Source organism: Arthrobacter sp. ES3-54, from assembly GCF_029504395.1.
Taxonomy (GTDB): Bacteria; Actinomycetota; Actinomycetes; order Actinomycetales; family Micrococcaceae; genus Arthrobacter.
The window spans coordinates 1-113,127 of sequence record NZ_JAQFIF010000006.1; the positions used below are offsets into that span (position 1 = coordinate 1).

General features: G+C 65.5%; 117 protein-coding genes and 1 tRNA gene (1 of these 118 only partly in view). 43 read left to right on the forward strand and 75 right to left on the reverse strand.

All coding sequences use genetic code 11. From position 1 onward, the window contains the following. Positions 1-146: 146 nt before the first annotated feature. The 8 genes from M2428_RS12205 to glmS all read right to left on the reverse strand — a co-directional run bounded on the left by M2428_RS12205 (position 147) and on the right by glmS (position 13,004). Positions 147-1,232 carry an inositol-3-phosphate synthase gene (locus M2428_RS12205; RefSeq protein WP_090575433.1) on the reverse strand — a complete coding sequence of 362 codons (1,086 nt, stop codon included), beginning with the start codon at positions 1,230-1,232 and terminating at the stop codon, positions 147-149. A gap of 176 nt (positions 1,233-1,408) precedes the next feature. Next, a complete protein-coding gene (gene mgrA / locus M2428_RS12210) occupies positions 1,409-2,446 on the reverse strand; it encodes an L-glyceraldehyde 3-phosphate reductase (RefSeq protein WP_277526240.1) in 1,038 nt (345 codons plus the stop codon). A 15-nt stretch (positions 2,447-2,461) separates the two neighbouring features. Beyond that, a complete protein-coding gene (treZ, locus tag M2428_RS12215; RefSeq protein WP_277526241.1) occupies positions 2,462-4,279 on the reverse strand; it encodes a malto-oligosyltrehalose trehalohydrolase in 1,818 nt (605 codons plus the stop codon). A gap of 42 nt (positions 4,280-4,321) precedes the next feature. Next, positions 4,322-6,646 carry a malto-oligosyltrehalose synthase gene (treY, locus tag M2428_RS12220; RefSeq protein WP_277526242.1) on the reverse strand — a complete coding sequence of 775 codons (2,325 nt, stop codon included), beginning with the start codon at positions 6,644-6,646 and terminating at the stop codon, positions 4,322-4,324. After that, on the reverse strand, positions 6,643-9,072 hold the full coding sequence (glgX, locus tag M2428_RS12225) for a glycogen debranching protein GlgX (RefSeq protein ID WP_277526243.1): 2,430 nt from the start codon (positions 9,070-9,072) through the stop codon (positions 6,643-6,645). Before glgX ends, treY begins: the two co-directional genes overlap by 4 nt. A 92-nt stretch (positions 9,073-9,164) precedes the next feature. Then, positions 9,165-10,691 carry an NAD(P)H-hydrate epimerase gene (locus M2428_RS12230; RefSeq protein WP_277526244.1) on the reverse strand — a complete coding sequence of 509 codons (1,527 nt, stop codon included), beginning with the start codon at positions 10,689-10,691 and terminating at the stop codon, positions 9,165-9,167. A gap of 68 nt (positions 10,692-10,759) precedes the next feature. After that, positions 10,760-11,107 carry a holo-ACP synthase gene (locus tag M2428_RS12235; RefSeq protein WP_277526245.1) on the reverse strand — a complete coding sequence of 116 codons (348 nt, stop codon included), beginning with the start codon at positions 11,105-11,107 and terminating at the stop codon, positions 10,760-10,762. A 4-nt stretch (positions 11,108-11,111) separates the two neighbouring features. Beyond that, positions 11,112-13,004 (reverse strand): glutamine--fructose-6-phosphate transaminase (isomerizing), encoded by a 1,893-nt coding sequence (gene glmS, locus M2428_RS12240; RefSeq protein ID WP_277526246.1) that lies wholly within the window; start codon positions 13,002-13,004, stop codon positions 11,112-11,114. A 145-nt stretch (positions 13,005-13,149) separates the two neighbouring features. Between glmS and coaA the strand changes: the two genes are divergently transcribed. Then, positions 13,150-14,115 (forward strand): type I pantothenate kinase, encoded by a 966-nt coding sequence (gene coaA, locus M2428_RS12245; protein ID WP_277526247.1) that lies wholly within the window; start codon positions 13,150-13,152, stop codon positions 14,113-14,115. 10 nt (positions 14,116-14,125) lie between these two features. Here coaA and M2428_RS22255 read toward each other — a convergent pair whose 3' ends face one another. Next, a complete protein-coding gene (locus tag M2428_RS22255; protein WP_346780747.1) occupies positions 14,126-14,485 on the reverse strand; it encodes a hypothetical protein in 360 nt (119 codons plus the stop codon). A gap of 19 nt (positions 14,486-14,504) precedes the next feature. On the opposite strand from M2428_RS22255, the gene M2428_RS22260 reads away from it, so the two are divergent. Next, positions 14,505-15,074, forward strand: a complete 570-nt coding sequence (locus tag M2428_RS22260) for a M15 family metallopeptidase (protein ID WP_346780748.1) — start codon at positions 14,505-14,507, stop codon at positions 15,072-15,074. A 39-nt stretch (positions 15,075-15,113) separates the two neighbouring features. On the opposite strand, the gene glmM is transcribed toward M2428_RS22260, so the two are convergent. The 3 genes from glmM to rplM all read right to left on the reverse strand — a co-directional run bounded on the left by glmM (position 15,114) and on the right by rplM (position 17,577). Further along, positions 15,114-16,475, reverse strand: a complete 1,362-nt coding sequence (gene glmM, locus M2428_RS12255) for a phosphoglucosamine mutase (protein ID WP_277526249.1) — start codon at positions 16,473-16,475, stop codon at positions 15,114-15,116. Between the two features lie 113 nt (positions 16,476-16,588). Then, entirely contained in the window at positions 16,589-17,095 is a 507-nt protein-coding gene (rpsI, locus tag M2428_RS12260; protein WP_226760362.1) for a 30S ribosomal protein S9, read from the reverse strand. A 38-nt stretch (positions 17,096-17,133) separates the two neighbouring features. Further along, positions 17,134-17,577, reverse strand: coding sequence for a 50S ribosomal protein L13 (gene rplM / locus M2428_RS12265; protein WP_015937805.1), 444 nt, complete (start codon positions 17,575-17,577; stop codon positions 17,134-17,136). A 317-nt stretch (positions 17,578-17,894) separates the two neighbouring features. Between rplM and M2428_RS12270 the strand changes: the two genes are divergently transcribed. The 18 genes from M2428_RS12270 (at position 17,895) to M2428_RS12355 (ending at position 33,885) form a co-directional block, all read left to right on the forward strand. Then, positions 17,895-18,596, forward strand: coding sequence for an A24 family peptidase (locus M2428_RS12270; protein ID WP_277526251.1), 702 nt, complete (start codon positions 17,895-17,897; stop codon positions 18,594-18,596). A gap of 269 nt (positions 18,597-18,865) precedes the next feature. Continuing rightward, complete coding sequence (locus tag M2428_RS12275; protein WP_277526252.1) at positions 18,866-19,081, forward strand: Flp family type IVb pilin; 216 nt, start codon at positions 18,866-18,868, stop codon at positions 19,079-19,081. 102 nt (positions 19,082-19,183) lie between these two features. Further along, a complete protein-coding gene (locus M2428_RS12280; RefSeq protein WP_277526253.1) occupies positions 19,184-19,594 on the forward strand; it encodes a TadE/TadG family type IV pilus assembly protein in 411 nt (136 codons plus the stop codon). Beyond that, on the forward strand, positions 19,582-20,616 hold the full coding sequence (locus M2428_RS12285) for a pilus assembly protein TadG-related protein (protein ID WP_277526254.1): 1,035 nt from the start codon (positions 19,582-19,584) through the stop codon (positions 20,614-20,616). The genes M2428_RS12280 and M2428_RS12285 overlap by 13 nt, the downstream gene beginning before the upstream one ends. Before the next feature lie 20 nt (positions 20,617-20,636). After that, the gene (locus M2428_RS12290; protein WP_277526255.1) at positions 20,637-21,428 is read left to right on the forward strand and encodes an RcpC/CpaB family pilus assembly protein; all 792 of its coding nucleotides are present in this window, start codon (positions 20,637-20,639) and stop codon (positions 21,426-21,428) included. Further along, positions 21,425-22,630: an AAA family ATPase gene (locus M2428_RS12295; protein ID WP_277526256.1), complete on the forward strand. Its 1,206-nt coding sequence runs from the start codon at positions 21,425-21,427 to the stop codon at positions 22,628-22,630. Before M2428_RS12290 ends, M2428_RS12295 begins: the two co-directional genes overlap by 4 nt. Positions 22,631-22,689: 59 nt before the next feature. Next, positions 22,690-24,105, forward strand: a complete 1,416-nt coding sequence (locus M2428_RS12300) for a CpaF family protein (protein WP_277526467.1) — start codon at positions 22,690-22,692, stop codon at positions 24,103-24,105. A 173-nt stretch (positions 24,106-24,278) separates the two neighbouring features. Beyond that, a complete protein-coding gene (locus M2428_RS12305) occupies positions 24,279-25,055 on the forward strand; it encodes a type II secretion system F family protein (RefSeq protein WP_277526257.1) in 777 nt (258 codons plus the stop codon). Between the two features lie 17 nt (positions 25,056-25,072). After that, complete coding sequence (locus M2428_RS12310; protein WP_277526258.1) at positions 25,073-25,954, forward strand: type II secretion system F family protein; 882 nt, start codon at positions 25,073-25,075, stop codon at positions 25,952-25,954. Between the two features lie 245 nt (positions 25,955-26,199). After that, complete coding sequence (locus tag M2428_RS12315) at positions 26,200-26,427, forward strand: Flp family type IVb pilin (protein ID WP_277526259.1); 228 nt, start codon at positions 26,200-26,202, stop codon at positions 26,425-26,427. 106 nt (positions 26,428-26,533) lie between these two features. Next, a complete protein-coding gene (locus M2428_RS12320) occupies positions 26,534-26,908 on the forward strand; it encodes a TadE family protein (RefSeq protein ID WP_277526468.1) in 375 nt (124 codons plus the stop codon). A 2-nt stretch (positions 26,909-26,910) separates the two neighbouring features. Then, complete coding sequence (locus M2428_RS12325) at positions 26,911-27,921, forward strand: pilus assembly protein TadG-related protein (protein ID WP_277526260.1); 1,011 nt, start codon at positions 26,911-26,913, stop codon at positions 27,919-27,921. A gap of 45 nt (positions 27,922-27,966) precedes the next feature. After that, the gene (locus M2428_RS12330) at positions 27,967-28,731 is read left to right on the forward strand and encodes an RcpC/CpaB family pilus assembly protein (protein ID WP_277526261.1); all 765 of its coding nucleotides are present in this window, start codon (positions 27,967-27,969) and stop codon (positions 28,729-28,731) included. Then, the gene (locus tag M2428_RS12335; RefSeq protein ID WP_277526262.1) at positions 28,728-29,918 is read left to right on the forward strand and encodes an AAA family ATPase; all 1,191 of its coding nucleotides are present in this window, start codon (positions 28,728-28,730) and stop codon (positions 29,916-29,918) included. Before M2428_RS12330 ends, M2428_RS12335 begins: the two co-directional genes overlap by 4 nt. Before the next feature lie 180 nt (positions 29,919-30,098). Then, positions 30,099-31,439: a CpaF family protein gene (locus M2428_RS12340; RefSeq protein ID WP_277526469.1), complete on the forward strand. Its 1,341-nt coding sequence runs from the start codon at positions 30,099-30,101 to the stop codon at positions 31,437-31,439. 7 nt (positions 31,440-31,446) lie between these two features. Further along, positions 31,447-32,382, forward strand: coding sequence for a type II secretion system F family protein (locus tag M2428_RS12345; RefSeq protein ID WP_277526263.1), 936 nt, complete (start codon positions 31,447-31,449; stop codon positions 32,380-32,382). Positions 32,383-32,388: 6 nt separating this feature from the next. Then, a complete protein-coding gene (locus M2428_RS12350) occupies positions 32,389-33,273 on the forward strand; it encodes a type II secretion system F family protein (protein WP_277526264.1) in 885 nt (294 codons plus the stop codon). Between the two features lie 132 nt (positions 33,274-33,405). Continuing rightward, positions 33,406-33,885 carry an Hpt domain-containing protein gene (locus tag M2428_RS12355; protein ID WP_277526265.1) on the forward strand — a complete coding sequence of 160 codons (480 nt, stop codon included), beginning with the start codon at positions 33,406-33,408 and terminating at the stop codon, positions 33,883-33,885. Positions 33,886-33,962: 77 nt separating this feature from the next. Here M2428_RS12355 and M2428_RS12360 read toward each other — a convergent pair whose 3' ends face one another. Then, a complete protein-coding gene (locus tag M2428_RS12360; RefSeq protein WP_277526266.1) occupies positions 33,963-34,724 on the reverse strand; it encodes a response regulator transcription factor in 762 nt (253 codons plus the stop codon). A gap of 208 nt (positions 34,725-34,932) precedes the next feature. Here M2428_RS12360 and M2428_RS12365 point away from each other — a divergent pair, with 208 nt between their 5' ends. After that, positions 34,933-36,639, forward strand: a complete 1,707-nt coding sequence (locus M2428_RS12365; RefSeq protein ID WP_346780749.1) for an ATP-binding protein — start codon at positions 34,933-34,935, stop codon at positions 36,637-36,639. Between the two features lie 86 nt (positions 36,640-36,725). Here M2428_RS12365 and M2428_RS12370 read toward each other — a convergent pair whose 3' ends face one another. The 31 genes from M2428_RS12370 to rpsJ all read right to left on the reverse strand — a co-directional run bounded on the left by M2428_RS12370 (position 36,726) and on the right by rpsJ (position 55,444). Next, positions 36,726-37,616, reverse strand: coding sequence for a tRNA pseudouridine synthase A (locus tag M2428_RS12370; RefSeq protein ID WP_277526267.1), 891 nt, complete (start codon positions 37,614-37,616; stop codon positions 36,726-36,728). A gap of 31 nt (positions 37,617-37,647) precedes the next feature. After that, positions 37,648-38,214: a 50S ribosomal protein L17 gene (gene rplQ, locus M2428_RS12375; protein ID WP_277526268.1), complete on the reverse strand. Its 567-nt coding sequence runs from the start codon at positions 38,212-38,214 to the stop codon at positions 37,648-37,650. Between the two features lie 76 nt (positions 38,215-38,290). Continuing rightward, complete coding sequence (locus M2428_RS12380) at positions 38,291-39,301, reverse strand: DNA-directed RNA polymerase subunit alpha (RefSeq protein WP_277526269.1); 1,011 nt, start codon at positions 39,299-39,301, stop codon at positions 38,291-38,293. Between the two features lie 132 nt (positions 39,302-39,433). After that, complete coding sequence (gene rpsK, locus M2428_RS12385; RefSeq protein ID WP_018773682.1) at positions 39,434-39,835, reverse strand: 30S ribosomal protein S11; 402 nt, start codon at positions 39,833-39,835, stop codon at positions 39,434-39,436. A gap of 99 nt (positions 39,836-39,934) precedes the next feature. Next, complete coding sequence (rpsM, locus tag M2428_RS12390) at positions 39,935-40,309, reverse strand: 30S ribosomal protein S13 (RefSeq protein ID WP_028275004.1); 375 nt, start codon at positions 40,307-40,309, stop codon at positions 39,935-39,937. A gap of 175 nt (positions 40,310-40,484) precedes the next feature. Then, complete coding sequence (gene rpmJ, locus M2428_RS12395; RefSeq protein ID WP_009358722.1) at positions 40,485-40,598, reverse strand: 50S ribosomal protein L36; 114 nt, start codon at positions 40,596-40,598, stop codon at positions 40,485-40,487. Positions 40,599-40,659: 61 nt separating this feature from the next. Beyond that, a complete protein-coding gene (gene infA, locus M2428_RS12400; protein WP_009358723.1) occupies positions 40,660-40,881 on the reverse strand; it encodes a translation initiation factor IF-1 in 222 nt (73 codons plus the stop codon). A 188-nt stretch (positions 40,882-41,069) separates the two neighbouring features. Then, positions 41,070-42,044 (reverse strand): P1 family peptidase, encoded by a 975-nt coding sequence (locus tag M2428_RS12405; protein ID WP_277526270.1) that lies wholly within the window; start codon positions 42,042-42,044, stop codon positions 41,070-41,072. A 133-nt stretch (positions 42,045-42,177) separates the two neighbouring features. Beyond that, positions 42,178-43,005: a type I methionyl aminopeptidase gene (gene map, locus M2428_RS12410; RefSeq protein WP_277526271.1), complete on the reverse strand. Its 828-nt coding sequence runs from the start codon at positions 43,003-43,005 to the stop codon at positions 42,178-42,180. Positions 43,006-43,249: 244 nt separating this feature from the next. Continuing rightward, positions 43,250-43,819 carry an adenylate kinase gene (locus M2428_RS12415; protein ID WP_277526471.1) on the reverse strand — a complete coding sequence of 190 codons (570 nt, stop codon included), beginning with the start codon at positions 43,817-43,819 and terminating at the stop codon, positions 43,250-43,252. Positions 43,820-43,824: 5 nt separating this feature from the next. Further along, positions 43,825-45,135, reverse strand: a complete 1,311-nt coding sequence (gene secY, locus M2428_RS12420; protein ID WP_277526272.1) for a preprotein translocase subunit SecY — start codon at positions 45,133-45,135, stop codon at positions 43,825-43,827. Between the two features lie 188 nt (positions 45,136-45,323). After that, positions 45,324-45,815 (reverse strand): 50S ribosomal protein L15, encoded by a 492-nt coding sequence (gene rplO, locus M2428_RS12425; RefSeq protein WP_018773677.1) that lies wholly within the window; start codon positions 45,813-45,815, stop codon positions 45,324-45,326. Next, a complete protein-coding gene (gene rpmD, locus M2428_RS12430) occupies positions 45,816-46,022 on the reverse strand; it encodes a 50S ribosomal protein L30 (RefSeq protein WP_018773676.1) in 207 nt (68 codons plus the stop codon). Positions 46,023-46,025: 3 nt separating this feature from the next. Then, positions 46,026-46,706 (reverse strand): 30S ribosomal protein S5, encoded by a 681-nt coding sequence (gene rpsE, locus M2428_RS12435; protein ID WP_173403037.1) that lies wholly within the window; start codon positions 46,704-46,706, stop codon positions 46,026-46,028. Between the two features lie 26 nt (positions 46,707-46,732). Next, positions 46,733-47,116, reverse strand: coding sequence for a 50S ribosomal protein L18 (gene rplR / locus M2428_RS12440; RefSeq protein WP_018773674.1), 384 nt, complete (start codon positions 47,114-47,116; stop codon positions 46,733-46,735). Between the two features lie 2 nt (positions 47,117-47,118). Next, the gene (gene rplF / locus M2428_RS12445) at positions 47,119-47,655 is read right to left on the reverse strand and encodes a 50S ribosomal protein L6 (RefSeq protein WP_011692797.1); all 537 of its coding nucleotides are present in this window, start codon (positions 47,653-47,655) and stop codon (positions 47,119-47,121) included. 18 nt (positions 47,656-47,673) lie between these two features. Continuing rightward, positions 47,674-48,072: a 30S ribosomal protein S8 gene (gene rpsH, locus M2428_RS12450; protein WP_056425243.1), complete on the reverse strand. Its 399-nt coding sequence runs from the start codon at positions 48,070-48,072 to the stop codon at positions 47,674-47,676. Between the two features lie 95 nt (positions 48,073-48,167). Next, positions 48,168-48,749, reverse strand: coding sequence for a 50S ribosomal protein L5 (gene rplE, locus M2428_RS12455; protein ID WP_091563108.1), 582 nt, complete (start codon positions 48,747-48,749; stop codon positions 48,168-48,170). Further along, positions 48,749-49,108 (reverse strand): 50S ribosomal protein L24, encoded by a 360-nt coding sequence (gene rplX, locus M2428_RS12460; RefSeq protein ID WP_024366125.1) that lies wholly within the window; start codon positions 49,106-49,108, stop codon positions 48,749-48,751. The genes rplE and rplX overlap by 1 nt, the downstream gene beginning before the upstream one ends. A 3-nt stretch (positions 49,109-49,111) precedes the next feature. Continuing rightward, complete coding sequence (rplN, locus tag M2428_RS12465; RefSeq protein WP_003803789.1) at positions 49,112-49,480, reverse strand: 50S ribosomal protein L14; 369 nt, start codon at positions 49,478-49,480, stop codon at positions 49,112-49,114. Positions 49,481-50,085: 605 nt separating this feature from the next. Then, a complete protein-coding gene (gene rpsQ / locus M2428_RS12470; RefSeq protein WP_277526273.1) occupies positions 50,086-50,394 on the reverse strand; it encodes a 30S ribosomal protein S17 in 309 nt (102 codons plus the stop codon). Next, on the reverse strand, positions 50,391-50,720 hold the full coding sequence (rpmC, locus tag M2428_RS12475) for a 50S ribosomal protein L29 (RefSeq protein WP_091563107.1): 330 nt from the start codon (positions 50,718-50,720) through the stop codon (positions 50,391-50,393). The genes rpsQ and rpmC overlap by 4 nt, the downstream gene beginning before the upstream one ends. A gap of 2 nt (positions 50,721-50,722) precedes the next feature. After that, on the reverse strand, positions 50,723-51,139 hold the full coding sequence (rplP, locus tag M2428_RS12480) for a 50S ribosomal protein L16 (RefSeq protein WP_018773668.1): 417 nt from the start codon (positions 51,137-51,139) through the stop codon (positions 50,723-50,725). Then, on the reverse strand, positions 51,140-51,973 hold the full coding sequence (rpsC, locus tag M2428_RS12485; RefSeq protein ID WP_277526274.1) for a 30S ribosomal protein S3: 834 nt from the start codon (positions 51,971-51,973) through the stop codon (positions 51,140-51,142). Then, on the reverse strand, positions 51,974-52,339 hold the full coding sequence (gene rplV / locus M2428_RS12490; protein ID WP_003803798.1) for a 50S ribosomal protein L22: 366 nt from the start codon (positions 52,337-52,339) through the stop codon (positions 51,974-51,976). Positions 52,340-52,377: 38 nt separating this feature from the next. After that, positions 52,378-52,659, reverse strand: coding sequence for a 30S ribosomal protein S19 (gene rpsS / locus M2428_RS12495; protein WP_018773666.1), 282 nt, complete (start codon positions 52,657-52,659; stop codon positions 52,378-52,380). Positions 52,660-52,671: 12 nt separating this feature from the next. Then, on the reverse strand, positions 52,672-53,511 hold the full coding sequence (gene rplB, locus M2428_RS12500; RefSeq protein WP_026266473.1) for a 50S ribosomal protein L2: 840 nt from the start codon (positions 53,509-53,511) through the stop codon (positions 52,672-52,674). A gap of 29 nt (positions 53,512-53,540) precedes the next feature. After that, a complete protein-coding gene (rplW, locus tag M2428_RS12505) occupies positions 53,541-53,846 on the reverse strand; it encodes a 50S ribosomal protein L23 (protein ID WP_018773664.1) in 306 nt (101 codons plus the stop codon). After that, on the reverse strand, positions 53,843-54,463 hold the full coding sequence (gene rplD / locus M2428_RS12510; protein ID WP_277526275.1) for a 50S ribosomal protein L4: 621 nt from the start codon (positions 54,461-54,463) through the stop codon (positions 53,843-53,845). The genes rplW and rplD overlap by 4 nt, the downstream gene beginning before the upstream one ends. Before the next feature lie 4 nt (positions 54,464-54,467). Then, positions 54,468-55,118 (reverse strand): 50S ribosomal protein L3, encoded by a 651-nt coding sequence (gene rplC, locus M2428_RS12515; protein WP_091563100.1) that lies wholly within the window; start codon positions 55,116-55,118, stop codon positions 54,468-54,470. A gap of 17 nt (positions 55,119-55,135) precedes the next feature. Beyond that, entirely contained in the window at positions 55,136-55,444 is a 309-nt protein-coding gene (gene rpsJ / locus M2428_RS12520; RefSeq protein WP_003803825.1) for a 30S ribosomal protein S10, read from the reverse strand. A gap of 450 nt (positions 55,445-55,894) precedes the next feature. Here rpsJ and M2428_RS12525 point away from each other — a divergent pair, with 450 nt between their 5' ends. Next, positions 55,895-57,319 (forward strand): GH1 family beta-glucosidase, encoded by a 1,425-nt coding sequence (locus M2428_RS12525; protein WP_277526276.1) that lies wholly within the window; start codon positions 55,895-55,897, stop codon positions 57,317-57,319. A 13-nt stretch (positions 57,320-57,332) separates the two neighbouring features. Here M2428_RS12525 and M2428_RS12530 read toward each other — a convergent pair whose 3' ends face one another. The 7 genes from M2428_RS12530 to rpoB form a co-directional block, all read right to left on the reverse strand. Next, complete coding sequence (locus M2428_RS12530) at positions 57,333-57,458, reverse strand: hypothetical protein (RefSeq protein WP_277526277.1); 126 nt, start codon at positions 57,456-57,458, stop codon at positions 57,333-57,335. A 144-nt stretch (positions 57,459-57,602) separates the two neighbouring features. Then, a complete protein-coding gene (gene tuf / locus M2428_RS12535) occupies positions 57,603-58,793 on the reverse strand; it encodes an elongation factor Tu (protein ID WP_090575294.1) in 1,191 nt (396 codons plus the stop codon). 265 nt (positions 58,794-59,058) lie between these two features. Further along, positions 59,059-61,173, reverse strand: a complete 2,115-nt coding sequence (gene fusA, locus M2428_RS12540; RefSeq protein ID WP_277526278.1) for an elongation factor G — start codon at positions 61,171-61,173, stop codon at positions 59,059-59,061. Positions 61,174-61,242: 69 nt separating this feature from the next. Next, a complete protein-coding gene (gene rpsG, locus M2428_RS12545) occupies positions 61,243-61,713 on the reverse strand; it encodes a 30S ribosomal protein S7 (RefSeq protein WP_011692813.1) in 471 nt (156 codons plus the stop codon). A 1-nt stretch (position 61,714) separates the two neighbouring features. Beyond that, positions 61,715-62,089 (reverse strand): 30S ribosomal protein S12, encoded by a 375-nt coding sequence (gene rpsL, locus M2428_RS12550; RefSeq protein WP_018773658.1) that lies wholly within the window; start codon positions 62,087-62,089, stop codon positions 61,715-61,717. A 558-nt stretch (positions 62,090-62,647) separates the two neighbouring features. Then, positions 62,648-66,547, reverse strand: coding sequence for a DNA-directed RNA polymerase subunit beta' (locus M2428_RS12555; RefSeq protein WP_277526279.1), 3,900 nt, complete (start codon positions 66,545-66,547; stop codon positions 62,648-62,650). Positions 66,548-66,666: 119 nt separating this feature from the next. Next, positions 66,667-70,182, reverse strand: a complete 3,516-nt coding sequence (rpoB, locus tag M2428_RS12560; RefSeq protein WP_277526280.1) for a DNA-directed RNA polymerase subunit beta — start codon at positions 70,180-70,182, stop codon at positions 66,667-66,669. 419 nt (positions 70,183-70,601) lie between these two features. Between rpoB and M2428_RS12565 the strand changes: the two genes are divergently transcribed. Together M2428_RS12565 and M2428_RS12570 are read left to right on the forward strand one after the other, a co-directional pair. Next, positions 70,602-71,801 (forward strand): acetyl-CoA C-acetyltransferase, encoded by a 1,200-nt coding sequence (locus tag M2428_RS12565; RefSeq protein ID WP_277526281.1) that lies wholly within the window; start codon positions 70,602-70,604, stop codon positions 71,799-71,801. Between the two features lie 117 nt (positions 71,802-71,918). After that, positions 71,919-72,407, forward strand: coding sequence for a YbaK/EbsC family protein (locus M2428_RS12570; RefSeq protein WP_277526283.1), 489 nt, complete (start codon positions 71,919-71,921; stop codon positions 72,405-72,407). A 138-nt stretch (positions 72,408-72,545) separates the two neighbouring features. On the opposite strand, the gene M2428_RS12575 is transcribed toward M2428_RS12570, so the two are convergent. The 10 genes from M2428_RS12575 to M2428_RS12620 form a co-directional block, all read right to left on the reverse strand. Then, positions 72,546-74,384, reverse strand: a complete 1,839-nt coding sequence (locus M2428_RS12575) for a 5'-nucleotidase C-terminal domain-containing protein (protein ID WP_277526284.1) — start codon at positions 74,382-74,384, stop codon at positions 72,546-72,548. Positions 74,385-74,627: 243 nt separating this feature from the next. Then, positions 74,628-74,999 carry a 50S ribosomal protein L7/L12 gene (rplL, locus tag M2428_RS12580; protein WP_028276543.1) on the reverse strand — a complete coding sequence of 124 codons (372 nt, stop codon included), beginning with the start codon at positions 74,997-74,999 and terminating at the stop codon, positions 74,628-74,630. 77 nt (positions 75,000-75,076) lie between these two features. Further along, on the reverse strand, positions 75,077-75,670 hold the full coding sequence (gene rplJ, locus M2428_RS12585) for a 50S ribosomal protein L10 (protein ID WP_277526285.1): 594 nt from the start codon (positions 75,668-75,670) through the stop codon (positions 75,077-75,079). A gap of 335 nt (positions 75,671-76,005) precedes the next feature. Next, positions 76,006-77,115 (reverse strand): GNAT family N-acetyltransferase, encoded by a 1,110-nt coding sequence (locus M2428_RS12590; protein WP_277526286.1) that lies wholly within the window; start codon positions 77,113-77,115, stop codon positions 76,006-76,008. 202 nt (positions 77,116-77,317) lie between these two features. Then, positions 77,318-78,430, reverse strand: a complete 1,113-nt coding sequence (locus tag M2428_RS12595; protein WP_277526287.1) for a GNAT family N-acetyltransferase — start codon at positions 78,428-78,430, stop codon at positions 77,318-77,320. Positions 78,431-78,586: 156 nt separating this feature from the next. Beyond that, positions 78,587-79,294 carry a 50S ribosomal protein L1 gene (gene rplA, locus M2428_RS12600; RefSeq protein WP_277526288.1) on the reverse strand — a complete coding sequence of 236 codons (708 nt, stop codon included), beginning with the start codon at positions 79,292-79,294 and terminating at the stop codon, positions 78,587-78,589. 183 nt (positions 79,295-79,477) lie between these two features. After that, on the reverse strand, positions 79,478-79,909 hold the full coding sequence (gene rplK / locus M2428_RS12605) for a 50S ribosomal protein L11 (protein ID WP_018773647.1): 432 nt from the start codon (positions 79,907-79,909) through the stop codon (positions 79,478-79,480). A gap of 129 nt (positions 79,910-80,038) precedes the next feature. Next, entirely contained in the window at positions 80,039-80,899 is an 861-nt protein-coding gene (nusG, locus tag M2428_RS12610; RefSeq protein ID WP_277526289.1) for a transcription termination/antitermination protein NusG, read from the reverse strand. 113 nt (positions 80,900-81,012) lie between these two features. Continuing rightward, positions 81,013-81,297 carry a preprotein translocase subunit SecE gene (secE, locus tag M2428_RS12615; protein ID WP_028276538.1) on the reverse strand — a complete coding sequence of 95 codons (285 nt, stop codon included), beginning with the start codon at positions 81,295-81,297 and terminating at the stop codon, positions 81,013-81,015. Between the two features lie 79 nt (positions 81,298-81,376). Further along, positions 81,377-81,449 (reverse strand) — tRNA-Trp (locus M2428_RS12620). A 277-nt stretch (positions 81,450-81,726) separates the two neighbouring features. Between M2428_RS12620 and M2428_RS12625 the strand changes: the two genes are divergently transcribed. Beyond that, positions 81,727-82,944: a pyridoxal phosphate-dependent aminotransferase gene (locus M2428_RS12625; RefSeq protein WP_277526290.1), complete on the forward strand. Its 1,218-nt coding sequence runs from the start codon at positions 81,727-81,729 to the stop codon at positions 82,942-82,944. Between the two features lie 82 nt (positions 82,945-83,026). On the opposite strand, the gene M2428_RS12630 is transcribed toward M2428_RS12625, so the two are convergent. Beyond that, positions 83,027-83,659 carry a response regulator transcription factor gene (locus tag M2428_RS12630; RefSeq protein ID WP_277526472.1) on the reverse strand — a complete coding sequence of 211 codons (633 nt, stop codon included), beginning with the start codon at positions 83,657-83,659 and terminating at the stop codon, positions 83,027-83,029. 65 nt (positions 83,660-83,724) lie between these two features. After that, positions 83,725-85,098: a PspC domain-containing protein gene (locus tag M2428_RS12635; RefSeq protein ID WP_277526291.1), complete on the reverse strand. Its 1,374-nt coding sequence runs from the start codon at positions 85,096-85,098 to the stop codon at positions 83,725-83,727. A 124-nt stretch (positions 85,099-85,222) separates the two neighbouring features. Between M2428_RS12635 and M2428_RS12640 the strand changes: the two genes are divergently transcribed. The 5 genes from M2428_RS12640 to M2428_RS12660 all read left to right on the forward strand — a co-directional run bounded on the left by M2428_RS12640 (position 85,223) and on the right by M2428_RS12660 (position 89,438). Continuing rightward, positions 85,223-86,854 carry a PspC domain-containing protein gene (locus M2428_RS12640; protein WP_277526292.1) on the forward strand — a complete coding sequence of 544 codons (1,632 nt, stop codon included), beginning with the start codon at positions 85,223-85,225 and terminating at the stop codon, positions 86,852-86,854. Between the two features lies 1 nt (position 86,855). After that, positions 86,856-87,119: a hypothetical protein gene (locus M2428_RS12645; RefSeq protein ID WP_277526293.1), complete on the forward strand. Its 264-nt coding sequence runs from the start codon at positions 86,856-86,858 to the stop codon at positions 87,117-87,119. A 3-nt stretch (positions 87,120-87,122) separates the two neighbouring features. Continuing rightward, positions 87,123-87,377, forward strand: a complete 255-nt coding sequence (locus M2428_RS12650; protein ID WP_277526294.1) for a PspC domain-containing protein — start codon at positions 87,123-87,125, stop codon at positions 87,375-87,377. 213 nt (positions 87,378-87,590) lie between these two features. Continuing rightward, on the forward strand, positions 87,591-88,616 hold the full coding sequence (locus M2428_RS12655) for a 6-phosphofructokinase (RefSeq protein WP_277526295.1): 1,026 nt from the start codon (positions 87,591-87,593) through the stop codon (positions 88,614-88,616). Between the two features lie 111 nt (positions 88,617-88,727). Further along, complete coding sequence (locus M2428_RS12660; protein ID WP_277526296.1) at positions 88,728-89,438, forward strand: GNAT family N-acetyltransferase; 711 nt, start codon at positions 88,728-88,730, stop codon at positions 89,436-89,438. A 17-nt stretch (positions 89,439-89,455) separates the two neighbouring features. Here M2428_RS12660 and M2428_RS12665 read toward each other — a convergent pair whose 3' ends face one another. From M2428_RS12665 to M2428_RS12695, 7 genes are all read right to left on the reverse strand, one after another. Beyond that, positions 89,456-91,030 (reverse strand): MFS transporter, encoded by a 1,575-nt coding sequence (locus tag M2428_RS12665; protein ID WP_277526297.1) that lies wholly within the window; start codon positions 91,028-91,030, stop codon positions 89,456-89,458. A gap of 80 nt (positions 91,031-91,110) precedes the next feature. Beyond that, positions 91,111-91,674, reverse strand: coding sequence for a PadR family transcriptional regulator (locus M2428_RS12670; RefSeq protein WP_277526298.1), 564 nt, complete (start codon positions 91,672-91,674; stop codon positions 91,111-91,113). Between the two features lie 145 nt (positions 91,675-91,819). After that, on the reverse strand, positions 91,820-92,248 hold the full coding sequence (locus M2428_RS12675) for an ankyrin repeat domain-containing protein (RefSeq protein ID WP_277526299.1): 429 nt from the start codon (positions 92,246-92,248) through the stop codon (positions 91,820-91,822). Beyond that, a complete protein-coding gene (locus tag M2428_RS12680; protein WP_277526300.1) occupies positions 92,245-93,327 on the reverse strand; it encodes a glycine cleavage T C-terminal barrel domain-containing protein in 1,083 nt (360 codons plus the stop codon). Before M2428_RS12680 ends, M2428_RS12675 begins: the two co-directional genes overlap by 4 nt. 96 nt (positions 93,328-93,423) lie before the next feature. Continuing rightward, on the reverse strand, positions 93,424-94,101 hold the full coding sequence (locus M2428_RS12685) for a flavodoxin family protein (protein ID WP_277526473.1): 678 nt from the start codon (positions 94,099-94,101) through the stop codon (positions 93,424-93,426). A gap of 137 nt (positions 94,102-94,238) precedes the next feature. After that, positions 94,239-94,853 carry an FABP family protein gene (locus M2428_RS12690; RefSeq protein ID WP_277526301.1) on the reverse strand — a complete coding sequence of 205 codons (615 nt, stop codon included), beginning with the start codon at positions 94,851-94,853 and terminating at the stop codon, positions 94,239-94,241. Positions 94,854-95,020: 167 nt separating this feature from the next. Beyond that, positions 95,021-95,755, reverse strand: coding sequence for a permease (locus M2428_RS12695; protein WP_277526302.1), 735 nt, complete (start codon positions 95,753-95,755; stop codon positions 95,021-95,023). Positions 95,756-95,999: 244 nt separating this feature from the next. Here M2428_RS12695 and M2428_RS12700 point away from each other — a divergent pair, with 244 nt between their 5' ends. From M2428_RS12700 to asd, 10 genes are all read left to right on the forward strand, one after another. Next, complete coding sequence (locus M2428_RS12700) at positions 96,000-96,698, forward strand: response regulator transcription factor (RefSeq protein ID WP_277526303.1); 699 nt, start codon at positions 96,000-96,002, stop codon at positions 96,696-96,698. 314 nt (positions 96,699-97,012) lie between these two features. After that, on the forward strand, positions 97,013-98,035 hold the full coding sequence (gene mshD, locus M2428_RS12705) for a mycothiol synthase (protein ID WP_277526304.1): 1,023 nt from the start codon (positions 97,013-97,015) through the stop codon (positions 98,033-98,035). An 88-nt stretch (positions 98,036-98,123) separates the two neighbouring features. Further along, positions 98,124-100,388, forward strand: coding sequence for an RNA degradosome polyphosphate kinase (locus M2428_RS12710; RefSeq protein ID WP_277526305.1), 2,265 nt, complete (start codon positions 98,124-98,126; stop codon positions 100,386-100,388). A gap of 11 nt (positions 100,389-100,399) precedes the next feature. Beyond that, positions 100,400-101,377, forward strand: a complete 978-nt coding sequence (locus tag M2428_RS12715) for an NUDIX hydrolase (RefSeq protein ID WP_277526306.1) — start codon at positions 100,400-100,402, stop codon at positions 101,375-101,377. A 78-nt stretch (positions 101,378-101,455) separates the two neighbouring features. Then, entirely contained in the window at positions 101,456-103,126 is a 1,671-nt protein-coding gene (locus tag M2428_RS12720; RefSeq protein WP_277526307.1) for a hypothetical protein, read from the forward strand. Then, positions 103,123-103,527, forward strand: a complete 405-nt coding sequence (locus tag M2428_RS12725) for a GntR family transcriptional regulator (protein WP_277526308.1) — start codon at positions 103,123-103,125, stop codon at positions 103,525-103,527. Before M2428_RS12720 ends, M2428_RS12725 begins: the two co-directional genes overlap by 4 nt. A gap of 32 nt (positions 103,528-103,559) precedes the next feature. After that, complete coding sequence (locus M2428_RS12730; protein WP_079550143.1) at positions 103,560-104,363, forward strand: thymidylate synthase; 804 nt, start codon at positions 103,560-103,562, stop codon at positions 104,361-104,363. Further along, positions 104,360-104,953 carry a dihydrofolate reductase gene (locus M2428_RS12735; protein ID WP_277526309.1) on the forward strand — a complete coding sequence of 198 codons (594 nt, stop codon included), beginning with the start codon at positions 104,360-104,362 and terminating at the stop codon, positions 104,951-104,953. Before M2428_RS12730 ends, M2428_RS12735 begins: the two co-directional genes overlap by 4 nt. Then, positions 104,953-105,171: an NF038396 family protein gene (locus M2428_RS12740; RefSeq protein ID WP_090575192.1), complete on the forward strand. Its 219-nt coding sequence runs from the start codon at positions 104,953-104,955 to the stop codon at positions 105,169-105,171. The genes M2428_RS12735 and M2428_RS12740 overlap by 1 nt, the downstream gene beginning before the upstream one ends. Positions 105,172-105,225: 54 nt before the next feature. Then, on the forward strand, positions 105,226-106,368 hold the full coding sequence (gene asd / locus M2428_RS12745) for an aspartate-semialdehyde dehydrogenase (RefSeq protein WP_277526310.1): 1,143 nt from the start codon (positions 105,226-105,228) through the stop codon (positions 106,366-106,368). Positions 106,369-106,373: 5 nt separating this feature from the next. Here asd and M2428_RS12750 read toward each other — a convergent pair whose 3' ends face one another. Further along, positions 106,374-107,528 carry a winged helix DNA-binding domain-containing protein gene (locus tag M2428_RS12750; protein ID WP_277526311.1) on the reverse strand — a complete coding sequence of 385 codons (1,155 nt, stop codon included), beginning with the start codon at positions 107,526-107,528 and terminating at the stop codon, positions 106,374-106,376. Positions 107,529-107,617: 89 nt separating this feature from the next. Here M2428_RS12750 and M2428_RS12755 point away from each other — a divergent pair, with 89 nt between their 5' ends. Continuing rightward, positions 107,618-108,160, forward strand: a complete 543-nt coding sequence (locus M2428_RS12755) for a hypothetical protein (protein ID WP_277526312.1) — start codon at positions 107,618-107,620, stop codon at positions 108,158-108,160. Between the two features lie 49 nt (positions 108,161-108,209). Here M2428_RS12755 and M2428_RS12760 read toward each other — a convergent pair whose 3' ends face one another. The 4 genes from M2428_RS12760 to M2428_RS12775 are packed head-to-tail and all read right to left on the reverse strand — an operon-like array spanning position 108,210 to position 111,572. Continuing rightward, positions 108,210-109,277, reverse strand: a complete 1,068-nt coding sequence (locus M2428_RS12760) for a UDP-N-acetylmuramate dehydrogenase (RefSeq protein ID WP_277526313.1) — start codon at positions 109,275-109,277, stop codon at positions 108,210-108,212. Between the two features lie 56 nt (positions 109,278-109,333). Then, entirely contained in the window at positions 109,334-110,638 is a 1,305-nt protein-coding gene (locus tag M2428_RS12765; protein WP_277526314.1) for an MFS transporter, read from the reverse strand. A gap of 14 nt (positions 110,639-110,652) precedes the next feature. Continuing rightward, a complete protein-coding gene (locus M2428_RS12770) occupies positions 110,653-111,090 on the reverse strand; it encodes a MaoC family dehydratase (protein ID WP_277526315.1) in 438 nt (145 codons plus the stop codon). A 2-nt stretch (positions 111,091-111,092) separates the two neighbouring features. Further along, a complete protein-coding gene (locus M2428_RS12775) occupies positions 111,093-111,572 on the reverse strand; it encodes a MaoC family dehydratase N-terminal domain-containing protein (protein WP_277526316.1) in 480 nt (159 codons plus the stop codon). A gap of 189 nt (positions 111,573-111,761) precedes the next feature. On the opposite strand from M2428_RS12775, the gene M2428_RS12780 reads away from it, so the two are divergent. After that, positions 111,762-112,193: a metalloregulator ArsR/SmtB family transcription factor gene (locus M2428_RS12780; protein WP_277526317.1), complete on the forward strand. Its 432-nt coding sequence runs from the start codon at positions 111,762-111,764 to the stop codon at positions 112,191-112,193. Continuing rightward, a protein-coding gene (locus M2428_RS12785) for a SulP family inorganic anion transporter (RefSeq protein WP_277526318.1) crosses the window boundary here: on the forward strand, positions 112,190-113,127 show its 5' portion. 760 nt of this gene lie beyond the right edge of the window; the window shows 938 of its 1,698 coding nt (coding positions 1-938); it begins with the start codon at positions 112,190-112,192; its stop codon lies beyond the right edge, outside the window. The genes M2428_RS12780 and M2428_RS12785 overlap by 4 nt, the downstream gene beginning before the upstream one ends.

A 113,127-nucleotide genomic window follows, 5' to 3' on the forward strand; every position in this document is an offset into this window, starting at 1 on the left:
GGCCCACCCTCAACCTCGAAACCCCAGCCAGCCGGCTGAACCAGCTGCTGCACGCAGCCTAATCCCCGGCGTTGCTCCCACCAGTTGACTTTGGGAGAGGTTTAGGAGCCGCAAGTGATAGGGCAACCGGGGGAAGGAGAAGGCGTTTAGCGCTCCAGGTCGCCGCGGATGAAGGCCTCGACCTTTTCACGGGCGAGGTCGTCGTTGAACTGCTCCGGCGGGGACTTCATGAAGTAGCTCGACGCCGAGACCAGCGGTCCGCCGATGCCGCGGTCCAGGCCGATCTTGGCGGCGCGGATGGCGTCGATGATCACTCCGGCGGAGTTGGGCGAGTCCCAGACTTCGAGCTTGTATTCCAGGGACACCGGGGCGTCGCCGAAGTTGCGGCCTTCGAGGCGGACGAAGGCCCACTTGCGGTCATCGAGCCACTGGACGTAGTCGGACGGGCCGATGTGGACGTCCTTGGCCGCGAGCTCGGCCTCGACGTTGGAGGTGACGGCCTGGGTCTTGGAGATCTTCTTGGACTCCAGGCGGTCGCGCTCAAGCATGTTCTTGAAGTCCATGTTGCCGCCGACGTTCAGCTGGTACGTGCGGTCCAGGGTGACGCCGCGGTCCTCGAACAGCTTGGCCATGACGCGGTGCGTGATGGTGGCACCAATCTGGCTCTTGATGTCATCGCCCACGATCGGCACGCCCGCGGCGGTGAACTTGTCCGCCCACTCCTTGGTGCCGGCCAGGAACACCGGCAGGGCGTTGACGAACGCCACGCCGGCATCGATCGCGCACTGCGCGTAGAACTCGGCGGCCTGCTGGGAGCCGACCGGCAGGTAGCAGACCATGACGTCAACCTTGGCGTCCTTCAGGGCCTGGACGACGTCGACCGGCTCCTCCGGGGACTGCTCGATGGTCTCGAGGTAGTACTTGCCGAGGCCGTCCAGGGTGTGGCCGCGCTGGACGGTGACGCCGGTCGGCGGGACGTCGGCGATCTTGATGGTGTTGTTTTCGCTGGCCAGGATGGCCGCGGACAGGTCCTGACCCACCTTCTTGCCGTCGACGTCGAACGCGGCAACGAACTCGACGTCGCCGACGTGGTACTGGCCGAACTCAACGTGCATGAGGCCCGGAATCGTGGCCTTGGGGTCGGCGTCCTTGTAGTACTGGACGCCCTGGACCAGCGAAGTGGCGCAGTTACCTACGCCGACGATTGCAACACGGATCGGATGTGAAGACACGGAACTCCTTTTGAGAACAAGGGTGACCGGCGCGGCCGCACTCTGTTGTGCGGCGGCGGCAGGCGGACACGGCGCCGTTAGGCGCCCTTAGTAGTCTAGTCAACACTGCCGGGGCCGCGGTTGTTCCCGGCGGCCCCCGGCGCGTGTGTTAAGCGCGGGCTAAGTGCGCGTACCGGTTACTTCTGGGCCCACAGGTTGATGTCGGACTCGACGGCGAACTCATCGATCGCGTCGACCTCATCGGCGGTGAAACCCAGGTTGTTGATCGCAGACAGGGTGTCCTCGAGCTGCCGGACGCTGGAGGCACCGACCAGTGCGGATGTGACTGACGAGCCCTTGCCCTGCTCGCGCAGGATCCAGGCGATGGCCATCTGCGCGAGGGACTGCCCGCGGCTTTCGGCGATCCGGTGCAGCCCGCGTACGCGGTCCAGATTGTCCTCGGTGATCATGCCTTGGTCCAGGGACTTGTCCTGGGCGGCGCGGGAGTCGGCCGGAATGCCGTTGAGATAGCGGTCGGTGAGCATGCCTTGCGCCAGCGGCGAGAACGCGATCGACCCGGCGCCCACCTGTTCGAGCGCTTCGAAGAGATTGGGACTGCCGTTTTCGGTCCAGCGGTTGAGCATGGAGTAGCTGGGCTGGTGGATCAGCAGCGGCGTGCCGAGTTCCTTCAGGATCCGGGCCGCCTCGAGGGTCTGTTCCGGGGTGTAGGAGGAGATGCCGGCGTAAAGCGCCTTGCCGGAGCGCACGGCCTGGTCCAGGGCGCCCATGGTCTCTTCCATCGGCGTCTCGGGGTCCGGGCGGTGGCTGTAGAAGATGTCCACATAGTCCAGGCCCATCCGGCCCAGCGACTGGTCCAGGCTGGCCAGCAGGTACTTGCGCGATCCAAAGTTGCCGTAGGGGCCCGGCCACATGTCGTAGCCGGCCTTGGTGGAGATGATCAGTTCGTCGCGGTACGGCCGGAAGTCGTCCTTGAAGTGACGGCCAAAGTTAGTCTCGGCGCTGCCATAGGGCGGGCCGTAGTTGTTGGCGAGGTCGAAGTGGGTGACGCCCAGGTCGAAGGCGCGGCGCAGGATGGCGCGCTGGATCTCGAACGGCTTGTCGTCGCCGAAGTTATGCCACAGGCCCAGCGAGATGGCCGGGAGTTTCAGGCCGCTGCGCCCCACGCGGCGGTAGGGCATGGAGTCGTAGCGGGTATCAGTTGCCAAATATGTCATACGTCATATCCTGCCTTAGTTGGTGAGAATGGCGGCGCTGTGACCGGGGAGCTCGAGCCAGCCGGCCGGCTCACCGGTGGACGGGTCCGCGCCGGGAGCCCGGTCGACGCCGGAAGCCGGATCCAGCCGGACGGCGTCGTCCGTGACCAGCGCGAGCGTGGCCCCGCGGACCGGGAGCCGCCGCGCCCCCGCGGAAAAGTTCATCGCCACCTCGGTGCGGCCGCGGCGCAGCAGCAGCCAGCCCTCGTCCTCGCTGACGTCGACGACGGTGTCCTCGAAGCCGGGGTCCGTCAGGTCCGGCGTGGCGCGGCGCAGCGCGATCAGCGCCCGGTACAGCTCCAGGAGGCGGGCGTGGTCCCCTCCGGAGGCCTCGGCCCAGTCGAGCTTGGACCGGGTGAAGGTCTCCGGATCCTGCGGATCTGGCACGACGGCGGGGTCCCAGCCCATGCGCTCGAACTCCCTGATCCGGCCCTCGGCCGTCGCCCTGCCCAGCTCGGGCTCGGGGTGGGAGGTGAAGAACTGCCACGGGGTGGTGGCCCCGTATTCCTCGCCCATGAACAGCATGGGCGTGAACGGCGAGGTCAGGGTGGCGACGGCGGCAAGCGCGAGCTGCCCGTAGCCCAGGGTCTGGGACAGCCTGTCCCCGGTGGCCCGGTTGCCGATCTGGTCGTGGTTCTGGCTGCACACCACCAGCGCGGCCGGGTGGACCCGGGCCGGGTTGATGGGCCGGCCGTGGTGGCGGGCGCGGAAGCTGGAGTAGCTTCCGTCGTGGAAGAACCCGCGCTCTAGGACCTTGGCCAGCGCCCCCAGCGAGTCGAAGTCGGCGTAGTAGCCGGTGGTCTCGCCGCTGACGTTGACGTGGACGGCGTGGTGGAAGTCATCGCTCCACTGCCCGGCCAGCCCGTAGCCGTTTGTGTCCCGCGGGTAGAGCAGGCGCGGGTTGTTCAGGTCCGATTCCGCGATCATCGTAGCCGGGCGTCCGGTCTCGGCGGAGATTTCATCCGCCAGGGCGCCGAAGTCTTCCAGCAGGTGCACGGCGCGCTCGTCCTTGAAGGCGTGCACGGCGTCCAGCCGCAGGCCGTCCACGTGGTAGTCCCGCAGCCACATGGCTGCGTTGTCCAGAATGTAGCGGCGCACCTCGTCCGACTCCGGGCCGTCCAGGTTGACGGAGTCACCCCAGGTGTTGCCCTCTCCCGACTTCAGATAGGGCCCGAACCGTGGAAGGTAGTTGCCGCTGGGGCCGAGGTGGTTGTAGACCACGTCCTGGATGACCCCAAGGCCGGCGGCATGGGCTGCGTCGACGAAGCGCTGGTACGCGGCGGGTCCGCCGTAGCCCTCGTGCACGGCGTACCAGAGGACGCCGTCGTAGCCCCAGTTGTGCGTGCCGTTGAACCCGTTGACCGGCAACAGCTCCACGAAGTCGATGCCCAGCTCCACCAGGTACTGCAGCTTCCCCGCCGCGGCGTCCAGTGTTCCCTCCGGTGTGAAGGTGCCCACGTGGAGTTCGTAGATGACGGCGCCCTTGAGCTCCCGTCCCGTCCACTGGCCGTCGCCCCACTGGTGGCTTCCGACGTCGAACGTGCGGGAGAGCGCGTGGACGCCGGCGGGCTGGCGGCGGGACCGCGGGTCCGGCAGCGGGGTCTCGTCCCCGTCCACCAGGTAGCCGTAGTCCACTTCCCCGGCGGCGGGCGCCCCGGATGCGGTCCACCAGCCGCGCGCCTCCCCGCCGCGGCGGGTCATGTCATACTTCCGGCCGTCAGCGAGGAGCGTGACCGCCTGCGCTTCGGGTGCCCAGAGATCGAATCGTTCGCTTCCGTGTGCAGGCAAAGTCATGGCATTCTTCCGTTCCCCAAATGTCGGTGCTTAAAGGACTGCTTAGGCGGTGGGCACCAGGAGGGCCACCGGGTAGTCCCGCAGGATCTCCCGCACGGCTACGGTGCCCGGACCGTGCGTGGAACCGGTCAGTTCATCGGCCATGGCCGCGGCGAGCTCGATGGTCGTGTCCTGCCATCCGCCGCGCTGCTCGAGGCCGCGGGGCAGCCGGGTGGCGAGCGTCAGCGCGCCCGGGGCTGAGGGTGTTCCGCGGTCAAAGGCGAGCAGGTGTGCGGCGGCGGTGCCCGCGGCGGTGACCGGGGTGTATCCGGTGAACAGCTCCGGCCGGTCCCGCCGCAGGCGCAGGGCCCGCGAGGTGACGAGGAGTTTCGCCGCCTCGTCCAGGAACGACGCCGGACGCTCACCGGCGTCGAGCGCGGCGAGGGCACGCCGGCGGGCGCCGAAGTCGAACGGCCGCCGGTTGTCCGGATCGGTCAGCGAGCGGTCCCAGAACTCGGTGCCCTGGTACACATCCGGCACCCCGGGCATGGTCAGCTGCACGAGCTTGGCGCCAAGTGAGTTAACGGCCCCGTACGGCTCGAGCAGGGCCACGAGGGACTCCAGTTCCGCCGTCACCTCCGGGGTGTCGAAGGCGGCGTCGACGGCGGCTGACAGTTTCGCCTCGAAAGCCTCGTCCGGATCGATCCAGTTGGTCGAGTTCCCGGCTTCCCGGGCGGCTTTTTGGGCGTAGGACTGCAGCCGGTCGCGGTCCGCGGGCCAGGCGCCGGCGATGGCCTGCCACAGCAGGTTGGCCAGCGGCCCGTCCGGCAGGGGCGCCAGCGTCTGCAGCCGCTGCAGGGAGGCGTGCCATTCCGGCGCGAGCTCCGCAAGGACCGAGATCCGGGCGCGGGTGTCCTCGCTGCGTTTGGTGTCGTGGGTGCTGAGGGTCGTCATGGACAACGGCTGCCCGGCCTGGCGGCGGGCCATCCGGGTGTGGAACTCCTCCGGTGCCACCGCAAACTCGGTGGGGTCGGCGCCGACTTCCGTCAGGGTGCCCAACCGGGTGTAACGGAAGAACGCGGTGTCTTCCACGCCCTTGGCCATGACCATCCCGGAGGTCTGCTGGAAGCGGATGCCCAGTTCGGCGTCCGCGTCGAGCAGGAGCGGCAGGAGCACGCCGACGGCGCCTTCCAGTTCGGGGCGGCGGCGGAGCGCGAGTTCGCAGGCTTCCTTGAGGACGTCTGCACCCTCCGGAAGGTAGCTGCGGTAGACCGGGAACGCGGCAATGATCTCGGACAGCGCGTCCGCCGCGGCCTCCTGGGCCAGCCCTGCCGCAGCCGGGACCAGCCGCGCCAGCCGGAGCATTTCCGAGTGCAGGATTCCGTCAGTGATCCGTCGTTTGGTGCCGCGGATCATGTCGTCGTAGTCGGCAGTGCCGCCGCGCAGTTCGGCGTCGAGCGCGTCAAGCGGGCCCTGGCCGGCGGCGTCGACGAATACCCGGTCCACGTCCGCGAGGGCGTCGTAGCCGGTGGTGCCCTCGCACTCGAAGCCGGCCGGCAGGCTCTCTCCCGGTTCCAGGATCTTCTCGATCAGCAGGTAACTGCCGCCCGTGACTTCGCGCAGCCGGTGCAGGTATCCCTCCGGGTCGGCGAGGCCGTCCGGGTGGTCGATACGCAGCCCGTCGACGAGCCCATCCCGGAACCACCGCACAACCTCCGCGTGGGCTTCATCGAAGACCTCGGGAAGCTCCACCCGGATCCCGGCCAGGCTGTTGACGGCAAAGAACCGGCGGTAGTTCAGGTCCGTGTCCGCCCGGCGCCAGCCGATCAGCTCGTAGTGCTGTCGATCGTGGACCGCGCGGGGGTCATCGGCAGTGGGGTCACCTGCGGTATAGGTGCCCTCGGCGAGCGGAAAGCGGTGGTCGTAGTAGTGCAGTTCCCCGTCACGAATCTCAAGCGCGTCAACGTCCGAGTCCGCGCCGAGCACGGGGATCCGCACCCGGCCGCCGCCAAAGTCCCAGTCGACGTCGAACGCCTGCGCGTAGCGGGACTGCTGCCCCTCCTTCAGGAGGGACCACCACCACGGGTTCTGGGCCGGCGTCGCGACGCCGACATGGTTGGGCACGATATCGACCAGCACGCCCATGCCGGCTTCCCGCGCGGCCGTCGACGCCGCCAGCAGGCCTTCCGCACCGCCCCGGTCCGGATCAATGGCAGAGGGATCGGTGACGTCGTATCCGTGGTCCGAACCCCGCTCCGCCGTGAGGATCGGCGAAAGATAGATCCAGTCCACGCCCAGCGATTTCAGGTAGGGAACAGTCTGCGCGGCGTCCTGCAGCGTAAATCCGGGACGGATCTGCAGCCGGTATGTCGAGATCGGCGTCCTCATGAGGCCGGACCCTTCTTGGGCCGCGGCTTCTTGCCGGCCTTGGTGGAGGCGCGTTTGCCCGGGGCGCGCTTCGCGGGAGCAGGCTCAGCGGGCTCGGCAGGCGCTTCCTCGGCGGGAACCTCCTCAGCGGGAGCCGCGGGAGCCTCCTCTGCGGGAGCGGCAGCAGCCTCCGGTGCTGCCTTCGCAGGTGCCTCCACGGCGGGAGCGGCAGGAACCTCGGTGACCTCGGCAAATTGCTCAGCCGGCGCAGCGGGAGCCTCGGGAGCCTCGGACCGGGCGGCCAGGGATGCAGCGGCAGAGTAGTCCACCTCCACCTCCGGGCCCGAGTAGGCACGCAGCACCACGAGAGACTTCGCCGCCAGCTTCAGCACACTCCCGGCCTTGAGCGGCTCGCCGGTGTCCGCCGTATCGGCGGTGTCCACGAGGAGGTCCCAGAACGGTGAGTACTCCTCGGCCGGGAGCAGGAACTCGACGCTGTCATCGTGGGCGTTGAACGCCAGCAGGAAACTGTCGTCAGTGATACGGCGTCCGCGCGAATCCTGTTCCTGGATGCCGTGGCCGTTGTAGAACACCCCGATGGTCCGGCCGAAACCGCTGCCCCAGTCCTCCGGCAGCATTTCCTTGCCGTCGGTATTGAGCCAGACGATATCCGGCAGCTTCTCGCCCTCGCCGCGGCGGACCGGACGGCCGTCGAAGAAGCGGCTGCGCCGGAAGATGGGGTGGTCGCGGCGGATCTTGTTGACCACGGCCGTGAACTCCACGAGCGGCTGGTCCATGGCGTCCCAGTGCACCCAGCTGAGTTCGGAGTCCTGGCAGTAGGTGTTGTTGTTGCCCTGCTGGGTGCGGCCCAGCTCGTCGCCGTGCAGAAGCATCGGAACGCCCTGCGAGAGCAGCAGGGTCGCAATGAAGTTCCGCTGCTGGCGAGCGCGCAGCGTCAGCACGGTGTCGTCCTCGGTATCGCCTTCCGCGCCACAGTTCCAGGAGCGGTTGTGCGATTCGCCGTCGTTGTTGCCTTCACCGTTGGCGTCGTTGTGCTTCTCGTTGTAGGACACGAGGTCGCGCATCGTGAAGCCGTCGTGGGCGGTGACGAAGTTGATGGACGCCACCGGACGCCGGGCAGAGCTCTCGTAGAGGTCGGCCGAACCGGTCAGGCGCGAGGCGAATTCGCCGAGCGTTGACGGTTCGCCGCGCCAGAAATCACGGACGGTATCGCGGTACTTGCCGTTCCACTCGGTCCACTGCGGCGGGAAGTTGCCCACCTGGTAGCCGCCGGGGCCCACATCCCACGGCTCGGCAATCAGCTTGACCTGGGAGACGATCGGATCCTGCTGGATCAGTTCGAAGAAGGTGGAGAGCTTGTCGACGTCGTAAAACTCCCGGGCCAGGGTGGAGGCGAGGTCGAAGCGGAACCCGTCCACGTGCATTTCCGTGACCCAGTAGCGCAGGGAATCCATCAGCAGCTGGAGCGAGTGCGGGTGCCGGACGTTCAGCGAGTTGCCCGTGCCGGTGTAGTCCATGTAGTGCTTCTGGTCATCGTCCACCAGCCGGTAGTAGGCGGCGTTGTCGATGCCTTTGAAGGACAGGGTGGGGCCCAGGTGGTTGCCCTCGGCCGTGTGGTTGTAGACCACGTCCAGGATCACTTCCATGCCGGCCTTGTGCAGGTCGCGGACCATGGCCTTGAATTCCTGGACCTGGTGTCCCACATCGCCGGAGGAGCTGTAGGTGTTCTGCGGGGCGAAGAAGCCGATGGTGTTGTAGCCCCAATAATTGTTGAGGCCCTTCTCCACGAGGGTGCCGTCGTTCACGAACTGGTGCACGGGCATCAGTTCCACCGCGGTAACGCCGAGTTTCTTGAGGTGCTCCACGACGGCGGGATGCGCCACGCCCGCGTAGGTGCCGCGCTGCTCTTCCGGGACCTCCGGGTGCAGCTCGGTCAGGCCCTTGACGTGGGCTTCGTAGATGACGGACTCGTGGTACGGGATGCGCAGCTGGCGGTCGCCGTCCCAGTCAAAGAACGGGTTGATGACGACGCCGTGCATGGTGTGCGCGGCCGAGTCCGTGTCGTTGCGGGACGTGGGATCCCCGAAGTTATAGGAAAAGAGCGCCGGGTCCCAGTCGATCTGGCCCTGGATGGCCTTGGCATACGGGTCCATCAGCAACTTGTTGGCGTTGAACCGGTTGCCGTTGTCCGGCTCGTACTCTCCGTGGACGCGGTAGCCGTACTTCTGTCCGGGCTGGACCTGCGGCAGGTAGCAGTGCCAGACGTAGCCGTCCACCTCGGTCAGTTCGATCCGGGTTTCGGTCAAGTCGTCAGCCAGGAGGCACAGTTCCACCCGCTCGGCGCGCTCGCTGAACAGGGCAAAGTTGGTTCCAGTGCCGTCAAAAGTGGCTCCCAGTGGGTAAGCCGTTCCGGGCCAGACTTCCATGTGTACTCCTCGTGCGTGACGAATTATTCTCTAGATAGACTACTGGTAAGTAGGGTTAGCATTTGTTCGGGCGCACTGAGCGCGTCCGTTTATTACAGTTCGCGCATCACCTCCGGAACGGCGTGGGCGATGGCCGTCGCTGTCACCGGCCCCCCGAGGGAAGCCCGGACTCCGGCGAGGCCGTGGACGCTGGCCGCCATCGCCGCGATCGCCGCCCATCTGGCGTCGGGATCGATGCCGTGTCCACCGAAGCGCCCGACGTCGGCACCCAACTGGGCCAGCAATGCACCGATCACCCCCGCCAGGACGTCACCGCTGCCTGCCGTGGCGATCCAGGGCGTGCCCTCGGCCTGGCTGAAGAAGTCCTGGAAGGGGGAGGCCACAAGCGTCGTGGCGCCCTTGAGCAGCACGGTGGCTTCGGTCAGACCCGCAGCCCGCCGCACGGCGCTGAGCGTGGATGCCTCTACTTCGGAGCGGTCCAATCCAGCCCCGAGGCGCTGAAGCAATGCTGACAGTTCGCCGGCGTGGGGTGTCAGGATCACTTGCGGGGCCAGCACATCAGGCAGGGCGGGCAGTGCGCCGGCGTCGGCGATCGTCGGCAGGCCCGAGTCTGCGGCGTCGCGGGCGCGCTGCAACTGCTGCTCATCGGAGTCATCGAGTCCTGAGCCAACGAGCCAGGCCTGAACGTGCGTATCGGCCACGGCGCCGTCGCCGCACACCACCTCGGGACAGGACCGGCGGACCAGGTCGGCAACCTCCGGCGGCCCCAGGTAACGCACCATGCCGACGCCGGCGGCCAGGGCGCCCTTGCAAGCCAGCACCGCGGCGCCGGGATAGGCGCCGGAGCCTGCGACCACCCCAAGCACTCCCCTGGAGTATTTGTGCGCCCGCCGCTCCGGGCGTGGCAGGAGGGCGGAAAGGTCTCCGGCCTCAAGCCGTCGCAGGGCCGGCCATGGCAGCGCTCCTTCGATTCCGATCGGAATGACCTGCACGCGGCCCGTAAAGTCGGCGCCGGGGTCCGCCAGCAGGCCTGCCTTGGCGGCGCCAAATGTCACCGTGAGGTCTGCGGCCAGCACCGGCGCGTGCGCCTCCCCCGTGTCCGCGTCGACGCCGCTGGGGATGTCGCAGGCCACCACGAGGGCCGGCCGGGTCTTCCCCAGGGCCGCGACCAGCTCCGCGGCCGGTCCCCGCAGCCCGCCCTGGGCTCCGGTCCCGAGGACCGCGTCGATCACGACGTCGGCGCCGCGGGAGATCGCGGCGAGTTCGGCCACGTTGTCCCCGGTGAGGGCCACGGCATGCCCGCCCGCTTTCCGGAAGGCCGCCAGCCCGGCGTCGTGGGCCGCGCCGGCGGTGAGCACCGCCGTCGTGCGCATGCCGCGGCGGGCCAGCAGCGCGGCGGCGAATAGCCCGTCTCCGCCGTTGTTGCCCTTGCCCGCCAGCACGGCCACGCTGGAGCCGTACAGCCGTTGCCCGCGCCCGCGCAGGGCTCCGATGATGGCGTTGGCGAGGCCGTAGGCGGCCCGCTGCATGAGAACAGCGCCCGCACCGGAGCCCAAGGTGTCGTCGAGAAATGGCTTCTCGGCTTCTCGTACCTGGGTTCCGGTGTAGGCGCTGATCATGGTTGCAGTCCATTCGCGGTCGCTGGGGAATGCCTGGCGCTCAGGCCGGTTCGGCCTGGACGGCTCTCTCAGCCTTCGGCGACAACTGTCGCGGTGGCGATCCCGCCGTCGTGGCTCATGGACAAGTGCCAGCGCTTGACGCCCTTCGACTCCGCCACAGCCAGCACGGTGCCTTTGACCTGGATCGTGGGGCCGTTCTGGTCCAGCCCGATCCAGCAGTCCTGCCAGTTCATGCCGGCCGGCGCCCCCAGCACCTTGGCCACGGCCTCTTTGGCCGCAAACCGCGCGGCGAGGGAGCGTGTGTTCAGTTCCCGCTCGGCGGGGACGAACAGCCTGTCGCGCAGGCCGGGGGTGCGCTCGAGCTGGCGCCCGAACCGCTCAATGTCTACGACGTCTACGCCTATGCCAACAATCATGGCGTTATTCTACGGTCACGCTCTTGGCCAGGTTGCGCGGCTGATCCACGTCATACCCCTTGGCCGAGGCGAGTGCGAGGGCGAAGATCTGCAGCGGAACCGTTGCGAGCAGCGGCGCCAGGAGCGTGGGGGTTTCCGGGATGTAGAAGACGTGCTCGGCGTAGGCCTTGACGGCCTCGTCTCCTTCCTCCGCGATCACGATCGTCCGGGCGCCGCGGGCCCGGACTTCCTGGATGTTGGAGACCACCTTGGCGTGCAGCGAGTCCCGGCCGCGCGGGGAAGGGACCACGACGAAGACGGGCTGGCCTTCCTCGATCAGGGCGATCGGGCCGTGCTTGAGCTCGCCGGCGGCGAAGCCCTCGGCGTGGATGTACGCCAGCTCCTTGAGCTTCAGCGCACCTTCCATGGCCACCGGGAAACCGACGTGGCGGCCCAGGAACAGCACGGACTTGGCGTCGGCCATGGACCGGCCGAGTTCCTTGATCTGGGCCTCGTTGTCGAGGATGTGCTGAACCTTGGCCGGAATCTTGCCCAGGTCAGCCAGGATGTCCTTGATCTCGCCCTGGAACTTGTTGCCGCGCAGCTGTGCCAAATAAAGGCCCAGCAGGTAAGCGGCCGTGATCTGGGCCAGGAACGCCTTGGTCGAGGCCACTGCAATCTCGGGTCCGGCGTGCGTGTAGAGCACGGCGTCCGATTCCCGCGGGATGGTGGATCCGTTGGTGTTGCAGATGGAGACCGTTTTGGCGCCCTGCTCCTTGGCGTAGCGGACCGCCATGAGGGTGTCCATGGTCTCGCCGGACTGGGAGATGGAGACAATCAGCGTGTTCTCGTCCACGATCGGATCCCGGTAGCGGAATTCGTGCGAGAGTTCGACCTCGGTGGGGATCCGGCACCAGTGCTCAATGGCGTACTTCGCCACCTGGCCGGCGTATGCGGAAGTGCCACAGGCCAGGACGATGATCTTGTTGACGTGCTTGAGCAGCTCCGGATCAACACGGAGTTCATCAAGCGTCAGCTTGCCGTGGATGTCGGAGCGGCCCAGCAGGGTCTGCCGCACGGCGTCCGGCTGGTCGTGGATTTCCTTTTCCATAAAGGACGGGAAGCCGCCCTTTTCGGCAGAGGCAGGGTCCCAGTCGACTTTGTATTCTTTGCCCTCGGCGGGGGCGCCGTAGAAGTCCGTGATTTCCACGGAGTCGGCGGTGATCGTGACGATCTGGTCCTGGCCGAGTTCCACAGCGCGCCGGGTGTAGTCGATAAAGCCGGAGACGTCGGAGCCGAGGAAGTTCTCGCCGTCGCCGAGGCCGACGACGAGCGGGGAGTTCCGGCGGGCCGCGACCACCACGTCAGGCTGGTCGGCATGAACGGCGAGGAGGGTGAAAGCTCCTTCGAGCCGCTGGCAGGCAAGCTGCATGGCCCGGGTGAGGCCGCCATTGGTGACGTCACCGCCCAGCTGGTTCCGGTAGATGTCCCCGAGCAGGGCAGCCGCTACTTCCGTGTCGGTCTCGGACTCGAAGGTGACGCCCTTGCCCTGGAGTTCCAGCTTGAGCTCGGCGAAGTTCTCGATGATGCCGTTGTGGATCAGGGCCAGCTTGCCGCCGTCGGACAGGTGCGGGTGCGCGTTCTGGTCCGTCGGGCCGCCGTGCGTGGCCCAGCGCGTGTGGCCGATTCCCGTGAGGGATTCCGGCAGCGGGCGGGTGTCCAGCTCCGTAATGAGGTTGCTCAGTTTGCCCGACTTCTTCCGGGAAGAAATGGTGCCGTCGGCAACCACCGCAATACCCGCGGAGTCGTAGCCTCGGTACTCCAAGCGCCGCAATCCTTCAAGGACAACGTCCAAGGCATTGTGTCCAGCATTTACCCGGCCATCTGAGTGGCCCACATATCCAACGATTCCACACATGGTCATAAGCCTAGCGGGTTTCCGGGAGGGAGGACGTGGGACAGCGGCGCGCGAACGCCCCGGCGCGGGGCTGCGGAGGGCCTGCCCCGGCTCCCACCGGCCAGTCCATTTCGCTCTCGGCGTTGTGGAGGGCAGAATCTCTAGGGTGACTTTGCAACGCAATGAAGCGAACGGGGAAGGTGTCTCGCCGTTCGTGGAGCTGGACCGGCAGACCTGGTCCCGGCTCGCTGCCCAGATGGAGCAGCCCCTCAATGAAGAGGACGTGTTCCGCCTTCGCGGCCTCGGGGACCCCCTCGACATCAAGGAAGTGCGCGAGGTCTATCTGCCGCTGTCCCGGCTCCTGCACCTTTACGTGGAAGCCGCGGGCCAACTCCACGCAGCCACCACCACCTTCCTGGGCGAAACCACGCAGCGCACGCCGTTCGTGATCGGCGTGGCCGGTTCGGTGGCCGTGGGCAAGTCCACCATCGCCCGCGTCCTGCGGGAAATGCTCCGCCGCTGGCCGGGCACCCCTAACGTGGAGCTCATCACCACGGATGGATTCCTCTACCCGCTCGCCGAGCTCAAGCGCCGGCAACTGCTGGAACGCAAGGGGTTTCCGGAGTCGTACGACCGCCGCGCCCTGCTGCGTTTCGTGAGCGAGATCAAAGGCGGCGCCGAGGAAGTCCGTGCCCCCTGGTATTCCCACGTCACCTACGACATCGTCCCCGGCAAGGAAGTGGTGGTCCGGCGGCCGGACGTGCTGATTGTCGAGGGACTGAACGTCCTGGCGCCCGCCAGGCCGCGGCAGGACGGCCGGCAGGGCCTGGCCCTGAGTGACTTCTTCGACTTCTCCATCTACGTCGACGCGAAAACCTCGTATATCGAGGAGTGGTACGTGGACCGGTTCCGCAAACTGCGGACCACGGCCTTTGCCCAGCCGGAATCGTACTTCCACCGCTACGCAACCCTCTCCGATGCCGAGGCCGAACAGACCGCGCGCGAGATCTGGAAGCGCATCAACGAGCCCAACCTCGAGGAAAACGTCCTCCCGACCCGGGGCCGCGCGCAACTGGTCCTGACCAAGGACGCCGACCACTCCATCCGCCGGATGCTGCTGAGGAAGGTCTAGCACAGATGTGCTACGACGACGCGGACCGAGCGGTGGGGCGGCAGTCGGCCGGCCCGGATTCGCCGAGCCGCCGGGCCTTCAGCCGCCTCCTGCTGGCGGGGACCGGCCTCGCGGCGCTGTCCGCCTGCGCCCCGGACCAGTCCCCCACGCCGTCAGGCACGCCGGGGTCGTCTCCCGGCCCGGTTCCAGGCACGGGGGGCGCGACGCCGACCGCCGTTGCCGCGCCGTCGGGCTCGCCGGCAAGCAACGCGTCGGCGACTCCGACGCCCGCGACGTCGTCGGCTGTCCCGCCGTCGGCCGCGGCACACCCCCCGTCGGCCGCGGCACACCCTCCTTCTGCCGCGGCGCCGGGGCCGCAGCATTCACTCACGGACCCCACCAGTCCGTGGGTGATCGTCAACAAGCACCGGCCGCTCTCCCCCGCCAACTTTGTGCCGCCGGATCTGGTCCGGCCGGCCGTGCGGCTGGCTACCTCGGGCGAGGCGGGACTGCTGAACAGTACGACGGCGGCCGCGGCGGAGAAGATGTTCGCGGCGGCGGCAGCGGAGGGCGTCATCATGACGCTGGCCAGTGGCTACCGTTCGTTCGCCACACAGACAGCCACCTACGGCAGTTACGTCAGTTCCCGGGGACGGGCCGAGGCCGACACCGCTTCCGCCCGGCCCGGATACTCCGAACACCAGACGGGCTGGGCGTTCGACATTGGCGATGGCAGCGGCGCAGACGCCTTTACCCCACAGTTCAAGGACCGGCCGGCGGCGATCTGGGCCAAGGCGAACGCCCACCGCTTCGGCTTCGTGGTTCGCTACCCGTGGATGCTGCACCCAATCACCGGCTACTACTACGAGCCATGGCATCTGCGCTTCATCGGCACCCAGGCGGCCGCGGACATGTCCGCCCGCGGGATCGGCACTCTGGAGGAGTACTTCGGTCTGGAGCCCGCCCCGGCCTACCGGTAAGGGCCGCAGCGACGGTCCGACGGAACTGTTTGAGTCTGGCTATTCGGGGACGAGCTCCAGGGCGAGTTCGGTCCGGACCACTTGGGCCAGCCGCTCGGCGACGCCCTGGGCGGTTTCGTGGTCCGCAGCCTCCACCATGACGCGCACCACTGGTTCGGTGCCGGAGGGACGCAACAGGACACGTCCCGTGTCGCCGAGTTCGGATTCGGCGATCGACACGGCCGCAGCCACGGCTTTATCGCCCTTCACCCGGCTACGGTCCACGCCCTTGACGTTGATGAGGACCTGGGGCAGCTTGGTCATCACCGTGGACAGTTCCTTGAGCGGGCGCCCGGTGAGGGCCACTTGGGCGGCAATCTGCAGACCGGTCAGCACGCCGTCGCCGGTGGTGGCGTGGTCGGCAAAAATCACGTGCCCGGACTGCTCGCCGCCAAGGTTGAAGCCGCCGTTGCGCATTTCTTCGAGGACGTAACGGTCCCCCACGCCGGTTTCCCGCAGGCTGATCCCGGCGTCGCGCAGGGCGAGCTTCAGGCCGAGGTTGCTCATGACGGTGGCTACTAGGACATCGTCCTTGAGCTTTCCGGAGGCCTTGAGGGCGACGGCCAGGATGGCCATGATCTGGTCGCCATCGACCTCGTTGCCTTCGTGGTCCACGGCAAGGCAACGGTCGGCGTCGCCGTCGTGGGCGATGCCGAGGTCGGCCCCGTGGTCCAGGACGGCGCGCTTGAGCGGGCCAAGGTGGGTGGACCCGACCCCTTCGTTGATGTTGAGTCCGTCCGGCTCGGCGCCAATGACGATCACGTTGGCGCCGGCGTCCTTGAACACCTGCGGGGAACAGCCGCTGGCTGCGCCGTGGGCGCAGTCGAGCACCACTTTCAGCCCGTCGAGTCGGTGCGGAAGCGTGCCGAGCAGGTGCACGATATAGCGGTCCTCGGCGTCGGAGAAGCGCTGGATCCGGCCCACCTCAGCACCGGTAGGCCGGAAGGGCTCCTTGCCGAGCTGCACTTCGATGGCGTCCTCGACGTCGTCGGGCAGCTTCTGCCCGCCACGGGCGAAGAATTTGATGCCGTTGTCCGGCGCGGGGTTGTGGGAGGCGGAGATCATGACGCCGAAGTCGGCATCGAGGTCCGCCACGAGGTAGGCGGCAGCCGGGGTGGGGAGCACGCCGGCGTCGTAGACGTCGATTCCCGAGCTTGAGAGGCCGGCCTCCACGGCGGCCGCGATGAACTCGCCACTGGCCCGGGGGTCGCGTGCAACCACGGCGATCGGCCGCTTACCGGTCGTGTTGCGGTCATGGCCAAGTACGACGGCGGCGGCCTGGGCCAGCTGCAACGCGAGCTCTGCGGTCAGCAGCCCGTTCGCCAAACCCCGGACTCCATCGGTTCCAAATAATCTAGACATCGACCCAAGCTTAGTCGATGGCCCGGGCAAGTCCTGCTTTAACGGCGAAAGCCCGCCCCGCCGAGTGGCAGAACGGGCTTTCGTGCAAGCACCAGAAGCGCTTGGAAGCGGGATTAGCGCTTCGAGTACTGCTGAGCCTTACGGGCCTTCTTGAGACCGGCCTTCTTACGCTCGATGACGCGGGCGTCACGGCGCAGGTAACCGGCCTTCTTCAGGGTGGCGCGGTTGTTCTCGGTGTCGATCTCGTTCAGTGAACGGGCGATGCCGAGGCGCAGGGCACCGGCCTGGCCGGAGATGCCGCCACCGTGGATGCGGGCGATGACGTCATAGGCACCGTCAAGATCGAGGATCTTGAAGGGCTCGTTGACGTCCTGCTGGTGCAGCTTGTTCGGGAAGTAGTTCGCCAGCTCGCGGCCGTTAATGGTCCACTTGCCGGTGCCGGGCACGATGCGAACGCGTGCAACAGCTTCCTTACGACGGCCAACTGCAGCACCGGCAACGGTCAGTGCCGGGCGTTCCTTCTTGGGCGCTTCTGCTTCTGCAGGACCGCTCTCCGAGGTGTAGCTGGTCAGGTTTTCCTCAGCCACAACGGCCTCGGTGGTCTCTTCGTTCTGAGCCACGATTCTCCTTGTATAGATAAGTTGTTTGGTGGCCAGGACTACTGGGCGACCTGGGTGATTTCGAAAGTCTTGGGCTGCTGGGCGGCGTGGGGGTGCTCTGCACCGCGGTACACCTTCAGCTTGCCCAGCTGCTGTGCAGCGAGGGAGTTCTTCGGGAGCATGCCCTTGATGGCCTTCTCCACGGCGCGAACCGGGTTGGACTCAAGCAGTTCCGCGTAGTTGACGGAGGTCAGGCCGCCCGGGTAGCCGGAGTGGCGGTATGCGCGCTTCTGCTCCAGCTTGGCGCCGGTGAGGGCAACCTTTTCAGCGTTGATGATGATGACGAAGTCGCCCATGTCCATGTGGGACGCAAAGGTGGCCTTGTGCTTGCCGCGCAGCAGGATTGCGGTCTGGCTGGCAAGACGACCAAGGACAACGTCGGTGGCGTCAATGACGTGCCACTGGCGGTTGATATCGCCGGGCTTCGGGGTGTACGTACGCACGGTGTTTGCCTCGTTCTTGTTCTGGCGTTCTTGTTTTAGGCGTCACTCTTACGGTGCACCTACTATCTATGCGCTACCGGAACAGAGGTGAGGGCTCTATGTAACCAGTCATCCTTAGGTCTCGAATGTGCACGTTGAGTAGCTATCCTGCAACCGGATTCTCAAGCGGGCACGCACCATCGAGATAGGACACGCACAACGACTACCAAGAATAGCCTGCCACGGCCTCTTGGGTCAAAATGGGGTGTCCGGATGCATCCTGTCTGCTCTTTTTCGCAGACTGTCCCGTGCCGGCCCGTCGCATCCCTGGAGGAACCGTGTCCGATCCCGCCGCCGCCGGCTCCGTTTCCCTGCTGCTTGCACAGCCGGCCGGATCGTTCACCGGAGTCCTCTTTATAGCCGGCGTCGCTCTCGCGGGCGCTTGCCTATCCTTCTTGGCCGACCTCCTCATCCGCCGCACGCTCCCCCGCCTTGGCGGACCGTTGACAGTACGCACGAGAATTACGACGGCGTTGGCCACCTTCGCGCTGTCCGCCCTGCTGGCCTGGCGCTTCGGGCTCTCCCCCGAGCTCCCCGCGTACATCCTGCTGGCGGTTGCCGGCGTCCAGCTGGCGCGCACCGACGTGCAGCACCACCTTTTGCCCAACCGGATGGTCCTGCCTCTATTGGGGGCCGGAATTGTGCTGCTCGGGGCCGCCGCGGGGGTGTCCGGCGAGGCAGGTAGCCTGCTGCGCGGGGTGGCTGGCGCCTTAATACTGTTCATTTTGTACCTAGTTCTTGCCCTGACCAGCCGAAACGGCCTCGGAATGGGCGATGTGAAGCTCGCAGCACCACTTGGCCTGTACTTGGGCTACCTAGGCTGGACCCACTTGTTCTACGGCGGGGCGCTGGGGTTCGTCGCAGGTGGCGTCGCTTCCGTGCTCCTGGTCCTCAAAAACCGCGGAAGCAAGCCGAATGAAGTGCCCTACGGACCCTCGATGCTGGCGGCCGGCCTGGCAATCATTCTGATGCTCCCCTAGGTGATCTCCGCCTTCACCTGGGCCGCGAATTAAGTAAGACGGCTTATTAAACCAAGTAATTGAACCCCACCCGTACTTGGAAACTGAGTACACCCCCGTTTGAGGGCAGGTGATACCCATTTTTTCCTCCAAAAAGTCGAGTATCGAACTTCATTGCCGTGCCGATTGCGGCCGTGCAAATGTTGTTCCAACGAAGCTCCAGCAAATAAGCAATAGGGGATTTGCTGGAAATTCGTTCATTACTCAAAACTCTGGAAAAGGAAAATAAAATGACTGGTCTCATGGTCTCAATGCTCGCTTTTGTCTCCGGCGTCAAGGAAAAGCTCACCCCTGAAAAGGGAGCCACCGCGACGGAATACTCGCTGCTCATTGCTTTTGTCGCCTTCGCCATTATCGTCGGCGCCGGCATTTTCGGCACGGCACTCAGCGACTGGTTCGAGGATCTCGGCGGCGTGGTCAACGGCTGGACGACCGGCCCGGCCTAATCCACCTCTTGGTCTCAGCTTTACCCAGTGTGCCGCGTCCGTTTCTCGCGGACGCGGCACACTTCTTGATCATTCGGCTGCATCTATCCCGGGGGGGATCCCATGACACGCAGCAGCACTTTACCGCCGCCCAGGTTTCGGGCGGCGCGGGGACGTGAGCGGGGGGCCGCCGCCGTCGAGTTCGCGCTCGTCGCACCCATCCTCCTCGCCCTGGTTGGCGGAATCGTTGAGTTTTCGCACGCCTATAACCTGCAGATTTCCGTCACACAGGCAGCCCGGGAGGCCGCCAGGACCATGGCAATCGAGAACGACCAAGGCTTGGCGCAGGCAGCCGCCGTCGCCGGCGCACCGGGCTTGGCTCCTGCATCCTTCGGCTTCACGTTCAACCCTGGCACCTGCGCTGCAGACGTCATAGCGAACGTGACAGTCACCTACACCGCACCCGCCGTGACTGGGATGTTCGGCACCACCCTCACTGTCACTGGAGTGGGGGCAATGCAATGCGGCGGCTAAAACGCAACCAGGACAGACAACGCGGCGCTGCGGGCGTGATGGTCGCTGTCATGATGCTCGTACTGATTGGCGCCGGCGCTATGGCGGTCGATGTGGGCCAGATTTACGCCGAACGTGCGCAGCTGCAGAACGCAGCCGATGCAGGCGCCATGGCAGTCGCCCAGCAGTGCCACGCAGCGGGCGGTTGTACCGATGCGCAGGCCCTGGCGTGGGCCATGGAACTGAGCGGCCCCAACTCGAACGACGGTGCCACCACCGTTGATTCAGTGGACCTCTCGATGCCGATGGAGGTCACTGTGGTGACCTCCACCCGCAACGGCACGAGTGGCGCAGGTTTTCTCACGAAGATGTTCTCCAGCGTACTCAACGCCCCGGCGGTTACCGTCGGGGCGCACGCAACGGCCGCCATTGAACCCATCGGCGGGGCGGAGGCCTTTCCGCTGGCGATCTCGGACTGCCAGTACGACCTCGCCGAGGGTGACGTGACGGGCGAGGTCCAGCTGATCAAATACAAGCCTGGCAGCGGGACCTGCACATCGACGTCGGGGCACGTCATACCGGGCGGCTTCGGTTGGCTGGACCAGACCGCTCCCTGTCAGGCCAGTACGGACACGGACGACGTCGCGGGCAGCGATACGGGCGCGGATTATCCCAATGCCCCACCCGGTGGAGACGCCTGCGATGCCATCGTGACCGGTTGGAGGAACACGATTCTGGCAGGCGGCACTGTCGAGGGAACGTTCCCGGTCTACGACAACGCCGGCGGCACCGGCGCCAGCGCCTGGCTGCACATCCGGGGTTACGCAACGTTCCAGATGCTCGGCTGGAGGTTCGCCGGAAGCGGCGTGCCCCGGGTCTTCAGATCGGGGACGGCTGATGTGGCCGATCCGGCCGACGCCTGCAACAACCCGTGCCGGGGCATTATCGGGCAATTCGTGAGATTCGTAGACATTGATTCCGCAGGAGAAGTTCCAGGTACCGGCCCGGACCTCGGAACCGTACGTATCCGGTTAATCGATTAGATATTTTCTAAGGGGACATTATGAAAACACGCCTGCTGGGGGGCATCGCCGCATTGCTTGTGGCAATTATCGGAACCGTATTGTTGGTCACTTATGTGCAGAATGCTGATAGACGCGCACTGGCCGGTACGGAAACAGAATCTATTTACATAGTCCAAAAGGCCATTCCTGCCGGGACTGCCGCTGACAAGATCGGGGCCTCGGTGGCTAGGAAGGAAGTGCCGAAGCTGGCGCTGGCTGACAAGAGCGTCACGGATCTTGCCTCGCTGGGGGCGAAGGTTACCTCTGTGACGTTGATGCCGGGCGAACAGTTGCTGTCCAGCCGGATGGTGGAAGAGAACGCGTTCCTTGGCCCGTCACGCGTCCAGGTCCCCGCCGGACTCCAGGAAATCACGCTCAAGCTTCCCATCGAGCGCGTTGCCGGCGGCATCCTGAAGGCCGGGGATACGGTAGGCATTTTCCTTTCCCTGGACATGGCAGCTACCGGCACGGACGGAGCAAGCGGCGGCAAGCTGAGCAAGACGCAGCAAACCTTCCACAAGGTCCTAGTGACTGCGGCGCAGTTTAGCAACGGCGCGGCCACCCAGACCGGAACCTCTGACACCGCAGCCGGTGCCAGCCAGGTATCGTCAACCTCGTCCACCAAGGCTCAGGGCGACGGCAGCTACCTCATAACCTTGGCAAGGAATTCTGCCGACGCGGAGCGGATCGTCTTCGCCGCTGAGTTCGGCAAGATTTACCTTTCCAAGGAGCCGGGCGATACAGTCGATTCCCGCACGGGCGCAGTAGATGCGGCAGGGCTGTTCCGATGAGCCGCTTCGTCTTGATCACGCCAACAGCCGATTTCGAGCGGCTGGTCCGATTGGCCGTCACCGGCCTCCACGGCAGCCTGCATGTCTTCCAGGCCGATTACCTTCCGGACGGGCCGGCAGACATCCTCCGCCAGATGATGGGAGAACCCCCGGAGGTCCTGATTCTGGGACCTGGTCTCCCGGTGGAGGGCTCCCTCAAGCTCGCGTCCGTGATGGACCTCCAGTACCCGGAAATCAGTGTGGTGCTCGCCGCCACGGCCACCCCGGAGACCGTGCTGCAGGCCATGCGGGCGGGCGTCCGGGATTTCCTGGACCCGGCGTCCGATGCTGACACCATCCGGGTCATGCTGGAGCGGGCCAGTCTCGCGGCAGCTGGACGGCGGCGAGGGCTCGCGCCCCAGGCATCCGAGCACGCGGATCATGGCGGCGCTGGCCGGGTCATTGCCGTGATGTCGCCCAAGGGTGGCGTGGGTAAGACCACAGTAGCCACTAATCTCGCGGTGGGGCTGGGCAAAGCGTCGCCCATGAGCGTGGTGATCGTGGATCTTGATCTACAGTTCGGCGACATAGCCAGCGGCCTGCTGCTCGAGCCGGAATTCACCATCACAGACGCCGTGATGGGTGCGGCGAGCCAAGACTCCATGGTCCTCAAAACATACTTGACGGTCCATCCGGCGGGAATCTACGCACTGTGCGCACCGCGAACGCCCATCGAAATGGATCGGATCACCGGAGCCCACGTGTCCCACCTGTTGGAGCAGCTCCGGCAGGAGTTCCGCTACGTCGTGGTGGACACTGCGCCGGGGCTGGGCGAACACGTTTTGGCGACGCTCGAGCAGGCCACGGACGCAGTGTGGATTTGCGGCATGGACGTCCCGAGTATTCGTGGCATGCGGACCGGGTTCCAGATCCTTGATGAGCTGAACCTGGTCCCGCCACACCGTCACATCGTGCTCAATATGGCTGACCGGCGAGCGGGTTTGTCGCTCAAAGACGTTGAAGCCACCATCGGCGCCCCCGTGGATGTGGTGCTTCCGCGCTCCCGGACGCTCCCGTTCTCCACCAACAAGGGCGTTCCTGTCCTTCAGGACGGCAGCCGGGACTCCACCGTGAAGGGACTGCGTCAGTTGGTCGATCGCTTCAAGCCGGATTGGGAAGCCAGACCGCACAAGCAACTCCACAGAAGGGCGGTAGTCCAGTGAGCCTTACGGACCGATTCCAGCAGCTGCGCGGCGGAACACAGCAAGCCGCGCCCGAGAAAATGACTGCCCCCGCCGTAGATGTGTTCGCTCCTCACGCCCAGCCGGCGACACTGGGACGGATCCTCGAGGCCAAGACGGCGGCTGAGTCGCAGCCCGGATTCACGGAGTTCCAGCAGACGGCGTCCGTGGCCAGCGAAGCGCTGAACGCGCTGAAGGAACGCGCCAGCCAGGCGCTGTTCGAAAGGCTCGGTTCCCGCATTACCGATTCCTCGATCGATGAGACGGAACTCCATCAGTCGGTCAAGGACGAGCTGAAGGCCGTCGTGGAGGAGGAGCAGATCCCCCTCACGGCGACCGAACGCCAACGCCTGATCCGGGAGATCATTGACGACGTACTCGGCCATGGTCCGATCCAGAGGTACCTGGACGATCCCGCCGTCACCGAGGTCATGGTCAACCGCTTCGACCAGATCTATGTGGAGCGGCAGGGTCAACTGCACCTGACAGACTCCAAGTTCACCTCTGACGACGCCCTGCGGCGCGTGATCGAAAGAATCGTCTCGAACGTGGGACGCCGGATCGACGAATCATCCCCCCTGGTGGATGCCCGGCTGTCCGACGGATCCCGAGTCAACGCGATTATCCCGCCGCTGGCCGTCAACGGGCCCGCCCTGACCATCCGGAAGTTCGGCCGGGACCCCCTAACTGTCCACGACCTGATCTCTATGGGCAGCCTGTCGCCCGAAATGGCAGAGCTCCTGCAGGCCTGCGTGCTGGCCCGGCTGAACATCATCGTTTCGGGAGGTACTGGCACCGGCAAGACGACCCTGCTGAACGTCCTTTCGTCCTTTATTCCAGTCTCGGACCGGATCGTCACTATCGAGGACGCAGTCGAACTCCAGCTCCAACAGGACCACGTGGTGCGGCTCGAAAGCCGGCCGCAGAACATCGAGGGCAAGGGCGAGGTCTCCATCCGGGACCTGGTGCGGAACTCGCTGCGAATGCGACCGGACAGGATCGTGGTCGGTGAAGTCCGCGGCGGTGAGTGCCTGGACATGCTGCAGGCTATGAATACCGGGCACGATGGCTCCATCTCTACTGTGCACGCCAACTCCCCCAGGGACGCCATCGCCAGACTCGAAACCCTCGTGCTGATGGCCGGCATGGACCTCCCACTGCGGGCCGTCCGTGAGCAGGTGGCATCGGCCGTGAACCTGATTGTGCACATCTCCCGGCTCAGGGACGGCTCCCGCCGAGTCACGCACATCACCGAAGTCCAGGGCATGGAGGGCGATGTCGTCACGCTGCAGGATGCCTTCGTCTTCGACTACGCCGCCGGCGTGGACGCAAACGGCCGCTTCCTCGGGAAACCCATGCCAACCGGCGTCCGTCCCCGGTTCACCGATCGCTTCGCCGAACTCGGGATCCCGATTTCGGCCGCGGTATTCGGCGCCACGCCGGTCAGGGGGCGGTAACCGTGCCGGACCAGTCTCCCCTTGTCTTTGTCGCTGGCCTCGTACTGGCTTACGCGGCCTTGGCCATCTTGGTCGCCGTCGTCTTCAAGTCACGCTCGGTGCCCCTGTCGCGGCGGCGCCCTGACGAGGCGCCGGGCCATTCGTCGAACCTGACAAGGCTCACGGACCAAGCAGTGCACACTCTGAACGCGGGGCTCCGGAGCCGCGGCTCCGGGCTGTTCAGCCGCGAGAAGCTCGACAACGCCGGGCTGAAGAAACAGCCCGGCGACTATCTGTTGATGGCCGGGGCCGTCACGTTCGTAGCGGTGGTGCTCGGATTCCTTTCAGGTGGCCCGGTCCCCGCCGTGCTGATGCTGCTGCTGATGCCCGTGGGCCTCCTACTGTTCCTCACCGTCCTCGTATCGCGTCGACGCAAGAAATTCGACGAGCAAGTGCCCGATTCGCTGCAAATGCTCGCCGGCGGTTTGCGTGCAGGGCACAGCCTGCTCCGCTCCGTGGATGCTGCCGCCGAAGAGAATGAGGCCCCGATGAAGGAGGAACTCAACCGTGTTGTCAACGAGACGAGAATCGGCCGGGATCTCGGCGAATCGCTTGCCGAGGTTGCCCTGCGCACCAAAAATGAAGACTTCGCCTCAATAACCCGGGCCATCGAAATCCACCGGGAAGTCGGCGGCGACCTCGCCCATGTCCTGGACAATGTGGGCGAGACCATCCGGGACCGCAACCAGCTCCGAGGCCAGGTCAAGGCCCTCAGCGCGGAGGGACGGATGTCCGCCCTGGTCCTGATGGCACTCCCGGTCCTGATGTTCACCGGACTGACGCTTTTCAACCAGCAATACTCGAAGGTCTTTCTGACCACCTTTCCGGGTTTCCTGATGATCCTCGCTGCCCTGGTCATGCTGTCCGCAGGCGGCTTCTGGCTCAGCCGACTCGTAAAACCGAAGTTCTGAGACGAAGGGAGAGAATTGTGCAAACAATCGCCTATGCAGCGATCCTGGCGGTCGTCGCCCCGATCTCGATCATGACCTGGCTTGCTTTCACCGGAGACCGTGCGGGCTTCCGCAATGTCCAGACCAATCTTGGGCGGAGTCCGCAGGCAGCCGGATCCGTAGTATCCGCCAACGGCCAACTCGCTGCTATGACACGGAAGATCACCCCGAAGGGCTACACGGCCTGGCTGGACAAGCAACTCGCCGGTGCCGGCAGGCCAAAGGACTGGCCCCTGGGTCGGGTCATCATGGTGAAGCCGCTACTGGCCCTCGCGGGCGCCGTTATGGGAATCTTCCTTCTCGCCGGAAGCCTCACGGTGACAAATGTTCTGCTCACAGTGGGCATTTCAGCGCTGGCCTACTTTGTTCCCGACATCCTGGTCCGAAACCACGCCCAAAAGCGACGCGAAGCAATCAGGCTCGAACTGCCGGACACACTGGACCAGATGCTTATCTCAGTCCAGGCGGGCCTCGGCTTCGAAACAGCTATGGCCCGCGCGGGCCAGAACGGCAAGGGACCGCTCGCCGACGAACTTATCAGGACGTTGCAGGACATCCAGGTGGGACGCTCCCGCAAAGAGGCCTACTTGGCAATGGCGCAACGCGTCGATGTCCCCGATCTCCGGTCGTTCGTCAGGGCTGTCGTGCAGGCCGACACCTACGGCATCGCCATCGCAAACGTCTTGAACTCACAGGCCAAGGACATGCGGGTCAAGAGGCGCCAGCGGGCCGAAGAGCACGCCATGAAAATGCCCGTCAAGATGCTGTTTCCGCTGATCTTCTTCATCCTTCCAACGCTTTTCATCGTGGTGCTGGGACCAACGGTGTTGAACATCATGGAAGTTTTCGCGAACAAGTAGCCTGCCGCCGCCGACGGGCTGCCACATAGACCGGACCCCCTCGGACCCCAGAGCCGAGGGGGTCCTCCTGTGTGTCCGGTAAGTGCCCCAGCGCAGGATGGACGCAGTGAATGTACAGGAAACGTGCAATTTGGGAAGCCTTAGCACAGGATGCGTCAAAGGCGAATCATCGGCGTGTCGGCGGTTGCTAAGTTCCTCTCAGTGCTGGTGCAGGGCCAGCCTCCCAACTCGCTCAGGAGTCACCAATGCGTTCCATCCTCTCCAGCTTCGCAGCCCGTCTTCGCCGCGACCAGCGCGGCGCCACCGCCGTCGAATACGGCATCATGGTTTCCCTCATCGCCGTCGTGATCATCGTCGCGGTCACGATGCTCGGCGGAACCTTGACGGACACGTTCACCCAGGTGCAGTGCTCCGTTAGCGGCGGCAGCTACACCGCCGGTGCTGACGCCGGCGGAGGCACCTGCGGACCGTAGTTACCGCAGCCTCGGCACGGTTCTTCGGCCAATGACAGTGTGGTGGCGGCAGCATGCCGCCACCACAAAGTCGTCTCAGGCATCCATCGAGGGAAAGGCGGTCCCCCTGTCTAAGACATCCGAGCGGGGCGCCGTCGCGGTGGAATTCGCTCTCCTAGCCCCCGTCCTGGTCATGCTGCTGCTCGGCATCACGGAATTCGGCCGCGCTTACAACGCGCAAGTCACCCTCTCCAGCGCCGCCCGCGAAGGCGTCCGGGTCATGGCCATCGGCAACAGCCCAAGCGCCGCGCGAACGGCGACGAGGAACGCGGCCGCCTCGCTGAAACCTGCGCTGGCCGACACCAACATCACCATCAGCCCTGTCACCTGCACCACCGGAACCCAAGTGACGCTCAAGATCACATATTCGCTTTCCACGATGACCGGCATTGCAGGCCCGTTCACCATGGAGGGCAAAGGAGTCATGCTGTGCGGAGGCTAGGAATGACAACCGCCGACGGCGAGCGCGGCGCCATCAGCGTCCTCGTCGCAATCCTCATGGTCACCCTGCTCGGCTTCAGTGCTCTGGCGATCGACGTCGGGATGCTGTACACCGAGCGGACCCAACTGCGTAACGGAGCCGACTCAGCAGCCCTCGCCATTGCGCAGAAGTGCGCCCGGAACATCAACGACGCCGACTGCTCCACTACGTCAGCCCTCGCCCGGAGCCTCGGGAACAGCAACGCCCGCGACGGCGCGAGCAATATTGCGGACCTCGTACTGGACAAAGCGGCCGGCACCGTAAAGGTGACTGCCGGGGCGCAGGAAGCCGGGCAGGCGCCCAACCGCGTCTCCCTATTCTTCGCCAGGGCCTTGGGTTTCAACGACGCCACCGTAACGGCCGGCGCCGCTGTTCAGTGGGGCCGCCCGGTGGCGGGCCCGACGGCGTTCCCCATCGCCTTCTCCGTTTGCCAGGTGAAGTTTCACGTCGACGGCGGCATGCAACTGCTAGTAAGCCACGGCAGCAAGGCCGAGACGACCTGCAATTACGGGTCGTCTGGAGCTGTTGTCCCGGGCGGCTTCGGCTGGCTCAAGCGCAACTCGGGTACCTGTGCAGGAATCGTCAACGCCGCGGATTGGGCCCCCAGCGATCCCGGTAACAGCTATCCCGGCGTCTGCGATGACCAGTTGCGGGCCTGGGCCGCAGACATCACGGCCGGAAAGGAAGTCACTGTCCTGCTCCCGATCTTTGACCAGGTGGCCGGCACCGGCTCCAGCACTACGTACAAACTCATCTCGTTTGCGGCCTTCGTAGTAAAAGGTTGGAGCTTCAACGGCAACAAGTTCCCCATTACATTTCACAACAAGCCGCCCTCCGTCGATGCCGCATTGACTTGCGACGGCAGCTGCACCGGCATCATCGGCAGCTTTGTCCGATATGTGTCCCTGGACAGCGCCTACACCCTCGGGCCAGCCGAGGACTTCGGCGCCGGCGTCGTCCGGCTCACGCAATAGCACCACCGTCGCCGTACAGTCCACTAACCAGTTCAGGAGCAGTTTTTGAAGTCACGCTTATTGGCAGGAATCGCGGCCCTGGTGCTGGCCGTCGTCGGAGCCATCCTGGTAGTCAGCTACGCACAGGGAGCCGACAGCCGGGCTGTTCAGGGCCTGGAGCCCAAGGACGTCCTCGTGGTGTCAAAAGCTGTACCCGCGGGCACCTCGGTAGCGGCTCTGAAGGCTTTCGTTACCAGCCAGGAGCTTCCTGGAAAAGCTGTCTCGAAGTCGGCGCTCCAGAATCTGGACGGGCTTGCAGGCAAGGTCACCGCCGTCGAGCTCCTCCCCGGCGAACAGCTTGTCGCGGAGCGCCTGATCGCACCTGAGGAACTCCAGTCAAGCGGATCCGCGCAGATCCCGGACGGTCTGCAGGAGGTGTCCTTTCAGCTCGAACCGCAGCGCGTGGTCGGCGGCAGGCTGGTACCCGGTGACCACATCGGCATTTTCATCTCCTTCAAAAGCGGTGGCCTCGAAGCCAAACCGGAGAAGGAATCGACCCAGTTGACCATCCACAAGGTCCTGGTGACGGCCGTGCAGCGCGCCCCCGTAGCTACCCCGCCAGCGCAGCCGTCGGCGGACGGCACCACCGCACCGGCTGAAGACACCTCGCTCCCCACCGGTTCGCTGCTGCTGACTGTCGCCGTCAATGACGTCAACGCCTCGAAAATCATTTATGCCTCGGAGTTCGCCAGCCTGTGGCTGAGCAAGGAGCCCCTCAACGCCAAAGAGAGCGGGCCAATCGTGATGGAAGGAAGCAAGGTGTACAAATGAGCCGCTTTGTCCTGATATCCCCGAACACGGACTTTGATGCGCGCGTCCGCCAGGCGCTGGCCGGCGGCCTCCCGGGCAGCCTGCAGACCTTCGCATTCGTCAATCCCGCGAACCCTGCCGAGCTCTTCGCCAGCCTCAACCAGGAACGGCCCGAGGTCCTGATCCTGGGACCGGACGTGCCAGTCGAGGACGCCCTGCGCCTGGCGACAGTGTTCGACGTCCAGCTTCCCGAGCTCAGCGTCATCCTGGTCGGCGAGGCAGATCCGAACTTCATCCTGCTGGCAATGCGTGCCGGCATCCGCGACATCCTCAGCCCGGGAGCGGACCCCGCCCAGATCCGGGTGCTGCTGGAGCGGGCCTGCCAGTCGTTCGCCACCCGCAACCGGACCACGGCGGCCAGTCAGCCGGACAGCGCCAAGGGATTGGTGATCGGAGTCTTCTCCCCCAAGGGCGGGGTCGGCAAAACCACGATTGCCACCAACATCGCGATCGGGCTCGGCAAAGTCGCACCCATGGGCGTGGTGATCGTGGACCTGGACCTGCAGTTCGGGGACGTCGCCTCGGGCCTGTACCTGAACCCGGAGCACACCGTGACCGACGCCGTCTCGTCCGCGGCCAGCCAGGATTCCCTGGTGCTCAAGGCTTTCCTCACGGTCCACCCCGGCAGCATCTACGCCCTCTGCGCCCCCAGGACGCCCGAGGAGGCGGACGACATCACACCGCAGCAGGTCACCCGGCTGCTCGAACAACTGGCCGAACAGTTCCAGTACGTCGTCGTCGACACAGCACCCGGCCTCCCGGAGGTCGGGCTCGCCGCGCTCGAACAATGCACCGATGCCGTCTGGGTGACTGCCATGGACGTACCTAGCATCCGCGGGCTGCGCTCCGGCCTCGAAATCCTCCGGCGGCTCGATCTGCTGCCCGAGACCCGGCATGTGGTCCTGAACATGGCCGATTCCAAGTCCGGGCTCAGCGTCCAGGACGTCGAAGCGACCATCGGAGCGCCCGTGGACGTCAGCATCCCCCGGTCCAAGGCAGTCGCGTTCTCCACCAACCGCGGCATCCCGGTGCTTCAGGACGGGCGCAAGGATCCGGCCATCAAGGGACTGCGCCAGCTCGTCAACCGGTTCGACCCCGCCTGGCGCGCCACCGCCCAGAAGAAACTCCACCGTCGGGTGGTGGTCTAAGTGAAGCTTTCCGAGCGGCTCCGCTCCGCCGAGGGAACGGCCGCTGCCCCGCCGGCCGCGTCCCCGCTGTCAGTATCCCCGCTGACCGCGTCCCCGCCAACCGCGTCCCCGCTGAGCGGAAGCGAGGCGACGGCGGCACCTGCGTCCGCCGTCGTGCTCCAGAAAAGCAGCCACCCACCCTTGCCGGGTTTCCCTGAGCACCAGGAATCCCGCGCCCGGGGCCAGCAGCCCGTGGACGCTTTCGCGGCCCTCAAGCAGCGGGCCGCCACAGCCTTGTTCGAACGGATGGGAACCCGCTTCAATGATTCGGGGACCAAGGAAGAGGACCTCCGCACGTCGGCGCGGGAAGAGCTGACGCGCATCATCGATGCCGAACAGGTCCCCTTGTCCGCCGAAGAACGCTCGCGGCTGGTCCGCGACGTGGCCGACGACGTCCTGGGCTACGGCCCGCTGCAGCGCCTCCTCGATGATCCCGCCGTCACGGAAATCATGGTCAACCGGATGGACCAGATCTATGTGGAACGGAACGGCAAACTGACACTGACGGAGTCGCGCTTCAGTTCCGAGGACCACCTCCGCAAAGTGATCGAGCGCATCGTTTCCAAGGTGGGCCGGCGCATCGACGAGTCCTCGCCCCTCGTGGATGCAAGGCTCGAGGACGGGTCCCGCGTCAACGCCGTCATCCCGCCGCTCGCCGTCGGCGGTTCTTCGCTGACCATCCGGAAATTCAGCAAGGTGCCGCTGACCGTCCGGAACCTCATCGAGTTCGGCACGCTGACGCCGGAAATGGCGGAACTGCTGAACGCCTGCGTGAAGGCCAAGCTCAACATCATCGTCTCCGGCGGCACCGGCACGGGCAAAACGACACTGCTCAACGTCCTTTCCTCCTTCCTACCCCACGACGAGCGGATCGTGACGATCGAGGACGCCGTCGAACTCCAGATCCAGCAGGAACACGTGGTGCGGCTGGAAAGCCGGCCGTCCAACACCGAGGGCAAGGGCGAGGTCACCATCCGCGAACTGCTACGGAACTCCCTGCGCATGCGGCCGGACCGGATCGTGGTGGGCGAGGTCCGCGGCGGCGAATCATTGGACATGCTCCAGGCCATGAACACCGGCCACGACGGTTCGCTCTCCACCGTCCACTCCAACTCGCCCCGGGATGCCGTGGCCCGCCTGGAGACTCTGGTGCTCATGGCCGGCATGGACCTGCCGCTGCGCGCCATCCGGGAACAGATCGCCTCGGCCGTCAACCTGATCATCCAGATCTCCCGCCTGCGGGACGGCACCCGGCGGATCACCCACGTGACCGAAGTCCAGGGCATGGAGGGAGACATCGTCACGCTCCAGGACGCATTCGTGTTCGACTACGCCGCCGGCGTCGACGCCCATGGCCGGTTTCTCGGCAGGCCGGTCCCCACCGGCATCCGACCGCACTTTATCGACCGTTTCGAGGACCTGGGCATCTATGTCTCCCCCGGTGTGTTTGCCGCGCCGCTGACGCCGGCCGGAAGGGCGTGATCTGCCGATGACTCTGCTGCCCATCGGCGTCGGCCTGCTCTTCAGCGCCGTGGTGGTCCTGGGGTTCGTGCTGCTCGCCCCGGGCGGGGCGAGTGTCCCGCTGGACCGGCGCAGGCCCGTCCAGGGCCAGCCAGATTCGCAGCTGACGCGGTTCGCCGGCTCGGCCGTCCACTTGGTGGACGGATTCTTCACAGACCGCAAAGTCCGGCTATTCAACCGGGAATCGCTGGAACAGGCCGGCCTGCGCCTGGGCCAGGCCGACTTCTACGTCCTGCTGTTGGCCGGCTCAGTTGCGGGGGGCCTGGCTGGGTTCGTTGTCGGGGGGCCGTTGCTGGCGGTCCTGCTGGTGCTCCTGGCACCCGTCGTGGGACATCTGGTCATCGGCTTCCTGACCGGCAAGCGCCGCAACAAGTTCGATCAGCAGCTAGGTGACACTCTTCAGTTGCTCTCCGGCGGCCTCCGGGCCGGGCACAGCGTCCTGCGCGCCATTGACGCCGCGGCATCCGAATCGCAAAGCCCGACGTCAGAGGAGATGCGCCGCGTGGTCACCGAGACCAGCCTGGGCCGGGACCTCCTGGCCTCCCTCACTGACACCGCGGACCGGATGCGGAACGAGGACTTCATCTGGGTCGCCCAGGCCATCCAGATCAACCGCGAGGTAGGCGGGAACCTGGCCGAAGTCCTGGACCAGGTTAACGAGACCATCCGCGAGCGCAGCGAGATCAAGGGGCACATCAAATCCCTCGCAGCCGAGGGCAAGTTCTCCGCCTACATCCTCATGGCGATGCCGATCGGGATCGTGGTGATGCTGATGCTGGTCAATCCCGGCTACATGAACGCCATGTTCACGCACCCGCTGGGCTGGGGCATGATCGCCGCTTCCGTCATCCTCATGACCATTGGTGGTCTGTGGATGCGCAAGATCATCGATCTGAAGTTCTGAAGCGCCATGGCACCCGCCGTACTTCTTGCCATGCTGCTAGTGGCGTTGCCGCTCGGCTATCTCGCGTGGTCGCTGCTCTCCGTCGACCGCAGGTCGCAGCGCGCCGTCCAGGAGATCCTCGCCCTGGGCGCGGACCCTGCCGAACTCACGCAGCGCGAGCGCAGCAGCCTGCTGGAACGGTTCGGCTACCGGCTGACCCCCGCGGCCTACGTCCGCAAACTGGACAGGCTGCTGTCCCTCGCCGGGCGCCCCGCCTCGCTACCGCTGGGTCGCGTGCTCGCGGCCAAGCCGCTGCTTGGCCTGCCCAGTGCCTTGCTGGGTTTCTGGATCAGCTCCAACAGCCCGACACCGATCCTCAAGCTGGTGGGACTCTTTGTGCTCCTGCTGGGCTACTTCATCCCCGACCTCCTGCTCTACAGCAAAGGACAGGAGCGGCAGAAGACCATGCAGCTGGAACTGGCCAACACGCTGGACCAGATGCTCATCTCCGTGGAAGCGGGCTTGGGTTTTGAAGGCGCCATGGCCCGGGCGGGCGAGAACGGCAAGGGCCCGCTGGCGGAGGAACTGATCCGGACCCTGCAGGACATGCAGGTCGGGCGCAGCCGGCGGGAGTCCTACGTGGCACTGGCGGAACGGACCAACGTGCCCGAGCTGCGCAGCTTCGTCCAGGCGGTGGTCCAGGCCGACGCCTACGGCATTGCCATCAGCCGGGTGTTGCGGGTGCAGGCGAAGGTCATGCGGGTCAAGCGTCGGCAACGGGCCGAGGAGAAGGCCATGAAGTTGCCCGTCACGATCTTGTTCCCCTTGCTGTTCTTCATCTTCCCTGTGCTGTTCATTGCCATCCTGGGCCCGGCTGTCATCAACGCCATTGACACGTTTAGCGGCCAGTAGCAGCCGCTGTCACAGTCGAGTCCATAGCCCGCAATAGCGCCCGTGCTTGGTTCCCCCTCGGAAAGCCTCAGGGTTTCCGCAGGATAGACCGGGCTGTAAGGCATCGCCCCTATCAGCAAGTAGCGTGTTCACATGTCCCTTCCAAGCGCTTGCCCCGACGACGGAGACGCGAGCATTGCCCTCGCTCCCACAAACTCTCCCGGACAGCCGGTGCCTGCCTTCACGGCGTCCAGTGCGCCGGCGGCCCTCCCGGCGGCGCCCCCGCTTGTGGATCCGGCCGCGCTTCAGGATCTTGGTGCCCAGCTGGACAGCCCGGCCGTGGCGAAGGGTTTTGCGAGGGATTACACCCGGATGTGGGACCAGCGCTACCGCTCGCTGGCGTCGGCACTCGAGCGCGGGGATCTCGCTGGTTCGATGGACGCGGTGCTAAGCCTGAAGACGTCCTCGGCCATGGTCGGCGGCCTGCGCTTGGCCCAGCTCGCCGGCGAGCTGGAGAGCGCCCTCAGGGCCGGCGACATGGGCCATGCCTTGGCGCTCCTGCGTGTCGTTGCCGAGCGCGGCGGGGAAACTGTTGATGAGCTCCAGTTCAGCTACGTGCTGTGGGACAGCTAGGGCCGCCGGTACTGCTGCCCCCAACAGACGATCCGGGCGCCGGATACCGGACGCCGGACGCCGACCCGCCAAGCAGGCTACCGCGCCGGCGAAAGCCGGTAGCCCACGCCGCGGACGGTCTGCAGCCAGCGCGGTTGCACCGGGTCCTCGCCGAGTTTCCTTCGCAGGTTGCCGATATGGACCTCGACGGCGCGTTCGTCGGATTCGCTGATGTAGGCGTCGGCCCGGTAATAATCGCCCCGGACCACCCGCACCAGTTCGGTCTTGGACCGCACGGCGCCGGCGCCTTTGAGGAGGGCCTGCAGCAGGTCGAACTCGCTGCGGGTCAGGCTGATCGCCACCCCGTCGACGCTCACGGACCGGGTCTCGGGGTTCAGGTCCAGGCCGTTGTGGTGCAACACCGGGCTTTGCGACGGTGCCGGCGCGGCGACGGCCTCAGGACCGGATACCTGTGCGGTCCCGATGTCCTGCCGGGGCCGGCGCATCATGGCACCGACGCGGGCGCGCAACTCGCGGGGCCGGAAAGGCTTAGCCAGGAAGTCATCAGCTCCGGTATGAAACGCCGTCAGCGTGTCAAGTTCGTCGGTACGCGCCGTCAGCATGACCACGTAGGCGTCGCTGAACTGCCGGATACGGCGCAGCACTTCGAAACCGTCGATATCGGGAAGTCCGACATCCAGGGTGACCACGCTCGCCTCCCGCGCCCTGACGACGTCGACCCCTTCACGCCCACCGGCCGCCGAATGAACTTCGAAGCCTGCCTGGCTCAATACGGCTTCGACAAGGTTCCGGACATCTTCGTCGTCTTCTACTACGACGGCGACTCCCAAGTCGGTCATGGCCCCCCTCATGTGTCACGCTGCGCCGCCGTTCGCGAATGCGGCGGCAGCAATCTTTTCACCGGCCCCCACCGGCATTGCCAGAATACCCACCCTACGCGGCAAATTCCCGGCTGCTCGGTAATACAAATAGCAAAACTTCGTTTTGTGTCAAATTTACGTGACACAAGGTGTAAAACTGGAGCAACGGGAAGGGAGCGGGGCGTCTTTGCTTAGACAGCGGCTGATCCGCGGCGCGGATCGACACGGCAAGGCTCTGGGGCCGCGCGCGCGGGTCCTCGTGTGCCAGTTGCCGCTGGCCGTGATGATGGCTGGAGTCGTACTCGCTGCCCCGGCCGCGTGGCCCGGCCTTCCGGACAGCACCTTGTGCCGGTTCGCATTGGCGCTGCAGGCCGCGCTCCTTGCGGCCTGCGTCTTGGTCCCCTGGCACCGCTTTGGTCCTTTGGCGCCGCTCGTCGTCCCCGCCCTGGACCTGGTCGCGATCGGCCTGCTCCGGGACGGCACCTCTGCCGGTCTGCCGGATCCCGGTGTGCTTTCGGTCCTGCCGGTGGTGTGGATTTCGGCATCCCGCCTGTCCGCCGCCGGGAGCCTTTCACTGAGCTTCTCGGTGCCACTGCTGGCCGCCCTGCCCTGGCTATTTGCGGACGGCGCGGCGCCGCTGGCAGCCCGAACGGCCGAAGCCGTGCTGGTGCCGCTGATGATGCTTGCGGTCTCTCTGGCCATGCGTTTTGCGCGGGCGCGCCTGCGGCACGAGCGGTGGCGCACCGAGTCCAAGGAAGCCGAGCTGGAGGTTCTGCTCGCCGACAGCAGGGAACGCGAACAGCTCCTGAACACCATTCTTGACACGGTCGACGTCGGGATCGTGGCAGTCGACGCCGCTGGCCGGCGGCTCCTGACCAACAGCTGGCAGACCCAACTGGAGGCATCTGCGGCCACTGCCCACCGCTCTGCGGAGTCGGCGGCGGAGTCGCCAGAGTCTGCGGAGCTGCCGGCGGAAGACCAGCTGCTGCTGACCGGGCAGGACAGAAACACCCGGCTGCCCCTGGAGCGCCGCCCCATCCGCCGCGCGCTGGCCGGCGAGTCCTTTGCCGACTACCTTGTCTGCTTCGGCGAGGGGTCCGCCAGCCGTGTCCTCTCGACGGGAGCCCGGCCCCTCAAGGACGACGCCGGTGACTTCCACGGGGCGGTGGTGGTCTTCAACGAGGTCACCGGCCTAGTGGACGCCCTCGCGGCAAAGGACGAGGTGGTCTCCACCGTCTCCCACGAATTCCGCACACCGCTGACATCCATCATCGGCAACCTGGACTTGGTGCTCGCGGACACGGAGGGCCTGGACAGTCCGGTGACACGCCGTGTCGAAGTGGCGCAGCGCAACGCGGAGCGGCTCCTGGCCTTGGTGTCGGACCTTCTCATGTCCGCCAGCGCCGCAGTCCACGTCCATCCCCGCCGCACCGACCTCGCCGGGCTCGTGGAGGCCAGCCTTGGCTCGGCCCAGGCACAGGCACAGGCGTCCCGCGTCTGCCTCGCAATGGACGTCCCGGCCCCGCTCTGGGCCAACGTGGATCCGCTCCGGATCAGCCAGGCCCTGGACAACCTCGTTTCAAACGCGATCAAGTACTCACCCGACGGCGGGTCGGTGCGGATCTCCGCCAGCACTGCCGACGGCCTGGTGCGTCTCCACGTCGCAGACACCGGCATGGGCATGACCGCTGCCGACGCCGGGCGGGTCTTCACCCGCTTCTTCCGCAGCCCGGCCGTCCGCGACGGCTCCATTCCGGGCGCCGGCCTGGGGCTGTCCATCACCAAAGCCATCGTGGAGCGGCACGGCGGATCCATCTCCTGTCGCACCCGTCCGGGTCACGGAAGCACTTTTACTCTCGAGCTTCCCGCCGACGGTCCCCCGGCCGCCTTCTAGGCGACGGTCCGAGGTCGCCGGAAAGCTGCCAGATCGCCGGGAACTTCCGGCGATCTGGCAGCTGTTCGGCGATTTCGCCGAACATTCTAGGCGCGCAGGGCCCGGGTCAGTTCGGCGCGGGCCAGCATGCCGCTGGCCGTCGGGTAGGCCACTTCCTCGAGCACCAGCGGATGCGGGGCGGCCAGCACGGACTTGGCGTCCCGCTGCCGGGCGAGGAGCCGCTCGTAGAGCCAGCCCGGGGTCTCTATGCCCTCGCCCACGTAGAGCGCCGAGCCCACCAGGGAGCGGACCATGTTGTGGCAGAACGCGTCGGCCTGCACCGTGGCGACAATGACGCCGTCGGTGCCGCGGGCGAATTCGAAGCGCTGCAGTTCACGGATGGTCGTGGCGCCCTCGCGGGGCTTGCAGTACGAGCGGAAATCCTGCAGCCCGAGCAACGCTGCGGCGCCCTCGTTGAGGAGCCCGACATCAAGCGGTTCCCTGTGCCACAGGGTGGAGGCGCGTCCCAGCGGGTCCCACAGCGCGGGGCCGTCGGCGATCCTGTAGGAATACCGGCGCCAGAGGGCGGAGAACCGGGCATCGAAGCCTTTGGGCGCAATGCTGACCCTGTGCACCTCGATCGCCCCGCTGAGCTCGCCCAGGCCCCGGCTCAAGGCGCCTCGTATGCGGCGGAGCAGGGCAACGGCGGGATCAAGTTCAGCGCCCCGGTTCAGGCCCAGCCACTCCGCCTCGCTGAGGTCCAGGTGGACCACCTGCCCGCGGGCGTGGACGCCGGCGTCTGTGCGGCCGGCGACCGTGACGCGGATGGGGCGGCGGATCAGCAGCGCGAGCGCCTCCTCCATGACGCCCTGCACAGTGCGTAGGCCCGGTTGCACAGCCCACCCGCTGAACGGGCCGCCGTCGTACGCCACATCCATCCGGATACGCAAAAACCCGCCGCCCCCTAAGACGGGGGCAGCGGGTTTGAGCTCGTTCATAGACTTAAGTCTATAAGAAAGATTTAGCGAATTACTTCGCGTCCTTCTCGGACTCAACGGCTGCTTCCTCAGCGGCCGGAGCCTCTTCGGTCGCTGCGGCTTCAGTCTCAGCGACCTCAGCCTCGGGAGCCTCTTCGGTCTCGGCAACCGGAGCTGCCTCGGCCTTCTCTGCGTCCTTCTTGTCAGCGTCCCGCTGGGCAGCAGAGGTAGCCTCGGCTACAACGGCCTGCTTCGCGGAAACCGGCTCGAGAACCAGTTCGATGACAGCCATGGGAGCGTTGTCGCCCTTGCGGTTGCCGATCTTGGTGATGCGGGTGTAGCCGCCATCGCGGTTCTCCACTGCCTGTGCAATGTCGGTGAACAGCTCGTGGACGATGCCCTTGTTGCTGATCAGGCCGAGTACACGACGGCGGGAAGAAAGGTCGCCACGCTTGGCGAAAGTCACCAGGCGCTCGGCGTACGGCTTCAGGCGCTTGGCCTTGGTCACCGTGGTGGTGATCCGCTTGTGCTCGAAAAGTGCGGCGGACAGGTTCGCGAGCATAAGACGCTCGTGAGCCGCTCCGCCTCCGAGGCGCGGACCCTTAGCGGGGGTAGGCATAATAGTTTCTCCTCATTGGAAGCCGTTAGACTGCGCACACCAAGGTGCATCCAGCCAGCCGGCCAAGATCTGTTGGTTAGAGCTCGTCGTCGCTGAACGCGGCGTCGTCCTCTTCGATGGCTGCGGCACGTGCTGCGAGATCGAAACCGGGAGGGGAGTCCTTGAGGGACAGGCCCAGTTCGACCAGCTTGGCCTTGACCTCATCGATGGACTTCGCGCCGAAGTTGCGGATGTCCATGAGGTCAGCCTCGGAGCGGGCAACGAGTTCACCCACGGTGTGGATGCCCTCACGCTTGAGGCAGTTGTAGGAACGGACCGTCAGGTCCAGATCCTCGATCGGCAGAGCCATGTCGGCTGCCAGGGCAGCGTCCGTCGGCGACGGGCCGATCTCGATACCTTCAGCTGCGGTGTTCAGCTCGCGGGCCAGACCGAACAGTTCCACCAGGGTGGTACCTGCCGAAGCAACGGCGTCGCGCGGGGCGATTGCCTGCTTGGTCTCGACGTCGACAATGAGCTTGTCGAAGTCAGTGCGCTGCTCAACACGGGTAGCTTCCACGCGGAAAGTAACCTTCAGGACCGGCGAGTAGATCGAGTCGACCGGGATGCGGCCGATCTCGGAGTCGCCGGACTTGTTCTGAGCTGCCGAAACGTAGCCGCGACCGCGCTCGATGGTCAGTTCGAGTTCGAACTTGCCCTTCGAGTTCAGCGTGGCAATGTGCAGATCCGGGTTGTGGAATTCGACGCCGGCCGGCGGAGCGATGTCCGCGGCCGTGACGACTCCCGGGCCCTGCTTGCGCAGGTAAGCAACAACCGGCTCGTCGTGCTCGGAGGAAACCGACAGGCTCTTGATGTTCAGGATGATCTCGGTGACATCTTCCTTGACACCCGGAACCGTGGTGAACTCGTGCAGCACGCCATCGATCCGGATGCTCGTTACAGAGGCACCGGGGATGGAGGAGAGCAGGGTACGGCGGAGGGAGTTTCCGAGAGTGTAACCGAAGCCCGGCTCCAGCGGTTCGATGATGAACCGTGAGCGGTTTTCGGAGACGACCTCTTCGGAGAGGGTGGGGCGCTGTGCAATGAGCACTTAGGTTTCCTTTCGGCGAGCATCCGCTATATGACGCAACACAGGTGGTGGAAAGATCGGTCTGGAGACTTAACGCGGCCGGGCCTGCCCGGACCGGTGAGGGTCCAAGCAAGCTCCTGGCGCTGGAAAGCCTTAGACGCGGCGGCGCTTCGGCGGACGGCAGCCGTTGTGGGCGCTGGGGGTGACGTCCTGGATGGAGCCAACCTCGAGGCCAGCGGCCTGCAGCGAGCGGATGGCGGTTTCGCGTCCGGAACCCGGTCCCTTGACGAACACGTCAACCTTGCGCATGCCGTGCTCCTGTGCACGCTTTGCGGCGGCTTCGGCGGCCATCTGGGCAGCGAACGGGGTGGACTTACGCGAGCCCTTGAAGCCAACCTCACCGGACGAAGCCCAGGAGATGACAGCACCGTTCGGGTCCGTGATGGACACGATGGTGTTGTTAAAAGTGCTCTTGATGTGCGCCTGGCCCAGCGCGATATTCTTCTTGTCCTTCTTACGCGGCTTGCGAACCGCGCCACGAGTCTTCGGGGGCATTTTTTCTCCTACAGAAAGTTATTGGGGGAAAGCCTACGCTTGGGCCCACACTTACCGGGTCCCTGAAATCGCGCCAGCGATTTAGGGGGCAAATGGGGTTTAGCGCGCCTTCTTCTTGCCTGCGACGGTGCGCTTCGGACCCTTGCGGGTACGTGCGTTCGTCTTCGTACGCTGACCGCGCACTGGCAGGCCCTTGCGGTGGCGAATACCTTCGTAGCTGCCGATTTCAACCTTGCGGCGGATATCAGCGGCCACTTCGCGGCGAAGGTCACCCTCAACCTTGTAGTTGCCTTCGATGTAGTCACGCAGCTCAACCAGCTGTGCGTCGGTCAGGTCCTTGACCCGAACGTCAGCGCTGATGCCGGTAGCAGCCAGGGTTTCGTGTGCACGGGTCTTGCCCACGCCGTAGATGTAAGTAAGCGCAATTTCCAACCGCTTTTCGCGGGGAATGTCTACGCCAGCGAGACGAGCCATATTGGCAGTACTCCTTGTATAAACCGGAGGTCGTAGGCAGTACACCCGCATTTTCAGTGCGGCCCCAGCCTCCGACCGGGGGTTAGCTGTCCGGGCCCAATACGTCCCAGTTCAGCTTGTGCTGCCTTTATTTACTTGCGTGGGTTAGCAACCCAGGATTTCCCGTGGAGGGAAATTAGCCCTGGCGCTGCTTGTGGCGCGGGTTCTCGCAGATCACCATGACCCGGCCATTACGGCGGATCACTTTGCACTTTTCGCAGATCTGCTTGACGCTCGGCTTGACCTTCATGGCGTTCCTTTGCGTGTGTCAGCTGGACCGGCCCTCGGCTGTTGCTCTGGCCGCCCAGTGTTTACTTGTAGCGGTAGACGATACGACCACGTGTCAGGTCGTAAGGGCTCAGCTCCACCACTACGCGGTCCTCGGGGAGGATCCTGATGTAGTGCTGGCGCATCTTTCCAGAGATGTGTGCCAGAACGATGTGCTTGTTGGTGAGCTCAACGCGAAACATCGCGTTGGGCAGCGCCTCGGTCACAACGCCCTCGATCTCAATGACCCCGTCCTTCTTGGCCATACCCTCCGCTAACTGTTGTTGCCGCAGCCTCCCGGTTTGCACCGGTCATGACCGCGGACGTTTTTGATTGGTTGGTTGATGCCACCCGACCACAAAAGGGCACAACGGGGCAGACAACCAACAGACAACACTACGCCATCGCGGTCCGATTGTTAAATCCGGAGTTAAATCCAGCCATCGTAGCGCACTCAGCGTCCGTACGCACCTAACGTCCCGGCTGCCGTCGTCACTGCCTCCGCCCGCGAGATCCCGTCAAGGATGGCAAGCCGGACGACGTCGGCGGCCGCGCTCTGCAATGTAATGAGGCTTACCTGCCGGGCCGTCGGGGTGCTGCGGTCAAGTGCGACGGCGCCCGTCGCCAGGGCGAACACGGTATCGCCGTCAGCGAGGGTGTGGCTGGGCGCCAGTGCCCGGGCCAGTCCGGCGTGGGCCGCCGAGGCGGTCCGCTTGCAGTCTGCCTTGTCCAGGACGGCATCGGTGGCGACGACGACGAGGGTGGTGTTGAGCGGCGGCGGCTCCTTCGGCGCGGTGACCGGCACGTTTGGGCCGTCCGCCGCGGGTTCCACCCGTAGCGGCGATGTGTCAAAAGGTAACCCCAGGGCATTGACTACCGCTAGGGCCGCTACAACGACCCCATTGTCTAAAGTGATGGAGGCGGTGCCCACTCCCCCTTTGTACGCGCCCCGGCCGATTGCCGCTCCCGTGCCGGCGCCTACGTTGCCGCGTTCGACGTCGTGCCCTTCCGGCTGCGCTGCCGCGGCTGCGGTAGCCGCGTAGCCCATCGCCTCGCCCGGGCGGGCGGAGAAATCGCCGCCGCGGCCCAGGTCGAAGATCGCGGCCGCCGGCACGATCGGAACGAGCCCGCCGGGGACGGGGAAGCCGCGGCCGTTCTCCTCGCACCAGCGCATGGCGCCGCCCGCGGCTGCGAGGCCAAAGGCACTGCCCCCGGTGAGGACCACGGCGTCCACGGTCTGGGACAACGTGGTGGGATCCAGCGAGTCCGTCTCATGCGTCGCGGGACCGCCGCCACGGACGTCCACCGAACCCACCGTTCCCGGCGGCGGCAGAATCACCGTTACCCCGCTCAGCCAGCCGCCGTCGGACTTCTGGACATGGCCTATCCGGATCCCGGCGACGTCGGTGATCGCTCCCGTTGCTCCCATGGCTCTATTGTGCGCCACGGCGCAAACCCCCGGCCTTCAGCGGCGCCAATTGCCCTGCGACGCGCAAAATCCCTGGCGCTACCCGTATTCGGGTGTCGCCAGGGATTTTGCGTGTCGCCAGAAAACTTGCGTGTCAGGGGATCGGGACGGGCACGACGCCGAGCGGCGCCAGTTTCGCCGCTCCCCCGTCCGGTGCCGAGAGGACCCAGATCCCCGTCTCGTGCACGGCGACAGAGTGCTCCCACTGGCAGGAGCGCTTGCCGTCCGTGGTGACAACCGTCCAGTCGTCGTCGAGGACGGCCGTGTCGATGCTGCCGCGGACCAGCATGGGCTCGATGGCAAGGCACAGCCCCGGGCGGATCTTCGGCCCGCGGTGGCCGGTGCGGTAGTTCAGCACGTCCGGCGCCATGTGCATCTCGGAGCCGATGCCGTGGCCCACATAGTCCTCCAGGATGCCCAGCGGCTTGCCGGGCACGGAGGAGACGTAGTCGTCCACCGCGTTGCCGATATCGCCGACGAATTTTCCGGTGGCCAGCGCTGCGATGCCCCGCCACATGGCTCCCTCGGTGACCTCGGACAGGCGCACGTCCTCGGGATCGGCGGTGCCGACAATCACGGTACGCGCCGAATCGGAGTGCCAGCCGTCCACGATCGCGCCGCCGTCGATCGAGATGATGTCGCCGTCCTGGAGCACCCGGCTGCCGGGGATGCCGTGGACCACTTCTTCATTCACCGAGGTGCAGATCGTGGCCGGGAACCCGTGGTAGCCGAGGAAGTTGGATTTGGCGCCGGCGTCCTGGAGCACGGCGGCGAAGACCTCGTCCAGCCGGGCCGTGGTGACACCCGGGGCCGCAGCGGCCACGGCTGCATCCAGGGCCCGGCTCAGGACAAGCCCGGCCTCATGCATCGTGCGCATCTGGGCGTTGGTCTTGTATTCAATGCGTGCCTGGCCGAATGCCATCTGTACCTCAGTGTTTTCTCTCGCGGTCCGGTGGCGCTTCACCCGGGCCTCCACCATGGGTCATCAACCCAAGTCTTCAAGCTCTATTCTCCCGCACCGGCGCAGCGGCCCGGAACGGACTGCCTGCGGCCCGTCCAACAGCGAAGGACGCGTCCCGTACACGATGGTACGGAACGCGCCCTTCTATGCTGCGGCTGTGTGCTGCGTTAGCCGCACTGCGCAAGCGTGGATCAGCGGATGCGGATCAGGCGGCCTGGGCCGACTTGATCGCTTCCATGACGCGCTCGGTGACTTCGTCGATGCGGCCGATGCCGTCCACCTGGGTCAGGATGCCGCGCTCGGCATACTTGGCCACGACGGGTTCGGTCTGCTCGTGGTAGAGGTCCAGCCGGTGACGGATAACGCCTTCGTTGTCGTCGCTGCGGCCAGTTTCCTTGGCACGGCCCAGGAGGCGGGTGACCAGTTCCTCGTCGTCCGCGGTGAGCTGGAGGACGACGTCAAGCTTCTGGTCGGCGCCGGCCAGGATCTCATCGAGGTAGTCCACCTGTGCGGTGGTGCGGGGGTAGCCGTCCAGCAGGAAGCCTGCCTCGACGTCGTCGTCGCTGAGACGGTCGCGCACCATCTTGTTGGTGACGCTGTCCGGGACGAAGTCGCCGGCGTCCATGTACTTCTTGGCTTCGACGCCGAGGGGAGTCTCACCCTTGACGTTGGCGCGGAAGATGTCTCCGGTGGAGATCGCAACGACGCCGAGGCGTTCCGAAATGCGTTCCGCCTGCGTTCCTTTGCCGGAGCCGGGAGGTCCGATAATCAACATTCTCGTCATCGCAAAAGCCCTTCGTAGTGACGTTGCTGTAGCTGCGCATCAATCTGCTTCACGGTCTCCAGACCGACGCCCACCATGATCAGGATCGAGGTGCCGCCGAACGGGAAGTTCTGGTTCGCGTTGATCAGGACAAGTGCAACCAGCGGGATCAGTGCCACGAAGCCGAGGTAGATGGCTCCGGCCAGGGTGATCCGGGATAGGACGTACTGAAGATAGTCCGCGGTCGGCTTGCCGGCGCGGATGCCCGGAATGAAGCCGCCGTACTTCTTCATGTTGTCCGAGACCTCTTCGGGGTTGAAAGTAATCGCAACATAGAAGTAGGTGAAAAACACAATCATGGCGAAATACAGTGCCATATAGATCGGGTGATCGCCCTTGGTGAGGTTGTTGTTGATCCACTCAACCCAGGGCTGCATCGGCTCGCCGGCCTTGGGCTGGTTGAACTGCGAGATCAGCCCCGGCAGGTACAGCATGGATGAGGCAAAGATGACGGGCACGACGCCGGCCATGTTCACCTTGATGGGGATGTACGTGCTGGTTCCGCCGACGGTGCGGCGGCCGATCATGCGCTTGGCGTACTGCACCGGGATCCGGCGCTGGGACTGCTCCACGAAGACCACGAGGGCCACGGTGAGCAGGCCGATAACCAAGACCAGGAAGAAGGTGCCGGGGCCCTGTGCCTTCCAGATCGCACCAAGCGAGCCCGGGAAGCCTGCCGCGATGGACGTGAAGATGAGCAGGGACATGCCGTTGCCGACGCCCTTCTCCGTCACGAGCTCGCCCATCCACATGATCAGGCCGGTGCCGGCCGTGAGCGTGATGATGATCAGGACCGTGGTGACGATGGAGCTGTCCGGGATGATGGGCAGCTGGCAGTTAGGCAGCAGCTGGCCGGACCGCGCCAGCGACACCAGCGTCGTGGCGTTGAGCAGGCCGAGCGCGATCGTGAGGTACCGGGTGTACTGGGTCAGCTTTGACTGCCCCGATGCGCCCTCCTCATACAGCTGCTGGAAACGGGGAATGACCACCCGGAGCAGCTGGACGATGATGCTGGCGGTGATGTAGGGCATGATGCCCAGGGCAAAAATGGACACCTGCAGCAATGCACCGCCGCTGAACAGGTTGACGAGCTGGTAGATCCCGCCCGTGGTCTGACCGTTCTGCAAGCATTGCTGGACATTCTGGTAGCTCACACCAGGCGAGGGGATGAAGGCACCCAAGCGGAAGATTGTGATGATTCCCAGCGTGAACAACAACTTGCGTCGCAGATCAGGCGTGCGAAAGGCCCGGCCGAATGCGCTAAGCAAGCGTCCTCCTGAGTAATAAGTAAAGTCGTGTGAGACAGGTCAAATAAACCCAACAACCGAGTCTAACGGGTGGAGGCGTCCGGCGAACAATCGGCGGGGCCCGGAAATTGAAAAAAACTCCCGGCACCGGGGGCCTGAGCCCCTGGTACCGGGAGTTTTCAACAACGGGCAACTGCCCCGCCGCCTCGTTAGAGGGCGGTGGTGCTTCCGCCTGCTGCGGCAATCTTGTCAGCGGCGCTGGCCGAGAATGCGTGGACGGTGACGTCAACCTTGACGGTGATGTCGCCGGTGCCCAGCACCTTGACGGGCTGGTTCTTGCGAACGGCACCCTTTTCGACCAGGTTCTCCACGGTGACTGCGCCACCTTCCGGGAACAGCTCGTTGAGCTTGTCCAGGTTTACAACCTGGTACTCAACCCGGAACGGGTTCTTGAAGCCGCGCAGCTTCGGCAGGCGCATGTGCAGCGGCAGCTGGCCGCCGGCAAAGCCAGCCTTGATCTGGTAGCGGGCCTTCGTACCCTTGGTACCGCGACCGGCGGTCTTACCCTTGGAACCTTCACCACGACCAACACGGGTCTTGGCGGTCTTGGCACCCGGGGCGGGACGCAGGTGGTGAACCTTCAGTGCGTTCTGCTTCTCAGCGGCGCCCTGTGCCTTTTCGGCGGTGTTCTTCTCTGCCATTTACTTCGCCTCCTCTACCTTTACCAGGTGCGGAACCGTGTTGAGCATCCCGACGGTCACGGCGTCGGCGGTGCGGACAACGGTGTGTCCGATCCGCTTCAGGCCGAGGGACCGCAGGGTGTCGCGCTGGTTCTGCTTGCCGCCAATGGCGGACTTGATCTGAGTGATCTCCAACTTTGCATCGGAGACAAGCACGTTCTTAGCCATGACTCAGACACCTGCCTTCTGGTTCAGGAGAGCCTTCACCATTGCCGGCGGAGCGATCTCATCGAGCGGGAGGCCGCGGCGTGCTGCCACTGCTGCCGGCTCTTCGAGGCGCTTCAGGGCATCAACGGTCGCGTGAACGATGTTGATGGCGTTGGAGGAACCGAGCGACTTGGAGAGGATGTCGTGGATGCCCACGCACTCCAGTACTGCACGGACCGGGCCACCGGCGATAACACCGGTACCGGCGGAAGCCGGTCGCAGCATGACGACGCCTGCGGCGGCCTCACCCTGAACGCGGTGCGGGATGGTGCTGCCGATGCGGGGAACGCGGAAGAAGGACTTCTTGGCCTCTTCAACGCCCTTCGCGATGGCGGCGGGAACTTCCTTGGCCTTGCCGTAGCCGACGCCGACCATGCCGTTGCCGTCACCGACGACGACGAGGGCGGTGAAGCTGAAGCGACGACCACCCTTGACGACCTTGGAAACACGGTTGATGGTTACGACGCGCTCTACGAACTGGCTCTTCTCGGCCTCGCGGCCGCCGTCACGGCCACCACGGCCGCCACGGTCGCCACGGCCCTGGCCGCGGTCGCCACGCTCGCCACGACGGGCGCCACCACGGCGGTCGTCAGTGGTAGCAGGCGCAGCGGTCTCAGTTGCCGGAGCAGCTACAGCTTCAGTCACCTGAATGTCCTTTTCGTTATTTTCGGTCACAGTGCCAGCCCACCTTCACGTGCGCCGTCAGCGACGGCGGCGATCCGGCCGTGGTACTTGTTACCACCGCGGTCGAAGACAACTGCTTCGATACCGGCAGCCTTGGCACGCTCGGCGACCAGTTCGCCAACGCGCTTGGCCTTGGCGGTCTTGTCACCGTCGAATGCACGAAGGTCGGCTTCCAGTGTGGAGGCGCTTGCCACGGTCAGGCCCTTGGTGTCATCGACAACCTGGACGAATACGTGACGTGCGGAGCGGTTGACGACCAGACGCGGGCGTACAGCCGTACCGGAGATGCGCTTGCGGATACGAAGCTGGCGGCGGCTGCGCTGGGCAGACTTGCTCTTGTTCGTACGCTTCTTGTTAATTGCGATCGCCATGGTTACTTACCAGCCTTTCCGACCTTGCGGCGGATGACTTCGCCTGCGTAACGGATGCCCTTGCCCTTGTAGGGGTCCGGCTTCCGCAGCTTGCGAATGTTGGCAGCAACCTCGCCGACCTGCTGCTTGGAGATACCTGAAACAGAGAGCTTGGTCGGGGTCTCAACTGCAAAGGTGATGCCGTTCGGTGCCGAGACGTTAACCGGGTGGCTGTAGCCCAGAGCGAACTCCAGGTCAGATCCCTTGGCCTGGACGCGGTAACCAGTACCGACAATCTCAAGCTTCTTCTCGTAGCCTGCGGTGACACCCTGGATCATGTTGGCGATCAGGGTGCGGGTCAGGCCGTGCAGCGAACGTGAGGCGCGCTCGTCGTTCGGGCGGGCGACAGTCAGGGTGCCATCTTCCAGGGAAACCTCGATCGGGCTGGCCACAGTGTGGCTCAGCTCGCCTTTGGAACCCTTGACGCTGACGACAGAGCCGTCAACCTTGACCTCAACGCCGGCAGGAACGGTGATGGGGAGACGTCCAATACGTGACATTATTCTCTTCCTTTCCCGTTACCAGACGTAAGCGAGGACTTCGCCGCCCACGCCCTTCTTGCCGGCCTGCTTGTCAGTCAAGAGGCCGGAAGAGGTGGACAGGATTGCGACACCCAGGCCACCGAGCACGTGCGGCAGGTTGGTGGACTTTGCGTAAACGCGCAGTCCCGGCTTGGAAATACGACGAACGCCAGCGATTGAACGCTCGCGGTTCGGACCGAACTTGAGCTCGAGGGTCAGCTTCTTGCCAACCTCAGCGTCTTCTTCTTTCCAGGAGGCGATGTAACCTTCAGCCTTCAGGATGTCGGCAACGCGTGCCTTGAGCTTGCTGTACGGCATGGACACGGAATCGTGGTATGCCGAGTTAGCGTTGCGCAGACGCGTAAGCATATCTGCGACGGGATCTGTCATTGTCATGTGGGCTCTTGCCCTTCCTCATAACGGTTTCCGCCGTGCCGGTTGTCCTGAACAGAATTCGGAACCAGCGCGGTCGGACCTTTTACGTAGCTAGATTAGTCTTCGGTCTTGAACGGGAAGCCAAGCGCCTTAAGCAGCGCGCGGCCTTCGTCGTCGGTCTTGGCAGTGGTCACGACGGTGATGTCCATGCCGCGAACGCGGTCGATGGAATCCTGGTCGATCTCGTGGAACATAACCTGCTCGGTCAGACCGAAGGTGTAGTTGCCGTTGCCATCGAACTGCTTGCCGCTGAGGCCACGGAAGTCACGGATACGCGGCAGAGCCAGCGTGACCAGACGGTCCAGGAATTCCCACATGCGGTCCCCACGCAGAGTTGCGTGTGCACCGATCGGCATGCCTTCGCGCAGCTTGAACTGTGCGATCGACTTGCGGGCCTTGGTTACCTGCGGCTTCTGGCCGGTGATCAGGGTCAGATCGCGGACAGCGCCGTCGATCAGCTTGGAGTCCTTGGCGGCATCTCCAACACCCATGTTCACAACGACCTTGACCAGGCGGGGAACCTGGTTGACGTTCTGGTACTTAAATTCCTCAGTCAGCGAGTTCTTGATGGAATCGGCGTACTTGGTCTTCAGACGAGGAACGATCTTGCTTGCCGGAGTCTCGAGAGTCTCAGTCATTAGATGTCCTTCCCTGAGCTCTTGGCCACGCGGACGCGCACTTCACGCTTCACGCCATCGCGCTCAACGGTCTCGGTGCGGAAACCGACGCGGGTGGGCTTCTTGGTGGACGGGTCAACCAGAGCCACGTTGGAGATGTGGATCGAAGCCTCGACGACCTCAATGCCACCGGTCTTGGTGCCGCGCTGCGACTGACCGACCTTGGTGTGCTTGGTTACGCGGTTAATGCCTTCAACCAACACGCGGTTGGTCTCCGGGAATACGCGCAGAACCTTGCCCTGCTTGCCTTTGTCGCCGCCGCGCTCAGCCTTGGCGCCAGTGATGACCTGAACGAGGTCACCCTTTTTGATCTTAGCCATGGACTAGAGCACCTCCGGAGCCAGAGAAACGATCTTCATGAACTTCTTGTCACGAAGTTCACGACCAACCGGTCCGAAGATACGGGTACCGCGGGGGTCACCGTCGTTCTTCAGGATGACGGCTGCGTTCTCGTCAAACTTGATGTAGGAACCATCCGCACGGCGGCGTTCCTTCTTGGTACGGACGATGACAGCCTTGACGACGTCGCCCTTCTTTACGTTGCCGCCCGGAATTGCGTCCTTGACGGTAGCGACGATTACGTCGCCAATGCCTGCGTAGCGACGGCCAGATCCACCGAGAACGCGAATGGTAAGGATTTCCTTAGCACCCGTGTTGTCGGCGACCTTGAGTCGCGACTCCTGCTGAATCACTATTTACTCCTTGCGTCGCGCTGGTTCTCAGACCGAAAATCTTCCTACGGAATGAGCCTTGCGGAACGGTTGATCGGGGTGTCTCTTGACCTGCCTGGATTTTGCCAGACCAGGCCTAAACGCCCGTGCCAAAAACATTTGCTTCCCAGACGGTTCCCGACGAGTCGGGGCGCGAGGGGGCACTATGCCGTGGCACGATTGTTTACGAGGTTGATGACGGCGCGCTAAAGGCGCCATACAAACTCAAAATCTTAGCACGTTTCGGGCGTATCCCCATATCACAGCCTTGGCGCGAGCACACGCCGGCCCACGCTCCCGACGGCGCGACACAGCAGCACAGCAGCACCGCACCGCAACTATCGACGACGGCGTCACGCAGGACAGGCTTTGGGCCCGCCTGCCGCAGCGCACCCCCCGGAAACCCGGCCTGCCGGCGTCGTGAGCCTCCCCAAAGCCTGTCTGGCGTGCCAGGACGCAGAACGGCGGCCGGCCATGGCAGCCCCGGCAACGGCTCCTACAACGACCGCCGGCAACGCAGAAGCCCCCGCTCCCCCAAAGGGGGAACGAGGGCTTCTGCTGTATCACCAGGCAGCAAAGTGCAGGTGTTACTTGGCCTTCTCGAGGATCTCGACCAGACGCCACCGCTTGGTAGCGGAGAGCGGGCGGGTCTCGGCGAGGAGCACGAGGTCGCCGATGCCGGCGCTGTTCTCTTCGTCGTGTGCCTTGATCTTGGCGTTGCGGCGGATGACCTTGCCGTAGAGGGCGTGCTTCACGCGGTCTTCGACCTGGACGGTGATGGTCTTTTCCATCTTGTCCGAGACGACGTAGCCGCGCTTCGTCTTACGGTAACCGCGCTCGTCAGCCTTGGCTGCGTCGGAAACAGTTTCCGTCACGTTCTCTTCCTTTTCACTCACTTGGCATCCTCCTCGGATTCAACCGTTTCAGCCTTGTCGGCCTTCTTGGTTGCAGCCTTCTTGGACTTCTTCTCTTCCTTGGCTTCCACAACCGGGGCGGCAACCTCGGCACGAATGCCCAGCTCGCGCTCACGGAGAACGGTGTAGATGCGGGCGATGTCCTTCTTTACCGCGCGCAGACGACCGTGGTTCTCCAGCTGACCGGTGGCGGACTGGAAACGCAGGTTGAACAGCTCTTCCTTGGCCTTGCGGAGTTCTTCAACGAGACGCTCGTTGTCGAAACCGTCCAGCTGTGCGGATGCAAGTTCCTTGGATCCTACTGCCATTTCTACTCACCACCTTCGCGACGCACAATGCGTGCCTTCAACGGCAGCTTGTGGATTGCCAGGCGCAGGGCCTCGCGAGCTACCTCTTCACTGACACCGGAGAGTTCGAAGAGAACCCGGCCCGGCTTGACGTTTGAGACCCACCATTCCGGAGAACCCTTACCGGAACCCATGCGGGTTTCGGCCGGCTTCTTCGTCAGCGGACGGTCCGGGTAAATGTTGATCCAGACCTTTCCGCCACGCTTGATGTGGCGAGTCATCGCGATACGGGCAGATTCGATCTGACGGTTCGTGACGTAGGCCGGGCTCAGAGCCTGGATGCCCCACTCACCGAAGGAGACCTGGGTACCGCCCGTAGCAGCGCCGGAACGACCCGGGTGGTGCTGCTTACGGTGCTTTACTCGACGTGGGATAAGCATTTAAGCCTGTCCTCCTTCTACTGCCGGTGCAGCTGCTTCGACAGCCGGAGCTTCGGCGGCAGCCGGAGCTGCCTCAGCTGCGGGGCGGTCGGGACGACGGCGGCGGTCACCACGGTCGGCGCCACCCGGGCGGCCCGGGCGGTCGCCGGCACGGCCACGGGACGGAGCAGCAGCTGCCTGCTGAGCCAGTTCCTTGGCAGTGACGTCGCCCTTGTAGATCCAGACCTTCACGCCGATGCGGCCGAAGGTGGTCTTGGCCTCGTAGAAGCCGTAGTCGATGTTCGCACGCAGGGTGTGCAGGGGCACACGGCCTTCGCGGTAGAACTCCGAGCGGGACATTTCTGCGCCGCCCAGTCGACCCGAGCAAGCGATCCGGATGCCCTTGGCACCGGCACGCTGTGCGGACTGCATGGCCTTCTTCATCGCACGGCGGAAAGCCACGCGGGAAGTCAGCTGCTCTGCAACGCCCTGGGCAACAAGCTGGGCTTCCATCTCGGGGTTCTTGACCTCGAGGATGTTCAGCTGTACCTGCTTGCCCGTGAGCTTCTCAAGCTCGCCGCGGATGCGGTCTGCTTCAGCGCCGCGGCGGCCGATGACGATGCCCGGACGTGCCGTGTGGATATCCACACGGACACGGTCGCGGGTGCGCTCGATTTCGACCTTGGCGATACCGGCGCGCTCCATGCCCGTGGACATGAGCTGGCGGATACGGATGTCTTCGCGAACGAAGTCCTTGTACCGCTGGCCGGCCTTGGTGCTGTCAGCAAACCAGTGCGATACGTGATCGGTGGTGATGCCGAGTCGGAACCCGTGCGGGTTAACTTTCTGTCCCACTTAGCGAGCCTCCTCTTTCTCCGGGGTAGCGACTACCACGGTGATGTGGCTCGTGCGCTTCTTGATCTGAAATGCACGACCCTGGGCTCGCGGCTGGAACCGCTTCATGGTCGGGCCTTCATCAACAAACGCTTCGCTGATGATGAGGTCACCTTCGTCAAACGCCACGCCGTCGCGGTCCGCGAGGACCCGGGCGTTGGAGATTGCCGACTGAACTACCTTGAATACCGGCTCCGAAGCTGCCTGGGGGGCAAACTTCAGAATTGCCAGAGCCTCATTCGCTTGCTTACCACGAACAAGGTTGACGACGCGCCGGGCCTTCATAGGCGTTACGCGGATGTGACGCGCAATTGCCTTGGCTTCCATTGCTTTCCTTCTCTCGTCTTTGACGTAAGTGCAGGCGCCTAGCGGCGCTTGCCCTTACGGTCGTCCTTGACATGGCCGCGGAATGTCCGCGTGGGAGCGAATTCGCCGAGCTTGTGCCCGACCATCGACTCAGTGACAAACACGGGGATGTGCTTGCGTCCGTCGTGTACGGCGATCGTGTGGCCGAGCATGTCGGGGACGATCATCGAACGGCGGGACCAGGTCTTGATGACGTTCTTGGTGCCCTTTTCGTTTTCCCTGGCTACCTTTACAAAGAGGTGCTGGTCAACGAAAGGACCTTTTTTCAGGCTGCGTGGCATGTGTCCAGGCTCCTATCGCTTGTTCTTGCCAGTACGACGGCGACGAACAATAAGCTTGTCGCTCTCTTTGTTGGGACGGCGGGTGCGGCCTTCGCGCTTACCGTTCGGGTTGACGGGGTGACGTCCACCGGACGTCTTACCCTCGCCACCACCGTGGGGGTGGTCAACCGGGTTCATGGCGACACCACGGACGGTCGGGCGAACGCCCTTCCACCGCATACGGCCAGCCTTGCCCCAGTTGATGTTCGACTGCTCGGCGTTGCCGACCTCGCCGACGGTTGCGCGGCAGCGCACGTCAACGTTGCGGATTTCGCCGGAAGGCAGACGCAGCTGGGCGAAACGGCCTTCCTTTGCAACGAGCTGGATCGATGCGCCGGCGGAGCGGCCCATCTTGGCGCCGCCACCCGGACGCAGTTCGACTGCGTGGATTACGGTACCGACCGGGATGTTGCGCAGCGGAAGGTTGTTGCCGGGCTTGATGTCAGCGTCGGCGCCGGCCTCTACGAAGTCGCCCTGGGACAGCTTGTTCGGGGCGATGATGTAACGCTTGGTGCCATCAACGTAGTGCAGGAGCGCGATCCGAGCCGTACGGTTCGGGTCATACTCGATTTCGGCAACGCGGGCGTTGACGCCGTCCTTGTCGTGGCGACGGAAGTCGATCAGACGGTACTGGCGCTTGTGTCCACCACCCTTGTGACGGGTCGTGATCTTACCGGAGTTGTTACGGCCACCCTTTTTCGGGAGGGGACGTACCAACGACTTTTCCGGCGTCGACCGCGTGATTTCAGTGAAGTCCGCTACGCTCGAGCCACGACGGCCCGGGGTAGTCGGCTTGTATTTACGGATTCCCATAATTTATTTCCTCGTTAAAGTGGTCTCCGCTATGAAAGCGGACCGCCGAAGATGTCGATAGTGCCTTCTTTGAGGCTCACAATTGCACGCTTGGTGTTCTTGCGGGTACCCCAGCCGAATTTGGTGCGCTTGCGCTTACCGGCACGGTTGATGGTGTTGATCGATTCGACCTTGACGGAGAAAATCTTCTCCACGGCCAGCTTGATCTCGGTCTTGTTCGAGCGGGGGTCCACCAGGAAGGTGTACTTGCCCTCATCGATCAGGCCGTAGCTCTTTTCCGAGACGACGGGTGCAAGCACGACGTCGCGCGGGTCTTTGATGGTGGCTGCGCTCACTTGGCATCCTCCTCGTTCTTTGCAACCTTGTCAGCAACAAATGCTTCGTAGGCAGCCTTGGTGAAGACTACGTCGTCGGAAACGAGAACGTCGTAGGTGTTCAGCTGGTCTGCGTACAGAACGTGAACATCCGTGAGGTTGCGCACGGACAGTGCAGCAACATCGTTGGCGCGCTCAATGACAACGAGCAGGTTCTTGCGCTCGGAAACTCCGCGCAGGGTTGCCAGTGCTTCTTTGGAGGACGGCTTGGAGCCGGCAACCAGGTCAGCAATGACGTGGACGCGGCCGTTGCGGGCGCGGTCCGAGAGTGCGCCGCGCAGTGCAGCAGCAATCATCTTCTTGGGGGTGCGCTGGCTGTAGTCACGCGGCGTGGGGCCGTGGACAACGCCACCACCGGTCATGTGAGGAGCACGGATGGAACCCTGACGGGCGCGGCCGGTGCCCTTCTGCTTGAACGGCTTGCGACCTGCACCGGAAACTTCGGCGCGGGTCTTGGTCTTGTGGGTACCCTGGCGAGCAGCAGCGAGCTGGGCAACGACAACCTGGTGCAGCAGCGGCACGTTGGTCTGTACGTCGAAGATCTCTGCAGGCAGGTCAACCTTGACAGTGCTAGTCATTGAACTAGGCTCCCTTCACGGCGGTGCGTACGAGTACGACCTGGCCGCGGGCGCCGGGGACGGCGCCCTTGATCAGGAGCAGCGACTTCTCGACGTCAACCGCGTGGACCGTGAGGTTCAGCGTGGTGTGACGAACGGCGCCCATGCGGCCGGCCATTTTCATGCCCTTGAAGACGCGGCTCGGGGTGGATGCGCCACCGATTGAACCGGGCTTACGGTGGTTCTTGTGGGCACCGTGGGAAGCTCCAACGCCGTGGAAGCCGTGACGCTTCATAACACCGGCGAAGCCCTTACCCTTGGTGGTGCCAACGACGTCGATCTTCTGGCCGGCTTCGAAGAGCTCTACGGAGAGCTCCTGGCCCAGCTCGTAAGAGGCAGCATCTGCAGTGCGCAGTTCTACGACGTGGCGGCGAGGCGTGACGCCTGCCTTTTCAAAGTGACCAGCCAGCGGCTTGGTGACCTTGCGGGAATCGATCTGGCCGTAGCCGATCTGAACGGCGACATAGCCATCAGTCTCTGCATTGCGCAGCTGCGTGATGACGTTCGAGTCAGCCTGGACCACAGTGACGGGGATGAGCTTGTTGTTCTCGTCCCAGACCTGGGTCATGCCGAGCTTCGTGCCCAGCAGGCCCTTTACGTTACGGGTTGCGGTCATAGTCTCTCAGCACCTCCCTACAGCTTGATTTCGATGTTCACGTCGGCCGGCAGGTCGAGACGCATGAGCGAATCAACAGCCTTGGGCGTGGGATCGATGATGTCGATAAGACGCTTGTGCGTGCGCATTTCAAAGTGCTCGCGGCTGTCCTTGTACTTGTGCGGAGAGCGAATAACGCAGTACACGTTCTTCTCCGTCGGCAGCGGCACGGGGCCAACTACAGTTGCGCCTGCGCGCGTGACCGTCTCAACGATCTTCCGTGCTGAAACGTCAATGACCTCGTGGTCGTATGACTTCAGCCGGATGCGGATTTTTTGTCCCGCCATGTCGCCTGACTCTCTTTCAGTCTGTGCTTCCCCTGATTAGGGCTGCCCTGTTCACTTACTAGTTGTATGGCTGCCGAAGCATTTGAAGTCGTGACTACCATCCGCCGCACAAGCTGAATCCGGAAGAATCCGGGTTCCTCAACCTGCCGACGTAACCGACCCCCGCGGTCGGGCGTGTCGTACGTTTTCACACATACGCGTCCGCAATTCCATGGGGAGTGGGTTATGTTTGGTCTCTCACTTGGACCCTGACACCCGGCATTATCCGGATCGGGACGCGAAAGAGCGCTTGAACAACTCATCTAGTATGCCGGAATTTGCGGGCAGAAGCGAATCAGCCACTGCAGGCAGTGCAATCACAGGAGTGCAATCACAGTAGTGGAATCACGGCAGTGCACTCCCTGCCCGGTAGCCATTGTCCTGAATCGCCGTCGAATGGATGATGGGGGCATGACTGTGCAGGATTCTGTAGCAGTTCAGGCCCTTGCCGCCCGCCTGAGCCCCGGATTCACCCTGGGCGTTGCCTCCGCGGCGTTCCAGATCGAGGGGAACCTCGCCGCCGGCGGCCGTGGACCCTCCGGCTGGGACGCGTTCGCCGAAAAGCCGGGCAACATCCTGCACGGCCACTCCCCCGCCGTCGCCTGCGACCACTACAACCGCGCGGACGAAGACATCGCGCTGATGCGGGAGCTCGGGATCGACTCCTACCGTTTCTCGATCTCGTGGCCCCGGGTCCAGCCTGAGGGCACGGGCCGCTTCAATGCCGCGGGACTGGATTTCTACGACCGCCTGATTGACCGGCTGCTCGCCGCCGGCATCTCGCCCATGGCCACCCTCTACCACTGGGATACGCCGCTGCCCCTCGAGCGCCGCGGCGGCTGGATGAACCGTTCGACGGCGGAGAAGTTCGCTGAGTACAGCGCGGCCGCCGGCAAGCGGTTCGGTGATCGCGTGGCGCAGTGGGTGACGCTGAACGAGCCGGCCTCGGTCACCCTCAACGGCTACGCCCTGGACGTCCATGCGCCCGGCCATGGCCTGCTGTTCGACGCCCTGCCGTCGGTGTGCCATCAACTCCTGGGCCACGGCCTGGCGGTGCAGGCGCTGCGGGCGGCGGGCGTCACCGGCGCCGTCGGCGTCACAAACCTGCATTCCCCCGTCCGGCCTGCTTCCGGGTCGCTGACCGACAGGCTGCTGGCTAGGGTCTTCGACCTCGTCCTGAACCGGCTCTACGCGGACCCGATCCTCCTGGGCCGTTTTCCCCGGCCGCCGCTGATCGCCCGGCCGTGGTTCCGTTCACTGCGGAGCATCACCGATGCGGACCTGGCCACGATCCACCAGCCGCTGGATTTCTACGGCCTGAACTACTACTACCCCGTGAAGGTGGCCACGGGACACGGCGTCCACAGCCCCTCCGGGCCCGCGGCGGCGATGCTGAAAATACCGTTCCACATGGCCGCGTTCCCGGAATACGAGCTCACGGGATTCGGCTGGCCCGTCGCTCCGGACCATCTGGGGATCCTGCTGCGGGAGCTGAAGGACAGGTACGGTGAGTCGCTGCCGCCGCTGTACATCACCGAGAGCGGGGCGAGCTTCCCCGAACCGGACCACGTCACCGGCCCCATCCCCGACGCCGGCCGGATCAGCTACCTCGCCGCACACCTCAGCCAGGCGGTGGAGGCCACCTCCCCCGGGGGTGTGGCCCACGACGTCGACCTGCTCGGCTACTACGTCTGGACGCTCATGGACAACTTTGAATGGGCGGCCGGCTACTCCCAGCGCTTCGGCCTGGTGCACGTGGATTTCACAACCCTCCGGCGAACGCCGAAAGACTCGTACTACTGGTACCAGGCCCTCGCAAGGGCCCGGCGGGCCTGAGTCCCGCCCAGGGCTACTGGTCGCGGTTTGCCCGGTTGATGCGCTTGGCGCGGTCGATCTCCTGGCGGAAGTGCTTCTTAGCCCAGAAGAAGGCGACGACGGCCGCGACGACGATCAGCAGAAAAATGAACCAGCCCACGGTGAGCTCCTTTCCCTTCCTGCAAAGGTATCAGGAACTTAAAAGGAACAGCCCCGCTGCAAGTGCAGCGGGGCTGTTCCCGATCCTCTGTTCAGCTGCCTGACGGCAGGCTGATCAGTGGTCAAGCATCAGATCAGCAAGTAATTACTTGACGATCTTGGTGACGCGTCCTGAACCAACGGTGCGGCCGCCTTCGCGGATAGCGAAGCCGAGGCCCTCTTCCATTGCGATCGGCTGGATGAGCGCAACGGTCATCTCAGTGTTGTCGCCAGGCATAACCATTTCCGTGCCTTCCGGCAGGGTGATAACGCCGGTTACGTCCGTGGTGCGGAAGTAGAACTGCGGGCGGTAGTTGGAGTAGAACGGGTTGTGACGTCCGCCTTCGTCCTTGGAGAGGATGTAGACGTTAGCCTCGAAGTCGGTGTGCGGGGTAATGGAACCCGGCTTGACGACAACCTGGCCACGCTCGACATCGTCGCGCTTCAGACCGCGGAGCAGGAGGCCACAGTTCTCGCCGGCCCATGCTTCGTCGAGCTGCTTGTGGAACATCTCGATACCGGTAACCGTGGTCTTCTGGACCGGGCGGATGCCGACGATCTCGACCTCAGAGTTGATCGCAAGGGTTCCACGCTCGGCGCGGCCCGTAACAACGGTGCCACGGCCGGTGATCGTGAAGACGTCTTCGATCGGCATCAGGAAGGGCTTGTCACGGTCACGTACGGGGTCCGGAACCGAGTTGTCGACAGCTTCCATGAGGTCCTCGATGGACTTGACCCACTCCGGGTCGCCTTCCAGAGCCTTCAGGCCCGAAACGCGGATGACCGGAGCTTCGTCGCCATCGAAGCCCTGCGAGCTCAGCAGCTCACGAACTTCCATTTCGACGAGGTCGAGGAGTTCCTCGTCATCGACCATGTCAGCCTTGTTCAGCGCAACCAGCAGGTAGGGAACGCCAACCTGGCGGGCGAGCAGAACGTGCTCACGGGTCTGAGCCATCGGGCCGTCAGTGGCGGCAACCACGAGGATTGCACCGTCCATCTGAGCAGCGCCGGTGATCATGTTCTTGATGTAGTCAGCGTGACCCGGAGCGTCTACGTGTGCGTAGTGGCGCTTCTCGGTCTGGTACTCAACGTGGGAGATGTTGATGGTAATGCCGCGCTGACGCTCTTCGGGAGCAGAGTCAATCGACGCGAAGTCACGCTTCTCGTTGAGAGTCGGGTACTTGTCGTACAGCACCTTGGAAATGGCGGCCGTCAGCGTCGTCTTACCGTGGTCAACGTGACCAATGGTACCGATGTTAACGTGCGGCTTAGTCCGCTCGAACTTTGCCTTTGCCACAGGTTCCTCCTAGAACGTTTTCAAATGACTTACCCTTCGGCCGCGCTTGTCGCGGCAGAAACTCCAGTAAGTCTACTTGGGGGGCTTTGGATTGGTGAAATTGCAGATTCAGGTACTAATGCTAGTGCCTAGAGCCTGTTCGTGCAGGCGGCCGAACTCCGGCCTGGCCGGACTACAGCTGACCGGAGCCCGGCCACTTGCACCAGATGAATCTCCGTTGGCGGAGACGCATCCGAGTTTTTGTTGCTGCGATTGGTCCTAAGGACTACTCGCCGCGGTTCTTCTGGATGATCTCGTCGGCGACTGCCTTCGGGACCTCGGCGTAGCTGTTGAACGTCATGGAGTACACAGCGCGGCCCTGGGTCTTCGAGCGCAGGTCACCGATGTAGCCGAACATGCCGGACAGCGGGACGTGTGCGCGAATAACCTTGACGCCCTGGGCATCTTCCATGGACTGCATCTGGCCACGGCGGGAGTTGAGGTCACCGATAACTTCACCCATGTATTCCTCAGGGGTGCGGACCTCGACATCCATCAGCGGTTCGAGCAGGACAGGGTTCGCCTTGCGTGCGGCTTCCTTGAAAGCCATACGGCCGGCGATCTTGAACGCCATTTCCGAGGAGTCAACATCGTGGTAAGCGCCGTCAATCAGCGTCGCCTTGATGCCAACAACCGGGTAACCGGCCAGGACGCCGTCGTTCAGCGCATCCTGGATACCGGCGTCCACCGACGGGATGTATTCGCGCGGAATACGGCCACCGGTGACCTTGTTCTCGAACTCGTACAGCTCACCGTCCGCAGTGTCCATCGGCGCGATCGCGATCTGGATCTTTGCGAACTGGCCGGAACCACCGGTCTGCTTCTTGTGCGTGTAGTCGTGACGCTCTACAGCACGCTTGATGGTTTCGCGGTAAGCAACCTGCGGCTTGCCGACGTTCGCCTCGACCTTGAATTCGCGGCGCATGCGGTCCACCAGGATGTCCAGGTGGAGCTCGCCCATGCCGGCGATGATGGTCTGGCCGGTGTCTTCGTTGAGGGAGACCTGGAAGGTCGGGTCCTCAGCGGAGAGCTTCTGGATGGCCGTGGAGAGCTTCTCCTGGTCACCCTTGGTGTTCGGCTCGATCGCAACCGAGATCACGGGCTCCGGGAAGCTCATGGACTCAAGCACGATCTGGTTGCTGGAGTCGCACAGGGTGTCGCCCGTGGTCGTATCCTTCAGCCCGATCGCTGCGTAGATGTGGCCAGCGGTAGCGCCGTCAACCGGCATTTCCTTGTTGGCGTGCATCTGGAACAGCTTGCCGATGCGCTCCTTCTTGCCCTTGGTGGAGTTAACCACCTGGGAACCGGCTTCGACGTGACCGGAGTACACGCGAATGAAGGTGAGCTGGCCGAAGAACGGGTGCGTGGCAATCTTGAACGCCAGAGCCGAGAACGGCTCTTCGGAAGACGGCTTGCGCGTCAGTTCCTTCTCTTCGTCGCGGGGATCGTGACCGATCATCGGCGGGACGTCGAGCGGGTTCGGCAGGTAGTCGACGACGGCGTCAAGCATCGGCTGGACACCGCGGTTCTTGAACGCGGAGCCACAGAACACCGGGTACAGCTCGGAATTGATCGTCATCTTGCGGATGCCGGCCTTGAGCTCGTCGGTGCTGATCTCTTCGCCCTCGAGGTACTTCTCCATAAGTTCTTCGGAGGCCTCGGCAACAGTCTCGACGAGAGTTGCGCGGTACTCTTCGGCCTTCTCCTGGAGGTCAGCCGGGATCTCGCGGATCTCGTACTTGGCACCCATGGTGACGTCACCCTTGGCGTCGCCGGGCCATACCAGCGCGCGCATGTAGAGGAGGTCGACGACGCCGACGAAGTCGTTCTCGGCACCGATCGGGAGCTGCATGACGAGGGGCTTGGCACCGAGGCGGCTGATGATGGTGTCGACGGTGAAGTAGAAGTCAGCGCCGAGCTTGTCCATCTTGTTGACGAAGCAGATGCGCGGAACGTTGTACTTGTCAGCCTGGCGCCAAACAGTCTCGGACTGCGGCTCCACGCCTTCCTTGCCGTCGAACACGGCGACTGCGCCGTCGAGGACGCGCAGGGAGCGCTCAACCTCGACCGTGAAGTCAACGTGGCCGGGGGTGTCGATGATGTTGATCTGGTTGTTTTCCCAGAAGCAGGTCACGGCGGCAGACGTGATGGTGATGCCGCGTTCCTTTTCCTGTTCCATCCAGTCAGTCGTCGAAGCGCCGTCGTGCGTTTCGCCGATCTTGTGGTTCACACCCGTGTAGAACAGGATGCGCTCGGTAGTAGTGGTCTTGCCGGCATCGATGTGGGCCATGATGCCGATGTTGCGGACCTTGCTAAGGTCGGTAAGCACGTCCTGTGCCACGGTGTCTCCCTTTCGGATGGACTGCACGTTCGCCGCCGGCTCAGTCGAGCCGGCGGCGTCCGGGAAGTATTACCAGCGGTAGTGTGCGAAGGCCTTGTTGGACTCGGCCATCTTGTGGGTGTCTTCGCGACGCTTCACAGCGGCACCGAGACCGTTCGAGGCATCCAGGATTTCGTTCTGGAGGCGCTCGGTCATGGTCTTTTCACGGCGGGCCTTGGAGTAGCCAACCAGCCAGCGGAGGGCGAGAGCCGTGGAACGGCCCGGCTTGACCTCAACGGGAACCTGGTAGGTGGCGCCACCAACGCGGCGGGAACGGACCTCAAGCGAAGGCTTGACGTTCTCCATGGCCTTCTTGAGGGCTGCAACGGGGTCGCCGCCGGACTTGGCGCGAGCACCCTCGAGTGCACCGTAAACGATGCGCTCTGCGGTGGACTTCTTGCCGTCAACCAGCACCTTGTTGATGAGCTGGGTGACCAGCGGGGAGCCGTAAACGGGATCTAGAACTAGCGGCCGCTTGGGGGCCGGACCCTTGCGAGGCATATTACTTCTTCTCCATCTTTGCGCCGTAGCGGCTGCGAGCCTGCTTACGGTTCTTGACACCCTGGGTATCGAGGGCGCCACGGACGATCTTGTAGCGGACACCCGGAAGGTCCTTCACGCGGCCGCCGCGGACGAGCACAATGGAGTGCTCCTGCAGGTTGTGGCCTACGCCGGGGATGTACGCGGTAACTTCAATGCCGCCGTTGAGGCGCACGCGAGCAACCTTACGCAGAGCCGAGTTCGGCTTCTTCGGGGTCGTCGTGTAAACGCGGGTGCAAACACCGCGGCGCATCGGGCTGCCGTTAAGCGCGGGAGCCTTGGTCTTCTTGACCTTAGGCGTGCGGCCCTTGCGGACCAGCTGGTTAATCGTAGGCACTCTCGTGTTCTCCGTTTTATCCGGAGCGGCCGTTGGCGGCCGCTCTCTTGTCGCTGCGCCTCGCCGCCCGAGCCTTGAAGTTCTCTCCAGAGCAGCTGAGGCGAAGCCTTAATAGTCGGACCGCACGCCGGGGTCCAAGGACTTTCGACCTGAACTGCCCCTAGGCATGCGAAAATGTGGCATACGTTGCACAAGAACCCTGCAAACCGGAAACGTCGTCCTGGTTGAACCTTTCAGCTGCAAGCTGTTTGACTCAAACCGGCGCACTCATCCACTGCCACAATAACAATTAGTCTCAAGTCTAACACGGACGGCTCCCAGCCCTTAATCGGCGGGGTTTAGCACCGGAAAGGCCCCTCCCCCTCGAGTGCTCCGGTACCGCCCTTTTGAGACCCCATAGGGCGGTGGGCCCACGCCGGCAGGGTTCCCTGGCCGAGCTTGCGAGGCGAGAGGGCGGGGCTGGAGCAGTCGATGGGTTAAAGGGAATGGTCCCCCACCTTGCGGTGCGGGACCATTCCTTGGGAAGGCTATAACGGCCGTATAGGCCCACCCTGCCCGTTAGCGGAAGTCGCTGCCGAGATCGTAGTCATCCAGCGGGATGGCGTGGAACTCAGGAGCCCCGTCGCCGCCCAGCGTGTCGTAGGAGAAGTCACTGAATGCGCTGGGGCCGGTGAACAGGTTGGCCTTTGCTTCTTCAGTGGGTTCCACAGTGACCTCGGTGTAGCGCGGGAGACCCGTGCCGGCCGGGATGAGCTTACCGATGATGACGTTTTCCTTGAGGCCGAGCAGCGGATCGCTCTTGCCTTCCATGGCCGCCTGCGTCAGGACGCGGGTGGTTTCCTGGAAGGAAGCTGCGGACAGCCAGGACTCGGTCGCCAGGGACGCCTTGGTGATGCCCATGAGCTCGGGACGGCCGGAGGCCGGCGTCTTGCCCTCGGACACAACGCGGCGGTTGGCGTCTTCGAAACGGCTGCGTTCGGCGAGCTCGCCGGGCAGCAGATCCGATTCGCCGGACTCGATGACCGTGACGCGGCGCAGCATCTGGCGGACGATAACCTCGACGTGCTTGTCGTGGATACCGATGCCCTGGCTGCGGTACACGCCCTGGACTTCGTCCACCAGGAACTTCTGCGCGGCACGGGGGCCCATGATGCGCAGAACCTGCTTGGGGTCGACCGGGCCGTTGATCAGCTTCTGGCCGACGCTGACGTGATCGCCATCTTCGATGAGGAGACGTGAACGGCGCAGCACCGGGTAAGCGATCTCTTCAGATCCGTCATCCGGGGTGATGACCAGGCGCATCTGGCGCTCGGACTCTTCGATGGTGATGCGGCCGGCTGCTTCAGCAATCGGTGCGACACCCTTCGGAGTACGGGCTTCGAAGAGCTCCTGGATACGGGGCAGACCCTGGGTGATGTCGTCGCCGCCACTGGCGGAAACAGCACCACCGGTGTGGAACGTACGCATGGTCAGCTGGGTGCCCGGCTCACCGATGGACTGCGCGGCAATGATGCCCACGGCCTCACCGATGTCGACGGTCTTGCCAGTGGCCAGCGAACGGCCGTAGCACAGGGCGCAGGTGCCGACACTGGACTCACAGGTGAGTACGGAGCGGACCTTGACCTCGGTGATGCCGGCTGCGAACAGTTCGGCAATGACGACGTCGCCGCAGTCGGTGCCGGCCGCGGCCAGGACCTTGCCCTTGGAATCGACGACGTCGACGGCCAAGGTGCGGGCGTAGGCGCTGTTCTCGACGTTCTCGTCCAGGACGAGTACGCCGTTGGCGTCCGCCACCGCGATGGCGGTCATCAGGCCGCGCTCGGTACCGCAGTCCTCTTCGCGGACAATGACGTCCTGCGAAACGTCCACCAGACGACGGGTCAGGTAACCCGAGTTGGCGGTACGCAGGGCGGTGTCAGCCAGACCCTTACGGGCACCGTGCGTGGCGATGAAGTATTCCAGCACCGAGAGGCCCTCACGGTAGGAGGACTTGATCGGACGCGGGATGATTTCACCCTTAGGGTTGGCCACCAGGCCACGGATACCCGCGATCTGACGGACCTGCATCCAGTTACCACGTGCGCCGGAGGACACCATGCGGTTGATGGTGTTCATCGGGGACAGGCTGTCACGCATCGCCTGGGCGATCTCGTTGGTTGCCTTGTTCCAGATCTCGATCAGTTCCTGGCGACGCTCGTCGTCGTCGATCAGGCCCTTGTCGTACTGGCCCTGGATCTTGGCGGCCATGGTCTCGTAACCGGCGAGGATCCGCGGCTTGTCCGTGGGTACCTCGATGTCGGAGATGGCAACGGTGACGCCGGACCGGGTGGCCCAGTAGAAACCGGCATCCTTCAGGTTGTCCAGCGTTGCCGCCGTGATCACCTTCGGGTAGCGCTCGGCGAGGTCGTTGACGATCCGGGACAGCTCGCCCTTGTCGGCAACATCCTCAACCCACGGGTAGTCCGCGGGCAGCGTCTGGTTGAAGATGACCTGGCCTAGGGAGGTCTCGACCAATGCGGTCTGACCGGGCTCCCAGCCCTCCGGGGCTTCCCAGCCGGCGTAGGGCACGAAGTCCTCGAGCCGGATCTTGACCTTGGAGTTCAGGTGCAGCTCGTGAAGGTCGTAGGCCATGATGGCTTCCGCGACCGAGGAGAAGATCCGGCCTTCGCCAGCTGAACCGACACGCTTGGTGGTCAGGTGGTAAAGACCGATGATCATATCCTGCGACGGCAGGGTCACCGGGCGGCCGTCGGACGGCTTCAGGATGTTGTTCGAGGACAGCATCAGGATGCGGGCCTCGGCCTGGGCTTCGGGGCTCAGCGGCAGGTGGACTGCCATCTGGTCGCCGTCGAAGTCGGCGTTGAAGGCGCCACAAACCAGCGGGTGCAGCTGGATTGCCTTGCCTTCAACGAGCTGCGGCTCGAACGCCTGGATGCCGAGGCGGTGCAGGGTAGGTGCACGGTTCAGCAGCACCGGGTGCTCGGTGATGATCTCTTCGAGGACGTCCCAGACCTGCGGACGGTAACGCTCCACCATGCGCTTGGCCGACTTGATGTTCTGGGCGTGGTTGAGGTCAACCAGGCGCTTCATCACGAACGGCTTGAAGAGCTCCAGGGCCATCTGCTTCGGCAGACCACACTGGTGCAGCTTCAGCTGCGGGCCGACGACGATGACCGAACGGCCGGAGTAGTCGACGCGCTTGCCAAGGAGGTTCTGGCGGAAACGGCCCTGCTTGCCCTTGAGCATGTCGCTCAGGGACTTCAGCGGACGGTTGCCCGGTCCGGTGACCGGACGGCCGCGGCGGCCGTTGTCGAAGAGGCTGTCAACAGCTTCCTGAAGCATGCGCTTCTCGTTGTTGACGATGATCTCCGGAGCACCGAGATCAAGCAGGCGCTTGAGGCGGTTGTTGCGGTTGATCACGCGGCGGTAGAGGTCGTTGAGGTCGGAGGTCGCGAAGCGGCCACCGTCCAGCTGGACCATCGGGCGCAGTTCCGGCGGGATCACCGGGACGGCGTCCAGCACCATGCCGAGCGGGCTGTTGTTGGTCGTCAGGAACGCGTTGACCACCTTGAGCCGCTTCAGGGCGCGGGTCTTGCGCTGGCCCTTGCCGTTGGCGATGATGTCGCGCAGCATGTCCGACTCGGCTTGCATGTCGAAGTTCTCAAGACGCTTCTTGATGGCCTCGGCACCCATGGAGCCTTCGAAGTACATGCCGTAGCGGTCGCGCAGTTCGCGGTACAGGCCTTCGTCACCTTCGAGGTCAGCGACCTTGAGGTTCTTGAAGCGGTCCCAGACCTGCTCGAGGCGCTCGATTTCGGCGTCGGCACGCTTGCGGACGTTCGCCATCTGGCGGTCAGCGGAGTCGCGGGCCTTCTTCTTGTCGGCAGCCTTGGCGCCTTCGCCTTCGAGACGGGCGAGCTCGTTCTCAAGGTCGCGGGCGATCGTGGCGATGTCGGAGTCGCGGTTGTCGATCAGCTGCTTCTTCTCGATGTCGTGCTCAACCTGGAGGTTGGGCAGTTCTTCGTGGCGGCTGTCGGCGTCGACGCTCGTGATCATGTAGGCGGCGAAGTAGATGACCTTTTCGAGGTCCTTCGGTGCCAGGTCAAGGAGGTAGCCCAGGCGGGAGGGAACACCCTTGAAGTACCAGATGTGCGTGACCGGGGCGGCGAGCTCGATGTGGCCCATGCGCTCACGGCGGACCTTGGCGCGGGTGACCTCAACGCCACACCGCTCGCAGATGATGCCCTTGAAGCGCACGCGCTTGTACTTACCGCAGTAGCATTCCCAGTCGCGGGACGGGCCGAAGATCTTCTCGCAGAAGAGGCCGTCCTTCTCGGGCTTGAGCGTGCGGTAGTTGATGGTTTCCGGCTTCTTAACCTCGCCGTACGACCAGCCACGGATGTCTTCCGCGGTGGCGAGGCCGATCTGCATGAGGCCGAAGGAGGATTCGCTGGACATATGGTCCCTGTTCTCTCTTGTTCTCTAAATTCTGAAGTCTTGGGTTACGGGAAGAGGGAGGTGGTGCCTGGGAAAAGACAGCGCGGCGGGACCGCTTGCTTTTCCCAGGACACCCCCTGCTAAACCTCTTCTACGGAACTGGGCTCTGCACGAGACAGATCGATGCCCAGTTCTTCCGCAGCCGTGAAGACTGCGTCATCAGAGTCACGCATTTCAATTGTGGTTCCGTCCGTGGAAAGCACTTCCACGTTCAGGCACAGCGACTGCATTTCCTTGATCAAGACCTTGAAGGACTCAGGAACGCCCGGCTCGGGGATGTTCTCGCCCTTGACGATGGCTTCGTAGACCTTCACGCGACCGTGGATATCATCCGACTTGATCGTCAGCAGTTCCTGGAGCGTGTAAGCGGCGCCGTAAGCCTCGAGCGCCCACACTTCCATTTCACCGAAGCGCTGGCCACCGAACTGCGCCTTACCACCCAGCGGCTGCTGCGTGATCATGGAGTACGGACCGGTGGAGCGGGCGTGGATCTTGTCGTCCACCAGGTGGTGGAGCTTCAGGATGTACATGTAGCCGACCGAGATCGGATCCGGGAACGGCTCGCCGGAGCGGCCGTCGAACAGACGGGTCTTGCCGGAGGAGTTGATCAGGCGGTCGCCGTCGCGGGTGACGTTGGTGGAATCGAGCAGGCCCGTGATTTCCTCTTCACGCGCACCGTCGAAGACCGGCGTCGCCACAGTGGTCTGGCCACTCTCGCGCGGCAGGTTCGGCAGCTGCTTGACCCACTCGGGCTCACCCTCGATCTTCCAACCGGTCTTGGCAACCCAGCCGAGGTGCGTTTCCAGCACCTGGCCGACGTTCATACGGCCCGGAACACCCAGCGGGTTCAGGACGATATCAACGGGGGTACCGTCGGCAAGGAAGGGCATGTCCTCGATCGGGAGGATCTTGGAGATAACACCCTTGTTGCCGTGACGGCCGGCGAGCTTGTCGCCGTCGGTGATCTTGCGCTTGGCCGCCACGTACACGCGCACCAGCTGGTTGACGCCCGGGGGCAGCTCGTCATCGTTGTCGCGATCGAAGACGCGGACACCGATCACGGTGCCGGACTCGCCGTGAGGCACCTTCAGGGAGGTGTCACGCACTTCGCGGGACTTCTCACCAAAGATGGCCCGCAGCAGGCGCTCTTCCGGGGTCAGCTCGGTCTCGCCCTTAGGGGTGACCTTACCGACCAGGATGTCGCCGGCCTCAACCTCGGCACCAATGTGGATGATGCCGCGCTCGTCCAGGCCTGCCAGGACTTCCTCAGACACGTTGGGGATGTCACGGGTGATTTCCTCGGCACCAAGCTTGGTGTCGCGGGCATCGATCTCGTGCTCCTCGATGTGGATGGAGGACAGGACGTCCTCGGCCACGATGCGCTGGGACAGGATGATGGCATCCTCGAAGTTGTGGCCTTCCCATGACATGAATGCCACGAGCAGGTTCTTACCGAGGGCGAGCTCGCCCTGGTCCGTTGCCGGGCCGTCAGCGATGATGCCGCCGACCTCCAGGCGCTGGCCTTCGTTCACCAGGACACGGTTGTTGTAGCAGTTGCCCTGGTTGGAGCGCGCGAACTTGTTGATGCGGTAGTTGGTTTCCGTACCGTCATCGTTGAGCATGATGACCAGCTCAGCGGAGACCTCGGTGACCACACCGGCCTTCTTGGCGATGGTGACGTCACCGGCGTCGACAGCTGCGGCGCGTTCCATGCCGGTACCGACGAACGGCGCCTCGGAACGGACCAGCGGCACGGCCTGGCGCTGCATGTTGGCACCCATGAGTGCACGGTTGGCATCGTCATGCTCGAGGAACGGGATCAGGGCGGTAGCCACGGACACCATCTGGCGCGGTGAAACGTCCATGAACTCGACGTCGGCGGCGGGAACCAGCACGGGCTCGCCTCCACCACCGCGGGCACGGACCAGGACGGTCTCTTCCGCGAACTTCTTGTTCGCATCGAGCGGGGCGTTGGCCTGAGCGATCAGGACCTCGGCTTCGTCGTCGGCAGTGAGGTACTTGACCTCATCGGAGACGACACCCTCGGCGACCAGGCGGTACGGGGTCTCGATGAAACCGAACGGGTTGATGCGTCCGTAGGAAGCCAGCGAACCGATCAGGCCAATGTTCGGGCCTTCAGGAGTTTCGATGGGGCACATACGTCCGTAGTGGGACGGGTGCACGTCACGAACTTCCATGCCGGCACGGTCACGGGACAGACCACCCGGGCCAAGCGCGGACAGGCGGCGCTTGTGGGTCAGACCCGAGAGCGGGTTGTTCTGGTCCATGAACTGGGACAGCTGGGAAGTTCCGAAGAACTCCTTGATGGCTGCCACGACGGGACGGATGTTGATCAGGGTCTGCGGCGTGATGGCCTCGACGTCCTGGGTCGTCATGCGTTCGCGGACAACGCGCTCCATGCGGGACAGGCCGGTGCGGACCTGGTTCTCGATGAGCTCGCCGACGGCGCGGATGCGACGGTTGCCGAAGTGGTCGATGTCATCGATTTCGACGCGGAGTTCGTGGTCCTGGCCGTCGCGCTTGCCCGTGAGGGTCTTCTCGCCGGCGTGCAGGGCAACCAGGAACTTGATCATGGCCACGATGTCTTCAACGTGCAGGACCGAGGCTTCCTTGTCGCCAAGGGAGCGGTCGATGCCAAGCTTGCGGTTGATCTTGTAACGGCCAACCTTGGCCAGATCGTAGCGCTTGGAGTTGAAGTACAGGTTGTCCAGCAGGGACTGGGCAGCCTCAACCGTGGGCGGCTCGCCCGGTCGCAGCTTCCGGTAGATGTCCAGCAACGCGTCTTCGCGGGTCTCTGTGGCGTCCTTCTCCAGCGTTGCGCGCATGGAGTCGTACTGGCCGAATTCCTCGAGGATCTGGCCTTCGGTCCAGCCGAGGGCCTTCAGCAGCACGGTGACGGACTGCTTGCGCTTGCGGTCAAGACGGACGCCGACCTGGTCGCGCTTGTCGATTTCAAGTTCGAACCAGGCGCCGCGGGACGGGATGATCTTCGCGGTGAAGATGTCCTTGTCGCTGGTCTTGTCGGCGGTGCGCTCAAAGTAGGCGCCCGGCGAGCGGACGAGCTGGGAGACGACGACACGCTCGGTGCCGTTGACGACGAAGGTGCCCTTCTCGGTCATCAGCGGGAAGTCACCCATGAACACGGTCTGCTGCTTGATTTCGCCCGTGTTGTTGTTCATGAACTCGGCCTTGACGTACAGCGGAGCCGAGTACGTTGCGTCCCGGTCCTTGCACTCGGCCATGGTGTATTTGGGGTCAGCGAACTCCGGCTCGGAGAAGCTCAGGGACATGGTGCCCTGGAAGTCTTCGATCGGGGAGATCTCTTCGAAGATGTCGGACAGACCCGAGGAGGTGGCGACGCTGAGGTCGCCTTCTTCGACGGCCTTCGCAACGCGCGCCTGCCAGCGTTCGTTTCCGACCAGCCAGTCAAAGCTGTCGGTTTGCAGGGCGAGCAGATTCGGAACATCAAGAGGTTCGTGAATCTTTGCGAATGAGAGCCGGCGGGTTGCACCGTCGGTGCTGTCGGCATTGATAGCGGTAGCGTTGTTTACATTAGAGGTGCTCGAGGCGACCAAGAGGGATCCTTCCACAGACCTTCAGGCGTTGTCAGATCTCCCCCGTTATGCACTCTGCAGAATGACTCCGCAGCGCTACCAATCCGGTTCCGCTATATGACCCGGGACCCGTGCTGTCCATGCTGGTGCACGTTGTAGACGGCACATTGATGGAACAGCTGTCAGGCTAAGCCCACCGCTATATGAAGGCTGAAGGTAAACAGGGAAGACGCAAATATCTACAATACGGCAAAGCAACCTACTTGTCTACCCCACTTCCGGCAGGATTGCAAGCACGAAGTTCTGGCGAAGTTTTGACGGGGTCTTGCCGGAGTTTTGGCGGAGGGCCCACCGGGCCGCCCAGAGACTGGGTCGAATGGATAGGTGACGGGGCTCACGATAACGTAGACATAAGTCGTCGTAGATCGGAAGAAAACACCATGAGCAATCCCGCAGACAACAACGATGTTGTCATCCTCGCAGCCGCCCGCACCCCCCAGGGACGCCTGAACGGGCAGCTGGCCAGCTTCACCGCCGTCGAACTCGGCACCCACGCCATCCGGGCCGCCCTTGCCGCCAGCGGCGTCAAAGCCGACCAGGTGGACAGCGTGATCATGGGCCAAGTCCTGCAGGCCGGAGCCGGCCAGAACCCGGCGCGCCAGAGCGCCATCGGGGCCGGCATCGGCTGGAACGTTCCCACGGTAACCATCAACAAGGTCTGCCTCTCCGGCCTCACCGCAGTGATCGACGCCGCCCGGATGATCCGCAGCGGCGACGCGACGGTGGTGGTCGCCGGCGGCCAGGAGTCCATGACCCGTGCGCCCCACGTGCTGCCCGGTTCCCGGCAGGGCTGGGCGTACGGCACGGTCCAGGCCCTCGACGTGGCCGCGCACGACGGTCTGACTGACGCCTTCGACGGGCAGTCCATGGGACTGTCGACCGAGAGCAAGAACCTGACCCTCGGCATCGACCGGGCGTCCCAGGACAACGTGGCGGCCCAGTCGCACCAGCGTGCCGCCCGGGCCGCCAAGGACGGCGTCTTCGACGGCGAGATCGCCGCGATGAGCGTCAAGCAGCGCAAGGGCGATCCGATCGCCATCACCTCCGACGAGGGCATCCGGCCGGACACGACAGTCGAATCGCTGGCCGGCCTGCGCGCGGCGTTCGTCACGGACGGAACCATCACGGCGGGCAACTCCTCTCCCCTGTCCGACGGCGCCGCCGCCCTGGTGCTGACCAGCCGGAAGTTCGCCGAAGACAACGGCCTCGAGTACCTCGCGGTGGTGGGCAAGCCGGGCCAGGTCGCCGGGCCGGACAACTCGCTGCACTCCCAGCCGTCGAACGCCATCAAGAACGCCCTGGACAAGGCCGGCTGGTCCGCCGCGGACCTCGACTTCATCGAAATCAACGAGGCCTTCGGCTCCGTCGCGGTGCAGTCCCTGAAGGACCTCGACTATCCGCTGGAGCAGTGCAACATCCATGGCGGTGCCATCGCCCTGGGCCACCCGATCGGGGCCTCCGGCGCCCGGCTGGCCCTGCACGCAGCCCACGAACTCAAACGCCGGGGCACCGGCAAGGCGGCCGTGTCCCTGTGCGGCGGCGGCGGACAGGGCGAGGCGCTGCTGCTCTACCGCGACTGAACCGGCGAACCGGGAACCCGGAGAAACGGATAGCCGGAGAAACGGATATTCGGGGAACCGGGTGACCGACCCAGAACCGGGAACAGCCACGACGAGTCAGGGAAAGGTTTGACGGGGATGACGGAGCAGGGAACAACCAGCGGCGGCCGCGAGCGGTTCCTGGCCGACGCCGCGGCCCGCGGCCTGGACGTCGAGATCGTGGAACGCCTCGCCGCCCGCAGCCTTGAGGAGGCGGCCGGAATCCTCGGGATCCAGCCCGCGGACATCGTGAAGTCGCTCGTGGTCAAGCACAAGGACGGCAGTTTCCTGTTCGCCCTGGTCCCGGGCGACCGTCAGATCTCCTGGCCCAAGCTTCGGGCGCTGGTGGGCGTCAACAAGCTCTCGCTGCCAGCGGCGGATACCGCCTTCGAGGCCACCGGGTACGAGCGCGGGACCATCACGCCGCTCGGCAGCACCCGCCCTTGGCCGGTCTACGCCGACCAGACCATCGCGGGCCGGCGGATCTCCATGGGCGCCGGGGAACACGGCTACAGCGCATTTGTGGACGCGGACGCCCTGACGGCGGCCCTCGGCGCCGTCGTCGCCGACATCACCGAACCGAACTAGCCCGCTCGGGTTAACAGCAATGCGGGGTCGCTTCCGGCCCATCCCGACAGCGGGGATGGACCCGGAAGTGGCCCCGCGTTGTTGTTTGCCCGCGTTGTTTGTCCTGGTTGGCTGCCCGCGTTGTTGTTGGAGCCGGGATTAGGCGGTGACCGTCAGCGGCGCCCCGTTGACGGTGAGCCGCCAGTTGGCCTGGCTGAACACCTCGACGTCCAGGGTGCCGCGGTCAACGACGTAGTCGATGATGCGCTGGCGGATCTCCTGCTGGCTGTTCGAGAGCACGGGCGCGCTCTTCACGGCCGGGAAGTTGCCGCCGCCGCTCTGCCGGTAGTTGTTGATGGCCAAGGCGAATTCCTGCTCCGGCTGCAGCGCCTTGCCGCCGTAGCTGAGCTTGGCGATCCGGTCCCCCGCCGGCCGGGCGAGGTCGATCTCATAGTTCAGCGGCGCATCGAGCCCGTAGACGACGTCGTAGTTATAGTCGGGCGTGCCGTTCGGGGCCGTGGCCGTCACGGCGTTCGTGACGTCCTGGGCCCTGGCCGTGGTGGCGGTGACCGGCTTGAAGTACTGCGCGGACCACTCCAGGTATGCCTTGACCTGCGCTCCGGTGACCTTGACGGCGAGCAGCGTGTTGTCGAAGATGTACAGCCCCGCGACATCGCGGATGGTGAGCGGTCCGGCCTTGACGTCCACAGCACGGGAAAAAGCCGCCGCAATGGACAAGACCGGCAGCCCTGCCGCGGGAGTGCTGGCTAGCTCGGCCTTGATGGTGCTGGCCTGGACATAGTTGATGGCGTCGATAGCGGCGGAGTCCTCCCAGCAGGCGGTCGCCGTGCTGAGCGGCGCCGTGGAGGTCCCGATGACCTCGTTGACGTAGTTCACCGTGGCCTCGTGCCCGGCCTGGACGGCCCGGACGACGGCGGGATCGGCGTCGACGGTCTTGGCGTCCAGCAGCAGCGAATGCGCCGCGGTCACGGTCCACTGCCCCTTTTCCTTGACGAGCTCGAGGTCCATGACGGACACGCGCATGCCCCACTTGAGCGGCTCGGTCAGAAGCACCTGCTTGCCCGTGGCCTTGTTCGTGACGAAGCGCTCGGGGATCTCCAGGTGGGCGTGCCCGACCAGGATGGCGTCGATGCCCGGGACTTCCTCGGCGAGCTGGGTGGACGCGTTCTCGGGGAAAGGCAGGGCGTCGCCGTAGGAGGATCCGGGAGTCGCCCCCGAATGGCTCGTGACGATTACGACGTCGGCCCCGGCGGCCAACACCAGCGGGATGACGGTCCTGGCCTCTTCGACGATGCCGTTGAAATCGAGCTTGCCCTGGACGTTGTCCCGGTCCCAGAGCGCGCAGCCCGGCGTCACCAGGCCGACCAGGCCGACCGTCAGCCAGCCGCTCTCCGTCTTGATCCGCTTCAGGACGTAGGGCGTGAAGGCACGCCCGCCGGTCACGGCGTCGTGGACGTTGGCGCCCAGCAGCGGGAAGTCCAGTTGCCGCTCCCAAGTGCGCAGGAGCTCGATGCCGTAGTTGAACTCGTGGTTGCCCAGCCCCACGGCGTCGTAGCCGATGGTGTTCATGGCCAGTGCCATGGGGTGTTTTACCGTTGCCGAGATGGGGTTGATCTTGGCGAAGTAGTAGGCCAGGGGCGTGCCCTGGATGGTGTCCCCGGCGTCGATGGTCAGCGTGTTGGCCGCGCCGCGCTCGGCCCGCATGGCGTTGATCAGGGTCGCGGCCTGGGCAATCCCGATCTTGTTCCCGGCCCCGTCGGCATAGGGGACGTTCTTGAAGTAGTCCCAGTTGAAGACGTTGTTGTGCAGATCCGTGGTGCCGAGCACCGTCAGGGTGAACTTTTTCTTGCCGCTGGCCTTGCCGGGGCCGGCCTGCGCCGCCGGGGCTCCGGCCAGCGCGGCGGCGGCTGCGCCCCCGCCCACGAGGGCTGCCGCGAGCATGGCGCGGCGGGAGGGGGAAGTGTTTGGGTCCGTCATTGTGGGTGAACTCCTGAACGTTGGGGGCCGGTGGGCACAAATCCAAAGTCTAGGGTCGCGCCATCAACTGCGACAGGGGTATCAGAAAAACTTTGCCGAATCCTTGGGTGCCGTTCACCGGCGCCCGCGGGCATTCGGTTTCCGGCCCGCGGGGAGGCCCGGGAACGCAGGAAACCCCGCCCACCTGAGTGGACGGGGTTTCCTTCGAGCAGTGCGGATCGCGATGGATCCGGACGGCGGGAGTTACTTGAGGGTAACGCGGGCGCCAGCTTCTTCGAGCTGAGCCTTTGCCTTCTCGGCAGCTTCCTTGGTGGCGCCTTCGAGAACAGCCTTGGGTGCGCTGTCAACCAGGTCCTTGGCTTCCTTGAGGCCCAGGGAGGTGATGGCGCGAACTTCCTTGATCACTGCGATCTTCTTGTCGCCAGCAGCTTCGAGGATGACGTCGAAGTCAGTCTTCTCTTCGGCTTCTTCAGCAGCGGCGGCCGGGCCGGCAACGGCAACGGCAGCAGCAGTAACTTCGAAGGTCTCTTCGAAGAGCTTGACGAACTCGGAGAGCTCGATGATGGTCAGTTCCTTGAAAGCTTCAATGAGCTCTTCGTTGGTGAGCTTCGCCATGGTGTGGCGTCCTTCCTATAGTGGTGCGCGGCGGCCCTGAGGCTCGCTGTTGCACCGGAGTCTTATGGAGAAGAGGACTAGTTCTCTTCGGGGGCTGCGGCTTCGGCCGGTGCTTCGGCCTCGGCTACTGCATCTGCTGCGGGAGCTTCTTCAGCGGCGGGTGCTTCGGCTGCTGCCGGTGCACCGTTCTCTTCTTCAAGCTTGAGGCGCAGTGCGTCGATGATGCGTACAGCAGCGGCAGCAGGAGCCTTGAGGATGCCTGCAACCTTAGCGAGCTGCAGCTCGCGGGACTCGAGTGCTGCCAGGGCAGCAACTTCGCTGGCGTTCAGAGCCTTGCCCTCGAAGTAACCGGTCTTGATGACCAGCTGCTTGTTAGCCTTGGCAAAATCCGTCAGGCTCTTGGCAGCGGCAACTGCGTCACCCTTGATGAACGCGATTGCAGTGGGGCCGGCGAGCTGATTGTCGAATGCTTCGACACCAGCTTCCTTAGCTGCAATAGCGGTCAGGGTGTTCTTGACGACCGAGAACTTGGTGTCCTGGCCGAGAGAGACACGCAGCTGCTTGAGCTGTGCAACGGTGAGCCCACGGTATTCGGTCAGGACAGCGGCGTTCGATTCCTTGAAATCGTTAGTGATCTCAGCTACTGCTGAAACCTTGCTAGGCGTTGCCATAACCCTCCTTCCGGGGATAGTGCCGGTGTGTCCGGGTCCCCGCTCAAAAAGAGCTAAAACTAAAAAACGCCCCGCGCAGATGCACGGGGCTTGTCTCGACGCGGTCCATGACCGCGGAGCTTTGCTTCGTTCACCTGCGCCGGCCGCCCTATGTTCAGGGTCCTTCGTCCGGAAATCCACTGCGCTCTCCCGGCGCGACTGCAGAAGTGAGTCTTGCTTGGGAGAGTGGATTTCCAACAACCGACGGTCTTTGGTCCTCCAAGCTTACGGGACGCGGCTCGCGTGTTCCAAATCGGGCCGCGAGGACCGGCTCAGCGCGCCGTCCGCCTGCGGCCTCAGCTGACGGCAGGCCCGAAGTTGGGGAGTTCTTTCTGCCAGAGACCCGTCACGCCCGCCGTCGTGAATCCGAGCTGCTGGTTGACCTTGAGGAGGTAGCGGTTCTCCGGGGCGTTCCACGTGTACAGGACCCGGGCGTCCGGGAACTGTTCGCTCAGCCGTTCCATGTTGGCGACCTTGATCAGCAGCCCGAGTTTGTTGCCGCGGTGTTCCTGCAGCACCACAGTGTCGTCCTGGAAGACGACGTCCGGGCGCAGGGCCAGGACACTGATGGTGGTCAGGCCCACGAGCGTTCCGCTGGCGATGTGCTCGACGGCGGTGACCACCGTCCGGCGGCCCTGGGCAATGGTGACCTCCTCCGCCTCGCGGAGGATGCCGCCGTCGAACACCATTTCCTGGGCATCGGGCCCCGGCACTTCGTCCTCGCCTGCCTGGTTCTCCAGGGCGGCGACGGCCTCCAGCCACTGGTCGGGGCACCGGTCCGTCCAGTGGTGCAGACGGTAGCGGCCGGCATTGGCTTCCTCGGCCTCGGCCTCGAGCTCGGCGACGAGTTTGGTGTCCAGCGGCAGCGCGCAGGAACTGAACTGTTCGATGTGCTGGAGGGTGTAGCCGGTGTGGCGGGCAAATTCGACGTCACGGCTTCCCAACGGAACAAACCCGACGCCGCTGCCGGGCACGAGCTGTTCGGCGTCCGGGTCCGTCAGGGTTGATCCCGGATGGTTGGTGTCGATCAGGATCGTGTGGCGGCCCTCGTCCCGTGCGAAGTGCTCCGCGGCCTCCAGCAGCTGCCTGCCCACGCCTTGGCGCCGGAACTCCGGAAGGATATCGAGCGTGAATTCGGCGAGGTCGAGGTTGTCCATGAGCGGCAGCGCGATGTCCGCCGTCCCGACAATCACGCCGTCGATCTTGGCCACCAGGATCACCTGGCGTTCGTACGGGTCCGCCATCTCCAGAAGCTTCTCCTGCGGCGCGTAGGCGAGGTCGTCAGTGCCCCAGGTCTGCATCCGGACCCGCCGCCCCACTTCGATGGCGGCGAGGAAGTCGGCGGCATCGGGCGCGTCAAGGGAATCGGGGATCCACACCTGCTCAATCCGTACTTCGTTTGCCATAGAGGGCATCATCCCAGCCGTTGTGCCACCCACCATCGGTACGGCCCGGCTCAAACCGGGCTTTCAACCGCCAGCATATGCTGGTTTGGACCGCTGTTCCATTGGTGACGCCGGGCAGTTTCTGCTCCATTCGGCGCCCGGCCGCCGCGGGCCGTCAGTTGCGGGTGTCGTCAGTTGCGGGTGCCGTCAGTTGCGGGTGCCGTCAGTTCACGGTGCCGTCACTGGCCGTGGTCCGCTGCCACTCGCCGTCGTAGCCCGCCGGCCTGAACCCCAGCGCGATGTTGATGCCGAGCATGTGATCGTTTTCGGCGGCGTTGTAGGTCAGCACGCGCCGCACCGCGGGGTGAGCCTCACCCAGCAGCCGCAGGTTGAGGATCTTGATCAGCATGCCGAGCCGGTGGCCGCGGTGGCTCGCCGCGACGAGGGTGTCGTCCTGGCTGGCCAGCCAGGGTTTGTCGGCCGTTGTCTGGAGGACCGTATACGCGGCCAGTTCACCGGTGCCCCGGTGCCGTGCCGCCACCACCAGGGCGGACTGGCCGGCCCGCCGCCAGGTGTCCTCGACGTGGCGGACCCGGGCGACGTCCCAGATTTCCGGCTCGTAGCTCAGGGCGCCCGTGGGAGCGTCCGTGCTCATGCGCGACATCAGCACCGCGAGCTCGGCGGCATGTTCCTCCGGGCATGCATCGGTCCAGTGCAGCAGCTCGTACGCCCCCGCCCTTGCCTGGGCGTCCCGTTCCAGGCTGTCGAAGTCCGCCTGGGGCGGGACGTCGAGCGAGCTAAACCGCTCGACTTGCTCCAGCCGGTAGCCGGCCTGTCCGGCGAAGCGGACGCCGCGTGCGCCCGCTGGCAGCGCGCCGGCCCCCGTGGCGGGCTTGACGATATTCGGGCCGTCGACGTCGAAATCAGCCGGGTGCTCCGTGAAGGTCTGCAGTATTGTCCGCCCGTCGGCGGCGGCCAGCGCTTCGGCGTGCTCCAGCAGGGCCCGGCCGATTCCTGCGCCGGCGAAGGAGTCCAGGACGCTCACGTGCAGGAGCGCACTGCCCAGATTCTCCTGCAATTCGCAGCGGAGCCAGGAGTTGGCCACCATGCGCCCGTCAACACGGACGAAGAAGAGCCGCGTGCGGGTGTAGACGGAGTCCCGCCAGTACTGAAGGCGTGCCGCCGGGGACATCGACCGGTCAAGGTTGCCCCAGGTCTGCAGGATGAGTTCATCGCAGAGCTCCATGAATTCCAGGAACTCCGCTGCGTCAGCATCAGCGGCATCAAGGCTTGCGGGCAGGGAGAGTTGCTCGATGAGGTACGACGGCGTAGTCACCGGGACAGCCTAACCGGCAAGACCGGCGGCTCCAAGGGTTCGGGACGCCGACGATGTCAGGCGCCGCAACGGCGAAAGGCCGCCCCGCGGTTGCGGGACGGCCTTTCGCTGGAGCTGGTGACGTCATTGAAGGCGACGCCGTGGATCCGGTGAGGACTAGACCTCGGTCAGGACCTTGGTGACGTTGGGGTCAACCGAGATGCCCGGGCCAAACGTGGTGGCGACGGTGGCCTTCTGGATGTAGCGGCCCTTGGAAGCGGACGGCTTGAGGCGAAGAACCTCTTCGAGTGCAGCCGCGTAGTTCTCGGCCAGCTTCAGGGCGTCGAAGGAAACCTTGCCGATGATGAAGTGCAGGTTCGAGTGCTTGTCGACGCGGAAGTCGATCTTGCCGCCCTTGATGTCGTTGACAGCCTTCGCGACGTCAGCGGTCACGGTGCCGGTCTTCGGGTTCGGCATCAGGTTACGCGGACCCAGGACCTTACCGAGGCGGCCAACCTTGCCCATGAGGTCAGGCGTGGCGACGGCGGCGTCGAAGTCGGTCCAGCCGCCGGCGATCTTTTCGATCAGGTCATCGGAACCAACGAAGTCGGCGCCGGCTGCGATTGCAGCCTCAGCCTTGTCGCCCGTTGCGAAGACGAGGACGCGGGCGGTCTTACCGGTGCCGTGGGGCAGGATAACGGTGCCGCGGACCATCTGGTCGGCCTTGCGAGGGTCAACGCCCAGACGGAAAGCGACCTCAACGGTGGCGTCGAACTTGGACGGGTTGGTGTCCTTGGCGAGCGTCACTGCCTCGAACGGCGCGTAGAACTTCTCCGCGTCGATCTTGGCCGCGGCTGCCTCATATGCTTTGCTGCGCTTTGCCATGCTGCTTATTTCTCCTTGTGCAGTTGTGGTCTGCGGACCGCGCTGGGCCCTGCCACAGGCGGTATTCCGGCTGGTTTATCTTCCGGAATTCCGCTTTTCATTGTTTAGGTGGTGCCGGCTGGCCGGCGGTGCTGACCGTCGTCGTGCTCGGTTTCCCGAACCCGGCGCATCAGCGGTCGGGAATTAACCCTCGACGGTGATACCCATGGAGCGGGCGGTGCCGGCGATGATCTTCGCTGCGCCTTCGAGGCTGGTGGCGTTGAGGTCTTCCATCTTGGTGGTGGCGATCTCGTTGACCTGGGCCTGGGTCAGCTTGGCAACCTTGACGGTGTGCGGGGTAGCTGAACCCTTGGCGACGCCTGCAGCCTTCTTGATGAGCTCTGCAGCCGGCGGGGTCTTGGTGATGAACGTGAAGGAACGGTCTTCGTAGACCGTGATCTCCACGGGGATAACGTTGCCGCGCTGGGCTTCCGTCGCAGCGTTGTACGCCTTGCAGAATTCCATGATGTTGACACCGTGCTGGCCAAGCGCAGGACCGATCGGCGGGGCCGGGTTAGCGGCACCTGCCTGGATCTGCAGCTTGATGAGGCCGGTGACCTTCTTCTTGGGAGCCAATGTAGGTCCTTCTCTCAAATACGTCCTGGGGCACAGGAGCGTGCCTCAGGTTGGTGGCCGCCATGGCAAGGCGGCCGGCCGCCCCATGGCTGCTAAGCGGGCAGCCCGGGGCGAATTCTTAGGGAACAGCTAGATCTTGCTGACCTGGTTGAACGCCAGGGTGACCGGAGTCTCGCGCTCGAAGATGGACACCAGCACCACGAGGGTCTGGGAATCGATCTTGATCTCGGAGATCGTCGCGGGGAGGGTCTCGAACGGGCCTTCCTTGACGATGACGGACTCGCCAACCTCGAAGTCGACGTCGACCTGGGCGGCGGCGTGCTTGACCGGCTTGCCCTTCTCGGCCTGCTCTTCTTCGAAGACCGGGGCGAGCATGGAGAAGACCTCATCAAGGCGCAGCGGGACCGGGTTGTGGGCGTTGCCCACGAAGCCGGTGACGCCGGGGGTGTGGCGGACGGCGCCCCAGGAAGCATCCGTCAGGTCCATGCGGACCAGGACGTAACCGGGGATGCGGACGCGGTTGATGACCTTGCGCTGAGCGTTCTTGATCTCAACGACTTCCTCCATCGGAACCTGGATTTCGAAGATGTAATCTTCCATGTCCAGAGTCTGGATGCGGGTCTCAAGGTTGGCCTTGACGCGGTTCTCGTAGCCGGCGTAGGAGTGGATGACGTACCAGTCACCTTCCTGGCGGCGCAGCTTGGCCTTGAACTCGTCGGCGGGGTCGACGTCGGCCTTGGCGGCCGCGGCAGCCAGCGCGTCTGCGTCAGTGTCCTCAGCGCCTTCAGCGTCGGTATCAACAGCGACGACGGCTTCGGCATCTGCTGCCTCTGCGTCTTCTGTAGCTACTTCTTCCGTGGCTTCGGCCTCGTCAGTGACGTCGGAATCGGGCGCAGCAGACGCAGCCTCGGACTCTTCCGCGGCTTCCACCGCGGCGCCCTGGCTCTTATCCAGCTCAGTCTCAGTTACCTCGAGCTCCTGCTCAGACACTTGGTCTCCTGCTTCCTCATTGCCTAACATGCCTATTTAAATGACTCAATTCCGCACACTCCGTGGAATCTCCGGTTTCCCGGGACATCCACGCAGTCTGCGGACCGGTCGCCTTAGCTGTCCGTGGGGCCGCTGCCGCCGAAGACCCAGCTGACCGCGGTCCCGAAGGCCAAGTCCAGCAGGGTGACGATCACCATCATGATGGTCACGAACACCAGCACGACGAGCGTGTAGTTGATCAGTTCTTTACGGGTCGGTGCGACGACCTTCTTCAGTTCGCCAATGACCTGGCGGATGAAGATCGCGATGCGAGCGAAGAAGCCGGGCTTGGCGGCATTCTTGGCGGGGCGGCCTTTGGAGCTGCTGGCAGCTGTTTCGGTCACCTGGTCCTCACTCATCCTCGCAATGATCGGATACCCGGCTCTGAACTGAACCATGGTTGCTGCGCTTGTTCCGGATGACCCGGAACAGCATGCGCAGGGCAGACAGGACTCGAACCTGCAACCTGCGGTTTTGGAGACCGCTGCGCTACCAATTGCGCCACTACCCTTCGGGGAGAAAATTCGCTCCGGCCGACGCGTTCCCCAGGCTTCCCTGAGGCGCAGGCCATCATCGTGTTTTCAACACCGGAGAACCAGTCTACGCAACAACTGCGCCTACGTCGAACCGGCCCTCTTCCGGACCCCTGCGTGTCTTCGCAAACCAACTGACAGCCGTCAGTCATATTCGCGTTCAGGCACCCCGGGGGATCCGCTGAACAGCATAGAGTAGATTTCGTCGAATCCCATATCCAGCCTTCCAGCTGCAAGCGAAGAACGGACCCGCCCATGTCTGCTGCCCGCATTTCCCAGCGCATTTCCGCCATAGCCGAATCCGCCACTCTGGCCGTCGATGCCAAGGCGAAGGCGCTGAAGGCAGCCGGCCGGCCGGTCATCGGCTTCGGCGCCGGGGAACCCGACTTTCCGACGCCCGGCTACATTGTGCAGGCCGCCATCGAGGCCGCCAGCCAGCCGAAGTACCACCGCTACTCCCCCGCCGGCGGGCTGCCGGAGCTGAAGCAGGCCATCGCGGACAAGACCTTCCGGGATTCCGGCTACAAGGCCGAGGCATCCCAGGTGCTGGTGACCAACGGCGGCAAGCAGGCCGTCTACAACACCTTCGCCACCCTCCTGGATCCGGGCGACGAGGTCATTGTTCCCACCCCGTTCTGGACCACGTACCCCGAGGCCATCCGGCTGGGCGGCGGCGTGCCGGTGGAGGTCTTCGCGGGCCCGGAGCAGGGGTACCTGGTCACCGTGGACCAGCTGGAAGCGGCCCTCACGGAGCGCACCAAGATCCTTCTCTTCGTCTCCCCCTCCAACCCCACCGGTGCCGTGTACTCGCCGGAGCAGGTCAAGGAGATCGGCCAGTGGGCAGCGTCCAAGGGCTTGTGGGTTGTCACCGACGAGATCTACGAGCACCTGACGTACGACGGCGTGCCGTTCACGTCGATCGCCACCGCAGTTCCCGAGCTCGGCGACAAGATGGTCATCCTCAACGGCGTCGCCAAGACCTATGCCATGACCGGCTGGCGCGTGGGCTGGATGATCGGGCCGGCGGACGTCATCAAGGCCGCCACCAACCTGCAGTCCCACGCGACGTCGAACGTCTCCAACATTCCCCAGGTCGCCGCCCTCGCGGCCGTATCCGGGCCGTTGACCGCCGTCGATGAGATGAAGGTGGCATTTGACCGCCGCCGCAAGGCAATCGTCGCGGGCCTGAACGCCATTGACGGCGTTGACTGCCCGACGCCGAAGGGCGCGTTCTACGTGTACGCGGACGTCCGCGCGCTGCTGGGCAAGGAGTTCCCGTCCGCGAACGGTCCGGTGCGGCCAGCCACCTCCGCCGAACTCGCGGCGCTGATCCTGGACGAGGTCGAGGTCGCTGTGGTTCCCGGCGAGGCGTTCGGCCCGTCCGGCTACCTGCGACTGTCCTACGCGCTGGGTGACGACGACCTGGCCACGGGCGTCGCCCGCCTGCAGGACTTCCTCGGCAAAGCGAAGTAGGCAGCCCCAACCCCCGATTCGCTATCCCTTTGGGTCCTTATTGCCGCGGCATAAGGACCCAAAGTGATAGCGCATCATTGGTTTAAAGGAGGCGGCGCTCGGCGGCCCAGCGGGTCAGCTCGTGGCGGCTGGAGAGCTGGAGCTTGCGCAGCACGGCAGAGACGTGGGTTTCAACGGTCTTGATCGAGATGAACAGTTCCTTGGCCACCTCCTTGTAGCTGTAGCCGCGCGCGATCAGGCGCATCACTTCGAGCTCCCGGGCCGAGAGCTTGTCCAGCTCGTCGTCGGCGATGTCCGCGGGGGCCGTGCCGAACGCGTCCAGGACGAAGCCCGCCAGCCGGGGCGAGAAGACGGCGTCGCCGCCGGCCACCCGGCGGACGGCGCTGCTGATCTCCGCACCGGAAATTGTCTTCGTCACATAGCCACGCGCGCCTGCCCGGATCACGGACACGACATCTTCCGCCGCGTCGGAGACGCTCAAAGCCAGGAACCGTGTGGTGCCCAGCAGCGGCGCCGAGCCGGCCAGGACCTCGCGTCCGCCGCCACCACGGCCGCCCGGCAGATGGACGTCAAGCAGCACGACGTCGGGGCGCTGGGCTGCGATGACGGCGATTGCCTCCTCCACGGTTCCGGCCTCCCCCGCGACGACGATGTCCGTGTCCAGGTCCGCCTTCAACCCGGAGCGGAAGATGGCGTGGTCGTCCACGATCACCACCCGAACTGGTGCCGGGCTTCCTGGCGATTGGTTTCCTGGTGCCGGGTTTCCTGGTGCTGGGCTGGTCACTGCTTGGCCTCTCCGTTGGCGTTGTTGGCCGCAGCGCCGGCGGATGCGGCGGTGGCGGGCAGCCGGAGCCGCACTTCGGTGCCGTCCGGGCTGCTGATGATGGCGGCGGTGCCGCCGTGGCGGTTCATCCGGCCGATGATCGATTCCCGAACGCCGAGCCGGTCCGGGGGAACCGCATCCGGGTCGAAGCCCGGTCCCCGGTCCTTGACGAAAACTTCTGCGGCGGCGTCGGTGACTTCGAGGTACACGGACACGGGAGCGCCGCCGTGCCGCGCGGCGTTCAGCATGGCCTCGCGGGCCGCCTGGACGAGGGCCTCGTGGCGCTGGGTCATGACGCAGTCCCCCACGCTGACCACTTCGACCGCGTGGCCCAGGGCGTCCTCGACCTCTGCGGCCGCGGACGTGATGCCTTCGGACAGCTGCCCGGATTCCTTGTCGGCGTCCCGGTACAGCCAGCCGCGCAGTTCCCGCTCCTGCGCGCGGGCCAGCCGGATGACGTCGTGCTCGTTGCCGGCCCGACGCTGGATCAGGGCGAGGGTCTGCAGCACGGAGTCATGGAGGTGGGCGGCGATCTCTGCACGCTCGGTGGCGCGCACCCGCCCGGCGCGCTCGGTCTCCAGGTCGCGCCAGAACTTCAGCCCCCATGGCAGCAGCACCAGGGCCACGCCGCCGAGCACGGCCACCGAGGCCAGGAGGGCCAACCAGGTCTGTTCCCAGGATCCCGAGCCGGACACCATCACCAGGACGCCGGCCACCACGAGGGCGAGCCCGGCTGCGAGGCGCGCCCAGCCGCCGGCCTGGTCTGCTTTGGTCTTGTCCACCAGCCCCGCCCGGCGGGTCTCGTCCAGTTGCATCCAGGCGATCGCAGCACCGCCCAGGATCGCCGCAACCGGGATCAGGGTGCCGAGGGGCACGTCGACGCCGAGGAGCCGGGCGATCAGGATCCCGGCGGCCAGCAACAGGCCTGCGCCCAGCAGGATCTCCTTGCCGAAGGGCATGCCCGGCACCTTGGACCACCAGGACCCCGGCGCCGGGGTCCCGGGTGTGCCGGCGGTCCCGGGCTTTGCTGGAACTCCGGGGGCTGCCGGGGTGGCCGGGATTCCGGGGGCGTCCGGGGAGCTGACTGCCGGGGCGATCGGCGACGCCGGGCGGCGGGCGTTGCGCCGGGCGCTTTCATCCGCTGTGGGGACCATGATCCAGAGCCAGGCGTAGAAGGCGACCCCGGCGCCGCCCGCGAGCGCAGCCACCGCCATGCCGATCCTGACCATGCGCACCGGCCAGCCCAGGTGGTTGGCGAGGCCTGCGCAAACGCCGGCAATCACGCGATCGCTGCTGCGGACCAGCGGCGGGCGGGCGGGCGCGGTTGTCATGGATCAATCCAAGCATGGATCGGGGTTCCCCGGACGCGTTTGAGGGCCCAACCGGGGGCCACTCAGGGACCGTTCAGGGTGTTCCCCAGTAGAGCCCGGCGCCGGGAACGGGAAGGATCGAAGTATGAACCCGCACACTCCGCACCCCGATGAAGGCCCGGCCTCCGCAGACCGGCCAACCACGGATGGACCCTCCGCAGAACGTCCAGACACAGAACGTCCGGACACTGACCTTCCGGACGCAGAAGTTCCGGACACGCAACGTCCAGCCACAAACCAGCCCACCGCCCCTCCAGCAGGCTCCGGGCCGGTTGGCGCGTCGCCGACGGAGCCCCGGCCGACGGAACCGCAGCCGATAGAACCCCCGCCGCTGGAGCCCCCGCCGCTTTACCCGCCCGGCGACCCGAATGGACCGTTCCCCGGCCGAGAAACCCAGAATTTCTTCGACTGGATCCGCAGCCAGGGCATCTACCGCGGACGCGACCGCTGGATCGGCGGCGTGGCCAGCGGCATAGCCCACCGGCTCGGCGTCGATCCCCTGATCATTCGCGGCGTCCTGATCGTCCTGACCGTCTTCGCCGGAATTGGCGTTCTCGCCTACGGTCTCGCCTGGGCGCTGCTGCCCGAACCTGACGGCCGAATTCACGTCCAGGAGGCCGCCGCAGGGCGGTGGACGGCCGGCATGACCGGCGCCCTCATCACCTCGGTTATCGGTTTCCCCAGCCTGGGCAGCGGTGTCTGGGGCTGGGACCGCTTCGGCTTTGGCGCCTTCGTCTGGACCGTCTTCTGGGTGGGCGGCGCCATCTACCTCGTCTACTACCTGACCCAGCGCAACAAGATCCGGAACGGAGCCACTCCCATGCCATCGCGTTACGAGTCCAGCAGCCCGGCCGGTGCCGCGACTTTCGCGGGCAGCACCGGCACCGGCACCGGGCAGCAGTCCGCGGGCAGCTTCCCGCAGGGCGGCGGCCGGGCCTATGGCTACCCCGTCGACGGCTCCGCCGTCTCCGGCGCCGGCCCGGACTGGGGACCGCCCCCGCCGTCGGGCCCCATCCCACCCGGCCCTGTTCCGCCCGGCGGCTATGGCCCGGGATCCGGGGCCACCCCGCCCCCTCCCGCCGCACCGCGCAGCCCTGGCCCCGGCACGCCGGCCGTCGCCATTACCGTCGGCTCCGCCCTCCTGGTGGGCGGCGGCATCAAGGCCCTCGACGCCGCCAACGTGATTGATCTCGGTGACGCCGGCAATGCCCTGGTCTGGGCCATCGGCGCGGCCATCCTGGGGCTCGGTATCCTGGTCGCAGGGTTGCGGGGCCGGACCTCCGGAATCCTGGGGTTCTTCGCGGTGGTGGCCCTGCTGATCGGCGCAATCTTCAGCGTGGTCCCGCACGGGGACCGGTTCCGTTTCCAGAACGCCGACTGGACGCCGTCGAGCATTGAACAGGCCAGCGGCGGCTTCGAAATCACCGGCGGCGCCGGGACCGTGGACCTGACCAAGCTGGCGCTGAATCCGCCCCTGGGCTCCGACGTCGTTGTTCCGATCGACGCGACGGCCAGCAACCTCACCGTTGTCATCCCCACCACCGTCCCCGTCCAGGTCCAGGCGGACATGACCATGGGCAACCTCCACGACGGCAACCAGGACCGCGGCGGCATGACGAAACAGCAAACCGACTACAACACCTCGCAGCCCGGCGCCCGGATGGTCCTGAAGATCTCCGGCACCGTCAGCAACGTGACCATCAAGGAAGGCAACTGACATGAGCAGCTATGACGACTCGCGGCCGGACGCCGCCGGCCAGGACCAGGAAGCGGGCTCCCCCGCCCGGGTGGGCACGGTGGTCTGGGGACTGACAGTGGTGGCACTGGCCGCGCTGATCATCATTTCCCGGCTCGGCATCGTGGCCCTCAACGGCACGTATGTCCTGATCGGCCTGATGATCGGAGCCGGGGCCGCCCTGATCGTGGGCGGACTGGTCTCGGCGAGCAGGCGTGACAATAAGCCAACGACAGGGAAGTCTTGAACCATGGATAAATTCTTCGACACCATCCGGGGCTTCGGCCTGAAACGTGGTCCGCAGCGCTGGCTTGGCGGCGTCTGCGGCGGAATTGCCGCCAAACTAAATATTGATGTGGCCTATGTCCGGATCGCCTACCTGCTCCTGAGCCTGCTCCCCGGGCCGGCATTCGTGGTCTACATCGTGGCGTGGCTGCTCCTGCCGGACCAGCGCAACGCAATCGTCCTCGAAAGCTTCCTCTCGAAGCGTGCCTCCCGGCCCTGACGTCGATCACCGGCCGCGATCACAGGCCGTCCCGGCCCCTGCGGCCTTCGGCGCCCGGCAGCTGCGCCGCACCACTAATGGGTGCCCCCGCCTTGAAGGCGGGGGCACCCTTTTGTAACCGTTTGTGTCCTGCCCCACACGCGCCACTAGACTCTAGGTGAGCTCAGCGTGGCGCTCTGCCTGTACCCCTTCAAACCAGGATTTGAGCCATACATGAAAATTGGAATCCTCACCAGCGGCGGAGACTGCCCCGGCCTGAACGCCGTCATCCGTGGCGCCGTCCTCAAGGGAATCGCGGTCCACGGCCAGCAGTTCGTAGGATTCAAGGATGGCTGGCGCGGCGTTGTTGAAGGCGACATCGTAGAGATTCCCCGCACCATGGTCCGCGGCATCGCCAAGCAGGGCGGCACCATCCTCGGCACGTCCCGCACCAACCCGTTTGAGAACGGCGGCGGACCAGACGTCATCAAAGCCAACATGGACCGGCTCGGGATCGACGCCATCATCGCCATCGGCGGCGAAGGCACCCTGGCTGCCGCAAAGCGGCTCACCGACGCCGGCCTCAAGATCGTGGGAGTGCCCAAGACCGTCGACAACGATCTCGACGCCACGGACTACACCTTCGGCTTCGACACCGCCGTGGAAATCGCCACCGAGGCAATCGACCGGCTGCGCACCACCGGAGAGTCCCACCACCGCTGCATGATTGCCGAAGTCATGGGACGGCACGTGGGCTGGATCGCCTTGCACGCCGGCATGGCCTCCGGCGCCCACGCCATCCTGATCCCGGAGCAGAAGGCCTCCATGGAACAGATCGCCGAGTGGGTCATCTCCGCCCACGACCGTGGCCGCGCCCCGCTGCTTGTCGTCGCCGAGGGGTTCGTGCCCGAAGGCCAGGAGTCCCCGCACTCGGAACGCGGCCTCGACACGTTTGGCCGCCCCCGCCTCGGCGGCATCGCCGAAATGCTGGCGCCCGAACTGGAGGCACGCACCGGCATCGAGACCCGCGCGACGGTCCTTGGCCACATCCAGCGCGGTGGCGTCCCGACGGCGTTCGACCGCGTCCTGGCCACCCGCCTGGGCATGGCGGCCATCGATTCGGTGGTGGAAAAGCGCTGGGGCACTATGGTGTCGCTGCACGGCACGGATATTGTGCACGTCGGTTTCGACGCCGCGCTCGGCAACCTCAAGTCCGTACCGCAGAGCCGCTACGACGAGGCCGCTGTACTCTTCGGCTAAGCGGCCTCATCGGCCAAGCGGCTCGCTGCCCGGCCCGGATTAGGCCGGCCCGGATCGGGTGGACTGCACGATCCGGCCGGTAGCCCGGCCCGCGGTGGGTAGGGTTGATTCATGACTCTTGAGCCCGGTTCCGCTGAAATTGTCCAGCTTGCGTGGGCGCGTCGCTTGGGGTTCGACGACGGCGCGTTCGCGGCTGCCGCCGGCGTACGGCTCACCCGGGCGGACGAGAGCGCCCGGGCGGTGCAGTTCGTCCGCCTGTTCGGCAACTCCGCCCTGGTGGGCCCGCAATGGGCGCTGGACGCCGCCGTCGGCCTCGCCGACGAGGAACTCGCCCAGCACGTAACGCTGCTGACCATCACCCGCGGGCACGGCGGCCACGGGCTGGGCGCCGCCGCGCTCTTCTTCGCCGACGACCTCCCCCTGCAGCAGCCTTCCGAGGAACTGACTGTCTCGCACGGGAACCCGGAAGCGACCGAACTGGAGACGTTCTGCCCGCCCGATGACGTCAATGAGGTGGGCCTCGCCGAACTCGAACACCGCTTTACTGTCCTGCATCTGGAAGACGGGCGCCGGACGCCCGTGGCCTGCGGGGCCTACGCCGAATGGGAAGGGCTCCTGGCCCATCTTGGCGTGCTGGTTGCGCCCGAATGGCGGCGCCGCGGCCTGGGCAAGCTGGCCGCCTCGATAGCCGCCCACGAAGCCCTGGCCGCCGGGCTGACGCTGCAGTGGCGTTCAGAGGTCAGCAACAAGGGTTCGCTGGCGCTGGCCCGCAGCCTGGGTTTCTCCGCCGGCGGCATCCAGACCAGCGTGCTGCTGGGCTGATCCGGATGCCCGGCGGGCTAGCCGCGCTCCGCGGCGGCCTTCTCCGTGCCCGCGCCGGCCGTCGCGCCGGCGCCTGCATCTGAATCGGCGCCTGACTCCGTACCCACAGCTGCGGCAGGGCCCGGCTCGCCCCAGCCTTGGACCGGCTTGGGCTTGGCGAAGAAGAGCGCCACGGCAGCGCCGAGCAGGATGACCGCCGCCGGCAGCAGGATGGATTGGGCCATCGCCGTCGAGAACCCCTCGTGGAGCGCCTCGGGCAAGGCGCCGCCGAAGCCCATCGGGCTGGCGTCTGCGCCCTCTCCGGGCCGGGCGGGGAGTTCGGCCGCCAGCCGCGCCTGGATGAGGACGGCGATAGCGGCGCTGCCGAGCACGGCGCCGATCTGGCGGGTGGTGTTGTAGACGCCCGAGCCGGCTCCGGCCTGCCGCGGCGGCAGGTTGCGCGTGACGGTGGAGCTCAACGGCGCCCAAATGCCCGCATTGGCGAAGCCCAGCACTGCACTCGGCAGCAGGAACAGCAAGATGGGCGTGTCCGGGTGCATCAGCAGGGCATTCCAGAACAGCGCCACGGACATCAGGACCAGGCCGGCCGCGGTGATGAATTTCGGGTTGACCTTGTCGATGATCCGGCCGACGACGGGGGCGAGGCCGCCCGAGATCAGCGCCATCGGCACCATCATGAGCGCCGACTGGGTCGGCGTCAGGCCGCGGACGATCTGGTAGTAGAAGATCAGCGGCAGGCTGAATGCCGTGACGGTGAAGCCCACGGTGGTGATCGCAATGTTTGCGAGCGAGAAGTTCCGGTCCTTGAAAAGGGACAGGGGCAGCAGCGGTTCGCCCTTGTTGAACCGCTGCCACAGGACAAAGACCACCAGCACGGCGATGCCGCTGATGATCAGGCCCCAGACGGTGATGGGGCCGGCGATGGTGCCCCAGTCGTACGTCTCGCCCTCCTGGATGCCGAAGACCAGCAGGAACAGGCCGAGGGCGCTAAGCAGCACGCCGGGAATGTCGAACTTGTGCGGGTGGGTGGTCAGCGAAGGGACAAAACGCTGGGCGAGGATGAAGCCGGCAATCCCGACCGGGACGTTGATGAAGAAGATCCATTCCCAGCCGAGGCCGTCCACCAGCACGCCGCCGAGGATCGGGCCGACCAGGGTGGCGACGCCGGCCGTCGCGCCCCAGATGCCCATGGCCGCGCCGCGGCGGTCCGGGGGGAAGATCCGGGTAATGACGGCCATGGTCTGCGGCGTCATCATGGCAGCGCCGAGGCCCTGGACCACGCGGGCGCCAATGAGGGTCTGGACGTCGCCGGAGAGGCCGCACCACAGCGATGCCATGGTGAAGACGACGAGTCCGGAGAGGTAGAGCTTCTTCGGTCCGAAGCGGTCGCCGAGCCGGCCTGTGATGAGGAGCGGCACGGCATAGGCGAGCAGGTAGGCGCTGGTCACCCAGATCACCGAGTTGATGTCAGTGTTGAGGCCCTCCATGATGCTCGGATTGGCCACCGAGACGATGGTGGTGTCGATCAGGATCATGAAGAAGCCGATCACCAGGGACCAGAGTGCCGGCCATGGCCGGGCTACGTTTTCCATGGGGTTCCTTAGGGGCTGGTGTGAACGTTGGGGCTAAGTGTTGGGGCGGCCAGGTCCAGGCCGGGGGGTTCTGCAAGAGTTCACCACGGCAATTCGCCGGAGCGGAGCTGGTCCTGAAGGCTGCGGATCCAGGCCATTTCGGCCTGCAGCGTGCACTGCTGGAACTGGACATCGATCCAGTACTTGCGCTCCACGCCTTTCTTCTTCAGCAGTTCCTCGCCGGAGACCAGGAAGTGGAGCTGCTCCTGCAACGCCTGGAGCCGCCGGTCGAGGAGTTCGACGACGACGCCGGCGGGCAGGTTGTAGGCCTCGGAGATGGCCAGTGGGAAGGACGGGTATTCGTTGACCGGGGCGGCCAGCATATCCTGCAGCCACTTCGTGAACGCCTCGCGACCGGCTGCCGAGATGGTGTACGTGGTGCGCTCCGGACGGTTGCCTCCCCGGTCCGTTCCCGTCGCTGCGACGAGACCCTGCTCTTCGAGCCGGCCGACGGCGTGATACAGAGTTCCTGGCCGGACCTTGACCAACCGGTCTTCGTGCCGTGCGATCAGGAGCTGGTACATCTCGTAGGGATGCATCGGTTCTTCCACGAGCAGGGAGAGTGCGGCGATACCCAGCGGTGTCAGTGCGGTTGCCCGGGCCATGGTGCCGTCCTCTTCGGTCTAAAACAGTCCTCTTCGGTCAAAACTGCGATTACTCCACTGAAGATTATTCCACGTGGAGTATTTGGGTGCAATCTTCCCCGGATCCGCCCCGGCCGAGCCTCACCCGGGCCCGGACCGGGTTTTGTTAGCCCAGAAGGGCCAGGATCTCCGTGCGGGCGAACATTTGCGCGGCGGCCCGCGCGGTGGGGGTGCCGGCGTCGGGGTCGGCCCCGGCGTCCAACAGCTCCCGGGCGACGTCCGTGTAGCCCTTGAAGACAGCGCCGGCCAGCGGCGTCTGGCCGCGGTCGTTAGGTGCGTTGGCGTCGCCGCCATGGTCCAGGATCAGCCGGACGGTGCCGGCGTGACCGTGGTAGGCCGCCAGCATGAGGAGTGAGTCGCCGGAGGAAGTGGTCAGCGTGGCCGGCGCGCCGGCGGCCAGATAGCTGCCCAGCAGCGCGGAGTTGCCCTCGCGGGCCGCGTCGAAGAGCGTGTGGGCCAGCTTCAGCGTCTCGTCGTCGGGCGCGGCGCCAACGCTGTCCGGCAGGCCCTCTTCCAATGGGGACTCGCCGCTCATCGGGTGCCCCGCAGGAAGCCGGTCTGGCGGCCCACTACCTGGCCGGCGTCGGGAGCCACAATGACTTCCTGGGCCGCGGCGTAGGGCTCGTCACCGTCCACCACGGTCAGGACATCGGCCGGGGCGACGGACCGCTTGATCACGGCCAGGGCCACGGGGCCCATTTCGTAGTGCTGCGCCACGGAAGTCACGGTGCCCACCTTGCGGTCGCCGGCACGCACCTCGCTGCCGGCGGCGGGCAGGGTGTGCTGGGAGCCGTCGAGCTGGAGGAACACGAGCCGCCGCGGCGGGTGGCCCAGGTTGTGGACGCGGGCGATCGTCTCCTGGCCCTTGTAGCAGCCCTTGGCCAGGTGCACAGCGGTGCGGAGGAGGTCGAGCTCGTGCGGGATGGTCTTGTCGTCGGTTTCCGCGCCCCACCGGGGCCGCCACGCCGCAATCCGCAGCGCTTCTGAAGCCAGGGTGCCGGCGAGGGCACGCTCGCCCACCACCGCGACCAGCTCAGCCGCGGGGACTAAGTACTCGAACCACGGCCGTTCCAGTCCGGGGTGGGCGTCCTCGCCCACCACCGCGTAGGAGTAGCCGCCGGCACCGACATGCGGCCACGGGTCTTCCCAGACCTGCAGCGCAGACCATTCCGGGATGCGCTGGGTGGAGCCGAGCACGGCCCAGTCCGCGGAGACATCGGCGATCTCGACCCGGAGCATGAACTTCATCTTGTTCAGCCATTCGGCGAGTGGGCCGGCCTCGGCTCCCTCGACGATCAGCCAGGTGGTAGCGCCGTCGTCCACCACCCGGGCGTCGAACTCGATCCGGCCCTGCACGCTCAGCAACAGCAATTCGGTGGACTGGCCGGGGGCCAGGGAAGTGAGCTGCTGGGATGACAGGGTGTTGAGCCAGCTGAGGCGGTCCGGCCCGCTGACCGTGACCACGCCGCTGTTTGAGAGATCGACGACGGCGGTGCCGGCAGCCAGCGCCCGCTGCTCCCGGAGCGGCTCGCCATAGTGGGCGGCGACGCCGGCGTCGGGACCGCTGGCCTCAACCGCGGCCGGGCGCGACAACAGGGGGCTTTTGATAGTCATATTGAAAGGAACGTCCTTAGCTCTGCGCGTATTCCGGCCCCGGCATAGAGTGCCGGGGCCGACCGGGGGCTTGCCGGACCGTGGGGCCGGCCGGCCCTAGCGGTATTCCGGATTTTCAAAGTCGAAGCGGGTGCCGGCTTTCCAGGCGTCGGGGAGGTTTCCGTAGGCGGGAATGCCGCCGGCATCCTTGAGCGTCCGTGCCAGGTGCAGCATGTTCCAGGTCATGAAGGTGGTGTTGCGGTTGGTGAAATCGCTCTCCGGACCGCCGGAACCGTCGTCGAGATAGCTGGGTCCGGGCCCCACGGGGCCAATCCACCCGGCGTCGGCCTGCGGTGGGATGGTGAAGCCGATGTGCTGGAGGCTGTACAGGACGTTCATGGCGCAATGCTTGATCCCGTCCTCATTACCGGTGATGAGGCAGCCGCCCACCTTCGGATAGTAGGCCCACTGGCCCTTCGAGTTCAGCTGCCCGGAGTGGGCGTAGAGGCGCTCGATGAGTTTCTTGGTCTGCGAGGAGTTGTCCCCCAGCCAGATGGGCCCCGCGACGACGACGATGTCCGCTTCCTCGACGGCCGGGTAGAGTTCCGGCCATTCATCGGTGGCCCAGCCGTGTTCGCGCATGTCCGGATAGACGCCGCTGGCGATGTCGTGGTCCACGGTGCGGATCACGCGGGTGGTGACGCCCTGCTTTTCCATGATCCGGCGGCTAACCTCGATCAGGCCCTGCGTGTTGGACACGTCCGGGGACTTCTTGAGGGTGCCGTTGAAGTACACGGCCTTGAGGTCGGCATAGCTGGTGCTACCGGCGTCGCTGTTGGGAGCTGTGCTGGTGCCCGTGCTGGTGGCTGCGTCATTCACGGCTTTTCTCCTCGGTCGATGCTGACAACGGAAAAATCAGTGAGAACGCGCCTTTAGCCCACTTTGGCGAGGATGGCCGAGGCGTGGGCCTCCAGGCCGCCGCCGGACGCCGAATTCTTGCCGGTGGCCACGTCCCAGCGCCACAGCAGGTTCCCTTCCACCAGCCCGAAGATCCGGGTGGCCGCCGTGTACTCCTTGGAGTGGCTGCCGCGCATCACCATGTCGGTGCTGAGCTGGATCTGGGGTCCCTTGATCTGACCGTAGTACAGCTCCGAGATCCCGCCGGGGTGGGCGATGGAGACCGAGATGTCAAAGCCGCCGTCGCTGTTGCGCAGGGCCTCGACCTCGTCGGCGCTCCTGAGCACCGGGACGATGTCCGCCGGGATCAGGCCGGGGCCGCCGTCCTCCTCGCGCTGCTTGCGCTCGAGGGCCCAGAAGCCGGTCTCGACGGTCAGTGGACGCAGCTTGGTGCCCTCGTCGTCGGTCAGCCAACTCTCGGCGCGGTACTGCAGGTAAGGCAGGCCGTTGTGCGTAAACGACACGTGCTGCAGGAAGTGCTCGGAGTCCTCGTCCCCGGCCCCCAGCCGACCGCGGCCCTCCCACTCACCAATGAGCCAGGACAGCGGAACGATTTCGGGGGTCAGATCAGTAGGGATTTCAATCGGCACAGCATCTACCTCTGGAAGCTACGGGGTCTGGAACGAGTTACTTCTGGCCTTTGAAGAGGCGGTACACGACAAAGCCGGCAAACCACGCCATGGACAGGCTGGCCACGCCAAGCAGGACAAGGAAAAAGATCTCATATGCAAGTACGGACATGATGCCATCCTAACCCTTAGTAGATGAGTAGTTTGTCTATGAAGTAGGCCAGGGAACCGACCGCCGACACCGGCCCCAGCCCCATGCCCACGGCCGCCAAAACGTTCAGGCTCTCACCGCTGAGGATCACGAGGCGCCGGAAACTCACCAGAACCGCGCCCACTACGACGCCGGCGAGCGCGGCCGGCAGCACGGCGATGTCGGAGAACACCAGGCCGGCCAGCGGCCCGGCGAGCCCCGCGCTCACGATGCCCAGCGGCGCCACGATCCGGTCAGGCCAGCGGATCAGCCCCGCCAGCAGGGCGATGGCCGCGCTGACGGCGGCGACGAGGATCATTTCGCGGACGCCGTTGAAGCGCGAGCTGGCAATCCAGCCAGCGCCCAGGCAGGACAGCAGGACACCCGAGCACGAGCCCAGGGTGGATTCGAGCCGCTGGGCCTGCCCGGTGCCCCGGATCAGTTGCATGACGAAGATGGCCATGACCCCAACCGCCATGAACGACGGCGTCCAGTCCAGGAAGCCGGGAGCCGGGAGATAGGTCGCAGCCACTGCCGACCCCACGCCGGGCAGGCCAATCAAGGCCGCGAGGGTCTTCTTCGCGGGGATGCCAAGAAAGTAAGGCCAGCCGACACCAATGCCGACGGCGAAGATGACCGCGACAGCCAGGAGGACCTCAGGCGAGGCGTAGGTGCCGGCAACTATGGCTGCGAGGCCGGCCAAGCCGATGATCCCGACGCTCCAGGGCTTCACTGTCTACTCGCCATCGGCAGACCCACCATGGTTCGTACCTTCGCTCACTGCGGACCCCAATTCGACTCGGCTCAATTTCAACGGGCCGCGGGCCCTGACGGTTCAATCCTGCCTTATATGAACGATATGTGTCGCAAAAGCAGTGACCGGAGGTGACGGGACCATGGCCGGAATGCGGCCTTTAGGTATACTCGGGATCAGCAACAAGACGCCCAATGATGCGCGGACACCCCTTGGAGGAACAATGTCGCACATCCTGCTATTGACGAACAGCACCGGAACATCAGTGGACGTCCTGCCTGCTCTGGAACTGCTGAACCACCGGGTGCATATCCTGCCGGCCGAACCCACCGCGCTGCTTGAGACTGACCCCTGCGACATCGTCCTGCTGGATGCCCGCAAGGATCTGGTCGGCGCACGTTCCCTCACCCAGCTACTCAAGGCCACAGGCCTCAGCGCCCCCTTGATGCTGATCCTCACCGAGGGCGGCATGGCCGCCGTCTCCTCGGCGTGGGCCGTGGACGACATCCTCCTGGAATCCGCGGGCCCGGCCGAAGTCGAAGCCAGGATCCGCCTCGGCGTCGCGCGCGCCGTGCCGGACAAGGAGGACGTGCCGACCGAAATCCGGGCCGCCGGCGTCGTAATTGACGAGGCCAGCTACACCGCACGGGTCAACGGGGCCGCGCTCAACCTGACCTTCAAGGAATTTGAGCTGCTGAAGTACCTGGCCCAGCACCCCGGCCGGGTGTTCACCCGCCAGCAGCTGCTGACCGAAGTCTGGGGCTACGACTACTACGGCGGCACCCGCACCGTAGACGTGCATGTCCGGCGGCTGCGCGCCAAACTGGGCGCCGACCACGAGAACCTGATCAGCACCGTCCGCAACGTCGGCTACCGCCTGACCCTGGTCCGCCAGCCCGAGGACGAACTCACCGAGGCCTGAGCGCACCAGGCCCGGACAAGCCCGCAAGCACTGCAACAAAAGAAGCAGTTAACGCAAAAGGCCCCGGACTCTGGAATCCAGAGCGCCGGGGCCTTCGTGGTGCACCCATCGGCGCACAAATTTCTCGGTAAAACGTTCTCAGTGGAGGACATACGGGTCGAACGTATCGAGGCCACCCCAGTGGTGGATCCCCCTCGCATCTGGCGCAACGCCGGACGAGATATCGACTATACACAGCCGTTCGGAGTTCAACAAAATCGGCCGCTGATGGCCAGGGACCCGATAGTCTTGCCCCAACCCGATAGCCTTGCACCATGAGCCCTGCGCACCCGGAAAACTGGCCCGTGCTTGCTGTCAAAGGAACCGTAGACAGCAGGCTGCTGCGGGACGTCGCCGCCCTTGTCGCCGCGGCGGAGGAGTCCGACGGCAATCCGCCGCTGTCCGAACAGACCCTTGTCACGCTCCGCGCCGCCGACGCGGGCGAGCATTCGGTCTTGGCCCTGGCCCTCTACGCCCCGGACGACAAGTTGGATCCCGCGACGGCGCAGGACCTCGCCGGCGTCGCCGTTGTCATCGAGGAGCCCGACGGCACCGGGATCCTCGAGATCGCCGTCCACCCCAGCTACCGGAACCAGGGCGTGGGCGACCGCCTGGTGCGCGAACTGAAAAGCGTCCGTGGCTTCGCGGGCCTGAAAGCCTGGTCCCACGGAAACCACGAGGCCGCGGCGGACCTCGCGGCCCGCTATGGCTACGGCGCCGTCCGCGAGCTGTGGAAAATGCGGCTGATGACGGCAGCGGCGGCCCTGCCGGAGGTCCGACTCCCGGAGGGCGTACAGTTCCGCACCTTCGTTCCCGGCCGGGACGAGGACGCCTGGCTGGCCGCAAACAAGGCCGCCTTCGCCCACCACCCGGAGCAGGGCAACATGACGCGCGCCGATCTGGACGCCCGGATGGCCGAACCCTGGTTTGATCCCGCAGGCTTCCTGCTGGCTGTGGACGCGGCGGACCGGCTCCTGGGGTTCCACTGGACCAAGGTGCACCCCCGGCACGGCGATCACCCTGCGATCGGGGAGGTCTATGTGGTGGGCGTGACCCCGGATGCCCAGGGCTCCGGACTGGGCAAGGCCCTCACCGTCGCCGGCATCAGGCATCTGGAGGACCTCGGGCTCCGCGCCGTCATGCTCTACGTCGATGCCGACAACGCGCCCGCCGTCGCCCTCTACCGCCGGCTCGGATTCACGCGCTGGGATGTCGATGTCATGTACGCGCCGCTGCCGCAGCAGCAATCACCGGCCGTCACCCCGGTACCCGACGGCGTTAGTCAAGTCGGCGGATGACCGCCCGGACCGGGCCGCAATCTGGGGTCATCTAGCCGTGATTGCTTGTAAGGTTGAAGCTACATCGCGCCAGCATTGAGGAGACCCTATGCCACGGGATACTGCCCGGACATCCACGTCTGAACCAGCAACGCCGGAAAAGCGGGCGCGTCCGGTACGTGCGCGCTTTGGCTCCTCCGAAGTGCCGGCCTCACGCGCCACCCAGGACCGGATCGACATTCCGGAGTTCGCGCCGACCCTGGAACCGGAGGGCGACATCCGCCCCGACCGGTTCCTGGACCGGGAGCTCAGCTGGCTCGCCTTCAACGCCAGGGTCCTGGAACTGGCCGAGGACCCCAACCTGTACCTGCTGGAGCGGGTCAGCTTCCTGTCCATCTTCGCTTCCAACCTGGACGAGTTCTTCATGGTCCGGGTGGCCGGGCTGAAGCGACGGATCGCCACGGGCCTCGCCGTCCCCTCCCCGGCCGGGCTAAGCCCCATGCAGGTTTTGGAGCAGATCGGCGAGGAGGCCCACCGGCTCCAGCAGCGCCACGCCCGGGTGTACGCCGAACAGATCCGTCCCGCCCTTGCGTACGAGCACATCCACCTCATGCACTGGGAGGAACTCGACTCCCAGGCCAAGGACCAGCTCAGTGCCATGTTCGCGGAAAAGGTCTTCCCGATCCTGACACCGCTGGCCGTGGATCCGGCGCACCCGTTCCCCTACATCTCCGGGCTGTCCCTGAACCTCGCCGTAGTGGTCCGCAACCCGGTCAGCGACAAGGAACTCTTCGCCCGGGTCAAGGTCCCTGACCAGCTCCCGCGACTGATCTCCATCGACGGCGCCCGCGCCGGCTCTGTCCCCGGGCGTGTGGCACGGTTCATCGCGCTCGAAGAAGTCATCGCCGTGCACCTGGACCAGCTGTTCGCCGGCATGGAAGTCCTGGAGCACCACATCTTCCGTGTGACCCGCAACGAGGACGTCGAGGTCGAAGAGGACGACGCCGAGAACCTCCTGCAGGCGTTGGAGAAAGAACTCCTGCGCCGCCGGTTCGGCCCACCGGTCCGGCTTGAGGTCACCAATGACATCAACCCGAACATCCGGGCCCTGCTGATCCGCGAGCTCGGCGTCGAGGAATCCGAGGTCTACTCCGTTCCGGCACCGCTGGACCTCCGCGGGCTCTCGGTGATTGCCGGGATCGACCGGGCGGACCTGCACTACCCCAAGCACGTCCCGCACACCTCGCGGTACCTCAACGAATCGGAAACCTCCAAGGCGGCCAACGTCTTTGCCGCCATGCGGCGGCGCGACATCCTCCTGCACCACCCGTACGATTCGTTCTCCACGTCCGTCCAGGCGTTCCTGGAACAGGCGGCCGCGGACCCCAAAGTCCAGGCCATCAAGCAGACCCTGTACCGCACCTCGGGGGACTCCCCGATTGTCGATGCCCTGATCGATGCCGCCGAGGCCGGCAAGCAGGTCCTGGCCCTCGTGGAGATCAAGGCCCGCTTTGACGAGCAGGCCAACATCTCCTGGGCCCGGAAACTGGAACAGGCCGGCGTCCATGTGGTGTACGGCATCGTGGGCCTGAAGACCCACTGCAAGCTTTCCCTCGTGGTCCGCCAGGAAGTGGACGGGCTGCGCCGCTACTGCCATATCGGCACCGGCAACTACCACCCCCGCACGGCCCGCTACTACGAGGACCTGGGCCTGCTGACGGCGAACGAACAGGTCGGCGAAGACCTGTCGAAGCTGTTCAACCAGCTCTCCGGCTACGCGCCGAAGTCCACGTTCAAGCGGCTGCTCGTGGCGCCGCGCTCGGTCCGGTCCGGGCTGATCGACAGGATCGAAACCGAGATCAGGAACGCCCGCGCCGGCATCGCCGCCCGCGTCCAGATCAAGGTCAACTCGATGGTGGACGAGGCCATTATCGATTCCCTGTACCGCGCGTCCCAGGCCGGGGTGCAGGTGGACGTCATTGTCCGCGGCATCTGCTCCCTGCGGCCCGGCGTTCCCGGCCTGAGCGAGAACATCACGGTCCGCTCCGTGCTGGGCCGCTTCCTGGAGCACTCCCGCGTCTTCGCCTTCGCCAATGCCGGCGACCCGGTGGTCTACATCGGTTCGGCTGACATGATGCACCGCAACCTCGACCGCCGGGTGGAGGCCCTCGTGCAGCTGACGAGCGGCGACGACACGAGCTATGTCCTGGATCTGCTTAACCGCTACATGGTCCCGGAAACCGCCAGCTGGCATTTGGACCGGCAGGGCGAATGGACCCGCCACCATCTGGCAGAAGACGGCCAGAACCTCAAGGACGTCCAGTCCTGGCTGCTCGCTTCCCGGTCCCGCCAGCGCTCGACCAGCCTGCGGTAGGGATCGTGAGTGTGAGCAGCGATGCACTGGTTGTGGACCAGACTGACCATCCCGGCGAAGAGATTGCCGTCACGGCCGCGGGGGCCATCCCCTGGCGCCTCAATTCGGCAACCCAGGACCAGCTCGAGGTCCTGCTGATTCACCGCCCGCGGTACGACGACTGGTCCTGGCCCAAAGGCAAAATCGACCCCGGTGAGACCATCCCGGAGTGCGCTGTCCGCGAGGTGGAGGAGGAGATCGGGCTCACCGCTCCCCTGGGGATCCCGCTTCCGCCCATCCACTACCATGTGCAGGCAGGGCTGAAGGTGGTCCACTACTGGGCGGTCGACGTCGACGGCGCTGCATTGTTGCCGGACGGCAGTGAAGTCGACAGCGTCATGTGGTGCCCGCCCGAGAAGGCAGCCCGCCTCCTGAGCAACCCGAGCGACATCGAACCGCTCCAGCACCTCGTGAACGCGCACGACCGCGGGGAACTGGGAACCTGGCCGCTGCTGATCGTGCGCCACGCGAAGGCCAAGCCTCGCTCGTCGTGGTCCAAGGCCGAGGGCGACCGCCCGCTGGCCGCTACCGGCATGCGGCAGGCGCAGGCGGTGGGGCGGCTTCTGCAGGCGTGGAAGCCGGCCCGGATCGTTTCAAGTCCGTGGTTGCGGTGCGTGGCCACCATCGCACCGTACGCGAAGGCGGCCGGCGCCAAGGTGAAGCTCAACGAGGCCCTCACCGAGCACCGGCACGGCCGCAGCCCGCAGAAGACGGCCGCCGTCGTCGAGGCGCTGTTCGACAAGCAGCGGGCCGTGGCCGTGTGCACGCACCGCCCGGCACTGCCGACCGTCCTGAAGCAACTCGCCAAGCACATGAACTCCCGCCTGCGGGATCTGCTGCCGTCCTCGGACCCGTACTTGGCGCCGGGCGAGATCGTGGTCTGCCATGTGGCGCGCGGCGGCAAGAACAAAGTGGTTGCGGTGGAGCGGTTCAAGCCGTTTGACGACTGAGGTCCTTGACCCCCGGGGCCCCCGAGCCTAGTTTGTATCAATAGCTTGGTACATTGCTGCTGAATCTTGGGGGATTCCATGCCGGTCCTGTTCTACCTGCCGCCGATGCTGCTGCTCGGCCCGGCGATCGCAGCGCTACTCGTCTATGCCGTGCTGCGGTGGGTGATCTGGCCGCCCGGGGCGGGAACCTCGCCGCAGAGCGTGTCGGAACACGGGCTGTGGGTGGGTGTGATCGGCTGGCTGGCGAGCTCGCTCCAGGGCGCCATGACTCTTGGCATCATCCCTGCCAATCCGTCAGCGGCCGTCGCCATGGTGAGCGCCGAGGCGATCGTCCCGGCCCTGGCATGGCCGGTCCTGGGCTGCCTGACCGTGCACGCCCTGGGCCAGGTCAGTTACCCGGGTCCGCGGCGAATGCGGCGGGAGGCCGTGCTGTCCGTGCGGCGCATCAGGGACTTCCTGCCCCGCAGGCTGGCCTTGACCACGGCGGCGATCTTCGCCTCGGCCGCCGCGGCCATCGCCCGGACCGCCACGCTGCCCGGATTCGCGGCCGTGGCTCCTAGCACGGTCAGCGACGGCCCGGACAACTACGACAACGGCGACAACTACTACTACGGCGGCGGCGACGGCCGCATCCCCGGACCGGAGGAGGCCGCTTGGCTCGGCGGCGCCTTGCTGGTGCTGGCCGTCGGGACGTGGCTGGTTTTGTGGCTGATCGCCCGCCGCCGCCAGCTGGAGTCCCTCGACGCCGCCGACAACGCTGTACTGCGGACCATCGCAATGAACCGGCTGCTGCGCACAGTGTCGACCGTGGCTGCCGGGCTGGCAGTCATCGCGGGTAACTTCGCGTCCCGTCCCGATCCCGCACAGGGGCTTACGTCGTGGTCGAACTTCGCCGGCCTCGCGGCAACCGTGGTCCTCCTCGTCATGTGGTGGTGGCGGCCCCCTCGGCTCGCGGCCGCCACCCTGGGCGTCCGGAACCGGCCGGAAACAGGGGTCGCCACCGGCCGCCAGCACGCGGCCGCCAGGCTGGTCTCGTCCCTCGGGGCGCTGCTGGGGCTGGCGGCCGCCGTGCCGCTGGCCGCCGGCGCCTTCCTCTCCCCACTCCTCACGGCTGCCGGCAGCTACGGTCTTGCGGGCATCGTGGCACTCACGGCCGCTTCCGTGCTACTGGTCATTGCCGCCGGCGAGTTCCTGTTGCAGCGCAACTACGGCAGTCCCGAAGCGCCGCGCGGCTGGCCGCGGCAACCAGTGAGCCCCGCCCTGCTGACCACGGCTGTCCTGGCGCTGCTCGCCTTCCTTGCCGTCCTGGGTGTTACCGCGGTGGGGCAGGCGCGCCTCGCCGAAGGCCCGGGCTGGGTGCCGGTCGGGCTGCTCACGGCCGGAGCGTGCGTTGCCTCCCTGCCGGCGTTCCTCACGGCCAGGTCCCGCCACGGCGTCCGCGATGCCCCGCGGGGCCTGGATGCCGCCCTGCGCGCGATCACCCTCCACCGGACCGTGCGGACCCTCGCGGCCACCCTCACAGTCCAGGCCGCAGCACTGCTGCTGACCCAGAGCCAGGCGTGGGCGGCAGTGTTCGGGCCGGACGCGTTCGGGACCGTCAATCCGGCCGCCGCAACATGGTGGCCGGCAACCCTGGCGGGCTCCGTCCTGGGCGCCGCGGCCCTGGTCATCGCCGTCATCCCTGTCCGTACTCTCGCCCGGGCACGGACCACTCAGGCCCCGCGGCCGGACAAAGAGCCCGCCACGTGAACGCAGGGATCTCCATCAACCTGCGATCCCCCGTTCCCCCCTTCGAACAGATCCGGGCGCAGATCACGTCCCTCATCACCGTCGGGACGCTGGCACCGGGAACCCGGCTGCCGACAGTCCGCAGCCTTGCGTCGGACTTGGGTCTAGCGGCCGGGACAGTCGCGCGGGCCTACAAGGAACTCGAACTGGCGGGACTGACCGAAACACGGCGGCGCAACGGCACTGTGGTCGCGGGGACCCCTGCCCCGCCGGCCCGTCCGGACGCCCCGGGGCGCGGGGCTGCCACCGCGGAGGTAATCGCCGCCGTCGACCGCTATATTGCGGAAGGCCGCAGTGCCGGGCTGGACGACGCCGCCCTGCTGGAGATCCTCCGGGCGAGACAGGGTTGGTCACACGAATAAGGGAGCCGGCGAGTTCTCAGTAGACTGGAACCGTGAGCATTCCTACGCCCTATGAAGACCTCCTGCGCGACGTCCTCGAGCACGGCACGCACAAATCAGACCGCACCGGAACCGGCACCCTCAGCGTTTTTGGCCGCCAGCTCCGCTTTGACCTGAGCAAGAGCTTCCCGCTCATCACCACCAAGCGGGTGCACTTCAAGTCCGTGGCCGTGGAGCTGCTCTGGTTCCTCCGCGGCGACACGAACGTCAAATGGATGCAGGACCAGGGCGTCACCATCTGGGACGAATGGGCCGACGCCGACGGCGAACTCGGTCCCGTTTACGGGGTCCAGTGGCGTTCCTGGCCCACGCCCGACGGCGGCCACATCGACCAGATCGCCGAACTCATCGAGAACCTGAAGTCCAACCCGGACTCGCGCCGGCACATCGTCTCGGCGTGGAATGTCTCCGAACTCAAGGACATGGCACTGCCCCCGTGCCACGCGTTCTTCCAGTTCTACGTGGCCGACGGCAAGCTCTCCTGCCAGCTGTACCAGCGCTCGGCGGACACCTTCCTGGGCGTGCCGTTCAACATCGCGTCCTACGCCCTGCTCACGCGCATGATCGCGCAGCAGACCGGCCTGGAACCGGGCGAATTCGTCTGGACCGGCGGGGACGTCCACATCTATGACAACCACATGGACCAGGTCCTCAAACAGCTCGCCCGCGAGCCCTACGACTACCCCCAGCTGAACATCACCCGCAAGCCGGACTCCATCTTCGACTACACCCTCGAGGACTTCGAGGTGGTCGGCTACCAGCACCATCCGACGATTAAGGCCCCGATAGCCGTATGAGCCACGAAGCCACCCCGGGCGTGCAGCCTGGCGATTTCACTGAACAACTCCGCGCGTCCACTACTGGCCTGGGGCTGGTCTGGGCCCAGACCAGCACCGGGGTCATCGGCCAGGCCGGTGCCATGCCATGGCACCTGCCCGAGGACATGAGGCACTTCAGCAGCCTCACCTCCGGGCACCCGGTCATCATGGGACGCAAGACCTGGGAGTCCTTCCCGGACAAGTACCGCCCGCTGCCCGACCGGACAAACATCGTCATCACCCGCCAGGCCGCCTGGCGCGACACCCCCGGCGCGGCGGGCGCCGTCGCGGTCGCGTCGCTCGATGACGCTTTGCTCGAATCCCAGTTCGTGCCCGGCCATGAGATGGTCTGGATCATTGGCGGCGGCGAGATATTTGCGCAGGCGCTGGACCTTGCCGACGTCGCCGTCGTGACCACCATCGACACCACCGCCGAGGGGGACACGTTCGCTCCCGAGCTCGGCTACGACTGGACCGCCTCCGCCAGCCTCCCGGCCAGCGGCTGGCTAACCTCCGCCAACGGCACCCGCTACCGGATGACGCTGTGGCGCCGGACGGAGCCCAAGTAATGCTGCGCAAGCCGGAGACACTCTTTGTCCTGGGGTACATGCTCCTGCCCCTGCTCGCGTTGCTCTCGGCCATCGTGGGACTGACCATGATCCTGGGCGGCAACAAGATCCTTGGGGCGATCGTGCTCGTGGTGGTCACCCAGGTTTTCACCTTCGGGGCGGTCTTTGCGCTGCGCCGGCGCAAGGCGGCGCTGCTGGAAGAGCCGCGCGGGGAATAAAACCCGTGACGTAACCGACTGCGCCGGGCGGGCTGTGAAGTCTAAACTGGGCCCATGACTACAGCAGCTACCCCGTCCGTCGGCCTGGTCGGTTGGCGTGGCATGGTCGGTTCCGTCCTGATGCAGCGCATGCAGGACGAGGGCGACTTCGCCACCATCAACCCGGTCTTCTTCTCCACCTCGAACGCGGGCGGCGCCGCCCCGGCCATTGCCGGTGCTGCCGCGGGCGCGGCCGGCAAGCTCGAGGACGCGTTTGACCTCGACACGCTGGCGAAGCTGCCCATTATTGTGACCGCCCAGGGCGGGGACTACACCAAACAGGTTCACGGCGAGCTCCGCAGCCGCGGCTGGGACGGCCTCTGGATCGATGCCGCCTCCACGCTGCGCATGAATGAGGACTCCATCATCGTGTTGGACCCCATCAACCGGGACGTCATCGACGACGGCCTCTCCGGCGGGGTGAAGGACTACATCGGCGGCAACTGCACCGTATCCTGCATGCTGATGGGACTGGGCGGGCTGTTCAAGAACGACCTCGTCGAGTGGGGCACGTCCATGACGTACCAGGCGGCTTCCGGCGGCGGGGCGCGCCACATGCGTGAGCTGCTGAACCAGTTCGGCAGCCTCAACGCCGAGGTGAGCACGGAACTGCAGGACCCGGCGTCGGCGATCCTGGAGATCGACCGGAAGGTCCTGGCGCACCAGCGCGCCGGCATTGACGCCACGCAGTTCGGCGTCCCGCTGGCCGGTTCCCTGATCCCTTGGATCGATGCGGACCTCGGCAACGGCCAGTCCAAAGAGGAGTGGAAGGCCGGGGTGGAGACGAACAAGATCCTTGGCACCTCCGCCGGGAACCGGGTCATTATGGACGGCCTGTGCGTCCGGATCGGTGCGATGCGCTCGCATTCCCAGGCCCTGACGCTGAAGCTGCGCGAGGACCTCTCGGTGGCCGAGATCGAGAAGCTCGTGGACGCGGACAACCAGTGGGCCCGCGTGGTGCCGAACACCAAGGAAGCCTCAATGGCCGAGCTCACCCCCGTGGCGGCGTCCGGCACGCTGGACATTCCGGTGGGCCGCATCCGCAAGCTGGAGATGGGCCCGGAGTACATCAGCGCGTTTACGGTCGGCGACCAGCTGCTGTGGGGTGCCGCGGAGCCGCTGCGCCGCATGCTCCGCATCGCCACCGGAAACCTCTAGGAGCCTCAGGGACCCGCTTCGGCGCCCCTTCGGGCACCCGGTTCGGCGCCGCTTCTGGCACCAAGGAATCTGCGGTACTTCGCGGCCTGCAGCTCAAAGGACTTTTGAGCGGCAGGCCGCAGCCCGTTAACAGCATTGAAGGGTTCGGGCACGACGCCGGCGCCCCGGCCGCCCGGCGGCCCCGCCCACGTGCCGATCACCGTGCCGCCGGCCACGATGGTCTTCTTGAACACGCCGTTGCCGCCGGGGACGATCTTGTCAGCGTGCTCCGGCGCCAGCACCACGGACCGGTCCGCATAGCCGAGCAGGAATTCATCGAACCCCGACAGCGCCAGCACCGAGCGCTGCCCCGGCACGCCATCGTCAAGCAGCGCTGCCGTTGCCGGCGAGAGCCAGTAGCTGGTACCCGCGAACTCGAGCTCCACCAGGCGGTCCTTGACCCGGGCCAGGGCCGCGCGGGTTTCCGTCAGGGGAATGCCGGACCACCAGGAAAAATCACGTTCCGTGGCGGGACCGTGGCTGCGCAGGTAGCGCAGCAGCCACTCAGCGATGCCGTCCGGGCGGTCCAGGGTCCGCGACTGGGTGATCCAGTCGCCGAAGGCAACCACCAGCTGCTGGTTGCCTGCCAGCGGGCCCTGCACCAGCACACCCCGCTGGCACAGGATCCCCAGCAGATGAATGCCGCGCTGGCCCGCCGTGGACTGGCCTGCCCGTTCGAAGGCCTCGAACAGCTCCGCCCGGCTGGCTGCACCTGCGGAGACCAGGCGCAGCGCGGACCCCGCTGCGGCCTCCACGTCCGTGTCATTGATGCCGAGGTCCCGGTGGCGTCCGGCCATGCCGCGGATCAGCCGTTCCGAGGTAATGGCCAGCATCCATTTCAAATCCTCGGGAGCCAGCACATGCAAGGTGCCGCGCATGGGCCAGGACCGGACGATCTCCGCCCGGTCCAGCGCCCCGCGGACGTCATCGACGCGGGAACCCGGCACCCGCTGGCCGACAGCCCAGAGCACGGCCTGCAGGTCCTGGGCCTGCATTGCCGTCATCCCGCGGACGGCTTCGGGGACGGACTGAAACCCTGGTCCCAGCAGTCCCTGGGCGGTCAGCCGCAACCTGCCAATGATCCCGGGGCTAAGTCGTCGGATGCCCGTCACTGCTGTCATGGCTCCATGGTAAGGCGCCTGCGCTGGCTGTCGGGCTGTTGCCCGGCTCTTCCCAGCCGCCATCCAGCGGACCTCTTTAGCCTTGATGCATGACTATGAGTGAGGTGTGGCCGCTGCTGCGGCCCCTGTGCCGGAAGCTGGCCCTGCTCGGCTGGGCCGCCAGCGCCGCCGGCATGGCTGCCGGGCTCGCGGTCGCCATCGCCAGCGGTACCCGGCTCTCGCCCATGATGAGCAACCTGCAGTTGGTGTCCGGTTTGTGCATGGCAGTGTCCGTGGGCAGCTTCGTCACGGCCGCTGCGCTGCAGCCGCGGGCACGGTCTCAGGCACAATCCCAGACACGGTCTCGGGCACGGTCTCAGGCGGGCGTGGAGCGCGGCAGCATTGCCCCGCGGGGCCGGGAGCTCCAGCTCGACTACACAGGCGAATTTCCGGCCACCGTGCAGGCCTTCCTGCTCGGCTCCCTGGCGTTTCTGGCCGGCGCCGTGGCGTTTGCCTGCGCCGGACTGGTGCTGCAAAGCGGGCCGAGCGTGCAGTCCGTGGCGTTCTGCCAGATCTTCCTGCTCGGCGCCGCGGCCTCCGGTTTCACCTTCATGCTCTTCAGCAAGGTGGCCCCCCGCCACGCGGAACGGTAGGCGGCCCGGATTTCCTAGGCTTTTGCTGGGCTTTTCCTAGGGATCGACCTCAGAGGGCGACGCCGATCAGCAGCGGTTCCGGGTGCAGTTCAATGCCAAAACGTTCGACGACGCCGTGGCGCACCTCGCGGGCAACGGCCAGCATGTCGGCCGCGCTCGCTCCGCCCCGGTTGGTGACGGCAAGCGTGTGCTTGGTGGACAGCGATGCCCGGCCGCCCGAGACGCTGTCCGGGTCCAGCCCGAAGCCCTTGGCGAACCCGGCCTGGTCGATCAGCCAGGCCGCCGAGAGCTTGGTCAGTCCATCCGCACCGGCAGGATAGCGCGGGGCCTGCTGCGGCAGCCTTGCCGCGACGTCTTCGGCCACGATCGGGTTCGTGAAAAAGGACCCCGTGGAGTACGTGTCACGGTCGTTCGCGTCCCAGACCATGCCCTTGGACGCCCGGAGCCGCAGCACTTCGCGCCGGACGTCGTTGGAGTAGGCCCGCCGGCCCTGCTCGACGCCGAGCGTCCGCGCGAGTTCGGCGTAGCGGACGGGGGCGCTCATCCGGCCGAGCGGGAGCTGGAATTCCACGGTGAGCACCACGTAGCGCGGCGAGCCGTTGACGGTGGTCCGCTTCAGGATGGAGTCCCGGTAGCCGAATTTGAGTTCGGAATTGGTGAAGGTCTTCACCGCGTTGCGTTCCCGGTCCCAGGTGCGCACCGCGGCGATCGTCTGCGAGACATCGGCCCCGTAGGCACCGACGTTCTGCACGGGAGTCGCGCCCGTGGCGCCGGGGATGCCGGAGAGTGCCTCGACGCCGGACCAGGCATGCTTCACGGCATGGTCAACGAACGCGTCCCAGTTGTGGCCGGCCTGGACCACCACCGCCACGCCGCCGCAGGAGTCCTCGGCGTTGACGGTGAACCCTTCGGAGGCGATCTTGAGCACCGTGCCGGGGAACCCGTCGTCGGACACCAGCAGGTTGGAGCCGCCGCCGATGATCAGCAAGGGCTGGCCGGCGGCGTCCGCCGTGCGCACGGCGTCGATGATTCCGGCCTCGCTGCGGGCCTCGATGTAGCTGCCGGCGGGGCCGCCGACAGCGGAGGTGGTCAGGGCGGAGAGCTGGATCTGGGTCACCTGACCAGCCTAGCCGGGATCATCCGCTGGCCTAAGCCGGTACTAGCTATACCAAGCTAGCTGTATGGTCCCGGCACGGGCCCGGGGAGTTTGCGCGCCACCGGGGAGAGCAGGAAGCTGACAATCAGCATCACCATGACGGCAAGCAGCGAGTGGAGAATGCCGACGTGCTCGGCCAGCAGCCCCAGCAGCGGCGGCCCGCACAGGAACGCTCCGTAGCCGATCGTGGACACCACGGACACCCGGGCAGCGGCCTTGACGGGATCGTCGGCCGCGGCGGACATGCCCACCGGGAAGCCCAGCGAGGCACCGAGTCCCCAGATGGCCAGGGCCACGTAAGCCAGCCACGGTACCGGGGCGAAGACGAACAAGCCGAGTCCCAGGACCGCCAGCGCGGCACACCAGCGCATCACCGGGACCCGGCCGAACCGGTCAAGGACCAGGGTGCCGGCGAAACGGCCGATGGTCATGAACGTGACGAACAGCCCGTAGCCGGCGGCTCCGGCGGCGTCGGTCTGGCCGTGCCCGTCGGCCAGCGCCAGGGCAACCCAGTCCCCCGCCGCCCCTTCGGCGAGGGCAAGGCCGAGGACCAGCACGCCCAGGAGCAGTGTGCGCTTGTCACGCCAGGCCTGCGCGATCTGGCGTTTGTTGTCCAGTGGCTGCTCCGGGACCGCGTCCGTCTGCCGGACGATCGGGATGGGCCCGGTGGATGGATCCTCAAACGTGTCTGTCCCGGATGCCTTGAAGGGCCGCTCCCCCTCAACCGGCGTGATGTCCGCCCGGAACCAGGCAGCGGCGGTGGTCACCGAGCCGGCCACCAGCAGGCCCACCGAGGCGAGGTGCCAGAAGACGGGGATCCCGGCGGCGGCAGCCCAGGCACCCAGCCCGGCTCCCGCCACTGTGCCCAGGCTGAAGGAGCCGTGCAACCGGGGCATGATGTGCCGCCGGACCGCGCGTTCCACCGCGGCGCCCTCGACGTTCGAGGCCGTGTTCCAGCTTGCGGTGCCCAGCCCGATGATCGCCAGTCCCGCGGCGACCGCCACCGGGTTGGCCAGTACGGAGGTGCCGAAGCCTGCCAGCATCAGCCCGAAGCCGACCATGATGCTGCCGATCCGGATGGTGAGCTTGGAGCCGAGCCGGAGGACGATCAGGCCCGACGCGGACACGGACAGGAAGGACCCGGCCGTCATGCAGAGCAGGAGCAGCCCGATGGTGCCCGGGGTCAGATCCAGGCCATCGCGGATGGCCGGCAGCCGGGACACCCATGTGGAAAACGCGATTCCGCTCGCGCCGTAGGCCACCACCACAGCGTTCCGCCAGTGCGTGATCTCGGCGGCAGGAACGAAGAGAGCTTTGGTCACAGCAGCGCCATGGGCTAGGCCAGCCTGACGACGGCCTGGGCCTTGACGAGGACCTTCTGGGCGGACGAGAGGACCGTGAGATCGACGCGGGCGGTGCCGGCGTCGGCGTCGAGCGCTCCGATGGCCCCGCTGACCTCGATCACGGCACCGGCATCCGGCGTCCCTGTGGTGTCAGCGACGGGCACCGGCTTGGTGAAGCGGGTCTGGAAGTCGACGACGGCGGCGGGGTCGCCGGCCCAGTCGGTCACGAGCTGGACGGCGGCGCCCATGGTGAACATGCCGTGGGCGATCACGCCGGGCAGGCCGACGCCGGTGGCGAAGGCTTCGTTCCAGTGAATCGGGTTGAAGTCACCGGAGGCGCCCGCGTACTTGACGAGGTCGGTGCGGGTGACGGTGATGCTGCGGCTGCCGATGTCCTGGCCGACGCTGAGTTCCGTGATGTTGATGCTCATGGCTACTGTCCCTCTCCGCGGACCAGGATGGACGAGGTGGTGGTGGCGACGGGCTCGCGTACGCCGGCGGCCTCAGTGGCATCGCCGGAGGCAAGCGCGAAGATTTCCGAGCGGGTGGTGATCATGGCTCCGCCGCCCATGGCGCGGACGCCGTCGACGTGCAGCTCGGCGACCAGCCGGTCGCCCGCGATGATCGGGCGGTGGTGGGTAAACCGCTGGTCGGCGTGGACCACGCGGGAGAAGTCGATCCCGGAATCCGGATCCTCGATCAGCTGCGCGTCGGCGCGCTGCGCGACGATGATGGCGAAGGTCGGCGGCGCCACAAGGTCGCTGTGACCCAGGGCTTCGGCGGCGGCAACATCGAAGTGGGCGGGGTGGGTGGCCTTGACCGCGCGCGCGAACTCGCGGATCTTCTCGCGGCCGACGTCATACACCTCTGCGGCAGGGTAGCTGCGCCCCTGCAGGTCCGGATTGATAGTCATGGGTTCCAGCCTATCGCCACGCCCCGGACCGTCCGGCTTCGTGACAGCTTCGTGCCGGGATCGGCCGGGCGTTGATGGGACGGGTATTGACTCGCACGATATGATGAAAACATCAATCCATCAATCCGTACAGCGGGGCTGTCCCGTCGAGCCGCGCCGCGAACGGATGCGAGAAGGTGTCCTCCTGCCATGATCTCCGCCGCGCAGACCCCGTTGTACGAAATCAAGGCCAACCTGTTTAAGGCCCTGGCCCACCCGGCCCGAATCCGGATCCTCGAGCTTCTGGCCGCGGCACCGGACACTGCAGCGCCGGTCAGTTACCTGCTCGCCGAGACGGGACTGGAGCCCTCGCATCTGTCCCAGCATCTGGGGACGCTGCGCCGGCACGGCGTGGTGACGTCGGTCCGGACGGCGAATGTGGTGACTTACCGGCTAGCTCATCCCAAGATCAAGGAGCTTCTTGCGATCGCCCGGGTCTTCCTGCTGGACACCCTGGCCGGTTCCAGCGAACAGCTCCGGATAGCTCAGGAGCTTCCCGCCGGCCACCTCGACCGTGCCGGCGACATCGACAGCGCCGGCCACCTCGACCGTGCGGGCGACATCGACAGCACAGCTCCGTGAGCAGGGCCCCGGCATCAAGCCCTGCCCTGGCATCCAACACGGTACGGCGAGGTCTCGCCCGGTTTGTGCCCTCCCGCCGCGACTACGAGTTCTTGCGGTCCGCTTGGAAGACGGACCTGTTCGCCGGCATCACAGTAGGCATTGTGGCGCTCCCCCTGGCGCTGGCCTTCGGGGTGAGTTCCGGAGTCGGGGCCGAGGCCGGACTCATCACCGCGGTGGTGGCAGGACTGGTTGCCGCCGTCATGGGCGGATCCAGCGTGCAGGTCTCCGGCCCGACCGGCGCCATGGTGGTGGTCCTGGCCCCGGTGGTCGCCGCCCACGGCGTCGCCAGCATTGCCCTGGTCTCGGTAATGGCCGGGCTGCTCGTCATGGTCCTGGGAGTGAGCGGGCTGGGCCGGGCCGTAGCGTTCATCCCCTGGCCGGTCGTGGAGGGTTTCACGCTCGGCATCGCCGCCATCATCTTCCTCCAGCAGGTGCCCCTGGCCACCGGCACCGCGGGAACGCCCGGCCACAACACCCTCCTGGCCGCCGTCGAGAGTGCGTCACAGGCCACCGTGCCGGCCGTGCTGCAGACGCTCGCTGTGGTGGCGGGCGTCGCGGCCCTGATGTACCTGCTGCCCAGGCTCAACAAGTCCCTGCCTGCGAGCCTGATCGCGGTATTGCTCACCACCGTGGCAACAGAGCTGCTGGCGCTGGACATACCCCGGATCGGCGCACTTCCGCACTCCCTGCCGGCGCCCTCCATGCCCTCTGTGGATCCGGCCGCACTGGGCACTCTCCTGATGCCTGCCGTCTCCATCGCGACGCTCGCCGCCATTGAATCCCTGCTCTCGGCCCGGGTGGCCGCCGGCATGGTGGGGCCGGACGGCCGTCCGTCCGGCCCGTACAGCCCGGACCGGGAGCTCACCGGTCAGGGGCTGGCCTCGATCGCTGC

Bases quoted from the DNA above. Each gene is read 5' to 3' on its own strand.
- mgrA (WP_277526240.1), bottom strand. From the start codon at position 2,446: ATGACATATTTGGCAACTGATACCCGCTACGACTCCATGCCCTACCGC.
- treZ (WP_277526241.1), bottom strand. From the start codon at position 4,279: ATGACTTTGCCTGCACACGGAAGCGAACGATTCGATCTCTGGGCACCC.
- treY (WP_277526242.1), bottom strand. From the start codon at position 6,646: ATGAGGACGCCGATCTCGACATACCGGCTGCAGATCCGTCCCGGATTT.
- glgX (WP_277526243.1), bottom strand. From the start codon at position 9,072: ATGGAAGTCTGGCCCGGAACGGCTTACCCACTGGGAGCCACTTTTGAC.
- M2428_RS12230 (WP_277526244.1), bottom strand. From the start codon at position 10,691: ATGATCAGCGCCTACACCGGAACCCAGGTACGAGAAGCCGAGAAGCCA.
- M2428_RS12235 (WP_277526245.1), bottom strand. From the start codon at position 11,107: ATGATTGTTGGCATAGGCGTAGACGTCGTAGACATTGAGCGGTTCGGG.
- glmS (WP_277526246.1), bottom strand. From the start codon at position 13,004: ATGTGTGGAATCGTTGGATATGTGGGCCACTCAGATGGCCGGGTAAAT.
- glmM (WP_277526249.1), bottom strand. From the start codon at position 16,475: ATGTCTAGATTATTTGGAACCGATGGAGTCCGGGGTTTGGCGAACGGG.
- M2428_RS12275 (WP_277526252.1), top strand. From the start codon at position 18,866: ATGACTGGTCTCATGGTCTCAATGCTCGCTTTTGTCTCCGGCGTCAAG.
- M2428_RS12280 (WP_277526253.1), top strand. From the start codon at position 19,184: ATGACACGCAGCAGCACTTTACCGCCGCCCAGGTTTCGGGCGGCGCGG.
- M2428_RS12285 (WP_277526254.1), top strand. From the start codon at position 19,582: ATGCGGCGGCTAAAACGCAACCAGGACAGACAACGCGGCGCTGCGGGC.
- M2428_RS12290 (WP_277526255.1), top strand. From the start codon at position 20,637: ATGAAAACACGCCTGCTGGGGGGCATCGCCGCATTGCTTGTGGCAATT.
- M2428_RS12295 (WP_277526256.1), top strand. From the start codon at position 21,425: ATGAGCCGCTTCGTCTTGATCACGCCAACAGCCGATTTCGAGCGGCTG.
- M2428_RS12300 (WP_277526467.1), top strand. From the start codon at position 22,690: ATGACTGCCCCCGCCGTAGATGTGTTCGCTCCTCACGCCCAGCCGGCG.
- M2428_RS12315 (WP_277526259.1), top strand. From the start codon at position 26,200: ATGCGTTCCATCCTCTCCAGCTTCGCAGCCCGTCTTCGCCGCGACCAG.
- M2428_RS12325 (WP_277526260.1), top strand. From the start codon at position 26,911: ATGACAACCGCCGACGGCGAGCGCGGCGCCATCAGCGTCCTCGTCGCA.
- M2428_RS12335 (WP_277526262.1), top strand. From the start codon at position 28,728: ATGAGCCGCTTTGTCCTGATATCCCCGAACACGGACTTTGATGCGCGC.
- M2428_RS12345 (WP_277526263.1), top strand. From the start codon at position 31,447: ATGACTCTGCTGCCCATCGGCGTCGGCCTGCTCTTCAGCGCCGTGGTG.
- M2428_RS12350 (WP_277526264.1), top strand. From the start codon at position 32,389: ATGGCACCCGCCGTACTTCTTGCCATGCTGCTAGTGGCGTTGCCGCTC.
- M2428_RS12355 (WP_277526265.1), top strand. From the start codon at position 33,406: ATGTCCCTTCCAAGCGCTTGCCCCGACGACGGAGACGCGAGCATTGCC.
- M2428_RS12360 (WP_277526266.1), bottom strand. From the start codon at position 34,724: ATGACCGACTTGGGAGTCGCCGTCGTAGTAGAAGACGACGAAGATGTC.
- M2428_RS12370 (WP_277526267.1), bottom strand. From the start codon at position 37,616: ATGAACGAGCTCAAACCCGCTGCCCCCGTCTTAGGGGGCGGCGGGTTT.
- rplQ (WP_277526268.1), bottom strand. From the start codon at position 38,214: ATGCCTACCCCCGCTAAGGGTCCGCGCCTCGGAGGCGGAGCGGCTCAC.
- rpsK (WP_018773682.1), bottom strand. From the start codon at position 39,835: ATGCCCCCGAAGACTCGTGGCGCGGTTCGCAAGCCGCGTAAGAAGGAC.
- rpsM (WP_028275004.1), bottom strand. From the start codon at position 40,309: ATGGCTCGTCTCGCTGGCGTAGACATTCCCCGCGAAAAGCGGTTGGAA.
- rpmJ (WP_009358722.1), bottom strand. From the start codon at position 40,598: ATGAAGGTCAAGCCGAGCGTCAAGCAGATCTGCGAAAAGTGCAAAGTG.
- infA (WP_009358723.1), bottom strand. From the start codon at position 40,881: ATGGCCAAGAAGGACGGGGTCATTGAGATCGAGGGCGTTGTGACCGAG.
- M2428_RS12405 (WP_277526270.1), bottom strand. From the start codon at position 42,044: ATGGGAGCAACGGGAGCGATCACCGACGTCGCCGGGATCCGGATAGGC.
- map (WP_277526271.1), bottom strand. From the start codon at position 43,005: ATGGCATTCGGCCAGGCACGCATTGAATACAAGACCAACGCCCAGATG.
- M2428_RS12415 (WP_277526471.1), bottom strand. From the start codon at position 43,819: ATGTTGATTATCGGACCTCCCGGCTCCGGCAAAGGAACGCAGGCGGAA.
- rplO (WP_018773677.1), bottom strand. From the start codon at position 45,815: ATGGCAGAGAAGAACACCGCCGAAAAGGCACAGGGCGCCGCTGAGAAG.
- rpmD (WP_018773676.1), bottom strand. From the start codon at position 46,022: ATGGCTAAGAACGTGCTTGTCTCCGATGCAAAGTTGGAGATCACTCAG.
- rplR (WP_018773674.1), bottom strand. From the start codon at position 47,116: ATGGCGATCGCAATTAACAAGAAGCGTACGAACAAGAGCAAGTCTGCC.
- rplF (WP_011692797.1), bottom strand. From the start codon at position 47,655: ATGTCACGTATTGGACGTCTCCCCATCACCGTTCCTGCCGGCGTTGAG.
- rpsH (WP_056425243.1), bottom strand. From the start codon at position 48,072: ATGACAATGACAGATCCCGTCGCAGATATGCTTACGCGTCTGCGCAAC.
- rplE (WP_091563108.1), bottom strand. From the start codon at position 48,749: ATGACTGAGACTCTCGAGACTCCGGCAAGCAAGATCGTTCCTCGTCTG.
- rplX (WP_024366125.1), bottom strand. From the start codon at position 49,108: ATGGCTAAGATCAAAAAGGGTGACCTCGTTCAGGTCATCACTGGCGCC.
- rpmC (WP_091563107.1), bottom strand. From the start codon at position 50,720: ATGGCAGTAGGATCCAAGGAACTTGCATCCGCACAGCTGGACGGTTTC.
- rplP (WP_018773668.1), bottom strand. From the start codon at position 51,139: ATGCTTATCCCACGTCGAGTAAAGCACCGTAAGCAGCACCACCCGGGT.
- rplV (WP_003803798.1), bottom strand. From the start codon at position 52,339: ATGGAAGCCAAGGCAATTGCGCGTCACATCCGCGTAACGCCTATGAAG.
- rpsS (WP_018773666.1), bottom strand. From the start codon at position 52,659: ATGCCACGCAGCCTGAAAAAAGGTCCTTTCGTTGACCAGCACCTCTTT.
- rplB (WP_026266473.1), bottom strand. From the start codon at position 53,511: ATGGGAATCCGTAAATACAAGCCGACTACCCCGGGCCGTCGTGGCTCG.
- rplD (WP_277526275.1), bottom strand. From the start codon at position 54,463: ATGACTAGCACTGTCAAGGTTGACCTGCCTGCAGAGATCTTCGACGTA.
- rplC (WP_091563100.1), bottom strand. From the start codon at position 55,118: ATGACCGCAACCCGTAACGTAAAGGGCCTGCTGGGCACGAAGCTCGGC.
- rpsJ (WP_003803825.1), bottom strand. From the start codon at position 55,444: ATGGCGGGACAAAAAATCCGCATCCGGCTGAAGTCATACGACCACGAG.
- M2428_RS12525 (WP_277526276.1), top strand. From the start codon at position 55,895: ATGACTGTGCAGGATTCTGTAGCAGTTCAGGCCCTTGCCGCCCGCCTG.
- rpsG (WP_011692813.1), bottom strand. From the start codon at position 61,713: ATGCCTCGCAAGGGTCCGGCCCCCAAGCGGCCGCTAGTTCTAGATCCC.
- M2428_RS12555 (WP_277526279.1), bottom strand. From the start codon at position 66,547: ATGTCCAGCGAATCCTCCTTCGGCCTCATGCAGATCGGCCTCGCCACC.
- M2428_RS12565 (WP_277526281.1), top strand. From the start codon at position 70,602: ATGAGCAATCCCGCAGACAACAACGATGTTGTCATCCTCGCAGCCGCC.
- M2428_RS12570 (WP_277526283.1), top strand. From the start codon at position 71,919: ATGACGGAGCAGGGAACAACCAGCGGCGGCCGCGAGCGGTTCCTGGCC.
- M2428_RS12575 (WP_277526284.1), bottom strand. From the start codon at position 74,384: ATGACGGACCCAAACACTTCCCCCTCCCGCCGCGCCATGCTCGCGGCA.
- rplL (WP_028276543.1), bottom strand. From the start codon at position 74,999: ATGGCGAAGCTCACCAACGAAGAGCTCATTGAAGCTTTCAAGGAACTG.
- rplJ (WP_277526285.1), bottom strand. From the start codon at position 75,670: ATGGCAACGCCTAGCAAGGTTTCAGCAGTAGCTGAGATCACTAACGAT.
- M2428_RS12590 (WP_277526286.1), bottom strand. From the start codon at position 77,115: ATGGCAAACGAAGTACGGATTGAGCAGGTGTGGATCCCCGATTCCCTT.
- rplA (WP_277526288.1), bottom strand. From the start codon at position 79,294: ATGGCAAAGCGCAGCAAAGCATATGAGGCAGCCGCGGCCAAGATCGAC.
- secE (WP_028276538.1), bottom strand. From the start codon at position 81,297: ATGAGTGAGGACCAGGTGACCGAAACAGCTGCCAGCAGCTCCAAAGGC.
- M2428_RS12625 (WP_277526290.1), top strand. From the start codon at position 81,727: ATGTCTGCTGCCCGCATTTCCCAGCGCATTTCCGCCATAGCCGAATCC.
- M2428_RS12635 (WP_277526291.1), bottom strand. From the start codon at position 85,098: ATGACAACCGCGCCCGCCCGCCCGCCGCTGGTCCGCAGCAGCGATCGC.
- M2428_RS12640 (WP_277526292.1), top strand. From the start codon at position 85,223: ATGAACCCGCACACTCCGCACCCCGATGAAGGCCCGGCCTCCGCAGAC.
- M2428_RS12645 (WP_277526293.1), top strand. From the start codon at position 86,856: ATGAGCAGCTATGACGACTCGCGGCCGGACGCCGCCGGCCAGGACCAG.
- M2428_RS12650 (WP_277526294.1), top strand. From the start codon at position 87,123: ATGGATAAATTCTTCGACACCATCCGGGGCTTCGGCCTGAAACGTGGT.
- M2428_RS12655 (WP_277526295.1), top strand. From the start codon at position 87,591: ATGAAAATTGGAATCCTCACCAGCGGCGGAGACTGCCCCGGCCTGAAC.
- M2428_RS12660 (WP_277526296.1), top strand. From the start codon at position 88,728: ATGACTCTTGAGCCCGGTTCCGCTGAAATTGTCCAGCTTGCGTGGGCG.
- M2428_RS12665 (WP_277526297.1), bottom strand. From the start codon at position 91,030: ATGGAAAACGTAGCCCGGCCATGGCCGGCACTCTGGTCCCTGGTGATC.
- M2428_RS12670 (WP_277526298.1), bottom strand. From the start codon at position 91,674: ATGGCCCGGGCAACCGCACTGACACCGCTGGGTATCGCCGCACTCTCC.
- M2428_RS12675 (WP_277526299.1), bottom strand. From the start codon at position 92,248: ATGAGCGGCGAGTCCCCATTGGAAGAGGGCCTGCCGGACAGCGTTGGC.
- M2428_RS12680 (WP_277526300.1), bottom strand. From the start codon at position 93,327: ATGACTATCAAAAGCCCCCTGTTGTCGCGCCCGGCCGCGGTTGAGGCC.
- M2428_RS12700 (WP_277526303.1), top strand. From the start codon at position 96,000: ATGTCGCACATCCTGCTATTGACGAACAGCACCGGAACATCAGTGGAC.
- mshD (WP_277526304.1), top strand. From the start codon at position 97,013: ATGAGCCCTGCGCACCCGGAAAACTGGCCCGTGCTTGCTGTCAAAGGA.
- M2428_RS12710 (WP_277526305.1), top strand. From the start codon at position 98,124: ATGCCACGGGATACTGCCCGGACATCCACGTCTGAACCAGCAACGCCG.
- M2428_RS12720 (WP_277526307.1), top strand. From the start codon at position 101,456: ATGCCGGTCCTGTTCTACCTGCCGCCGATGCTGCTGCTCGGCCCGGCG.
- M2428_RS12735 (WP_277526309.1), top strand. From the start codon at position 104,360: ATGAGCCACGAAGCCACCCCGGGCGTGCAGCCTGGCGATTTCACTGAA.
- M2428_RS12740 (WP_090575192.1), top strand. From the start codon at position 104,953: ATGCTGCGCAAGCCGGAGACACTCTTTGTCCTGGGGTACATGCTCCTG.
- asd (WP_277526310.1), top strand. From the start codon at position 105,226: ATGACTACAGCAGCTACCCCGTCCGTCGGCCTGGTCGGTTGGCGTGGC.
- M2428_RS12750 (WP_277526311.1), bottom strand. From the start codon at position 107,528: ATGACAGCAGTGACGGGCATCCGACGACTTAGCCCCGGGATCATTGGC.
- M2428_RS12755 (WP_277526312.1), top strand. From the start codon at position 107,618: ATGACTATGAGTGAGGTGTGGCCGCTGCTGCGGCCCCTGTGCCGGAAG.
- M2428_RS12770 (WP_277526315.1), bottom strand. From the start codon at position 111,090: ATGAGCATCAACATCACGGAACTCAGCGTCGGCCAGGACATCGGCAGC.
- M2428_RS12775 (WP_277526316.1), bottom strand. From the start codon at position 111,572: ATGACTATCAATCCGGACCTGCAGGGGCGCAGCTACCCTGCCGCAGAG.
- M2428_RS12780 (WP_277526317.1), top strand. From the start codon at position 111,762: ATGATCTCCGCCGCGCAGACCCCGTTGTACGAAATCAAGGCCAACCTG.